At 56.5% G+C, this 115,343-nt stretch carries 102 protein-coding genes, 3 tRNA genes and 1 other RNA gene (2 of these 106 cut by a window edge); 29 read left to right on the top strand and 77 right to left on the bottom strand.

Translation table 11 applies throughout. From position 1 onward, the window contains the following. The 8 genes from ispF to cysG form a co-directional block, all read right to left on the bottom strand. On the bottom strand, positions 1-319 hold the 5' portion of the coding sequence (ispF, locus tag AC6I8B_RS15385; RefSeq protein WP_010248541.1) for a 2-C-methyl-D-erythritol 2,4-cyclodiphosphate synthase. 164 nt of this gene lie to the left of the window's left edge; the window shows 319 of its 483 coding nt (coding positions 1-319); it begins with the start codon at positions 317-319; the stop codon falls past the left edge of the window. After that, positions 319-1,035 carry a 2-C-methyl-D-erythritol 4-phosphate cytidylyltransferase gene (gene ispD / locus AC6I8B_RS15390; protein WP_122889665.1) on the bottom strand — a complete coding sequence of 239 codons (717 nt, stop codon included), beginning with the start codon at positions 1,033-1,035 and terminating at the stop codon, positions 319-321. Before ispD ends, ispF begins: the two co-directional genes overlap by 1 nt. Positions 1,036-1,038: 3 nt before the next feature. Further along, entirely contained in the window at positions 1,039-1,356 is a 318-nt protein-coding gene (ftsB, locus tag AC6I8B_RS15395) for a cell division protein FtsB (protein WP_010248545.1), read from the bottom strand. 177 nt (positions 1,357-1,533) lie between these two features. Continuing rightward, positions 1,534-1,854 carry a DUF3561 family protein gene (locus AC6I8B_RS15400; RefSeq protein WP_010248547.1) on the bottom strand — a complete coding sequence of 107 codons (321 nt, stop codon included), beginning with the start codon at positions 1,852-1,854 and terminating at the stop codon, positions 1,534-1,536. 54 nt (positions 1,855-1,908) lie between these two features. Beyond that, positions 1,909-2,514, bottom strand: coding sequence for an adenylyl-sulfate kinase (cysC, locus tag AC6I8B_RS15405; RefSeq protein ID WP_013358869.1), 606 nt, complete (start codon positions 2,512-2,514; stop codon positions 1,909-1,911). Further along, positions 2,514-3,941, bottom strand: coding sequence for a sulfate adenylyltransferase subunit CysN (gene cysN, locus AC6I8B_RS15410; RefSeq protein ID WP_010248552.1), 1,428 nt, complete (start codon positions 3,939-3,941; stop codon positions 2,514-2,516). The genes cysC and cysN overlap by 1 nt, the downstream gene beginning before the upstream one ends. Before the next feature lie 11 nt (positions 3,942-3,952). Further along, a complete protein-coding gene (gene cysD, locus AC6I8B_RS15415) occupies positions 3,953-4,861 on the bottom strand; it encodes a sulfate adenylyltransferase subunit CysD (RefSeq protein ID WP_157353613.1) in 909 nt (302 codons plus the stop codon). Between the two features lie 9 nt (positions 4,862-4,870). After that, complete coding sequence (gene cysG / locus AC6I8B_RS15420) at positions 4,871-6,286, bottom strand: siroheme synthase CysG (RefSeq protein ID WP_010248556.1); 1,416 nt, start codon at positions 6,284-6,286, stop codon at positions 4,871-4,873. Between the two features lie 363 nt (positions 6,287-6,649). Here cysG and AC6I8B_RS15425 point away from each other — a divergent pair, with 363 nt between their 5' ends. Beyond that, positions 6,650-7,663: an aminopeptidase gene (locus tag AC6I8B_RS15425; protein ID WP_010672132.1), complete on the top strand. Its 1,014-nt coding sequence runs from the start codon at positions 6,650-6,652 to the stop codon at positions 7,661-7,663. Positions 7,664-7,672: 9 nt separating this feature from the next. Continuing rightward, positions 7,673-7,957 carry a YciI family protein gene (locus AC6I8B_RS15430; RefSeq protein ID WP_010248560.1) on the top strand — a complete coding sequence of 95 codons (285 nt, stop codon included), beginning with the start codon at positions 7,673-7,675 and terminating at the stop codon, positions 7,955-7,957. A gap of 60 nt (positions 7,958-8,017) precedes the next feature. Here AC6I8B_RS15430 and AC6I8B_RS15435 read toward each other — a convergent pair whose 3' ends face one another. From AC6I8B_RS15435 to cysJ, 3 genes are read right to left on the bottom strand one after another with little or no spacing between them, the layout of a single operon-like run. After that, a complete protein-coding gene (locus AC6I8B_RS15435) occupies positions 8,018-8,752 on the bottom strand; it encodes a phosphoadenylyl-sulfate reductase (protein ID WP_010248562.1) in 735 nt (244 codons plus the stop codon). Then, positions 8,749-10,470, bottom strand: a complete 1,722-nt coding sequence (gene cysI, locus AC6I8B_RS15440; protein WP_010672134.1) for an assimilatory sulfite reductase (NADPH) hemoprotein subunit — start codon at positions 10,468-10,470, stop codon at positions 8,749-8,751. The genes AC6I8B_RS15435 and cysI overlap by 4 nt, the downstream gene beginning before the upstream one ends. Continuing rightward, positions 10,470-12,287: an NADPH-dependent assimilatory sulfite reductase flavoprotein subunit gene (gene cysJ, locus AC6I8B_RS15445; protein ID WP_157353615.1), complete on the bottom strand. Its 1,818-nt coding sequence runs from the start codon at positions 12,285-12,287 to the stop codon at positions 10,470-10,472. Before cysJ ends, cysI begins: the two co-directional genes overlap by 1 nt. A 299-nt stretch (positions 12,288-12,586) precedes the next feature. Here cysJ and queD point away from each other — a divergent pair, with 299 nt between their 5' ends. Next, positions 12,587-12,946, top strand: a complete 360-nt coding sequence (gene queD, locus AC6I8B_RS15450) for a 6-carboxytetrahydropterin synthase QueD (RefSeq protein ID WP_010248568.1) — start codon at positions 12,587-12,589, stop codon at positions 12,944-12,946. A gap of 109 nt (positions 12,947-13,055) precedes the next feature. On the opposite strand, the gene queE is transcribed toward queD, so the two are convergent. The 6 genes from queE to rlmD all read right to left on the bottom strand — a co-directional run bounded on the left by queE (position 13,056) and on the right by rlmD (position 21,891). Then, positions 13,056-13,727: a 7-carboxy-7-deazaguanine synthase QueE gene (gene queE, locus AC6I8B_RS15455; RefSeq protein WP_010248569.1), complete on the bottom strand. Its 672-nt coding sequence runs from the start codon at positions 13,725-13,727 to the stop codon at positions 13,056-13,058. 400 nt (positions 13,728-14,127) lie between these two features. Continuing rightward, a complete protein-coding gene (gene eno, locus AC6I8B_RS15460) occupies positions 14,128-15,423 on the bottom strand; it encodes a phosphopyruvate hydratase (RefSeq protein ID WP_010248571.1) in 1,296 nt (431 codons plus the stop codon). Positions 15,424-15,499: 76 nt separating this feature from the next. Further along, positions 15,500-17,137: a glutamine hydrolyzing CTP synthase gene (gene pyrG / locus AC6I8B_RS15465; RefSeq protein WP_497817514.1), complete on the bottom strand. Its 1,638-nt coding sequence runs from the start codon at positions 17,135-17,137 to the stop codon at positions 15,500-15,502. Positions 17,138-17,366: 229 nt separating this feature from the next. Beyond that, positions 17,367-18,155 carry a nucleoside triphosphate pyrophosphohydrolase gene (mazG, locus tag AC6I8B_RS15470; protein ID WP_157353619.1) on the bottom strand — a complete coding sequence of 263 codons (789 nt, stop codon included), beginning with the start codon at positions 18,153-18,155 and terminating at the stop codon, positions 17,367-17,369. Between the two features lie 158 nt (positions 18,156-18,313). Next, on the bottom strand, positions 18,314-20,545 hold the full coding sequence (gene relA / locus AC6I8B_RS15475; protein WP_010248576.1) for a GTP diphosphokinase: 2,232 nt from the start codon (positions 20,543-20,545) through the stop codon (positions 18,314-18,316). Positions 20,546-20,574: 29 nt separating this feature from the next. After that, positions 20,575-21,891, bottom strand: coding sequence for a 23S rRNA (uracil(1939)-C(5))-methyltransferase RlmD (rlmD, locus tag AC6I8B_RS15480; RefSeq protein WP_158131414.1), 1,317 nt, complete (start codon positions 21,889-21,891; stop codon positions 20,575-20,577). A gap of 94 nt (positions 21,892-21,985) precedes the next feature. Here rlmD and barA point away from each other — a divergent pair, with 94 nt between their 5' ends. Next, positions 21,986-24,715, top strand: coding sequence for a two-component sensor histidine kinase BarA (barA, locus tag AC6I8B_RS15485; protein ID WP_157353622.1), 2,730 nt, complete (start codon positions 21,986-21,988; stop codon positions 24,713-24,715). A gap of 54 nt (positions 24,716-24,769) precedes the next feature. Here the strand turns inward: barA and AC6I8B_RS15490 are convergent, their stop codons facing one another. The 6 genes from AC6I8B_RS15490 to AC6I8B_RS15515 form a co-directional block, all read right to left on the bottom strand. Then, positions 24,770-25,909, bottom strand: coding sequence for a glycerate kinase (locus tag AC6I8B_RS15490; protein WP_157353625.1), 1,140 nt, complete (start codon positions 25,907-25,909; stop codon positions 24,770-24,772). Between the two features lie 75 nt (positions 25,910-25,984). After that, a complete protein-coding gene (gene garR / locus AC6I8B_RS15495) occupies positions 25,985-26,869 on the bottom strand; it encodes a 2-hydroxy-3-oxopropionate reductase (RefSeq protein ID WP_010248583.1) in 885 nt (294 codons plus the stop codon). A 19-nt stretch (positions 26,870-26,888) separates the two neighbouring features. Beyond that, entirely contained in the window at positions 26,889-27,659 is a 771-nt protein-coding gene (garL, locus tag AC6I8B_RS15500) for a 2-dehydro-3-deoxyglucarate aldolase (protein WP_010248585.1), read from the bottom strand. Between the two features lie 45 nt (positions 27,660-27,704). Continuing rightward, positions 27,705-29,036: a glucarate dehydratase gene (gene gudD, locus AC6I8B_RS15505; RefSeq protein ID WP_010248587.1), complete on the bottom strand. Its 1,332-nt coding sequence runs from the start codon at positions 29,034-29,036 to the stop codon at positions 27,705-27,707. A gap of 10 nt (positions 29,037-29,046) precedes the next feature. Next, positions 29,047-30,393, bottom strand: coding sequence for an enolase C-terminal domain-like protein (locus AC6I8B_RS15510; protein WP_122457779.1), 1,347 nt, complete (start codon positions 30,391-30,393; stop codon positions 29,047-29,049). After that, positions 30,390-31,751 (bottom strand): MFS transporter, encoded by a 1,362-nt coding sequence (locus AC6I8B_RS15515; RefSeq protein ID WP_010248591.1) that lies wholly within the window; start codon positions 31,749-31,751, stop codon positions 30,390-30,392. The genes AC6I8B_RS15510 and AC6I8B_RS15515 overlap by 4 nt, the downstream gene beginning before the upstream one ends. A 574-nt stretch (positions 31,752-32,325) precedes the next feature. Here AC6I8B_RS15515 and garD point away from each other — a divergent pair. Continuing rightward, positions 32,326-33,885, top strand: coding sequence for a galactarate dehydratase (garD, locus tag AC6I8B_RS15520; RefSeq protein ID WP_010672140.1), 1,560 nt, complete (start codon positions 32,326-32,328; stop codon positions 33,883-33,885). A gap of 78 nt (positions 33,886-33,963) precedes the next feature. On the opposite strand, the gene AC6I8B_RS15525 is transcribed toward garD, so the two are convergent. The 4 genes from AC6I8B_RS15525 to syd form a co-directional block, all read right to left on the bottom strand. Further along, positions 33,964-34,410 carry a flavodoxin gene (locus AC6I8B_RS15525; RefSeq protein ID WP_010248594.1) on the bottom strand — a complete coding sequence of 149 codons (447 nt, stop codon included), beginning with the start codon at positions 34,408-34,410 and terminating at the stop codon, positions 33,964-33,966. A 12-nt stretch (positions 34,411-34,422) separates the two neighbouring features. Next, entirely contained in the window at positions 34,423-35,202 is a 780-nt protein-coding gene (gene truC / locus AC6I8B_RS15530) for a tRNA pseudouridine(65) synthase TruC (protein WP_033769942.1), read from the bottom strand. Further along, entirely contained in the window at positions 35,202-35,531 is a 330-nt protein-coding gene (locus AC6I8B_RS15535) for a YqcC family protein (RefSeq protein WP_022623807.1), read from the bottom strand. The genes truC and AC6I8B_RS15535 overlap by 1 nt, the downstream gene beginning before the upstream one ends. 587 nt (positions 35,532-36,118) lie before the next feature. Continuing rightward, positions 36,119-36,667 (bottom strand): SecY-interacting protein, encoded by a 549-nt coding sequence (gene syd / locus AC6I8B_RS15540; protein WP_010672142.1) that lies wholly within the window; start codon positions 36,665-36,667, stop codon positions 36,119-36,121. Between the two features lie 62 nt (positions 36,668-36,729). On the opposite strand from syd, the gene queF reads away from it, so the two are divergent. The 3 genes from queF to xni all read left to right on the top strand — a co-directional run bounded on the left by queF (position 36,730) and on the right by xni (position 39,899). Further along, the gene (gene queF / locus AC6I8B_RS15545; protein ID WP_157353627.1) at positions 36,730-37,575 is read left to right on the top strand and encodes an NADPH-dependent 7-cyano-7-deazaguanine reductase QueF; all 846 of its coding nucleotides are present in this window, start codon (positions 36,730-36,732) and stop codon (positions 37,573-37,575) included. A 169-nt stretch (positions 37,576-37,744) separates the two neighbouring features. After that, positions 37,745-39,109 carry a nucleotide 5'-monophosphate nucleosidase PpnN gene (gene ppnN / locus AC6I8B_RS15550; RefSeq protein WP_010248605.1) on the top strand — a complete coding sequence of 455 codons (1,365 nt, stop codon included), beginning with the start codon at positions 37,745-37,747 and terminating at the stop codon, positions 39,107-39,109. A 34-nt stretch (positions 39,110-39,143) separates the two neighbouring features. After that, complete coding sequence (gene xni, locus AC6I8B_RS15555) at positions 39,144-39,899, top strand: flap endonuclease Xni (protein ID WP_010672145.1); 756 nt, start codon at positions 39,144-39,146, stop codon at positions 39,897-39,899. A gap of 24 nt (positions 39,900-39,923) precedes the next feature. On the opposite strand, the gene rlmM is transcribed toward xni, so the two are convergent. The 4 genes from rlmM to AC6I8B_RS15575 all read right to left on the bottom strand — a co-directional run bounded on the left by rlmM (position 39,924) and on the right by AC6I8B_RS15575 (position 42,939). Next, positions 39,924-41,024, bottom strand: coding sequence for a 23S rRNA (cytidine(2498)-2'-O)-methyltransferase RlmM (rlmM, locus tag AC6I8B_RS15560; RefSeq protein WP_010248609.1), 1,101 nt, complete (start codon positions 41,022-41,024; stop codon positions 39,924-39,926). Next, on the bottom strand, positions 41,017-41,412 hold the full coding sequence (locus AC6I8B_RS15565) for a DUF423 domain-containing protein (RefSeq protein ID WP_010248611.1): 396 nt from the start codon (positions 41,410-41,412) through the stop codon (positions 41,017-41,019). The genes rlmM and AC6I8B_RS15565 overlap by 8 nt, the downstream gene beginning before the upstream one ends. Positions 41,413-41,462: 50 nt before the next feature. Then, positions 41,463-42,380: a transcriptional regulator GcvA gene (locus tag AC6I8B_RS15570; protein WP_003854641.1), complete on the bottom strand. Its 918-nt coding sequence runs from the start codon at positions 42,378-42,380 to the stop codon at positions 41,463-41,465. Positions 42,381-42,714: 334 nt separating this feature from the next. Then, positions 42,715-42,939, bottom strand: a complete 225-nt coding sequence (locus tag AC6I8B_RS15575) for a YgdI/YgdR family lipoprotein (RefSeq protein ID WP_010248613.1) — start codon at positions 42,937-42,939, stop codon at positions 42,715-42,717. 209 nt (positions 42,940-43,148) lie between these two features. On the opposite strand from AC6I8B_RS15575, the gene csdA reads away from it, so the two are divergent. Together csdA and csdE are read left to right on the top strand one after the other, a co-directional pair. Beyond that, positions 43,149-44,357: a cysteine desulfurase CsdA gene (gene csdA, locus AC6I8B_RS15580; RefSeq protein WP_157353628.1), complete on the top strand. Its 1,209-nt coding sequence runs from the start codon at positions 43,149-43,151 to the stop codon at positions 44,355-44,357. 2 nt (positions 44,358-44,359) lie between these two features. After that, complete coding sequence (gene csdE, locus AC6I8B_RS15585; protein WP_497817515.1) at positions 44,360-44,815, top strand: cysteine desulfurase sulfur acceptor subunit CsdE; 456 nt, start codon at positions 44,360-44,362, stop codon at positions 44,813-44,815. Here csdE and tcdA read toward each other — a convergent pair. After that, positions 44,794-45,606 carry a tRNA cyclic N6-threonylcarbamoyladenosine(37) synthase TcdA gene (gene tcdA / locus AC6I8B_RS15590; RefSeq protein WP_010248618.1) on the bottom strand — a complete coding sequence of 271 codons (813 nt, stop codon included), beginning with the start codon at positions 45,604-45,606 and terminating at the stop codon, positions 44,794-44,796. The genes csdE and tcdA overlap by 22 nt on opposite strands. A gap of 48 nt (positions 45,607-45,654) precedes the next feature. Further along, positions 45,655-46,803 (bottom strand): murein transglycosylase A, encoded by a 1,149-nt coding sequence (gene mltA, locus AC6I8B_RS15595; RefSeq protein ID WP_010248620.1) that lies wholly within the window; start codon positions 46,801-46,803, stop codon positions 45,655-45,657. A gap of 203 nt (positions 46,804-47,006) precedes the next feature. Here mltA and AC6I8B_RS15600 point away from each other — a divergent pair. From AC6I8B_RS15600 to AC6I8B_RS15610, 3 genes are all read left to right on the top strand, one after another. Next, positions 47,007-47,083: transfer RNA gene (locus AC6I8B_RS15600), tRNA-Met, on the top strand. A gap of 65 nt (positions 47,084-47,148) precedes the next feature. Continuing rightward, positions 47,149-47,225: transfer RNA gene (locus tag AC6I8B_RS15605), tRNA-Met, on the top strand. Between the two features lie 54 nt (positions 47,226-47,279). Next, positions 47,280-47,356 (top strand) — tRNA-Met (locus AC6I8B_RS15610). A gap of 110 nt (positions 47,357-47,466) precedes the next feature. Here the strand turns inward: AC6I8B_RS15610 and amiC are convergent. After that, the gene (amiC, locus tag AC6I8B_RS15615) at positions 47,467-48,711 is read right to left on the bottom strand and encodes an N-acetylmuramoyl-L-alanine amidase AmiC (protein WP_497817516.1); all 1,245 of its coding nucleotides are present in this window, start codon (positions 48,709-48,711) and stop codon (positions 47,467-47,469) included. Between the two features lie 232 nt (positions 48,712-48,943). Here amiC and argA point away from each other — a divergent pair, with 232 nt between their 5' ends. Continuing rightward, positions 48,944-50,272, top strand: coding sequence for an amino-acid N-acetyltransferase (gene argA, locus AC6I8B_RS15620; RefSeq protein WP_010248624.1), 1,329 nt, complete (start codon positions 48,944-48,946; stop codon positions 50,270-50,272). Positions 50,273-50,321: 49 nt separating this feature from the next. Here the strand turns inward: argA and recD are convergent, their stop codons facing one another. The 12 genes from recD to rppH form a co-directional block, all read right to left on the bottom strand. Beyond that, complete coding sequence (recD, locus tag AC6I8B_RS15625) at positions 50,322-52,163, bottom strand: exodeoxyribonuclease V subunit alpha (RefSeq protein WP_061703066.1); 1,842 nt, start codon at positions 52,161-52,163, stop codon at positions 50,322-50,324. Next, a complete protein-coding gene (gene recB / locus AC6I8B_RS15630; RefSeq protein ID WP_497816378.1) occupies positions 52,160-55,699 on the bottom strand; it encodes an exodeoxyribonuclease V subunit beta in 3,540 nt (1,179 codons plus the stop codon). The genes recD and recB overlap by 4 nt, the downstream gene beginning before the upstream one ends. Continuing rightward, complete coding sequence (ptrA, locus tag AC6I8B_RS15635) at positions 55,696-58,593, bottom strand: pitrilysin (RefSeq protein WP_029519405.1); 2,898 nt, start codon at positions 58,591-58,593, stop codon at positions 55,696-55,698. The genes recB and ptrA overlap by 4 nt, the downstream gene beginning before the upstream one ends. A gap of 108 nt (positions 58,594-58,701) precedes the next feature. Next, positions 58,702-62,079, bottom strand: coding sequence for an exodeoxyribonuclease V subunit gamma (gene recC / locus AC6I8B_RS15640; RefSeq protein ID WP_497816379.1), 3,378 nt, complete (start codon positions 62,077-62,079; stop codon positions 58,702-58,704). A gap of 101 nt (positions 62,080-62,180) precedes the next feature. Continuing rightward, positions 62,181-62,507, bottom strand: a complete 327-nt coding sequence (locus AC6I8B_RS15645) for a prepilin-type N-terminal cleavage/methylation domain-containing protein (protein WP_244641243.1) — start codon at positions 62,505-62,507, stop codon at positions 62,181-62,183. Continuing rightward, on the bottom strand, positions 62,467-62,871 hold the full coding sequence (locus AC6I8B_RS15650; RefSeq protein WP_497816380.1) for a DUF2509 family protein: 405 nt from the start codon (positions 62,869-62,871) through the stop codon (positions 62,467-62,469). The genes AC6I8B_RS15645 and AC6I8B_RS15650 overlap by 41 nt, the downstream gene beginning before the upstream one ends. Next, entirely contained in the window at positions 62,868-63,395 is a 528-nt protein-coding gene (locus AC6I8B_RS15655; RefSeq protein ID WP_497816459.1) for a prepilin peptidase-dependent protein, read from the bottom strand. Before AC6I8B_RS15655 ends, AC6I8B_RS15650 begins: the two co-directional genes overlap by 4 nt. Then, the gene (locus AC6I8B_RS15660; protein WP_497816381.1) at positions 63,392-63,862 is read right to left on the bottom strand and encodes a prepilin-type N-terminal cleavage/methylation domain-containing protein; all 471 of its coding nucleotides are present in this window, start codon (positions 63,860-63,862) and stop codon (positions 63,392-63,394) included. Before AC6I8B_RS15660 ends, AC6I8B_RS15655 begins: the two co-directional genes overlap by 4 nt. 187 nt (positions 63,863-64,049) lie before the next feature. After that, positions 64,050-64,844 (bottom strand): thymidylate synthase, encoded by a 795-nt coding sequence (gene thyA / locus AC6I8B_RS15665; RefSeq protein ID WP_497816382.1) that lies wholly within the window; start codon positions 64,842-64,844, stop codon positions 64,050-64,052. Beyond that, positions 64,841-65,722 carry a prolipoprotein diacylglyceryl transferase gene (lgt, locus tag AC6I8B_RS15670; protein WP_010248645.1) on the bottom strand — a complete coding sequence of 294 codons (882 nt, stop codon included), beginning with the start codon at positions 65,720-65,722 and terminating at the stop codon, positions 64,841-64,843. Before lgt ends, thyA begins: the two co-directional genes overlap by 4 nt. A gap of 326 nt (positions 65,723-66,048) precedes the next feature. Next, on the bottom strand, positions 66,049-68,295 hold the full coding sequence (ptsP, locus tag AC6I8B_RS15675) for a phosphoenolpyruvate--protein phosphotransferase (protein ID WP_010248647.1): 2,247 nt from the start codon (positions 68,293-68,295) through the stop codon (positions 66,049-66,051). A gap of 12 nt (positions 68,296-68,307) precedes the next feature. Further along, the gene (gene rppH / locus AC6I8B_RS15680; protein WP_009087042.1) at positions 68,308-68,835 is read right to left on the bottom strand and encodes an RNA pyrophosphohydrolase; all 528 of its coding nucleotides are present in this window, start codon (positions 68,833-68,835) and stop codon (positions 68,308-68,310) included. 684 nt (positions 68,836-69,519) lie between these two features. Between rppH and mutH the strand changes: the two genes are divergently transcribed. The 4 genes from mutH (at position 69,520) to AC6I8B_RS15700 (ending at position 72,525) form a co-directional block, all read left to right on the top strand. Further along, complete coding sequence (gene mutH, locus AC6I8B_RS15685; protein ID WP_497816383.1) at positions 69,520-70,197, top strand: DNA mismatch repair endonuclease MutH; 678 nt, start codon at positions 69,520-69,522, stop codon at positions 70,195-70,197. A gap of 99 nt (positions 70,198-70,296) precedes the next feature. Continuing rightward, positions 70,297-71,007, top strand: a complete 711-nt coding sequence (locus AC6I8B_RS15690) for a TerC family protein (RefSeq protein ID WP_010248654.1) — start codon at positions 70,297-70,299, stop codon at positions 71,005-71,007. A 118-nt stretch (positions 71,008-71,125) separates the two neighbouring features. Continuing rightward, positions 71,126-71,344 carry a YgdI/YgdR family lipoprotein gene (locus AC6I8B_RS15695; protein WP_003853956.1) on the top strand — a complete coding sequence of 73 codons (219 nt, stop codon included), beginning with the start codon at positions 71,126-71,128 and terminating at the stop codon, positions 71,342-71,344. A gap of 140 nt (positions 71,345-71,484) precedes the next feature. Continuing rightward, a complete protein-coding gene (locus AC6I8B_RS15700; RefSeq protein WP_010248659.1) occupies positions 71,485-72,525 on the top strand; it encodes an NADP(H)-dependent aldo-keto reductase in 1,041 nt (346 codons plus the stop codon). 40 nt (positions 72,526-72,565) lie between these two features. Here the strand turns inward: AC6I8B_RS15700 and AC6I8B_RS15705 are convergent, their stop codons facing one another. From AC6I8B_RS15705 to AC6I8B_RS15725, 5 genes are all read right to left on the bottom strand, one after another. Next, positions 72,566-73,018 (bottom strand): GNAT family N-acetyltransferase, encoded by a 453-nt coding sequence (locus AC6I8B_RS15705; RefSeq protein WP_497817517.1) that lies wholly within the window; start codon positions 73,016-73,018, stop codon positions 72,566-72,568. Continuing rightward, positions 73,015-73,788 carry an FCD domain-containing protein gene (locus AC6I8B_RS15710; protein WP_010248663.1) on the bottom strand — a complete coding sequence of 258 codons (774 nt, stop codon included), beginning with the start codon at positions 73,786-73,788 and terminating at the stop codon, positions 73,015-73,017. The genes AC6I8B_RS15705 and AC6I8B_RS15710 overlap by 4 nt, the downstream gene beginning before the upstream one ends. A gap of 96 nt (positions 73,789-73,884) precedes the next feature. Further along, complete coding sequence (locus tag AC6I8B_RS15715; protein WP_010248665.1) at positions 73,885-74,202, bottom strand: PTS sugar transporter subunit IIB; 318 nt, start codon at positions 74,200-74,202, stop codon at positions 73,885-73,887. Positions 74,203-74,217: 15 nt separating this feature from the next. Continuing rightward, positions 74,218-75,645 (bottom strand): glycoside hydrolase family 1 protein, encoded by a 1,428-nt coding sequence (locus AC6I8B_RS15720; protein WP_497816384.1) that lies wholly within the window; start codon positions 75,643-75,645, stop codon positions 74,218-74,220. Beyond that, complete coding sequence (locus AC6I8B_RS15725; RefSeq protein ID WP_010248669.1) at positions 75,642-77,000, bottom strand: PTS sugar transporter subunit IIC; 1,359 nt, start codon at positions 76,998-77,000, stop codon at positions 75,642-75,644. Before AC6I8B_RS15725 ends, AC6I8B_RS15720 begins: the two co-directional genes overlap by 4 nt. 178 nt (positions 77,001-77,178) lie before the next feature. On the opposite strand from AC6I8B_RS15725, the gene AC6I8B_RS15730 reads away from it, so the two are divergent. Next, positions 77,179-77,487: a PTS lactose/cellobiose transporter subunit IIA gene (locus tag AC6I8B_RS15730; protein WP_010671044.1), complete on the top strand. Its 309-nt coding sequence runs from the start codon at positions 77,179-77,181 to the stop codon at positions 77,485-77,487. A 32-nt stretch (positions 77,488-77,519) separates the two neighbouring features. Here the strand turns inward: AC6I8B_RS15730 and lysA are convergent, their stop codons facing one another. Beyond that, positions 77,520-78,776: a diaminopimelate decarboxylase gene (gene lysA / locus AC6I8B_RS15735; RefSeq protein WP_061703074.1), complete on the bottom strand. Its 1,257-nt coding sequence runs from the start codon at positions 78,774-78,776 to the stop codon at positions 77,520-77,522. 102 nt (positions 78,777-78,878) lie between these two features. Between lysA and AC6I8B_RS15740 the strand changes: the two genes are divergently transcribed. Continuing rightward, positions 78,879-79,799 (top strand): LysR family transcriptional regulator, encoded by a 921-nt coding sequence (locus AC6I8B_RS15740; RefSeq protein WP_010248675.1) that lies wholly within the window; start codon positions 78,879-78,881, stop codon positions 79,797-79,799. Here the strand turns inward: AC6I8B_RS15740 and AC6I8B_RS15745 are convergent. Then, positions 79,796-80,959: an MFS transporter gene (locus AC6I8B_RS15745; RefSeq protein ID WP_010248677.1), complete on the bottom strand. Its 1,164-nt coding sequence runs from the start codon at positions 80,957-80,959 to the stop codon at positions 79,796-79,798. The genes AC6I8B_RS15740 and AC6I8B_RS15745 overlap by 4 nt on opposite strands. 361 nt (positions 80,960-81,320) lie before the next feature. On the opposite strand from AC6I8B_RS15745, the gene AC6I8B_RS15750 reads away from it, so the two are divergent. Next, a complete protein-coding gene (locus AC6I8B_RS15750; protein WP_031592530.1) occupies positions 81,321-81,947 on the top strand; it encodes a serine protease in 627 nt (208 codons plus the stop codon). A gap of 300 nt (positions 81,948-82,247) precedes the next feature. On the opposite strand, the gene lysS is transcribed toward AC6I8B_RS15750, so the two are convergent. From lysS to xerD, 5 genes are all read right to left on the bottom strand, one after another. Next, positions 82,248-83,768 carry a lysine--tRNA ligase gene (gene lysS, locus AC6I8B_RS15755; RefSeq protein ID WP_010248682.1) on the bottom strand — a complete coding sequence of 507 codons (1,521 nt, stop codon included), beginning with the start codon at positions 83,766-83,768 and terminating at the stop codon, positions 82,248-82,250. A gap of 9 nt (positions 83,769-83,777) precedes the next feature. Continuing rightward, positions 83,778-84,876 (bottom strand): peptide chain release factor 2 gene (prfB, locus tag AC6I8B_RS15760; RefSeq protein ID WP_099257461.1). Its coding sequence is split into 2 segments (ribosomal slippage): positions 83,778-84,800 and positions 84,802-84,876, totalling 1,098 coding nucleotides; the frame shifts between segments, so codons are not numbered across the junction. A gap of 231 nt (positions 84,877-85,107) precedes the next feature. Further along, entirely contained in the window at positions 85,108-86,841 is a 1,734-nt protein-coding gene (gene recJ / locus AC6I8B_RS15765) for a single-stranded-DNA-specific exonuclease RecJ (RefSeq protein WP_497816385.1), read from the bottom strand. A gap of 3 nt (positions 86,842-86,844) precedes the next feature. Further along, a complete protein-coding gene (dsbC, locus tag AC6I8B_RS15770) occupies positions 86,845-87,558 on the bottom strand; it encodes a bifunctional protein-disulfide isomerase/oxidoreductase DsbC (RefSeq protein WP_010671049.1) in 714 nt (237 codons plus the stop codon). A 21-nt stretch (positions 87,559-87,579) separates the two neighbouring features. Beyond that, positions 87,580-88,473 (bottom strand): site-specific tyrosine recombinase XerD, encoded by an 894-nt coding sequence (xerD, locus tag AC6I8B_RS15775; RefSeq protein WP_010248689.1) that lies wholly within the window; start codon positions 88,471-88,473, stop codon positions 87,580-87,582. Positions 88,474-88,575: 102 nt separating this feature from the next. On the opposite strand from xerD, the gene fldB reads away from it, so the two are divergent. Continuing rightward, on the top strand, positions 88,576-89,094 hold the full coding sequence (gene fldB / locus AC6I8B_RS15780) for a flavodoxin FldB (RefSeq protein ID WP_010248777.1): 519 nt from the start codon (positions 88,576-88,578) through the stop codon (positions 89,092-89,094). A gap of 128 nt (positions 89,095-89,222) precedes the next feature. Here fldB and AC6I8B_RS15785 read toward each other — a convergent pair whose 3' ends face one another. Next, entirely contained in the window at positions 89,223-89,633 is a 411-nt protein-coding gene (locus AC6I8B_RS15785) for a protein YgfX (protein WP_010671050.1), read from the bottom strand. Further along, the gene (gene sdhE, locus AC6I8B_RS15790) at positions 89,608-89,874 is read right to left on the bottom strand and encodes an FAD assembly factor SdhE (RefSeq protein ID WP_010248781.1); all 267 of its coding nucleotides are present in this window, start codon (positions 89,872-89,874) and stop codon (positions 89,608-89,610) included. The genes AC6I8B_RS15785 and sdhE overlap by 26 nt, the downstream gene beginning before the upstream one ends. Positions 89,875-90,100: 226 nt before the next feature. Between sdhE and ygfZ the strand changes: the two genes are divergently transcribed. After that, the gene (gene ygfZ, locus AC6I8B_RS15795) at positions 90,101-91,087 is read left to right on the top strand and encodes a tRNA-modifying protein YgfZ (protein WP_497816386.1); all 987 of its coding nucleotides are present in this window, start codon (positions 90,101-90,103) and stop codon (positions 91,085-91,087) included. Positions 91,088-91,145: 58 nt separating this feature from the next. Here ygfZ and trhA read toward each other — a convergent pair whose 3' ends face one another. After that, positions 91,146-91,811: a PAQR family membrane homeostasis protein TrhA gene (gene trhA, locus AC6I8B_RS15800; protein ID WP_115758850.1), complete on the bottom strand. Its 666-nt coding sequence runs from the start codon at positions 91,809-91,811 to the stop codon at positions 91,146-91,148. A 169-nt stretch (positions 91,812-91,980) separates the two neighbouring features. Here trhA and AC6I8B_RS15805 point away from each other — a divergent pair, with 169 nt between their 5' ends. Next, positions 91,981-92,700: a MurR/RpiR family transcriptional regulator gene (locus tag AC6I8B_RS15805; protein WP_010248792.1), complete on the top strand. Its 720-nt coding sequence runs from the start codon at positions 91,981-91,983 to the stop codon at positions 92,698-92,700. Between the two features lie 115 nt (positions 92,701-92,815). Further along, positions 92,816-94,255 carry a 6-phospho-beta-glucosidase gene (locus tag AC6I8B_RS15810; protein WP_157353648.1) on the top strand — a complete coding sequence of 480 codons (1,440 nt, stop codon included), beginning with the start codon at positions 92,816-92,818 and terminating at the stop codon, positions 94,253-94,255. A 30-nt stretch (positions 94,256-94,285) separates the two neighbouring features. Here the strand turns inward: AC6I8B_RS15810 and AC6I8B_RS15815 are convergent, their stop codons facing one another. The 8 genes from AC6I8B_RS15815 to AC6I8B_RS15850 all read right to left on the bottom strand — a co-directional run bounded on the left by AC6I8B_RS15815 (position 94,286) and on the right by AC6I8B_RS15850 (position 104,328). Beyond that, the gene (locus AC6I8B_RS15815; protein WP_497816387.1) at positions 94,286-95,029 is read right to left on the bottom strand and encodes an SDR family oxidoreductase; all 744 of its coding nucleotides are present in this window, start codon (positions 95,027-95,029) and stop codon (positions 94,286-94,288) included. A gap of 66 nt (positions 95,030-95,095) precedes the next feature. Continuing rightward, the gene (gene gcvP / locus AC6I8B_RS15820; protein WP_122457752.1) at positions 95,096-97,969 is read right to left on the bottom strand and encodes an aminomethyl-transferring glycine dehydrogenase; all 2,874 of its coding nucleotides are present in this window, start codon (positions 97,967-97,969) and stop codon (positions 95,096-95,098) included. A gap of 80 nt (positions 97,970-98,049) precedes the next feature. Further along, positions 98,050-98,436 (bottom strand): glycine cleavage system protein GcvH, encoded by a 387-nt coding sequence (gene gcvH, locus AC6I8B_RS15825; protein ID WP_061703079.1) that lies wholly within the window; start codon positions 98,434-98,436, stop codon positions 98,050-98,052. A gap of 23 nt (positions 98,437-98,459) precedes the next feature. After that, positions 98,460-99,557, bottom strand: a complete 1,098-nt coding sequence (gcvT, locus tag AC6I8B_RS15830) for a glycine cleavage system aminomethyltransferase GcvT (protein ID WP_497817518.1) — start codon at positions 99,555-99,557, stop codon at positions 98,460-98,462. Positions 99,558-99,989: 432 nt separating this feature from the next. Next, a complete protein-coding gene (gene ubiI / locus AC6I8B_RS15835) occupies positions 99,990-101,192 on the bottom strand; it encodes an FAD-dependent 2-octaprenylphenol hydroxylase (protein WP_010671056.1) in 1,203 nt (400 codons plus the stop codon). A 13-nt stretch (positions 101,193-101,205) separates the two neighbouring features. Continuing rightward, positions 101,206-102,384, bottom strand: a complete 1,179-nt coding sequence (gene ubiH / locus AC6I8B_RS15840) for a 2-octaprenyl-6-methoxyphenyl hydroxylase (RefSeq protein WP_157353654.1) — start codon at positions 102,382-102,384, stop codon at positions 101,206-101,208. Beyond that, the gene (gene pepP / locus AC6I8B_RS15845) at positions 102,381-103,703 is read right to left on the bottom strand and encodes a Xaa-Pro aminopeptidase (protein WP_157353656.1); all 1,323 of its coding nucleotides are present in this window, start codon (positions 103,701-103,703) and stop codon (positions 102,381-102,383) included. Before pepP ends, ubiH begins: the two co-directional genes overlap by 4 nt. Before the next feature lie 46 nt (positions 103,704-103,749). Then, positions 103,750-104,328 (bottom strand): YecA/YgfB family protein, encoded by a 579-nt coding sequence (locus AC6I8B_RS15850; RefSeq protein WP_022623836.1) that lies wholly within the window; start codon positions 104,326-104,328, stop codon positions 103,750-103,752. 170 nt (positions 104,329-104,498) lie between these two features. On the opposite strand from AC6I8B_RS15850, the gene zapA reads away from it, so the two are divergent. The 3 genes from zapA to AC6I8B_RS15865 all read left to right on the top strand — a co-directional run bounded on the left by zapA (position 104,499) and on the right by AC6I8B_RS15865 (position 105,736). Further along, the gene (gene zapA / locus AC6I8B_RS15855) at positions 104,499-104,828 is read left to right on the top strand and encodes a cell division protein ZapA (protein WP_008925677.1); all 330 of its coding nucleotides are present in this window, start codon (positions 104,499-104,501) and stop codon (positions 104,826-104,828) included. Between the two features lie 39 nt (positions 104,829-104,867). Continuing rightward, positions 104,868-105,050: non-coding RNA, 6S RNA (gene ssrS, locus AC6I8B_RS15860), on the top strand. A 92-nt stretch (positions 105,051-105,142) separates the two neighbouring features. Next, the gene (locus tag AC6I8B_RS15865; protein WP_010671060.1) at positions 105,143-105,736 is read left to right on the top strand and encodes a 5-formyltetrahydrofolate cyclo-ligase; all 594 of its coding nucleotides are present in this window, start codon (positions 105,143-105,145) and stop codon (positions 105,734-105,736) included. Positions 105,737-106,080: 344 nt separating this feature from the next. On the opposite strand, the gene serA is transcribed toward AC6I8B_RS15865, so the two are convergent. Both serA and rpiA read right to left on the bottom strand, forming a co-directional pair. Then, positions 106,081-107,319, bottom strand: coding sequence for a phosphoglycerate dehydrogenase (serA, locus tag AC6I8B_RS15870; RefSeq protein ID WP_010248817.1), 1,239 nt, complete (start codon positions 107,317-107,319; stop codon positions 106,081-106,083). A 279-nt stretch (positions 107,320-107,598) separates the two neighbouring features. After that, a complete protein-coding gene (gene rpiA, locus AC6I8B_RS15875) occupies positions 107,599-108,258 on the bottom strand; it encodes a ribose-5-phosphate isomerase RpiA (protein WP_157353658.1) in 660 nt (219 codons plus the stop codon). 182 nt (positions 108,259-108,440) lie between these two features. Here rpiA and AC6I8B_RS15880 point away from each other — a divergent pair, with 182 nt between their 5' ends. Next, on the top strand, positions 108,441-109,346 hold the full coding sequence (locus AC6I8B_RS15880) for a LysR family transcriptional regulator ArgP (RefSeq protein ID WP_010248822.1): 906 nt from the start codon (positions 108,441-108,443) through the stop codon (positions 109,344-109,346). 256 nt (positions 109,347-109,602) lie between these two features. Here the strand turns inward: AC6I8B_RS15880 and AC6I8B_RS15885 are convergent, their stop codons facing one another. The 6 genes from AC6I8B_RS15885 to epd all read right to left on the bottom strand — a co-directional run. Beyond that, on the bottom strand, positions 109,603-110,325 hold the full coding sequence (locus AC6I8B_RS15885; RefSeq protein ID WP_064690347.1) for an oxidative stress defense protein: 723 nt from the start codon (positions 110,323-110,325) through the stop codon (positions 109,603-109,605). Positions 110,326-110,468: 143 nt separating this feature from the next. Next, entirely contained in the window at positions 110,469-111,092 is a 624-nt protein-coding gene (argO, locus tag AC6I8B_RS15890) for an arginine exporter ArgO (protein ID WP_010671062.1), read from the bottom strand. A gap of 124 nt (positions 111,093-111,216) precedes the next feature. Then, positions 111,217-112,098, bottom strand: a complete 882-nt coding sequence (gene mscS, locus AC6I8B_RS15895) for a small-conductance mechanosensitive channel MscS (RefSeq protein WP_010248833.1) — start codon at positions 112,096-112,098, stop codon at positions 111,217-111,219. Positions 112,099-112,288: 190 nt separating this feature from the next. After that, the gene (fbaA, locus tag AC6I8B_RS15900) at positions 112,289-113,368 is read right to left on the bottom strand and encodes a class II fructose-bisphosphate aldolase (protein ID WP_010248835.1); all 1,080 of its coding nucleotides are present in this window, start codon (positions 113,366-113,368) and stop codon (positions 112,289-112,291) included. Between the two features lie 105 nt (positions 113,369-113,473). Continuing rightward, positions 113,474-114,637, bottom strand: coding sequence for a phosphoglycerate kinase (pgk, locus tag AC6I8B_RS15905; RefSeq protein WP_010248837.1), 1,164 nt, complete (start codon positions 114,635-114,637; stop codon positions 113,474-113,476). Between the two features lie 51 nt (positions 114,638-114,688). Continuing rightward, positions 114,689-115,343: the 3' portion of an erythrose-4-phosphate dehydrogenase gene (epd, locus tag AC6I8B_RS15910; protein ID WP_010671063.1), read on the bottom strand. The gene runs 365 nt beyond the window's last position; the window shows 655 of its 1,020 coding nt (coding positions 366-1,020); its start codon lies beyond the right edge, outside the window — the gene reads right to left on this strand; its stop codon occupies positions 114,689-114,691.

Here is a 115,343-nt window from a genome sequence, read left to right on the forward strand (position 1 = left end):
GCAGCATTTTCGGTGCCTGAGCAATAATCGTGACGTCGACATTACCGATGCGATAGCCTTTGGCTTCGATACGGCGCCAGGCCTCACGCAGCAAGCCGCGGCTGTCCGCCCCTTTAAAGGCCGGATCGGTGTCAGGAAACAGCTTGCCGATATCGCCCATCGCCACTGCGCCCAGCAGCGCGTCAGTCAGCGCGTGCAGCGCCACATCGCCATCCGAATGGGCGATAAAACCCTGCTCAAACGGGATCCGCACACCGCCAATCACTAACGGACCCTCTCCGCCAAAGGCGTGAACGTCAAAACCGTGACCGATACGCATCATGCGCTCTCCTTTAATTGAATCTGACTCAGATAAAAAGCCGCCAGCGCCAGATCTTCTGGCCGGGTGACTTTGATGTTATCACTGCGTCCGCTGACTAACAGCGGGTGGTAGCCGCAATACTCCAGCGCCGAGGCTTCATCGGTGATGGTCGCGCCTTCTGCCAGCGCCCGCGTCAGGCAGGCGGTGAGCAGCGCATGAGGGAAAAATTGCGGCGTTAAGGCGTGCCAGAGATCATCGCGCTCTACGGTATGGGCCACCGCGGCTTTGCCCGGCTCGCCCCGTTTCATGGTGTCACGCACTGGCGCGGCCAGAATCCCGCCAACGTGGCTCTGTTCACGCACGTTGAGCAGTTGCTGGAGATCGTCGGGATGCAGACAGGGACGCGCGGCGTCATGGACCAGCACCCAGGCGGAACCCTGTGCGGCCTGCAATCCGGCCAGCACCGATTCGGCGCGGGTCTCTCCGCCTGTCACCCTGAGCACGCGCGGATCGCGTGCCAGCGGCAGTGAAGCGAAGTGCTGGTCATCAGAACTGAGGGCGACAATCACCTGTTTGATAGCGGGATGGGAAAACAGACGCGCAATGCTGTGTTCCAGAAGGGTGTGCTGACCAATCGTCAGATACTGCTTCGGACAGGTTGCCTGCATGCGGCTGCCGATCCCGGCAGCGGGCACCACGGCAATCACATCCGCAAGGGAGGCCAGAGTGTTCATGTTTTATCGTTGTTGGTTAAGCGCTGCTTGTTGCGCGTTGCGTTTGTTCTGGTCAGGCACCAGACGATAGAAAGTCTCACCGGGCTTAATCATGCCCAGTTCATTGCGTGCACGCTCCTCGATCGCTTCCGAGCCGCCATTGAGATCGTCAATTTCGGCAAACAGCTGATCGTTTCGCGATTTCAGTTTGGCATTGTTTGCCTGTTGCACCGCGACATCATCATTGACGCGCGTATAGTCATGGATGCCATTTTTCCCCAGCCACAACGAATATTGCAGCCAGCCAAGCAGCACCAATAACAGTAACGTCAGTTTTCCCATCCCGCCCCCTAAAAACGGCCCAATCATCCCATAACTTTGCACAGGACTCCACACCAGCGGAGAAAATGGCGCGCTTTGCTGCGCGTCTGCGCAAAATATGAATCAGTACCGATTCAGACGGGAAAAGATTTGTAACCTGCCGATGCGTTTGCACATCAGCGCGGGCGCGCTGAGGGCTTACCAGCCGGAGAGAAAAGAGAACATTAACCAGAAGAGCGTGACCACCATGATCACCGTGGCGAGCGCGGCCCACAGCCACTGTCCACTCAGCAGCGTATTCAGCGCGATACCCGTGACCACCGCAACCGGCAGCAGCGCCAGAAAGAATGGCCAGGTATAAAGAAAGAAGAACAGCGTGTTAGAGCCGAACAGCAGGAAAGGGATCGCCAGCGCGCACCAGTAAGCGAGAAAGCCGATAACGCCGCCCGGCAGCAATGAGCGCGGCTCATCCGGGGAGGAGTCATCTTTTCGAGCGAGCATTGGGGTAATGTTCTGCATAGGCATCCTGTTGGCGCGAGGGCGGCAAATCAGAAACGATTTGCCGCTGTCTCTTCAGGATCTGATGATATCGCGGTCACGCAGCAGGTCTAACAATTGGGCGGCGAGTTTTGTAACCAATTGTTCGCCATCCAGCTGGATTTCCGGGCTATCGGGCGCCTCATAGACGCTGTCGATGCCGGTGAAATTACGCAGTTCACCGGCGCGCGCTTTGCGATACAACCCTTTCGGATCACGCGCTTCACACACGGCTAACGGCGTATCGACAAATACCTCGATAAACTGTCCCGGCTCCAGCAGATCGCGCACCATCTGACGCTCGGCGCGATGCGGCGAAATAAAGGCAGTGAGCACCACGAGTCCGGCATCCACCATCAGTTTCGCCACTTCACCGACGCGACGGATATTCTCTTTACGGTCATCATCGCTGAAACCGAGGTCACGACAGAGGCCGTGACGCACATTGTCACCATCCAGCAGATAGGTGCTGACGCCGATGCGGTGCAGCGCCTGCTCCAGCGCACCGGCAACGGTGGATTTCCCCGAGCCCGAAAGCCCGGTAAACCACAGCACCACGCCCTGATGGCCATGCTGCTGTTCGCGTGAGGCGCGTGTCACCGGATGATCATGCCACACCACGTTATCGTCGTGCTGAGCCATTACTGACCGCCCAGCAGGTCGCGCGCATTCCAGTGTGGGAAGTGGCGGCGCACCAGCGCATTCAGTTCCAGCTCAAACGCGCTGAACTCGCCGGTATTAACCGGGGCATCATGGTTTGGCTGATGGATCATGCCGGCACCCACGGTGACGTTGCTCAGGCGATCGATAAAGATCATGCCGCCGGTTACCGGGTTTTGCTGATAGCTGTCGAGTACCATCGGTTCATCAAAAGTGATCTCAATGCGACCGATACCGTTCAGCGGCAGCGTATCGACCTGACGCGTCTCCAGCGAGTTGATCTCGACCTGATGCAGCACCTTCTCTACCCGGCCACGGGTTTTCTTACCGGCGATTTTCAGGTCATAGCTCTGACCGGCCTGCAGCGGCTGCTCTGCCATCCAGACCACGTCAACGCTGGCAGACTGAACCGCTGCCAGCTCTTCACTGGCATCCACCAGCAGATCGCCACGGCTGATATCAATCTCATCCTGCAGCACCAGGGTAATCGCTTCGCCTGCACCCGCTTCCTGCAGATCGCCATCGAAGGTCACAATTCGGGCAATGGTCGACTCCACGCCAGAAGGCAGCACTTTAACGCGCTGGCCTACCTGCACGCTGCCCGACGCCAGGGTGCCGGCATAGCCACGAAAATCGAGGTTCGGACGGTTGACATACTGCACCGGGAAGCGCATCGGCTGATGATCGACGACGCGCTTCAGCTCCACGGTCTCCAGCACATCCAGCAGCGTCGGGCCGCTATACCACGGCATGGTCTGACTGGCAGAGGCGACGTTATCCCCTTCCAGCGCCGACATCGGCACAAAGCGGATATCGAGGTCTTCCGGCAGCTGCGCAGCAAAGTCGAGGTAATCCTGTTTGATCTGCTCGAAGCGTTCCTGGTTGTACTCCACCAGATCCATCTTATTGATCGCCACCACCAGGTGTTTGATCCCCAGCAGCGTCGAGATAAAGCTGTGGCGGCGGGTCTGATCCAGTACGCCTTTACGCGCATCGATCAGCAGGATCGCCAGATCGCAGGTTGACGCGCCGGTCGCCATGTTACGGGTGTACTGCTCATGTCCCGGCGTGTCGGCGATAATAAATTTACGCTTTTCGGTCGAGAAGTAGCGGTAGGCCACATCAATGGTAATGCCCTGCTCACGCTCAGCCTGCAGACCATCCACCAGCAGCGCCAGATCGAGCTTCTCGCCCTGGGTGCCGTGACGTTTGCTGTCGTTGTGCAGCGATGAGAGCTGATCTTCATAGATCTGACGGGTGTCGTGTAGCAGACGCCCAATCAGGGTACTTTTTCCGTCGTCAACGCTGCCGCAGGTCAGAAAACGCAGCAGGCTCTTGTGCTGTTGCGTGGTCAGCCAGGCTTCAACGCCGCCCTGGTCGGCAATCTGTTGTGCAATTACGGTATTCATCTGGCGTCTCCTTAGAAATAACCCTGACGTTTTTTCAGTTCCATCGAACCGGACTGATCGCGATCGATCATGCGGCCCTGACGCTCACTGGTGGTGGAAACCAGCATCTCTTGGATGATCTCCGGCAGCGTCTGCGCCTCAGACTCTACCGCGCCGGTCAGCGGCCAGCAGCCGAGCGTACGGAAACGGACCATCCGTTCGGTGATCTCTTCACCCGGCTGCAGGTTGATGCGATCGTCATCGATCATCATCAGCATGCCATCACGCTCCAGCACCGGACGCGGTGCGGCGAGATAGAGCGGCACGATCTCGATGTTTTCCAGGAAGATGTACTGCCAGATATCCAGTTCGGTCCAGTTCGACAGCGGGAAGACGCGGATGCTTTCACCCTTGTTGATCTGACCGTTGTAGTTGTGCCACAGCTCAGGGCGCTGGTTTTTCGGATCCCAGCGATGGAAGCGGTCACGGAATGAGTAGATACGCTCTTTGGCGCGTGACTTCTCTTCATCACGACGTGCGCCGCCAAAGGCTGCATCAAAACCATATTTGTTCAGCGCCTGCTTCAGCCCTTCGGTTTTCATGATGTCAGTGTGTTTGGCACTGCCGTGAACAAAGGGGTTGATGCCCATCGCCACGCCTTCCGGGTTGCGGTGAACCAGCAACTCTGCGCCCATCGCTTTCACGGTGCGGTCGCGAAATTCGTACATTTCACGGAATTTCCAGCCGGTATCCACATGCAGCAACGGGAACGGCAACGTGCCTGGGTAGAAGGCTTTACGCGCCAGATGGAGCATGACCGAGGAGTCTTTGCCGATGGAGTACATCATCACCGGATTGCTAAACTCCGCCGCCACTTCGCGAATGATGTGGATACTCTCCGCCTCCAGCTGACGCAGATGAGTGAGTCGTTTTTGGTCCATGATTTTCCCTCAAGCCAGATTGACAACGGCGGACTCGCGAGCCCCCTGCTGTGCTGAATGTTTAAACCAGGCGAGTTGCCCGTGCAGATTAACCACCTCTCCGATCACCAGCAGCGCCGGAGTGGGTGCCGAGGCGGCCAGCGCCTCAAGTTGTTCTAAGGTGCCGGTCAGCACTTGTTGATCCTGACGGGTGCCGCGACTGATCACCGCCACCGGCGTTGATGGCGCGCGACCGTGCTGAATCAGCGCCTCGCTGATGGCAGCGGCTTTAACGGTTCCCATGTAGATCGCCAGCGTCTGACGCGCACGCGCCAGCGATGGCCAGTCAATGTCATCCCCATCGGGACGGCAGTGACCGGTAATAAACATCACGCTCTGCGCGTAGTCGCGGTGGGTCAGCGGAATACCGGCATAGGCTGTCGCACCGGCTGCCGCGGTGACGCCCGGCACCACCTGGAACGGCACACCCGCCTGCTGAGCCGCCTGCAGCTCTTCGCCGCCGCGGCCAAAGATAAAGGGATCGCCGCCCTTGAGGCGCACGACGCGCTTGCCTTTCAGCGCCAGTGAAACCAGCATCTGATTGATCTCTTCCTGCGGCAACGTGTGGGCGCTGGCCCGTTTGCCGACGCAGATGCGATCGGCATCGCGGCGCACCAGATCCAGCACCTCTTCGCTGACCAGATGGTCGTAGAGCACCACATCGGCTAACTGCATCACCTGCAGGCCACGCAGCGTCAGCAGACCGCTGTCGCCCGGCCCGGCGCCCACCAGAAAGATCTCGCCCTGACGGGTCGGCTCTTCCTGCAGTTCGCGGTCCAGCGTGCGTTTCGCCTCTTCGACGTTACCGGCAGACATCTCACTGGCGAACCGGCCGTCGAAAGCGCGTTCCCAGAAGCGCCGACGGTCAGACATGCGGCTGAAGCGCTGTTTGACTTTATCGCGCCAGAGTCCGGCCACTTCAGCCATCTGACCCAGACTGGCAGGCAGCAGCGTTTCGATTTTTTCGCGCAGCATGCGTGCCAGCACCGGTGCGGTGCCGCTGGAGGAGATCGCCACCACCAGCGGTGAGCGGTCAACAATCGAGGGGAAGATAAAGGTGCATTTTGGCTGGTCATCCACCACGTTAACCAGCTTATGCCGCGCGTTGGCGGCTTCAAACACCTGGCTGTTGAGATGGTTGTCGTCGGTGGCGGCAATCACCAGGAAAACGCCATCCAGCTGGGCCGGGTCAAATTCGGTCGCCAGCCACTCCAGCTCCTGCTTATCCAGCAGTGCCTGCAGTTCAGGGCAGAGTTCACGAGATGCGATCAGAACGCGCGCGCGTGCACGGCGCAGCAGTTCAATTTTTCGCGCCGCAATATCTCCCCCGCCGACAACCAGAACCGGGCGGCCAGAAAGATCGGCAAAAAGAGGCAAATAGTCCACGTTAACCCTGATGTTTTAACTTTGTATTAACGCGACTATACGTCGCTGGGTTTATCCAGATGAAATTACGAATTGGAATGAGTAGTTACCGAATGGAATAACGACGCCGCAAAGCACAGAACAATTTGGTCTTAACAGATGAAATTTAATGGCTTTTTCGTGAACAGGTTCACATATTGAAAGCCACACCTGCGGCAGCAAAAGCAGATAAGTGCCAGCGATAATGGTCCGTTACGCCTTTCGGTAGTGACAGCGCCCGATTCCACTAACAAAGTCACGGGACAAAAAGGATATAATGCGCGCGGCATGGCTGGCCCTGGCCCCCATGCGGAACGGCTCCCGAATAATGAAAAAGGATGCACTATGTTTTATTCCCTCCGCTTGAGGGTAGCGACAATTTTATTTGGCGCACTCATTTCCCCGCTGGCTCTGGCCACTCCGCCTGGTCAGTTTGCCGAACAGCAGGTCCGGCACATCGCCACCTTGTTTCCTGGCCGGATGAGCGGCAGCCCGGCTGAGCTGATGGCAGCCGACTACCTGCAACAGCAATTTACCGCGCTGGGGTATAAGACCAATACCCGCCAGTTCAGGACCGGCTATAAGTGGCAGGAAGAGGACGGCACGCAGCGCTGGCATAAGCTTACGGCAACCTCGGTGATTGCCGCGCGTGCAGGCAGCGTGCCGCAGGAGATTCTGATCGTGGCACATCTGGATACCTGGACGCCGCAAAATAGCAGCCAGGCCCAGCACAACCTGGGCGGCTTACGCCTGCAGGGCGTCGATGATAATGCATCGGGTCTTGGCGTGATGCTGGAGCTGGCGCAGCAGCTGAGCCGCAAACCGCTGCACTACGGCATACGCTTTGTGGCGCTGAGCGCCGGAGAGGCAGATCTGCACGGCATGGATGATTATGTTGAGCGGATGAGCACGCGTGAGAAGAAGAATACCCTGCTGGTCATCGATCTGAATAGCCTGATCACCGGCGATCATCTCTATTTTAACAGCGGCATGAATACGCCCCGGGCGGTGCGCAAGCAGACCAGCGAACGAGCCCTGTTACTGGCACGCCAGCAGGGCATTCCCGCCGCCAGTCATCAGCTGAACCGTAAAGATTTTGACGCGCTTAATGCCTTCGACAAGGCGGGCTTTCCGCTGCTGGATGTGACCGCCAGCAACTGGACGCTGGGTAATAAAGATGGTGCGCTGCAGCGTCATCGTAGTCCCCACTTTCCTGATGGCGTTACCCGCCATCAGACTGACCTGGATAATCTGAGCTATCTCGACCGCTGGCTGCCGGGGCAGATAACCTTGCGAACCCGCGACAGCGTTCGCGTGCTACTGCCGCTGCTCAGTGAACTGACCAACCCCAAAGTGTAAGGATCTGACATGTACGTGGTCTTTCTGAATTACGTTCGTCCGGTAGAAGAAGTTGAAGCGCTGCTGGCAGCCCATATCGAATGGCTGGATCGCTATTTTGACGCGGGCTTTTTTATTGCAGCGGGACGTAAAGATCCGCGCACGGGCGGCATGTTACTGGTCAGGGAGATGGAACGAGAAGAGCTGGATGCAATTTTAGCGGAAGATCCGTTTGTCACGGTGGCAGAGTATGAGGTGACGAAAGTGAATGTGACCCGTGCAGCAGAGGCGTTTGCCGGATTAAAAGGCGCTTAGCTTTCCGCCTGACTGCAGCCAAAAACTTCTCTCCCTGTGTGCGGGGAGAGAAGTCCTGCGTCAGCCTTCGTGCAGACCACACTCGCGCTTGAGGCCGAAGAAGCGCGTCTCTTCTTCTGCCATACCCGGCTCCCACTTGCGGGTGGTATGGGTATCGCCCACCGATAGATAGCCTTCATCCCACAGCGGATGGTACTTCAGCTTATGCTGCTCCAGATACTGATGAATCTGGCGGTTATCCCAGTCGATAATCGGCAGCAGCTTAAAGACGCCACGCTGGACGCCCAGCACCGGCAGATTCGCCCGACTGCCCGACTGGTCGCGCCGCAATCCGGCAAACCAGGTCTGCGCGCCCAGGGTTTCAATGGCGCGATTCATCGGCTCAACTTTGTTGATCTCGTTATATTTCTCAATCCCCTCGACGCCCTGCTCCCACAGTTTGCCGTAGCGCGCTTCCTGCCAGGCCGGTGAGGTTTCGGCGCGGAACACTTTAAGGTTGAGATTGAGCTGGTCCGCCAGCTCATCAATAAAACGATAGGTCTCCGGGAACAGATAGCCGGTGTCGGTCAGGATCACCGGAATATCGGGCTGCTGACGCGTCACCAGATGCAGCGACACCGCGGCCTGAATACCGAAACTGGAGGAGAGCACGTAGGCACCCGGCAGATTCTCTAGTGCCCAGCTGACCCGCTCTTCCGCTGATGACTTCTCCAGCTGCGCATTGGTCGCGGCCAGCGCCATAGCACGCTGGACTTTGGACATCTCATTCAGTGCTGCGAGGTCGGGGTGACTCATTTTGCTTCCTCCCAAAAATCGCGTGCCGGGTCCAGCACCGGCGCAACAATGCCCGCGCGGATGGTGAAATCACCAAAGCCTTCCGCGGCCTGGCGCTCAGTGGCCCAGCGTCCCACCAGCTCATCAATGGTGGCGAGAATTTCGCTTTCGTTAATGTTTTCACGGTACATGCGGGGAATACGCGTTCCGCTGCGGTTTCCACCCAGATGCAGGTTGTAGCGACCTGGCGCTTTACCCACCAGACCCAGCTCAGCCAGCATGGCACGGCCACAGCCGTTGGGACAACCGGTAACGCGTAACACTATGTGCTCATCGCCAACGCCATGCGCATGCATGATCCCTTCCACTTTGGTCACGAAGGCAGGCAGGAAGCGCTCGGCTTCTGCCATCGCCAGCGGACAGGTCGGGAACGCCACGCAGGCCATCGAGTTTTCGCGCTGTGCCGTAACGTGATCCATCAGACCATGTTCGCGCGCGATTGCTTCGATCTGCGCTTTTTCGCTTTCCGGCACGCCCGCCACAATCAGGTTCTGATTAGCGGTCAGGCGGAAATCGCCCTGATGGATTTTCGCAATTTCAGCGATGCCGCTTTTCAGCGGTCGGCCCGGATAGTCGAGCAGGCGACCATTTTCGATAAACAGCGTCAGGTGCCATTTGTTGTCGATGCCTTTAATCCAGCCAATGCGATCGCCACGGGTGGTGAACTCATAAGGACGGATCGGCTCAAACGTCAAGCCTGCCCGTTTTTCAACTTCGGCTTTAAAGGTCTCGACGCCAACGCGTTCCAGCGTGTACTTGGTTTTGGCGTTTTTACGGTCGGTGCGGTTGCCCCAGTCGCGCTGCGTCGTGACCACCGCCTCGGCGACGTCGAGGATCTTCTCCACCGGGAAATAGCCAAACTCGCTGGCGGTGCGCGCATAGGTCGCTTTGTTACCGTGCTCAATCGACAGCCCGCCACCCACCAGCAGGTTAAAGCCCACCAGCTTGCCGTGCTCGGCGACAGCGACAAAGTTCAGATCGTTGGCGTGCAGATCCACGTCGTTATGCGGCGGGATCACTACGGTGGTTTTGAATTTACGCGGCAGATACGTTTCACCGAGGATCGGCTCTTCGTCGGTGGTGGCGACTTTTTCTTTATCCCACCAGATCTCCGCATAGGCTCGGGTGCGTGGCAGCAGATGCTCAGAGAGTTTCTTCGCCCACTCATACGCTTCCTGATGCAGCTCCGACTCAACCGGGTTCGACGTACAGAGCACGTTACGGTTAACGTCGTTGGCGGTCGCCAGCGCATCCAGCCCCACCTCATGCAGCATCTGATGCGTCGGCTTGACGTTCTTCTTCAGAATGCCGTGAAACTGGAAGGTCTGACGGTTAGTCAGACGGATGCTGCCATAGATGGTTTTATCGGTGGCAAATTTGTCGATGGCCAGCCACTGAGTCGGCGTAATGATGCCGCCCGGTAACCGGCAACGCAGCATCATGGCGTGGCGCGGCTCCAGCTTCTGCTCCGCACGTTCGGCACGAATATCGCGATCGTCCTGCTGGTACATGCCGTGAAAACGAATCAGCAGGAAGTTGTCGCCGGTAAAACCGCCGGTCAGACCCTCTTCCAGATCTTCTTTAATGGTGCCGCGCAGATAGTTGCTCTGCTTCTTCAGACGCTCAGCGTCTGCTAATTTGCCTTCTACAACCAGCGGTCCAGGGTGTTTATCGCTCATTAGTAAACGTCTCGCTGATAACGGCGCTCAATGCGCAGCTCACTTAAAAATTCGTCGGCCGTTTCACGATCCATTCCGCCGTGTTCGACCACCACATCCAGCAATGCCTGCTCGACGTCTTTTGCCATACGATTCGCGTCGCCACAGACATAAAGATGCGCGCCCTCTTCGATCCAGCGCCACACTTCGGCCCCTTTCGCGCGGATCTTATCCTGTACGTAAATCTTCTCTGCCTGATCGCGTGACCAGGCGAGGTCGATATGAGTCAGCAGACCATCTTTCACATATTTCTGCCACTCCACCTGATAGAGGAAATCGTCGGTGAAGTGCGGATTACCAAAGAATAGCCAGTTTTTGCCGCCGGCACCGTCGTTGTCGCGCTGCTGCATAAAGGCGCGGAACGGCGCGATGCCGGTGCCCGGGCCAATCATGATCACTGGCGCATCCGGATTAGCCGGCAGGCGGAAGTTGTCGTTGTGTTCGATGAAGACCCGGACTTCGCCCTCTTCTTCGATGCGATCGGCCAGCCAGGTCGATGCACCGCCGCCGCGCTGGCGACCTTCAATATCAAAGCGAACGGCACCGACGGTGATATGCACTTCGGTATCGGTTTCAGCCTGCGAAGAGGCGATAGAGTAGAGTCGCGGCGTCAGCGGTCGCAGCAGTCCGGTCAGCTGTTCAGCGCTGAGTTCGGACGGTGCCAGGCGCACCATATCCACAATCGGATAGTGCTGCGCATAGTGCTGCAGCCTGGCTTTATCATCCACCAGTGAGAGCAACTCCGCGTTGCGTGACAGCTGGGCATACTGCGCCACGATCTGCGCGGTGTTAACCGTCAGCTCGAAATGCTTCTGCAGCGCCTCCGCCAGCGGCAGGGTTTTCCCCTGAACCTCTACCGGCTCATCGCCTTTCAGCCAGACCAGCTCCAGCAGTTCGCTGACCAGCGCCGCGTCGTTCTCATACCAGACGCCCAGCGCATCGCCAGGCTGGTAGCGCAGACCGGAATCGCCCAGATCGATTTCGATATGGCGCACATCTTTATCTGAGTCCCGTCCGGTAATTTTCTGATTCACCGCCAGACTCGCGCTGAGCGGCGACTCTTTAGTATAGGGGCTGGTGGTGACTTCGTTGACGCTGCCGGCTGCTGTCGCCGCAGCCTGCGCCGGGGATTCAGTGGGAACGCGTTTCTTGAGAATTTCCGTCAGTGCATTGCGCCAGGCGGCGGCCTGCTCCGCATACTCAACATCCGCATCAACGCGATCCAGCAGACGCTCGCCGCCCAGCTCCGCCAGTCGGCTGTCAAAATCTTTACCCGCCTGACTGAAGAATTCATAAGAGGTGTCGCCCAGGCCAAACACTGCGAAGGCGGCACCCTCCATTTTCGGTGCCTTTTTCGACATCAGGAATTTATGCAGCGCTACCGCCTCTTCTGGCGGTTCGCCTTCGCCCTGGGTGGAGGTTACAACCACCAGCATTTTTTCCTGGCCAATCTGTTTGAACTTGTAATCACCGGCATTCACCAGGTTTACGTTCAGCTTTGCGGCCAGCAGGTCATCACGCAACTGCTCAGCCAGACGACGTGCGTTGCCGGTCTGGGAAGCGGAAAGCAGCGTAATGGCGGGCGCTTCGGCCGGAGCCGGAGCAGATGCAGATGCAGTGCTGGCGACGGCGCTACCCGGGGTCTGTTCCACCCTGCCCCAGAAATAGCCTGACAGCCACGCCAGTTGAGTCGGGGAATAATCTGTCGTCGCCGCCTGTAAGCGAGCGAGTTGTTCCGGGGAGAGCGGAAGCATTGAACCAGGTGCCTGAGTCGTCATCGCGTTAAAAATTCCAGTATCAGAAGTCCGGACCGTAAAATGGCGGAAGAGTGCGTAGGTTACCGGTCCGTATATTAACGATTAAATACACCTTCGACATATCAAATAACCAAAATGACTAAATGGTTTTCCAGGTAGGAATAATCGTTAAAAGTGGTAAGCAAAGCGGTGATATATCAGTTAATTAGCTGGACGACACTGTATAAACGCGCAGGAAAAGTATCGGTTTGTGCGGTTCGGGTGCGAAAAAAGCGGTAATCAGGTAGAATTCAGCGGTTTTTTAATGTCTGAGAACCATTATGTCTACCACCTTGTTTAAAGAGTTCCAGTTCGAAGCCGCGCATCATCTACCGAATGTGCCGGCCGGACACAAATGTGGCCGTCTGCACGGTCATTCGTTCCTGGTTCGTCTGGAGATTACCGGCGAAGTGGATGCGCATACCGGCTGGGTTATGGATTTTGCTGAGCTGAAGGCGGCGTTTAAGCCGGTCTACAATCGGCTGGACCACTACTATCTGAATGATATTCCCGGCCTGGAAAATCCCACCAGCGAAGTGCTGGCGAAATGGATCTGGGATCAGATGAAGCCGCAACTGCCGCTGCTTAGCGCGGTGATGATCAAAGAAACCTGCACCGCAGGCTGCGTTTACCGCGGCTAACCCTGTCGGATCGAACCCTTCGATCCGACGCGGCTCTTCTCTCCGTCCTGCCTCTGACGCTCAACGCTTTCCTGTAGTTAACGGCTCATTGCGTGCCGCTTTATCAGGATCAGGCGATATTGAGATATTTATGGGTCTGCATCGACAGACGCCAGTTACGAGCAATGCAGGTCTCAATGCAGAGCCGGGTTGCATCATCTTTGCGGCTGATTGGCTGCAGGGCGATGATACGCGCTTTGGTGTCATCAATGCCTGCCAGCAGCCGATCCAGCGCTTCCACATCACGCTCGCGCGCTACCGGATGCTTGATTTCATCGGCCCGGCTCAGCGCCTGGGGCAGCACATCGTAGCCGCCGCGCATGTTGACCTTCGGCGAGACGGTCACCCAGGTCCGTTCAGAACAGTGAATCTCGTGGGTTCCGCTGGTCTCAATCTGGCACTGGAAACCGTGCTGCTCCAGCGCAGTGGTTAACGGACGCAGATCGTAAATCGCCGGTTCACCACCGGTGATGACCACATGACGCGCCGTCCAGCCCTGCTGCGCAATGGCACTCACCAGGGTCGCCGCGTCGGCATCACCCCAGGCGTCGCTTTCCACCGTCTTGATCAAAATATCGCCCAGCGACGTTTCCCGATCTGTCCGCTTTTCCCAGGTGTGTTTGGTATCGCACCAGCTACAGCCCACCGGGCATCCCTGCAAACGAATGAAAATGGCAGGCACGCCGGTGTAATAACCTTCGCCCTGCAGTGTCTGGAACATTTCGTTAATCGGGTATTGCATTACGGACTCGCTTGAAAAAAACAGGGCGCTGATTATGGCAGATTTGCCGCGCAGCTCAACCACGCGTTGTGCCTTTTCTCCGCGCCGGACAAAACACAAATGAGGGGCTTCAGACGGCTGACAGGCTCAGAACGTGGATGGCCAGGACCGAAGAGCAAAGCGTCCCGCGCTCAGGACAAAAACGCCGGAAGCGTTTTTGAACAACGCAAAACGTTGTCCCGGTAACGGGCGTACCTCAGGGATGAGGTGCGTAATCGCGCGGACCCGGCCGGCAGAGATGCCGCTTTGGCGATCGGGCCTTGCCATCTGCGTCTGTACACCGCCACCAACAAAAAGCCCCGCACAAGGCGGGGCTTCAGAGGCCGATGATGTCACTTAGCGCGACATCAACGCACAGTCATTACTGACCTTTAACTTCTTTCAGACCGTTGAATGGCGCTTTAGAACCCAGCGCTTCTTCGATACGGATCAGCTGGTTGTACTTAGCAACACGGTCAGAACGGCTCATTGAACCGGTTTTGATCTGGCCCGCTGCAGTACCTACCGCCAGGTCAGCGATGGTCGCATCTTCGGTTTCGCCTGAACGGTGAGAGATCACGGCAGTGTAGCCCGCGTCTTTCGCCATTTTGATCGCAGCCAGAGTTTCGGTCAGAGAACCGATCTGGTTGAATTTGATCAGAATAGAGTTAGCGATACCTTTATCGATACCTTCTTTCAGAATTTTGGTGTTGGTAACGAACAGGTCATCACCCACCAGCTGGATTTTGTCGCCCAGTACTTTGGTCTGGTAAGCGAAGCCGTCCCAGTCAGATTCGTCCAGGCCATCTTCGATAGAAACGATCGGATACTGTTTAGTCAGATCTTCCAGGAAGTGGGTGAACTCTTCAGAGGTAAACGATTTACCGCCTTCACCGGCCAGAACGTATTTGCCATCTTTGTAGAACTCAGATGCCGCACAGTCCATCGCCAGGGTGATGTCTTTGCCCAGCTCGTAGCCTGCTGCTTTTACCGCTTCAGCGATAACAGCCAGCGCTTCGGCGTTGGAACCCAGGTTAGGCGCGTAGCCGCCTTCGTCACCCACTGCAGTGCTCATGCCTTTGCTTTTCAGCACTTTTGCCAGGCTGTGGAACACTTCAGAACCCATACGGATGGCTTCTTTCAGGTTCGGAGCGCCAACCGGCTGGATCATGAATTCCTGGATGTCGACGTTGTTGTCGGCATGTTCGCCGCCATTGATGATGTTCATCATTGGCAGTGGCATAGAGTATTTGCCTGGGGTGCCGTTCAGTTCAGCGATGTGCTCATACAGCGGCTGACCTTTAGAGGCTGCAGCGGCTTTAGCAGCTGCCAGTGAAACAGCCAGAATGGCGTTAGCACCGAAGTTAGATTTGTTCTCAGTACCGTCCAGGTCGATCATGATCTTATCGATGTTCGCCTGATCTTTCGCGTCTTTGCCTTTTACCGCTTCAGCAATCGGACCGTTTACTGCAGCAACGGCTTTGGTTACGCCTTTGCCCAGATAACGTGATTTGTCACCGTCACGCAGTTCCAGCGCTTCGCGTGAACCGGTAGAGGCACCTGATGGTGCAGCTGCCAGGCCTACGAAACCGCCTTCCAGATGCACTTCAGCTTCAACAGTCGGGTTACCACGTGAGTCGATAATTTCGCGACCGATGACTTTTACGATTTTGGACATTACGATTTTCCTCAGTACAAGTTAGTCAATCCTAAGACAAGCAACGCGCGAAAAGTTCGCGCGCTGCCTGTGAAACTTACTTCGCTAAACGCTTCTGATGCTCATGTGCGGCTTTAACAAAGCCAGCAAACAACGGATGGCCGTCGCGTGGGGTCGAGGTAAACTCAGGATGGAACTGGCAGGCCACAAACCACGGATGGTTCGGGATCTCGATAATCTCAACCAGTTGATCATCACCAGAGCGACCTGCTACGCGCAGACCGGCTGCTTCAATCTGCTTTAACAGCATATTGTTCACTTCATAGCGGTGGCGATGGCGCTCAACGATAGTGTCAGAGCCGTAGAGCTGGCGAACCTGGCTGCCCGGCGTTAACTGACACTGCTGGCTGCCCAGACGCATGGTGCCGCCCAGATCGCTCTGCTCGCTGCGGACTTCGACGTTGCCATCTTCGTCACGCCATTCGGTGATTAATGCCACCACCGGATATTTACAGTCTGGCACAAATTCCGTGGAGTTGGCGCCTGGCATCCCGGCGACATTGCGGGCGAACTCCATCAGCGCAATCTGCATGCCCAGGCAGATGCCCAGGTACGGCACGTTGTTTTCACGTGCATACTGCGCGGTCATCAGCTTGCCTTCCACGCCCCGGTAACCGAAGCCACCCGGGATCAGAATCGCATCCAGATCTTTCAGTAATTCGACACCGCGTGATTCAACATCCTGCGAATCGATCAGTTTGATGTTCACGGTGACGCGATTTTTCAGGCCGCCATGTTTCAGCGCTTCGATGACCGACTTGTAGGCATCCGGCAATTCCACATACTTGCCCACCATACCGATGGTGACTTCACCACCCGGATTGGCTTCTTCGTAGATCACCTGCTCCCATTCGGCCAGGTTGGCTTCCGGTGCATTCAGGTTGAAGCGCTTGCAGATATAGTCATCCAGGCCCTGCGATTTCAGCATGCCAGGAATCTTGTAGATGGAATCAACGTCTTTCAGCGAGATAACCGCTTTTTCAGGGACGTTACAGAACAGGGCGATTTTAGCGCGTTCGTTGGCCGGTACGGCACGGTCAGAACGGCAAATCAGCACGTCTGGCTGAATACCAATCGACAGCAGCTCTTTCACCGAGTGCTGGGTCGGTTTGGTTTTCACTTCACCGGCCGCCGCCATATACGGCACCAGCGTCAGGTGCATATACATGGTGTGTTCGCGACCCACATCAACGGCCATCTGGCGAATCGCTTCCAGGAACGGCAGTGATTCGATATCCCCGACCGTGCCGCCGATTTCGACCAGTACCACATCATGACCTTCACCGCCTTCAATAATGCGTTCTTTGATGGCGTTGGTGATGTGCGGAATAACCTGAATGGTTGCGCCCAGATAGTCGCCACGGCGCTCTTTGCGCAGGACTTCTGAGTAGATACGGCCAGTGGTGAAGTTGTTACGACGCGACATTTTGGTACGGATGAAGCGCTCGTAGTGACCCAAATCCAGATCGGTTTCAGCGCCGTCATCAGTGACGAAAACTTCACCGTGCTGCGTCGGGCTCATGGTGCCTGGATCCACGTTGATATACGGGTCCAGCTTCATGATGGTCACGTTCAGACCACGGGCTTCGAGAATGGCTGCGAGGGAGGCTGCGGCAATGCCTTTACCCAGAGAGGAAACGACCCCGCCGGTCACAAAAATATAATTCGTTGTCATGCTGAACCTGAGAGTTTAGGTTTAAAGACGGTGGAATAACCAGGACGGGAAAACAGTATACTGGAAACCGCTATCAGCCACAATTGATGAATCACCGCCATCCTCCAACGCATTGCTGCGGCTAACATAGCCGATAGCCGCCAATGAAATGTTGACGTGCGTCACAAAGTTGCCGTCAGGCTGAATCGAGTAAGCGAAAGCGGTGACTTTATGCACAGCGCTGGAATAATCAGCGCTTCTCGCCCCGTTTCACCTGCTGCCAGGCGGCCTCCATCTGCTCCAGCGTGGCACCCGGCATACTTAACCCCTGTGCAGCGATGATCGCTTCGACTTCGCGGAAGCGGCGCTCAAACTTGTCATTGGCCTTTTGCAGCGCGGTCTCTGCTTTGCTGCCAAGATGGCGCGACAGGTTAACCGTGGCGAACAGCAGGTCGCCAATCTCCTCTTCCAGCTTTTCACCATCCACCACGCTCTGCTGCGCCTCGTGCATCACTTCATCCATCTCTTCATGCACTTTAGCCACCACCGGCCCCAGCGTGGTCCAGTCGAATCCGACATTGTGACAACGCTTCTGAATCTTGTGGGCGCGCATCAGTGCGGGCAGTGCCTTAGGGATATCATCCAGCGCCGAATGCAGGGCTTTGTCAGCCCGCTCAGCGGTTTTTATCGCTTCCCAGTTTTTCAGCACTTCGCTGCTGGTTTCTGCTGTGGCATCGCCAAAAATGTGTGGATGACGGCGCTCCAGCTTGTCGCTGATTGCGTGGCAGATATCCTCAAAATTAAAGCGATCCTGTTCGCTGGCCATCTGCGCATAGAACACCACCTGAAACAGCAGATCGCCCAGCTCACCGCGCAGATCGTCAAAATCTTCGCGCTGGATAGCGTCCAGCACTTCGTAGGTCTCTTCCAGCGTATAGGGCGCGATGGTGGCGAAGGTCTGTTCACGATCCCACGGACAGCCATGTTGTGGATCGCGCAGGGTTTTCATTATGCCAAGCAGGCGCTCAATAGCGTTCATTCAGGAGGATCCTTGATTAGTGAGATGACAGGCAACGGGCGAAGAGGCAAAGCGTACAACACGGCAGGACGCTATTCACCGCGTCCGGCCGTGTCTGGTGGTGCAGAAAACGCCTGCGCAACCTCCAGCTGCCGGTTGCCTCAGTGCCTGCCTGAATATCAGTGCAGGCGACGGGCGTCAATGATATCAGAGACCTGGTTCAGACGCGCCAGGACACGTCCCAGTACCTGATGGTTGTAGATCTCGATATCCATGTCGATGGTCGCCAGCTGTTTTTTGGTGTCGCTGCGGCTTGAGACGCCCAGGACATTCACTTTCTCGTTGGCGAGAATGGTGGTGATGTCACGCAGTAAGCCGCTGCGATCGTTGGCGGTCACGCGCACCACCAGCGAATAGCCGCTGGAGTAGCTTTCGCCCCACACCGCATCGACGATACGTTCCGGCGCATGCGAAATGAGTTCAGCCAGCTGGTCGCAGTCAGCGCGATGAATAGAGATGCCGCGCCCCTGGGTGATGAAGCCGACAATATCATCCCCCGGAATCGGCTGGCAGCAGCGGGCAATGTGGTGCATCAGGTTGCCCACGCCCTCCACGACGACACGTCCGCTCTCTTTGCGTGAAGAGGGAGTGTACGATTTCTGGGTCAGCTGACGCAGCGCTTCGCGATCTTCCTCTTCGGCGCTCGGCTTATTGAGCTTCGCCTGCAGGAAGTTAACCATCTGGTTAAGACGAATATCGCCGCCGCCAATCGCCGCCAGCAGCTCTTCAAGCGAGGTGACGTTATAGCGCGGCAGCAGCAGTTTTTCGGCTTCGCGCAGGCTGATATCCAGCTGATTCAGTTCGTTATCCAGAATCTGCCGTCCCGCGATAATATTCTTGTCGCGATCCTGCTTGCGGAACCAGTTGTGGATCTTCGAGCGTCCACGGTTGGTGGTGATGTAGCCCAGATTCGGATTGAGCCAGTCGCGGCTCGGGTTCGGCTGCTTCTGGGTGATCACTTCAACCTGATCGCCCATCTGCAGCTGGTAGGTGAACGGCACGATGCGGCCACCGATTTTCGCGCCGATGCAGCGGTGACCGATGTCGCTGTGAATATGATAGGCAAAGTCGAGCGGCGTCGATCCAGCGGGCAGATCCACCACGTCGCCTTTCGGGGTAAAGACGTAGACCCGGTCATCGAACACCTGGCTGCGGACCTCTTCCAGCAGTTCGCCGGAGTCCGCCATCTCTTCCTGCCAGCTGATGAGCTTACGCAGCCAGGCGATCCGCTCTTCATGACCGGCCGCGCCACGCGCGCTGCTGGAAGTTGGCCCCTCTTTATATTTCCAGTGCGCCGCCACGCCCAGCTCGGCATCTTCATGCATCTGGCGGGTACGGATCTGGATTTCCACCGTTTTGCCCTGCGGCCCTAACACCACCGTATGAATCGACTGGTAGCCGTTGGGTTTGGGGTTAGCGACGTAGTCATCAAACTCGCTGGGCAGATGGCGATAGAGCGTATGCACCGTACCCAGCGCACCGTAGCAATCCTGCAGGCGATCGGCGACGATGCGCACCGCCCGCACGTCAAACAGCTCATCAAAGGCCAGCGATTTTTTCTGCATCTTGCGCCAGATGCTGTAGATATGTTTCGGACGGCCATAGACTTCGGCGCGCACGCCCTCTTTGACCATCTCTTTGCGCAGATTGCTGACGAAGTTTTCGATGTACTGCTCACGGTCAATACGCCGCTCATGCAGTAATTTGGCGATGCGCTTATATTCGTCGGGATGCAGGTAGCGGAAGCAGTAATCTTCCAGCTCCCATTTGAGCTGACCAATACCGAGACGGTTGGCCAGTGGCGCATAGATATTGGTGCTCTCTTTGGCGGCCAGTACCCGCTCATCTTCCGGCGCATCTTTCATTTCGCGCAGGTTCATGATGCGTTCAGCCAGCTTCAGCACTACGCAGCGGAAATCTTCCACCATCGCCAGCAGCATGCGGCGAACGTTATCCACCTGTTCAGAGGCCATGGAGTCGTTGTGGATCGCTTTCAGCTGGCGGATGGCGTCCATATCGCGCACGCCGTGTACCAGCGAGACAATGCCTTTGCCGACGGCGGTTTCCAGCTCCTCTTCACTCACCACTTCATCGTTAGCCAGCGGGAAAATCAGCGCCGCACACAGGCTTTCGATATCCATGCTGAGCATTGAGAGGATTTCAACCATCTCAATACCGCGCCACAGCAGCAGCGACTGATCAGGATGGCCCTGCGTCTGCGCTTCACAGTAGCGCCACGTCTCGGCCACACGTTGACATGATTGCGGGTTGGCAATACCGAGACTGGCGATCCACTGGTCGAGGGCGAAATCCCCCTCAGTATTTAAATGCGCACTTCTGACCGCAACCATAACCTCTCCTGCACAACGACATACATCGCTTATGTTTTTCTGAACAGCACCATGGATTCGAGATGACGGGTATGTGGGAACATATCCAGCATCGCGACCCTTTCCAATTGGTAGCCTGCCGACAGCAATGTCTGGCTGTCGCGGGCGAGTGTGGTGGGATTACACGAAACATAGACCACGCGATCTGGTGCAAGTTTAACCACATGCGCCATTACGCCCGCAGCCCCGGCGCGTGCCGGATCGAGTAATACCTTGTTAAATCCCTGTGCCGCCCACGGCTGGCGCGACACGTCTTCTTCCAGATTATGCTGAAAGAAACTGACATTTTTAAGATTATTCAAATCAGCATTATACGCTGCCTGCCGCACTAATGCTGCAATCCCCTCCACACCAACCACATTATGTACGAAGATTCCTATAGGAAGTGTGAAGTTTCCCATGCCGCAAAACAGATCCAGCACCCGGTCTTCCGGCTGCAGATCGAGCCAGGCAATTGCCTTCGCGACCATCTGCTGATTAACACCATCGTTAACCTGAATAAAATCCTGTGGGCTGAAGGTTAGCTTAAGCTGGTGAGATTGATAAAACGGCGTCGACTCATTTAACGCACTCAACTCTTCCTCGCCCGCATCCAGGAACAGCATCAGCTGATGCTTATGCGAAAACTGTTCCAGTTTTTCACGGTCATCCGCATGCAGCGCATCAAGATGGCGCAGAATCATCAGCGGCCCGTTGTCTGCCAGCACCAGCTCCACATGCCCGAGACGCCTGACGGCGCGTAAATCACTGAGACACTGGTGCAATGGAACCAGTAAAGCCTCAAGTTCGGGCACTAAAATGGGGCATTGCTGAATATCAACCAGATCGTTGCTGGCTTCCTGACGGAAGCCCATCTGCAACCGCTGCGCCTTATTTTGCCATTGCAGCCCCAGACGGGCGCGGCGACGATAGCCCCAGGGCTGACCAGCGATTACCTCATCCACCGCCACGTCTTGTGCGGCGGCCTGGCGCAGCATCCGGCTCAGCGCCTGGGCTTTGCTCTGCTGTTGCAGCGCCACATCGGCATGCTGCTGCTGGCAGCCGCCGCAGCGTTCATAATGTGGGCAGCGCGGCGTGACGCGCGCCGGACTGCGGCTAATCAGTCGTGTCACTTTCGCCCGGGCAAATTGACGTTTATCCTCTGTCAGCATGACCTCCGCCTGTTCCCCAGGCAGGGCACCGGCGACAAAAAGGGTTTTGCCCTTGTGACGCGCCACCCCTTGTCCGAACGGATCGAGCGCCTCAATGGTGACGGTGATCCGTTGTTGCGTCGTCACGCGCTGTTTTGCAACGTAAAATTGCGCCATAGTGTTATTAATTCTCTTTATCGAAAACGACCTGCATTGTTTTTGTCGACAGCATGCACAGGGACGTTAATGCCGGAGTAGCCAGGCGACTATTATGACCAAATACAGCCTGCGGGCGCGAATGATGATTTTAATTCTGGCACCCACGCTGATGGTTGGCCTGCTGCTCAGCTCATTTTTTGTAGTGCACCGCTACAATGAACTGCAGCGCCAGGTTATCGATGCCGGAGCCAATATCATTGAACCGCTGGCGATCTCCAGCGAATACAGCATGACCTGGCACAATCGTGACGCCATGCGTGAACTGGTCAGCCTGCTGCACCGCCGCCATTCGGGCATCGTCCGGGCGATCTCGGTGTTTGATAATCACAACCAGCTCTACGTCACCTCCAATCACAAGCAGAACCTCAGCCTGCTGCAACAGGATGATATCCGCGCCCTGCCCGACGATGTCTCAATGGAGCGTCACGGCAACGTATTGATTCTGCGCACACCGATCACCACCGAGCGTTACGATGTGGATGAATTGCCTGACGAAGATGCCAAGCCGTCGGGCAATCCGCTGGGCTACGTGGCGATAGAGCTGGATCTGCAGTCGGTGCGCCTGCAGCAGTACAAAGAGGTGTTTGTCGCCACGCTGATGCTGCTCTTCTGCCTCTGCCTGGCCATGCTGTTTGCCTATCGTCTGATGCGCGATGTCACCGGCCCGATCCGCAATATGGTCACCACCGTTGACCGCATCCGTCGCGGCCAGCTCGACAGCCGCGTTGAGGGATACATGCTGGGTGAGCTCAGCATTCTGAAAAACGGGATTAATGCGATGGCGATGTCGCTGACCGCCTATCACGAAGAGATGCAGCACAATATCGATCAGGCGACCTACGATCTGCGAGAGACGCTGGAACAGCTGGAGATTCAGAACGTTGAGCTGGATCTGGCGAAGAAACGCGCCCAGGAAGCGGCGCGTATCAAATCTGAGTTTCTGGCCAATATGTCGCATGAGCTGCGGACGCCGCTTAATGGCGTGCTGGGCTTTACCCGGCAGATGCTGAAAACCCAGCTGCGCACCACCCAGCGCGACTATATGCAGACCATTGAACGTTCAGCCAATAACCTGCTCAGTATTATCAATGACGTGCTCGATTTCTCGAAGCTGGAAGCGGGCAAACTGATGCTGGAGGCGATCCCCTTCCCGCTGCGTGCCACACTGGATGAAACGCTGGTGCTGCTGGCCCCGTCGGCGCATGACAAAGGGCTGGAGCTGACGGTGGTGTGTGACAGCAGCGTGCCGGACAATGTGATTGGCGATGCACTGCGCCTGCAACAGATTCTGATTAACCTGATCGGTAACGCCATCAAGTTTACCGAGAAAGGGTATATCGGCCTGCGTGTCGGACAGCGGGTGATTACGCAGTCGCGCGTCGAGCTGGAGATTCAGGTTGAAGATAGCGGCATAGGCATCTCTGAGCAGCAACAGACACAGCTGTTCCAGGCGTTCCGTCAGGCTGACGCCAGCATTTCGCGCCGTCATGGCGGCACCGGGCTGGGGCTGGTGATCACCCAGAAACTGGTGCGGGAGATGGGCGGCGAAATCACCTTCAGCAGTCAGCCGGACAAGGGCTCCACCTTTGTGATTCGCGTGCAGCTGGATCTCAATCCCAATGCGCCCGGCATGCCACGCGTGCTCGATGCGCTTTCACATGCGCGCATTGCCTATGTGGAAGCGGATGCTAACGTTGCCAGCGCAGCACTGGAGATGTTAAGCGCCACACCATTGCAGATCGATTACAGCGAAACGCTGGAGGGTTTAAAAGCGTCTCACTATCCGCTGCTGCTGATGGCGATGCCGATCGACATCAGTCAGCCCGAGCTGCTCAATGAACGCATGATTAATGCGCTGCTGGATCGGGCCGACAACGTGCTGATGGCGCTCCCCAGCCCGATGATGTTGCTGGCGGATGAACTGAAGGTACGCGGCATTGACGGTTGCATCGCTAAACCGATCTCCCTGACGCGACTCCTGCCGATGTTACTGGATCTGCATACCCGTCAGATCAGTGAACTGCCGCTTTCACCCCGGCTGCCGCTGACGGTGATGGCGGTGGATGATAATCCCGCCAACCTCAAGCTGATTGGCGCGCTGCTGGAGGAGCAGGTGCAGAACATCCTGCTGTGCAGCAGCGCCGAACACGCCATCCGTGAGGCACGTCAGCAGTCGCTGGATGTGATTCTGATGGATATTCAGATGCCGGATATCGATGGCATTCGCGCCAGCGAAATTATCCGCAGCATGCCGCATCATGCCAGTACACCGATTGTGGCGGTCACCGCCCATGCGATTGATGGCGAGCGTGAACAATTGATCAAGGCGGGCATGAATGACTATCTTGCCAAACCGATTGATGAGAGCAAGTTAAGACAGTTGCTGGCGCGCTATACGCCACCACCAGTAGTCACCGTGCCGGAACTGCTGCCAATATTACCTACGCTGGACTGGCAACTGGCGCTGCGACAGGCGGCGAACAAAGCCGATCTGGCGCGCGATCTGCTGCGGATGCTGCTGGAATTTTTACCGGAAGTGCATGCGAAGATGGCGCAGTTTATGTCGACCAATGAGGTCAACGCCCTGCGTGAGATTATTCACAAGCTGCACGGCAGTGCCAGCTACAGCGGCGTGCCGCGCATGAAGCAACTCTGCCATCAGCTGGAAAGAGAGCTGCTGGAGGCCAGCGATATCGCTGCGCTGGAGCCGGAACTGCTGGAGCTGCAGGATGAGATGGAGAACGTCGCCCGAGAAGCCCGCCAGCTGTTAGGGATTGGATAAGGCTGGCGGTGAGTTAAACCCGGCCGATGTGGAGTGGCCGGGTAATGCTGGTGGTTAGTTAAACCCGGCCAGCTTTAACGTGGCTGCCACATTACGCGCCGTCATCTCAACATTCTTTCCGGCGCTGGCGAGTGCCTCATCCAGGGAACAGATGCTGTAGAGCACGCTGAATACCGCATCGATCCCGTGCTGATGCACCACGCCGACATCGGCCGTCAGGCTTCCGGCGATGCCAATCACCGGCTTATTAAAGCGCTTTGCCACGCTGGCGACCCCGATCGGCACCTTGCCATTAATACTCTGGCTGTCGATACGCCCTTCACCGGTAATCACCAGGTCAGCATCTTTTACCTCCTCCGCCAGCCCCAGCGCCTCAGTAACAATCTCAATGCCGCGCCGCAGCTCTGCCTGACAAAAGGCATGCAGCGCCGCCCCCATACCGCCCGCTGCCCCGCCGCCCGGGATATGCAGCACATCAATATCGAGATCGCGGTGAATAATCGCGGCGTAATGGGCCAGCGCCTGATCGAGCTGCTGCACCAGCGCCGGTGTCGCCCCTTTCTGTGGGCCGAAAATGGCCGATGCACCCTCTTTGCCCGTCAGCGGATTCGTGACGTCACAGGCCACTTCAATGCGGCACTGATGAATGCGGGCGTCCAGCGCGTCAATATCGATGCTGGCAAGATCGGCGAGTGCACCGCCACCGTGACCGATCTCGCAGCCCTGGTCGTCCAGCAGCCGGGCGCCCAGCGCCTGCATCATGCCGGCTCCGCCATCATTGGTGGCGCTGCCGCCGATACCAATGATGATGTGGCCGACCCCCTTATCCAGCGCATGTCTGATCAACTCGCCGGTGCCAAATGAGGTCGTTATCAGCGGGTCACGCTGCGATGCAGGCACCCGCTCCAGTCCACTGGCCGCTGCCATTTCGATATAGGCGGTGGACTCATCGCCGGACAGGCCATAGAAGGCGTCGACCTGTGTTCCCAGCGGCCCCGTCACCTTCAGCCTGACGATTTTTCCCTTCGTCGCCGCCACCATCGCTTCTACCGTTCCTTCACCGCCGTCGGCGACCGGTATTTTCACGTAATGCGCATCGGGAAAGATGTCACGGAAACCCGCTTCAATCGCCGATGCCACATCCAGGGCGGATAAACTCTCTTTATATGAATCCGGTGCGATTACGATTTTCATAGGCAATCCGAGCGCAGTTGAGTAATTGAAACGGCTCTGAACCAGTCCGGTTTCCGCAGAGACCGACACCGGGTTTTAGCGGGCGATTTCAACCTTCGCTAACTTCTCATAATAGCAGGCCAGCGCGCTGTGGTCGGCGCTACCCTGCCCGTCGTTACGCAGCGCCTGCATCATCTCCATCACCGCCGCCGTCAGCGGCAGATGCGCGCCGATGCTGTGCGAGGTATCCAGCGCGTTCGCCAGATCTTTGATATGCAGGTCAATGCGGAAGCCGGGTTTGAAGTTGCGATCCATCACCATGGGCGCTTTGGCATCCAGTACCGTGCTGCCGGCCAGGCCGCCACGAATCGCCTGATAGACCAGATCCGGATTTACACCCGCTTTGGTCGCCAGTGATAACGCCTCGGACATCGCCGCAATATTCAGTGCCACAATCACCTGGTTGGCCAGCTTAGTCACGTTACCCGCACCGATGTCGCCGGTATGCACCACCGATCCCGCCATCGATTTCATGATGTCGTAGCAGGTATCGAACACCGCTTTATCACCGCCGACCATCACAGAGAGCGTGCCTTCAATCGCTTTGGGTTCACCGCCACTGACCGGCGCATCCAGCATTTTGATCCCTTTTTCTGCCAGCGCATCGTGGACTTCACGGCTCGCCAGCGGCGCAATTGAGCTCATGTCGATGACCACCAGGCCTGGCTTCGCCCCTTCGATAATGCCATTTTTACCCAGGCAGACTTCGATGACCTGCGGCGAGTTGGGCACCATGGTAATCACCACATCGCACTGCTCAGCCACCTCTTTTGGCGATTTCGCCACGGTCGCGCCCAGTTCAGTCAGTTCCGCTTCGTTGTCAGCGTTATGATCGCGCACCACCAGCGAATAACCGGCTTTCACCAGATTTTTACTCATTGGTTTGCCCATAATACCCAGGCCGATAAATCCAATTTTCATTGCGTTTCCCCTTGATTGATTAGCGCTTAAATTTGTCGCATAACGCCTGAGAGGCGTTGCGGAACATACCGACATCGCTGCCGACGGCGACAAAAGTGGCACCCCACTCCAGATAACGACGCGCGTCCGCTTCCACCGGTGCCAGAATGCCGCTCGGCTTACCGGCGGCTTTGGCGCGTTCAAAAATGTGTTTAATCACTTTCAGCACTTCAGGATGCGCAGGCTGACCGAGATAGCCCAGCGCAGCAGAGAGATCGCCCGGCCCGACAAAAATACCGTCGACACCGTCCACCGCCGCGATGGCGTCAATGTTGTCGACCGCCTGCTGGGTTTCGATCTGCACCAGCACCGTGATGTTGTCATTGATGGTGCTGTTGTAATCCGGCAGGGTGCCGTACATGTTGCTGCGATGCGAAACCGAGACACCGCGAATGCCGGCTGGCGGATAGCGGGTTGATGCGACGGCACGCACTGCTTCCTCTTCGGTCTCGACAAATGGCACCAGGAAGTTGTTAAACCCGATATCCAGCAGACGCTTAATGATCACCGGCTCGTTGCAGGGCGGACGCACCACGGGCGCACTGTGGCTGCCTTTAAGCGCCATCAGCTGTGGCACAAACGTGGTGATATCGTTGGGCGCGTGTTCACCATCCAGGACCAGCCAGTCAAAACCGGCCAGCCCTAAAATCTCGGTTGAGATCGGGCTGGCAAGCGCACACCAGCTGCCGATCAGGGTTTCACCCGCTAACAAACGACGACGAAATCCATTTGGCCAGGCTGCATTACTCATGGTTAAACTCCTGTGACGATGGCTCCCCGTGGGGAGCCGAAAAGGTTAACGTACCAGGCAGGGACGTTTGTTGTCGTAGGTCCATCCCGGCACTAAAAATTGCATCGCTTCGGCATCGTCACGCGCGCCCAGCCCCTGCTTCTGATAGAGCGCGTTGGCCTGCATCACCTGATCCATATCCAGCTCGACGCCGAGACCGGGCTTCTGCGGTACCTGCACCATGCCGCCTTTGATCTGGAATGGCTCTTTGGTCAGGCGCTGATTGCCCTCCTGCCAGATCCAGTGGGTATCAATGGCGGTGATCGCGCCCGGCGCGGCAGCGGCGACGTGGGTGAACATCGCCAGCGAAATGTCGAAGTGGTTATTGGAGTGCGAGCCCCATGTCAGGCCGAAGTCGTGACACATCTGTGCTACCCGCACCGAACCCTGCATGGTCCAGAAGTGCGGATCCGCCAGCGGAATGTCCACCGACTGCAGCGACAGGGTATGGCCCATCTGACGCCAGTCGGTGGCGATCATATTGGTGGCGGTTGGCATGCCGGTGGCGCGACGGAACTCCGCCATCACTTCACGGCCGGAGTAGCCCTGCTCTGCGCCACAGGGATCTTCTGCGTAGGCGAGCACATCTTTGAGCTGTTTGCCGAGCATGATCGCCTCGTTGAGCGACCAGGCCCCGTTGGGATCAAGGGTGATACGGGCTTCAGGAAAACGCTTAGCCAGCGCAGTAACCGCTTCGGCCTCTTCGCCGCCGCGCAGTACGCCGCCTTTGAGTTTGAAATCGTTGAAGCCATATTTCTCATACGCCGCTTCCGCCAGCCGCACCACCGTCTCCGGGGTTAGCGCTTCTTCGTGGCGCAGGCGATACCAGTCGCAGGGATCGCTCTCCTGGCTCTGGTAAGAGAGGGACGTTTTGCGGCGGTCGCCGATGTAGAAGAGATAGCCGAGCATCTCAACGCGGTCGCGCTGCTGTCCGTCGCCCAGCAGCGAGGCCACATTAACCTCCAGATGCTGACCCAGCAGATCGAGCAGCGCCGCTTCAATGCCGGTCACCACATGAATAGTGGTGCGCAGATCGAAGGTCTGGGTGCCGCGCCCGCTGGCATCGCGGTCGGCGAAGGTGCTGCGCACCAGGCTGAGAATGTTTTTGTATTCGCCCACGGTTTTGCCAATCACCAGCGACGCTGCATCTTCCAGCGTCTGGCGGATTTTTTCGCCGCCCGGGATTTCGCCGACGCCGGTGTGTCCGGCGTTATCTTTGATAATCACAATGTTGCGGGTAAAGAATGGCGAGTGAGCGCCGCTGAGGTTCAGCAGCATGCTGTCGTAGCCTGCGACTGGAATAACCTGCATGGCGGTGACTTTCGGTGTTGAACTCATCTCCTGCTCCTTATGCTGTTGCACGGCCAAATGCCGGGCGTTTGCGATCAAATGTCCAGCCGGGGACCAGATATTGCATCGCCGTAGCGTCGTTACGCGCACCGGCGGGCAGTGACTGATAAAGCTGATTGGCTTTGTTTACCTGCTCCCAGTCGAGCTCAATGCCCAGACCCGGCGCATCCGGTACGGCAATTTTCCCGTTGCGGATTTGCAGCGGATTTTTCGTCAGGCGCTGATCGCCCTCCTGCCAGATCCAGTGGGTATCAATCGCGGTAGGATTACCTGGCGCCGCCGCACCCACATGGGTAAACATCGCCAGCGAAATATCGAAGTGGTTATTGGAGTGGCAGCCCCAGGTGAGGCCCCACTCATCGCAGAGCTGCGCGACCCGCACGGCACCGCTCAGCGTCCAGAAGTGAGGATCCGCCAGCGGAATATCGACCGCATTGAGCATCACCGCGTGATTCATCTCGCGCCAGTTGGTGGCGATCATATTGGTGGCCACCGGTAAGCCGGTTGCGCGCCGGAACTCGGCCATCACTTCACGTCCCGAATAGCCCTGCTCCGCGCCGCACGGATCTTCGGCGTAGCTCAGCACATCCTGCATCCCTTTACACAGCGCTATCGCCTCGTCCAGCAGCCAGGCGCCATTCGGGTCGACCGTAATGCGGGCGTCGGGAAAGCGCTGCTTCAGCGCCGCCGCGGTGGCAATCTCCTGCTCGCCCGGCAACACGCCGCCTTTGAGCTTAAAATCTTTGAAGCCATATTTATCCGCAGCCGCCTCAGCCAGCCGCACCACGGCATCGCTGGTCAGCGCTTCCTGATGACGCAGGTGATACCAGTCGTGGCTGGCCTGCTCACCACTCAGATAGGGCAGATCGGTCTTGCGGCGGTCACCGAGATAGAACAGATAGCCCAGCACCGTCACTTCATCACGCTGTTTACCTGGCCCCAGCAGTTCAGCCACCGGTACGCCCAGACACTGTCCCAGCAGATCAAGCAGCGCCGCTTCCAGCGCCGCTACCGCGTTGACCCGCAACTCAAAAGTCCAGGCACCGTTGCCGAAGGTGGTGAAGTCAGCCGACTGATTGCCTTTGTGCACCTGTTGTACCAGACGGTTCATTCGCGCAATCTGCTGGCCTTGCACCTGCGGAATCGCCTCTACCAGCGTCTGATAGATGGTGTCGCCGCCGGGGGCTTCACCGACGCCGGTGTGACCGGCGCTGTCGGTGAGAACCACAATATTGCGGGTAAAACAGGCGTTGTGCGCACCACCAATATTGAGCAGCATGCTGTCATAGCCGGCGACCGGGATGACCTGCATCTCAGTAATCACCGGCGAACTTTGCGTATTCATAATGCATCCTTACCGGGCCAGGTTTTCAGTTCGACACGTTTGATATCGCCCGCGATCACCAGGAAGCTGAATGCGGCGACAAAGGCGTGAATACCGACATAGATCAGCGCGCCTTCAAAGGAGCCGCTGGTGGCGATGATGTAACCGATGGCGATAGGCGTCACGATGCCAGAGAAGTTACCGAACATGTTGAACAGACCGCCGCTCAGGCCACTGATCTCTTTCGGCGCGGTATCTGCCATCACCGCCCAGCCCAGCGCACCGATGCCTTTACCAAAGAACGCCAGTGCCATGAAGAACACCACCACCCATTCGGTATCGGTGTAGTTACACATCACCATCGAAATAGAGAGCAGCATGCCGAGCACGATCGGTGTTTTACGCGCGATATTCAGCGAGCCGGTTTTACGCATCAGCCAGTCGGAGATCACCCCGCCCAGTACGCCGCCGAGGAAGCCGCACACCGCCGGAATCGAGGCAATAAAGCCCGCTTTGAGAATCGACATGCCGCGCGCCTGTACCAGATAGACCGGGAACCAGGTGATAAAAAAGTAGGTTAAGGCGTTAACGCAGTACTGACCGAGGTAGATACCCAGCATCATGCGTGACGTCAGCAGCTGTTTGATCTGGAACCACTTCTCGCTCCAGCTCACTTTGCGGCTATCCTTTTTGACATCCATGTTGATCAGCGCACCGCCCTGCTCCATGTACTCCAGTTCGGCTTTATTCACGCCAGGGTGATCGGTGGGGTCGTGGATCACTTTCAGCCAGATGAAACTGAGGATGATGCCCAGGCCGCCCATGAACCAGAACACGTGCGCCCAGCCCACGGAAGAGACCAGCCAGCCCATGATAGGCGCGAAGATAACGGTGGCGAAGTATTGGGCCGAGTTGAAGATCGCCACGGCCGTGCCGCGCTCCTGCGCCGGAAACCAGGCCGCGACGATGCGGCTGTTGCCAGGGAAAGAGGGCGCTTCGGCCAGTCCCACCAGGAAGCGCAGAATAAACAGCGACATGATGATGCCGAAGCCGCTGAACAGATCGACGAACCCTTGCAAAAAGGTAAAGAGCGACCAGGTAAAGATGCTCCAGAAATAGACGCGTTTTGAGCCGAAGCGGTCAAGCAGCCAGCCGCCCGGAATCTGACCAATAACATACGCCCATGAGAAGGCAGAGAAGATATAGCCGAGTCCGACCGAATCGAGGCCAATATCTTTTGACATCGCCGAACCGGCAATCGAAATCGTTGCGCGGTCACCGTAGTTGAATGAGGTGACGATAAATAACATCACCACAATCCAGTAACGGGCATTGGTGCGTTTCTGCACCGTTTCCGCGGTCTGGCTGAAACTATTCATGATGCACTCCTGAAATATAGCGTGAGCTACATTCGCTCTGACTGCATACACATCGCGTTGGGTATCAGAGAGAAGTTGGGTTAAACACGGCGATCTTTTTGTTTTGGCAAACTTTATTTATCCATCCGGCGTCTGGCAGCCGCGGCCGGTAATAACTCCAGGCAACCTCTTTCGGATGAATAATACGTCGTGACAGATAACCTGACTTTGGCTAACGGAACTCAGTATAAGAACAGCCTGTGGCGATCACATTGGCGCATCGCCCTGGAATAATCGCCTTATTGAAGTGATTGTCTTGCGGATGCACAAAAGCCTGCGGTATAGCTCACGAAAGTGGCAAATACCCGTGCAAAATCCGCCCCGGATAACGCTTTCCCCCGCTGTTTGTGAGGGTCTTCACTTGCTTTTGGATAATCGACCCAAAACAGCGAGACGAATTGCCTTAATGGTGGTCATTTGCACAATGCGCGACCCGCCCCGCCTCCCTATACTGAAGCTGGCAAACAAGGGCGTGACAGGTCAGATCATTACAGCGTGCCGCACAAGTACGGTACGACAGACGGGAAGGTGAGCGATGAACCCAAAAACAGATGAACAACCGCTCTATATCAAAGTCCATGAGCACGACAATGTGGCGATTGTGGTTAACAGCCTCGGTCTGCCAGCCGGTACGCAGTTTGCGGATGGCCTGACCCTCACAGAGCATGTGCCGCAGGGCCACAAAGTGGCGCTGAGCGCGATTAATCAGGGTGCAGAGATCGTGCGTTATGGCGAAGTCATTGGCTATGCATTGCGGGATATTGCCCAGGGCAGCTGGATTGACGAGTCACTGGTTGCGCTGCCGGAAGCCCCTCCGCTGGAGAGTCTGCCGTTAGCCACTCAGGTTCCGCCTGATTTGCCGCCGCTGGAGGGCTATACCTTTGAAGGTTACCGCAATGCGGATGGCAGCGTAGGCACGCGTAACCTGCTCGGCATCACCACCAGCGTCCACTGCGTGGCCGGTGTGGTGGATCATGTCGTACAGATCATTGAACGGGATTTACTGCCGCGCTATCCGAACGTGGATGGTGTGGTTGCCCTGAACCACCTTTATGGCTGTGGTGTGGCGATCAACGCACCGGCGGCGGTCGTGCCGATTCGCACCATTCATAACCTGGCGCTGAATGCGAATTTCGGCGGCGAAGTGATGATCGTCAGCCTCGGCTGTGAAAAGTTACAGCCAGAGCGTCTGTTGACTGGCACCCCCGACGTGCAGGCGATTTCGCTGGACGATCATGACATCGTGCGTCTGCAGGATGAAAAGCTGGTGGGCTTTGGCGCGATGGTCAATGAGATTCTGCAGGTGGCGGAGCGTCATCTCCAGCGGCTGAATCAGCGCCAGCGCGAAACCTGCTCCGCAGCAGAACTGATTGTCGGCATGCAGTGTGGTGGCAGCGATGCGTTTTCGGGCGTGACGGCAAATCCGGCAGTGGGCTTCGCCTCTGATCTGCTGGTGCGTTGCGGTGCCACCGTGATGTTCTCCGAAGTCACTGAAGTGCGTGATGCGATTCACCTACTGACGCCGCGGGTGATTAATCAGGAAGTCGGTAAGCGCTTACTGGAGGAGATGGCCTGGTATGATAATTACCTCGACCAGGGCCAGACCGATCGCAGCGCTAACCCGTCGCCGGGCAATAAAAAAGGCGGGCTGGCGAACGTAGTGGAAAAAGCGCTTGGCTCGATCGCAAAATCGGGACGCAGCGCCATTGTTGAAGTGCTCTCGCCCGGCCAGCGGCCCACGCGACGCGGATTGATCTACGCGGCCACGCCCGCCAGTGATTTTGTCTGCGGTACACAGCAGCTGGCATCCGGTATCACCCTGCAGGTGTTTACTACTGGTCGCGGTACGCCTTACGGTCTGGCCGCGATTCCGGTGATCAAGATGGCGACGCGTAATGCGCTGGCAGAGCGCTGGCACGATCTGATGGACATCAATGCCGGGACGATTGCTACCGGTGAAGAGAGTATTGAGCAGGTGGGCTGGCGACTGTTTGAGTTGATTCTGGATATCGCCAGTGGCAGGAAGCAGACCTGGTCCGATCGCTGGGGCATTCGTAATCAGCTGGCGGTGTTTAACCCGGCGCCTGTCACCTGACAGTGCACTCAACGGACATCGCCGTGTGCGCAACACAGGCTTATCTCTGTTAAGGCAGAGATAAGCCTGGCCTTGCAATCAGAGCTGCGCGCCCCAGGCTTCAACCCACGGCGAGGTAACCGCCTCCGGTTCCGGATTTTCAGTGGCATCAACCAGTAACACCTCACCAACCCGCTGAGCGCCCTGCTCCTGCAGCAGCGCGTCAAAGGTTTTACCCGCGCCACAGAAATGGTCATAGCTGCTGTCACCCAGCGCAATCACGCCATAGCGCAGCGCGGGCTGATGACCGAGCTGATCTTTAATCGCATGGAACAGACCTGAAATCGTGTCGGGAAAATCGCCATGCCCGGTAGTAGAAGTGACAATTAACGCCACGTCGCTGGCATAGTTTTGCCAGTCAGCCAGCGTCGGATCGTCAAACACCGTTACGCTGTGCCCCTGCTGCTGCAGAATGGGCTCTGCTTCTTCCGCGACCAGTAGCGCATTGCCATATACCGTACCTACAAAAATGCCAATCTTTGCCATCTGCTTTCTCCCTTATTCTGAAACGTTATCCTGTCCTGGCGCTGCGTCAAACTCAACCCGCGGGACCTCAGGAATGCGATCCTGCCAGCCAAACTGGTTCATCAGATTCTGCCAGACGCCATCCAGTCCGGCGCGAAGCAGCAACGGTTCACCGGTTACCGGATGAGTTAATGCCAGGCTGCTGGCGTGCAGCATCAGGCGGTTAGCGCCAAAATGTTCGGCAGCACCCCGGTTCTGACGCAGATCGCCGTGCGCCGAATCGCCAATAATCGGATGACGCAGGTGTGACATATGACGACGCAGCTGATGCTTGCGACCGGTTTTAGGAGCCAGTTCAACCAGGCTATAACGCGAAGTGGGATAACGGCCAATGCCGACCGGCATCTCGACCGTTGCCAGTGACTGATAATCGGTGACCGCAGGCTGTGCGGTGCGCGCTTCCGTGGCGTGTTTATCGGCAATCTTATCCAGCTCTTCCACCAGCGGATAATCGAGCGTCCCGCTGCTCTCCAGCCAGCCGCGAACCACAGCGTGGTAGGTTTTCTGCATCTGGTGCTGTTCAAACTGCTGGGAAAGCAGACGTCCGACTTCACTGGAGAGCCCCATCAGCAGTACCCCTGACGTGGGCTTGTCGAGACGATGCGCCGTAAACACATGCTGCCCAATCTGATCACGAACGGTCTGCATCACAAACACCGTTTCATGGCGATCCAGCCAGCTGCGATGAACCAGCCAGCCGCTGGGCTTGTTGACGGCAACCAGCCACTCATCCTGATAGAGTATCTCCAGCATCAGTGGGCAGCATCCGTGATTAACGCATCAAGTTGACGCAGGGTCAGCAACAGCGGCGCAATACCCGGCTGGTCAGGCACCAGAGCCACCTCATAATAGGGGGCCACGGCAAAATTTTGTGGTAGCGGATGTCGGGCCGCAATCAGGGCATGCATCCGCGGGACTAACACCCACTGGAGCCACTGCAGCGGCTCCAGCGTATCCAGGCAAAAGGGTTCGCGGCTCTCGAGCGCCCCCTCGGCCGGCGGGGTACTCTGCCAGAGATGATGCTCACGCATCACCGCTTCCAGTTGTTCCAGCCGTTGCGTAATCAATTGTTCAGGCGTCATGCGCCACCTCCGCGAGCAGTCAAAAATGGGCGGCAAGCATATCACTTGTTGGCACAGGCACAAAAAAAGGGAGCACTGTATAAACAGTGCTCCCGGTTCGTTTGCAGCCATCCCGCCACGTTAATGCTCCCTGCTCTTCCATGACAACTTGTCCAGTGCGAACTCCTGTCGCGCATCGTCCTGATGTATCCTTAGCATCCTGGCCCACCACCTCTTCTGAGGGGGTTCTCATTCTCCATCCTGGAGGTGTCCCTTGCTCAATCCTGAGCGATCCTGTTTCATCCTGAAACCTTCCTTGTGCCGTAAGCTCCGTTACGTTCCTGCCTCATGGCTTATCATCATCCTGACGATATCTTTTTCCTGAGCCTCCTGCAGTGCGAAACATTTTGACAGAACTCGTTACGCGCACAAGGTACTCACAGCAGAACTTTACGAAATGTGCGGCGTAAATTCAGATAAACGCCATTAAGTTGATGATTCACAATATTTTTACATCTCAGCCTTCCGGAAGGCTCACCTGTTATATAGCGATCTCTCACAGCACATGTAAGAGATGTCTCACAAGACCAGGGGCAAATCACTGCAACTCAGATGATAACCGGTTGTAATGACTTAAGAAATATCTCAAGCGTTTCCGCTAATTTCACACGCTGTTTACCGCCGGGCTGCTCCAGAATCACTTCGCCGCTGAGATTAGAAAGCGAGATGATCTCCTGTTCTGACTCGGTGGTGGCGATAAACAGCGTAGGCGACTGCTTAAGGCGGCGCTGCATCACCAGATGCCCGATCAGATTCTCCTGTAAACGCAGGAAATCATCCTCACTCCAGACCTGTAAGAGTGTCAGCTGATTCTCACCAAAACTGGCCTGCATATCGCCGGCAAACTGCGTGGTATAGAAAGCCGTGATCTGCGGCTGGAGCTGGATGTCGATCGCCCGCTCAACCGCATCCAGCGTCTGTGGCAGAGTAAAAGGCTGCGGCTGCCAGACGACCCGCTGATCGCGATCCTCCAGGGCACAGGGCGAAGGTACGCCAAAGAGATCGCTGCTGGCCGGCGCATGCCCGGCCTGCTGAAGCCAGTGCTGGCAGTATCGGGTGGTAAAGTCGCGCAACGCGGCGGCAGTTTGCTGCATCATTCATATTCTCACTTCTGATGGGTTACACTTAGCCACTTTGATTAATTTTGGTGGTAACCGCAATGACTACTCACGAACAGGATCAGGCACTCAGCAACCTGACGCTGGGCAAACCCACAGCCTATCACGATCATTATGACAACAGCTTACTGCAGGCGGTGCCGCGCAGCCTGAATCGTGAACCCCTTGGCCTGTTTCCCGACAGTCTGCCCTTTACCGGCAGTGATATCTGGACCCTGTATGAACTCTCGTGGCTCAACAGCAAAGGTCTGCCACAGGTTGCCGTTGGCGAAGTGGTGCTCGATGCGCAGAGCCGCAACCTTATCGAGTCAAAAAGCTTCAAGCTCTACCTTAACAGTTTCAACCAGACCCGCTTTGCCGACTGGGGCGAGGTTCGTCAGACGCTGGAGCGGGACCTGAGTGCCTGTGCTGAAGGTGAAGCGCGGGTCGCGCTGTTCCGTCTCAATGAAGTGGAAGGTCAGCCCATCGGCCATTTTGAGGGGGTTTGTATTGATGAGCAGGATATCGCAATAGAGGATTATCGCTTCAATGCTGACTATCTGGCCGATGCTGCGGGCAGCGAAATCGTTGAGGAGACGCTGGTCAGCCACCTGCTCAAGTCAAACTGTCTGATTACCAATCAGCCCGACTGGGGCTCCGTGATGATTCGTTATAAAGGCCCGCGTATCAACCGTGAAGCGCTGCTCCGCTATCTGGTCTCATTCCGCCAGCACAACGAATTTCACGAGCAGTGTGTCGAACGCATTTTTAATGATGTGATGCGTTTCTGCCATCCGGAAGCGCTGACGGTGTATGCACGCTACACCCGTCGTGGCGGACTGGATATCAATCCATGGCGCACTAATGTGCCCTTCTCGCCCGGTTTTTCGCGACTGGTTCGTCAGTAGTTTGCGAGACTTCTCGCAGGCTGCATGCACTAAGCGCAGTTCCGCTTGAGCTGTGCGGGCCGACAAGGCTACTCTGGTGATGGCGGCTACCTGCGGGTGGCCGACCAGGGATTTTCGTCACTGCCGTTGCAGTGCCAACACGCACCCAGGCGGGTGTAAAGGAGTTCATTTGATTACCCATATCAGCCCTCTTGGCTCAATGGATCTGCTTTCACAGCTGGAAGTCGATATGCTCAAGCGCACAGCCAGCAGCGACCTCTACCAGCTGTTTCGCAACTGCTCTCTTGCCGTGCTTAACTCCGGCAGCCAGACTGACAGCAGCCAGGAGCTGCTCTCCCGCTTTGAAAATTTCGACATCAATGTGTTGCGCCGTGAGCGCGGCGTCAAACTGGAACTGATCAATCCACCGGAAGAGGCGTTTGTGGATGGCCGCATCATCCGTTCACTGCAGGCTAACCTGTTTGCGGTGCTGCGTGACATCCTGTTTGTCAGCGGCCAGCTCAACATGCCGGGTCGGTTAACTGCGGCTGAAGAAAATGACTCCGCCACTATCACCAACACCGTGTTTTCCATTCTGCGTAACGCGCGGGCACTGCACATCGGCGAGTATCCCAACACCGTGGTCTGCTGGGGCGGTCACTCGATCAACGCCGTTGAGTACCAGTATTGCCGCAATGTCGGAACTCAGCTTGGACTGCGTGAACTGAACATCTGTACCGGCTGCGGGCCGGGCGTGATGGAAGCGCCAATGAAAGGGGCCGCCGTAGGCCATGCTCAGCAGCGCTATCGTGACAGCCGCTTTATCGGCCTGACCGAACCCTCCATCATTGCAGCTGAACCGCCGAATCCGCTGGTGAATGAGTTGATCATCATGCCGGACATCGAAAAACGTCTGGAAGCTTTTGTGCGCATCGCCCATGGCATCATCATTTTCCCGGGCGGCGTAGGGACCGCAGAAGAGTTGCTCTATCTGCTGGGCATCCTGATGAATCCGCAGAACAGCGATCAGGTATTACCGCTGATCCTGACCGGGCCGGAAGAGAGCGCCGACTACTTCCGCGTGCTGGATGATTTCATCGTTAACACCCTGGGCGAACAGGCGCGTAAGCATTATCAGATCATCATCAACGATGCAGCCGAAGTGGCGCGTCTGATGAAGAAAGCGATGCCGCAGGTAAAAGAGAATCGTCGCGAAACCGGCGATGCTTACAGCTTTAACTGGTCGATTCGCATTGAACCCGATCTGCAGGTGCCTTTCCTGCCAACCCATGAAAATATGGCGAATCTCAATCTCTACACCAATCAGCCACCCGAAAAGCTGGCTGCTGACCTGCGCCGCGCCTTCTCAGGCATCGTAGCCGGTAACGTCAAAGAGATGGGCATCCGCGAAATCCGTGAGAAGGGACGCTACAAACTCCATGGCGACCCCGACATCATGCACCGCATGGATGAGCTGCTTCAGGGATTCGTTGCACAGCAACGCATGAAACTGCCAGGCACCGCCTACATTCCCTGCTACGAAATTATCAAATAAACCAGGAGGCAGCCCCCGGGCTGCCCATACTCTCATGGCTCTTCATCTTGTTATTGTTGACGCGTTGAATCTGATTCGCCGTCTGCATGCGGTACAGGGCTCACCCTGTGTCGAAGGCTGCCTGGCCGCGCTGCGCCAGATACTGGGTCACGCCCATCCGACTCATGCGGTGGCGGTATTTGATGGCGAAGCGCGTCATCAGGGCTGGCGTCATCAGCTGCTACCCGATTACAAAAGCGGTCGCCCGCCGATGCCAGACGATTTACAGGCAGAGATGCCGGCGTTACAGGAGGCCTTTCGCGCCGCAGGCGTAAGCTGCTGGATAGCGGGCGAGGATGAGGCGGACGATTTAGCGGCGACGCTGGCGGTGAAAATGGCTCAGGCCGGACATCAGGCCACCATTGTTTCAACCGACAAAGGCTACTGTCAGCTGCTGGCACCCGAGATCCGCATCCGCGACTACTTCCAGAAACGCTGGCTTGATCTGCCTTTTATCGAGGCTGAATTTGGTGTGGCGCCCCAGCGGTTACCCGACTACTGGGGATTGTGCGGCATCAGCAGCAGTAAAATTCCGGGCATCACCGGCATCGGTCCGAAAAGCGCGAAACAGCTACTAACAGAGTTTCACACGCTTGAAGGGATCTATCAGCAACTGGATCAGGTGCCAGCCAGATGGCGGGAGAAGCTCGCTGAGGGTCGGCAGATGGCAGAGATCAGCCGTCAGGTCGCAACCCTGAAGCGGGATCTGGTATTGCAGGGCAATCTGAATACGCTGCGTTATACCGGCTGAGTGCCCTTGCACTCAGCCCTGCGATTAACGTTCGTCGCGACGACCACCGGCAGCCGCCCAGATTCGGCGCACATGTACGGTCACCTCTTCGCGGTCATGGTAAAGCTGACGAGCGCGAATCTGCACGTTAATACCATTATCATCGAATCGTTCCTGCATCATGGCCAGATTCTGCGTCACCTCTTCATAGCGCTTTTTCATGGGCAACTTAAGGTTGAAGATCGCTTCACGGCACCAGCCGTTGACCAGCCAGTCGGTCATCAGGTTAGCCACACGCACCGGCTTCTCCACCATGTCACACACCAGCCAGCTGATGTTGGTGCGTGGCGGACGGAATTTAAAGCCATCCGCTTTCTCGTGCATCACCTGGCCCGTATCCATCAGGCTCGGTGCCATCGGTCCGTTGTCCACCGCATATACCATCATGCTGCGCTGCACCAGCTGATAAGTCCAGCCGCCCGGACAGGCACCGAGATCCACGGCGTACATGCCGCTGGCTAAACGCTCATCCCACTCATCCGCAGGGATAAAGACGTGAAAAGCCTCCTCCAGCTTAAGGGTGGAACGGCTTGGCGCATCGGAGGGGAACTTAAGGCGTGGAATACCCATGTAAAACGGCGAGCTGTTTTCCCGGATGGAGTAGCCGACGTAACAGGTGCCCGGCGCGATGAAAAACACATGCACGACCGGGCGTTTCGGGCTCTCATAATTCAACAGGATTTTGCTTTCACGCAGTGCCGAGCGCAGCGGCACGGTGAACTTGCGGCAGAACTTAGTCAGCTCTTTGGCTTCGTTGGTGTCTGGCACTTCAACACGCAGTTCGCCGCCCTTTTCCACTACGCCGGTCAGCATGCCGACAATCGGGGTAATGCGATCTTCCTGCGGCAGGTCACGCAGCATTTCGCCGACGACCAGCATCTGACGGGCAAAAATCAGCTCGTCAAACGGCAACTCACGTGCCAGCCGCTCGGCATCTTCAAACTGATAGCACTCAAACAGCACGTAGCCAGAGTCATCTTTAACCCGTGGAAAGCCGTAGATTTCACGTTCAGCCGCTTTGGCGCTGATTTCCGCCGCACACTCTTTTTCAAAACCGGGGCGACAATAGAGTAAAACTTTATTCATGGCGTTCTGCCTTTCGTTTAAGACGCAGCGCGCCAATCAACATCAATACCCAACCGGCGAGGAAACAGACCCCGCCCACGGGTGTGATAAAAACCCAAAACTTCAGATGTGACAGCGCCAGACAATAGAGGCTGCCACTAAACAGCACGGTGCCGAGCGCCATCAGCGCACTGCTCCAGTAAAACCAGATATTGGCGCGGCGTAACATCGCAGCACCCAGCCCCATCACCGCTAAGGTGTGATAAGCCTGATATTCCAGCCCGGTATGAATCCAGGCCATTTCAGCCGCACCAAGCGACTGACTCAAAACGTGGGCACCAAATGCGCCAAAAGCCACCAGCAGAAATCCGCTGATAGCCGAAAAAACAAACATGGCACGACTGGACATTAACCGATCCTCAGAGTCCTTTTGCATCTGAATGCAAATAAATCAATATGTTATTGTTGATAGCGAAAGCGGAATTTTTCTTGTTCGGTTGCAGCTTTTTCCAGGATCCACTGTCGGAAGGCGGCTATTTTACCCAGTTCTGCCTGACTGTCATGACAAACCAGATAAAAAGCGTTTTTACTGACTAATACATCATTAAACGGGCAGATTAATCGCCCGGCTTCTATTTCGCTCTGCGCCATGACGTTATTCGCCAGCGCCACGCCCTGACCATGAATCGCCGCCTGCAATACCATGGCGCTGTGGCTGAAGATTGGCCCCTGCTGCACATTGATATGCTGCAGGCCCAGTTGCCGGATATAAGATTGCCAGTCCCGACGGGAGGCATCATGCAGCAGAGTAAAACGCGACAGATCCATCGGCGTTTTCAGCGGATTATCCCCGGTCATCAGCGACGGTGAACAGACCGGCAGCAGATATTCGGCATAAAGTTTTTCAACCCGCAGGCCGGGCCAGTTACCCCGGCCGTAAAAAATCGCCACGTCGACATCGTCGGCCAGTTTCTCTTCGTCGCGGTCAACCGCCTGGATACGCACGTCGATTCCCGGATAAGCCATATTAAAGCTGGAGAGGCGGGGAACCAGCCACTGAATGGCAAAGCTCGGCAGTAAACTAACGGTCAGCGCACCCTTGGCACTGCGCGCCTGCAGTTTGCGGGTCGCTTCGTTGATTGCCGAGAAAATCTCTTTGATATCGAGATAGTAGCTTTGTCCTTCTTCGGTCAGTAATAGCGAACGATTCCTCCGGCGAAATAGCTTTAACCCCAGAAAATCTTCCAGAGATTTAATCTGATGGCTTACAGCAGCCTGGGTGACAAACAGCTCTTCTGCGGCTTTGGTAAAGCTTAAATGGCGTGCAGCTGCATCAAAAACACGCAGTGCGTTGAGAGGAGGAAGGCGTTTCGACATGGTTTTCCGTATCCGGATCGGCAAAAAATACGCAGGCTTATACAAAGCGTTTACGTATTAGAATTTTTAATCCGAGGCATTATAATTTGTCCGTTGAGGAACCTCCAGCAAATACCTATAGTTGCCGCACTTCCTGAGCCGGAACGAAAAGTTTTTAGATTTGTGAGTGAGTTCGCAGATTTTCTGAAAGCTTTTGGCTTGTGGTCGTGATGTTGTGTTTGCAATTTTTGATCCGACGATTGCGGATCGAACTCTTAATTCCTGTAGATTTACCCTGTCTGTCCATAGTGATTTTTAAATAGCACCGCAAATTGCGGTGCTTTTTTTTTGCTGCTTAGTTGCCAGACTCTACCATCTCTTTGACATCAGAGCGGTTGATTTGCTGCTCGTTGCCATTCGCATCTTTATAGCTGATCATGCCGGTATCGTTATCGACTTTAGGCTTGCCGGCAGCCACAATGGTGCGACCATCATTGGTATGCATCACGTAATTGCTTGAACAGGCACTCAGGGTAAAAGCCAGGGTACACACGGCCAGTACTGCGGTTAATTTTTTCATCTGCTATCTCCTTGTAGATTGATTGCATCAAACCACCCGCGTTACGCTAACCAGAGGCAGCCGATAAGTGAGATCGACTAGTAAACGTCCGATCGTTATGCGGGTTTGGTTCAAACCTTGCAATATTCAGCATAACGCGCTTTTCCAGCTTTGCCAGACGCAGACCATTCTTTCAGTGTGGTCCTAATTTTTCTTATCATGGACCAGGCATGACCGCATTTAATCCCACCGCATTTCGCCAGCAGTTTCCCGCACTCGCCGACGCAGGCGTTTATCTCGACAGCGCAGCGACCACGCTGAAGCCGCAGGCCGTCATTGACAGCACGCAGCAGTTTTACAGCCTCAGCGCGGGTACAGTCCATCGCAGCCAGTTTGCCGCCGCCCAGGCCTTAACCCATCACTATGAGCAGGCGCGCAACCAGGTTGCCCGCTGGCTTAACGCCGCTGACGATCGTGAGATTGTCTGGACGCGCGGTACCACCGAAGCGATAAACCTGGTGGCGAACAGCTGGCTGCGCCCGCGCTTACAGCCTGGTGATGAGATTGTGGTCAGCGAGGCAGAACACCACGCCAACCTGGTGCCCTGGCTGATGGCTGCGCAGGCGTGCGGTGCCCGCGTCGTAAAATGGCCGTTAGGCGCGGATCGCCTGCCGGATATCAGCCAGCTGCCCGCCCTGCTTAACAGCCGTACCCGCCTGCTGGCGGTCGGACAGATGTCGAACGTCACCGGCGGATGTCCCGCACTCGCTCAGGCGATACCTCTGGCTCACGCCGTGGGCGCGAAAGTGATGGTCGATGGCGCACAGGGCGTGGTGCATTGTCCGCCTGACGTACAGGCGCTGGATATCGACTTTTACGCCTTTTCCGGACATAAGATTTACGGCCCGATGGGCATTGGCGCGTTATATGGCAAAGCGGAACTGCTGGAGGCGATGGAGCCCTGGCAGGGCGGCGGTAAGATGATAACGGATGTCGATTTCAGCGGATTCACGCCGCAGCCGGTGCCGTGGCGATTTGAGGCTGGCACCCCGAATGTGGCGGGCGTGGTGGGCCTGAGTGCAGCACTGAGCTGGCTGGCGCAGTACGATCTGCCCGAAGCGGAGCGCTGGAGTCAGCAGCTTGCGACGCTGGCGGAAGAGCAGCTGGCGGAATTACCCGGTTTCCGTAGCTTCCGCTGTTCAAATGCCAGCCTGCTGGCATTTGAATTCGCTGGCCTGCATCACAGCGATCTGGTGACGCTGCTGGCTGAGCAGGGAATCGCCCTGCGCGCTGGCCAGCACTGCGCGCAGCCGTTGCTGGCGGCGCTGGGCGTCAGCGGCACGCTGCGGGCCTCTTTTGCACCCTATAATAATCTGCAGGATGTTGATGCGCTGGTGCGCGCTATGAAGAGCGCCATCTCGCTGTTATCGGAGTTTTGATTATGCATTCATCGCCGTTAGCGCCACACCCGTTTGGCGAAGAGATTACCGTTGCCAGCCTGAAAGAGAGCTTTGGCCGCTTTCATCAGTGGGAAGATCGTTATCGTCAGCTGATCCAGCTGAGCCGCCAGTTGCCTGCCTTACCCGGGGAACTAAAAACAGCAGAAATTGAACTGAGCGGTTGTGAAAATCGGGTCTGGCTGGGCAGCCAGTTACGCGAAGATGGCACGCTGCATTTCTATGGTGACAGTGAAGGACGTATTGTGCGCGGCCTGCTGGCCGTGCTGCTGACCGCCGCTGAGGGCCAGACGCCGCAACAGCTGCTGACGATGGATCCCTTAAAACTGTTTGATGAACTGGGCCTGCACGCCCAGCTCAGTGCCTCCCGCAGCAGCGGCCTGCAGGCGCTGGCCGCCGCAGTGGAGCACGCCGCGCGTCAGGCGCTGACGGCGTCCTGACGGGCAGCACGCGCCAGAAACTTCTTCAGCGCATGCGAGACGGCAACAAAGCCGAAGGTGGCGGTTACCATGGTGGCCGCGCCAAAGCCGGAGGTGCAATCCATTCTCTTCGGCCCCTCCGCTGTGCTGCGTGAAGCACAGACGCTGCCATCAGCCTGCGGATAGACCAGCGCTTCGGTAGAAAAGACGCAGTCGATGCCAAGTTTGCCCTTGCTGTTTTTCACCACGCCCAGGCTTTTCAGTCGTTCGCGCAGCTTAGCCGCCAGCGGATCCTGGATGGTTTTCGCCAGATCGGCGACCTGGATCTGAGTCGGATCGATCTGCCCACCCGCGCCACCGGTGGTGATCAGCGGGATCTTATTCCGGCGGCACCAGGCGATCAGCGCCGCTTTCGGTCGCACGCTGTCGATAGCGTCGATCACATAGTCGAAACCCGCTGCCATCAGTTCGGCGGTGTTCTCTGGCGTAATAAAGTCATCAATGCAGATCACTTCGCAGTCAGGATTAATCGCACGCAGCCGTTCTGCCATCACTTCTGTTTTGGCTTTGCCGACGTTGCCCTGCAGCGCATGAAGCTGCCGGTTAGTGTTGGTAATACAGACATCATCCATATCAATCAGGGTGATTTTACCAATCCCGGTGCGCACCAGCGCTTCCGCCGCCCAGGATCCGACACCGCCAATACCGATGACGCAGAAGTGTGCGTCAGCAAAACGTTGCAGCGCATCCTGGCCATAGAGACGCGCCGTGCCGCCAAAGCGCTGATGCCAGGCGTCATTTAACACTTTCATAGTTGAACCTGTTACGTCGTGCGGGCCCGAAGGCCCGCAGAGAAGAAATTAGTTAGCGCCGAGAAGCAGTGAACCATTATTACCGTTTTGCGGGCTGGAGAACAGCGGCTGTCCGGCACCCGGCGCGGCTTTAATTACCCAGACGCGTCCGTAGTGATTATAGAAGCCCGCCAGATGCGCAGCGTCGGGGCCGATACCCTGATAGATATCAAAGTGCTGGCCTTTAATCGCGCCACCCACGTCGAGTGCCACCATCAGGCGCATCTCATATTTGCCGTTGAATTTGCCCTTCTCATTTAACTGCGGCACTTCAGCCAGCAGTACGGTGCCCGCCGGAATAATTGAGCGGTCAGACGCAACGGAGGCTTTCGCCACCAGTGGAACTGCGCTGGCACCGCGCACCGGCGTAAATGGCTCAGCCTTAAAGAAGACAAATGATGGGTTGGTTTCCAGCAGCGCACGGACCTCCTGCGGTGAGTGCTCCTGCGCCCACTGACGAATCGCCTGCATCGACATATCTTCGCGCTTCACTTCACCGCGATCGATCAGCTCTTTGCCAATGCTGTGATAACCCCAGCCATTTTTACCGGCGTAACCAAAGAAGGTCATCGGGCGGCCATCGCCAAAGTCGACATAACCACTGCCCTGCACATCCATCATGAAGTTATCAATCAGTGAATTGCTGTAGGCGATGATGTAGCGGTCATCGAGTCCGCCACTATAGATAGAGGCGCGGCTCGGTAATTTTTCTCCGCGTTTGCGCGGCGGCATACGGTAGATGGGATACTGGAATTCACCCTGACGGGTGTAGCGCGCTTCTACTACCGGTGTGTAATAACCGGTGAACTGCACGTTACCGTAGTTATCCGTTCCCTCCATCTGCCAGGCGTTAAGCCCATACTGACGAAGCTGTCGGGTATCGGCACCCGCCATCAGCCAGCTCTCAATCGCGCTATAGGTGCCGTTCTGACGGCTATACAGCGCAGATGAGGCGGACTGAATCTGGCGGACCTGCTCGCCAAAGTCTCTGCCATTAACCGGTGCGCCTTTGGCATTGGGCTGATTCACCAGCGCCAGCGGTTGTTCCAGTTTGCCATCTTTATATTGCTGACCGCGATCGGTCGGTTTGGAGCTACAGGCCGCCAGCAGCGTTATTAACGCGCCAGTGAGTGCATACTTCACCCAATGTGATTTCATTATCTTCTCTTTTTATAACTGTTCGCCCCGCGACGATAGCAAAGCCCCCGACAGAATGAAATGCATCCGCTCAGACGTCACGCATATCAGTTTAATAATTAACCAGATGGTTGAATCCTTCAGCAACTGGCTGTTAATTTGGCTTTTATCTGCAAAAAGGGGTTGCATGAATTAGCGCGGAGAGTATAGTGCGCTTCCACGGACGCGGGGTGGAGCAGCCTGGTAGCTCGTCGGGCTCATAACCCGAAGGTCGTCGGTTCAAATCCGGCCCCCGCAACCAATACTTCTGCAGCAGTTTTACAGAAGTCACAATGTGAGAAGTAAAAGTAATAGAAGCAATACGGACGCGGGGTGGAGCAGCCTGGTAGCTCGTCGGGCTCATAACCCGAAGGTCGTCGGTTCAAATCCGGCCCCCGCAACCAATACTTCTGCAGTTGTTTTACAGAAGTCACAATGTGAAAAAAGTATGATACGGACGCGGGGTGGAGCAGCCTGGTAGCTCGTCGGGCTCATAACCCGAAGGTCGTCGGTTCAAATCCGGCCCCCGCAACCAATCATTTAAACACCTGAAAGGGTGTTTTTTTGTTTCTGACGTTCCCAAAAGCCGCTTCAGCCTCTTTCTGCCCTGAAAAGCGCGCGGATAGCCCGGCTACCCGCACTCCTTTACCGATGGGCCAGCGCCGCCCCACTCTCTACATACGCTTTGATGCCGTTCAGAATCGCCTCTGCCACCTGATGCTGGTAACGGGTGGTTCGCAACTTGCGCTCCTCCTCCACATTACTGATAAACGCTGTCTCTACCAGAATTGACGGGATATCAGGGGCTTTCAGCACCGCAAATCCGGCCTGATCCACGGTGCGTTTGTGCAGATGGTTGATGCGCCCCATGCGATGCAGCACCTCTTTGCCGAATTTAAGGCTGTCATGAATCGTCTGACGCTGCACCATATCGAACATGGTGTGATCGAGATAGCGGTCACCGCTTTTGCTGACGCCGCCAATCAGGTCTGATTCATTCTGAGTCTGAGCCAGGAAACGAGCCGCCGCCGAAGTGGCACCGCTGGTTGATAAGGCAAACACTGAAGAGCCGCGTGCCGCGCGGCTGGTAAAGGCATCCGCATGGATCGACACAAAGAGGTCGGCACGCTGTTTACGGGCTTTGGCAACCCTGACGCGCAGCGGAATAAAGACATCTTCATTGCGTGTCATATAGGCTTTCATATTGGACTCTTTATCGATCAGCGCTTTGAGTCGCCGTCCAATCTTCAGCACAATATCTTTCTCGCGGGTCTTATATTTGCCGTGCGCGCCCGGATCTTCCCCGCCGTGACCGGGATCGATCATGATAATGATTGGACGATCGCGCCCCGCTTTGCCGGGTAAGGGCGCCTGCACCCCTTCATCTTTCTCCAGATCGCCCTGGTTATAATCTTTCAGCAGAGCCAGCAGTGGATCATCCTCAACCTGGTTCTGGCTCGGATAGAGATCGACCACCAGCCGGTGATTGATCCTGGCGACCGGCGAGAGATTAAAGATCTTCGGCGCGACGTTGCGCTTTAATTCCAGTACCACGCGCACTGTGTTGCTGTCGAACTGGCCGACACGGGCATTTTTAATAAAGGGATCGTCGACCCGAACCTGCTTATCTACCCCTTTCAGAACCGGATTGAGATGTAGGCCCTGAATATCAATCACCAGGCGTTCGGGATTGCTCAGCGCAAACTGCTTGTACTTCAGCGCAACATTGGACTCCAGCGTCATCCGCGAGTAGGTCGATGAGGGCCAGATACGCACCGCCACAATGTGGTTCTTCGCCGCCAACCCTGTCCGGCTGACGCTTAACAGCAGTAAGGCGCCCGTCCCCTGTAAAAATCGTCTGCGTGAAAAATGGGAATTAACGTCTGACATGCCGCTCCAGCTGCTGTGTAATGTCTAAAAAAGCGCCAGTTACTAAAATGGCGGCGAAAACTTTATCCAATCCGCAGCATGATGTCACCCCGGAAACCCTAAATAATGCAGGCTGTTAGCGGCTTTGACACCCAGAAAAACGTAAATTTTCGTCAGGATTAAGACTTGCAAAACCGGACGTAAAAGCATAAAAATACAAAAAATACGAATAAACATTCACTGAGGGTTGGCCGTGAAGGAACGTAGTACCGAACTGGTTCAGGGTTTTCGCCATACCGTTCCCTATATCAATGCCCACCGGGGTAAAACCTTTGTCATCATGCTGGGTGGCGAAGCGATTGAGCATGAGAACTTCTCTGGCATCGTTAATGATATCGGCCTGCTGCACAGCCTGGGCATTCGCCTCGTCGTGGTGTATGGCGCACGACCGCAGATTGATGCCAGCCTGGCTCAGCAGCAGCTGGAGCCGGTTTACCATAAGTTTACCCGGGTCACCGACGCGCAATCGCTGGAGTTAGTGAAGCAGGCCGCCGGCCGGCTGCAGTTAGATATCACGGCCCGCCTCTCAATGAGTCTCAACAACACGCCGCTGCAGGGCGCGCATATCAACGTGGTCAGCGGCAACTTCATTATTTCACAGCCGCTGGGCGTGGATGATGGCGTGGATTACTGTCACAGCGGCCGTATCCGTCGTATTGATGAAGAGGCCATTCATCGTCAGCTGGATAACGATGCGATTGTGCTGATGGGCCCGGTTGCGGTTTCAGTTACCGGCGAAAGCTTTAACCTGACCTCGGAAGAAGTGGCTACCCAGCTGGCGATTAAACTCAAAGCGGAGAAAATGATCGGCTTCTGCTCTGAGCAGGGCGTGCTGAACAGCGAGGGTGAAATCATATCCGAGCTCTTCCCGAATGATGCGCAGGCCCGTATCGATGAGATTGAAAAGGAAGGCGATTATCTTTCCGGGACCGTTCGCTTCCTGCGTGGGGCGGTGAAAGCCTGCCGCAGTGGTGTTCGCCGCAGCCATTTAATCAGTTATCAGGAAGATGGCGCGCTGTTGCAGGAGCTCTTCTCACGCGACGGTATCGGTACCCAGATCGTTATGGAGTCGGCAGAGCAGATCCGTCGCGCCAATATCAATGATATCGGCGGCATCCTCGAACTGATCCGTCCGCTGGAGCAGCAGGGTATTCTGGTGCGTCGCTCGCGCGAGCAACTGGAAATGGAAATTGATAAGTTCACCATCATTCAGCGCGATAATCTGACCATCGCCTGTGCAGCACTCTATCCGTTTATGGATGAAAAGATTGGCGAAATGGCCTGTGTGGCGGTTCATCCTGACTATCGCAGCTCTTCACGCGGTGAGATGTTGCTGCAGCGCGTGGCACTTCAGGCACGCCAGATGGGGCTGGAAAAACTGTTTGTGTTAACCACCCGCAGCATCCACTGGTTCCAGGAACGCGGCTTTACGCCGGTAGATATTGAGTCGCTGCCCGAGAGTAAAAAAGAGATGTATAACTATCAGCGCCGTTCAAAAGTGTTGATGGCCGATCTCACCTGATTCAATCCGTAAGGGACAAGCCCCCCCGCGTGGGCTGTCCCCTCTCTTCTCAGCCGGTTTCTCCCAGTCGCTCCACCAGACCGCTGCGTCGCTGCGTTTGCAGCTGCACGGCACGCTGAAATACGCCGGGTTCGCTGTAGATGGTCAGTTGCCGCCGTGCACGTGTAATCGCGGTATAGACCAGTTCACGGGTCAGCACCGGCAGAAACTGCGTGGGCATCACCAGCGCGGTATGATCAAACTCCGAGCCCTGTGATTTGTGCACCGTCATCGCCCAGGCCGTTTCATGTGAGGGTAACCGGCTCGGCTGAATCGCCTTGATCGATCCATCCGGCAGCGGGAAAAAGACCTTCAGGTTGCCCTCTTCATCCCGCATCGTCATGCCGATATCGCCATTAAACAGGCCGAGCGCGCTGTCATTTCGGGTGATCATCACCGGACGCCCTTCATACCAGCGGCTGCCCATGCCAGGACGACGGATGCGCTGCAGCTGCATCAGTCGCTGCTCAATACGCTGGTTCAGACCCTGCACGCCAAATGGCCCGTCACGTAATGCACACAGCAGCTGATAACGGCCAAAAGCGGCAATCACTTCTGCGGGCGGCGCCTGCTGTCTGATGAGCTGCAGGAAGGGTTGATAACCCTGGGCTACCTCATCCAGCATCGCCTGATAAGCGTCAGCGCTGTTCAGCGGCTGGTAACTGATATCCTCATAAGCCGCAGCAAATACCGCCCTGACCTGCTCTGCATCGCCACGGTTGATCGCTTTTGCCAGCTGGCCGATGCCTGATGAGTCATCAAAACGATAACTCTTCTGCAGCAGACAGATACTGTCGCGGACTGCGGGTGCCTGCACATCGTCACTGCCCTGCAGTGTGCAGCCGGTCAGCAGCGCGAGCTGTTCAGCCCGTGCCAGGCTGTAGCCGCTTTCGGTGCAGCGGCAGATGTCGCCCAGCACCGCACCGGCTTCGACCGAGGCCAGCTGATCGCGATCGCCCAGAAACACGACGCGGGCATGGGCAGGCAGCGCGGCGATCAGTTTTGCCATCATTGAGAGATCGACCATCGACGCTTCATCAACCACCAGCACATCAAGGTGCAGTGGGTTACCGGCATGGTAGCGCAGCCGCTGAGTGTCGGGCTGTGCGCCCAGCAGGCGATGCAGCGTGGTGGCTTCGGCAGGAAAACGCCGGCGTTCTTCGTCGCTGACCGCCAGTTCCTGCAGTGCACTGCCCAGTGACTCGGTCAGTCGCGCGGCGGCTTTGCCGGTCGGTGCCGCCAGCTGAATCCGCAGTGCACCGGGATTCAGGCGAATCAGGGCAGCGAGGAGTTTCGCCACTGTGGTGGTTTTACCGGTACCCGGCCCGCCGGAAATAACCGCAGTCTTGCGGGTCAGCGCCACGGCCGCCGCAATTTTCTGCCAGTTCTCCGGCTGGTCGTCAAACAGGCTGTTCAGCACGTCGCCTGCAGCATGCATATCAAACGCAGTTTTCACTTCCTGCGCAGCGAAGAAGTCGGCGACCCGGCCTTCGCTTTGCCACAGCCGATGCAGATATAAACGCTGATTGCTCAGCACCAGCGGCGTAACCAGGCTGCCATCACTCACAGCCGACCAGTCAGCAAAGCGTGCTGTCCAGTCTTCCGGCGCACCAGCAGCGTGCCAGATCGCCTGAGCCAGCGCAGGCTGGCGACCAGCGAACAGATTCGCTTCGCAAAGGTTGCTCAGCGGTAAACAGACGTGCCCCTCACCCGCGTCAGCGCTGACGCAGGCCGCAGCGAGCAGCAGCCCAGGCTGTGATTCCGGGGCCACCAGTTGGGCAAACTGTATATCCAGCGGTCGCAGGAGACGCTTCTCTACCGCCTGCAGCAGCAGACTCAGCATGTCACTCATAACATCTCCCCGGTTTCACCAAACAGTGCATCAATGTCTTCCACAAAGGCTTCAGCAGGTCGGGTGGCGAAAATGCCGTTGTCCGGCGAGCTGCCATCCATCCCGCGCAAAAACAGATAAAACACCCCACCAAAGTGACGCTGATAGTCGTAGTCCGGCAAACGATGCTGCAGATAGCGATGCAGCGCCAGCGTATAGAGCTGATATTGCAGATCGTAGCGGTGGGCGATCATCGCCTGCGCCATCGCCTCTGGCGTGTAAGCGGCGTGGCTATCCCCCAGCCAGTTCGATTTGTAGTCGAGCAGATAATATTTTCCCTGCCAGCGGAAGACCAGATCGATAAAGCCCTTCAGCATGCCCCGCACCTGACGAAAATCCAGGGGGGCGGCCTGCTGAGAGAGACTGTCGTGCCGGCGCAGCAGAGCGTCAAGATCCGCCGCAGTCAGCAGATTGTTGATCGGCAGATAGAACTCCATCTCAATCAGGCGTTCGCTGCTTTTTATCGCCGACAGCCTCAGCCCCTCAGCATTGAGCGGCGTATGTAAGACCCGGTCAATCCACTGTTCCAGAACCGGCAACCAGCTCAGCGGATAGCCATTATGCTGCAGCTGATCTTCCAGCCAGACGCTGTCCGGCGGTTCGGTAAAGTCGATCGACTCAAACAGACCATGCAAAAACGTACCGGGTGCCGCTCCGCGCGGAAAGTGGTGGGGTGTCAATGCAGCCTCTTCACCCTTCTCTTCTTCGCCCGCGGCATCAATATCAAAGTTGGGCAGCGCATCCAGCAGCGGCGAGCTGTGATGCTGTTGCAGGCCTGAATAACTGGTTACCCGCCAGACGTCAGCCAGCGCGCGCGTAATGTCGCGGCTGCTTAAAACCTCATCGCCCTGCTGCGCATCCTGCCACATTTCTCCCGGCAGCAGAGCCTCTTCAACCAGCGCAATCCCTTCACCGGTTAACGCATTCAGTCGCTGACTGAGCTGCTGCGCATCAGCCGCCTCGCCCTGCTGCACCAGGTAGCCCAGCGCGCTCTTGTGCAGATCGCTTTCGCCCTCTTTTTTGCGGGTGCCTTTGATCAGTGGCGCAATGCCGACGCTGCAGTGATAGACCGAACGGGTCAGCGCCACGTAGAGCAGACGCAGATCCTCCGCCAGGCGCTCCTCTTCGGCCAGCGCCAGACTTTGTGCATCACCCTGCACATCCAGCAGTGCCGTGAACGTGTCGCGATCGTGATAAAGCGCGCTGGCCGCCTCGCGGAACCCGGCAGCAAATGGCAGCCAGACCAGCGGATATTGCAGTCCTTTCGATTTATGGATGGTGATGATCTGCACCAGATGGCGGTCGCTTTCCAGACGCAACTGCTGGCTGGAGGCCTGGCTGTTTGGCCGGGCAATCTGCTGCGCCAGGAAGCGCACCAGGGCGTGCGGACTCTCCAGCTGCACCGAAGCCTCCTGCAGCAGTTCACCCAGATGCATCAGGTCAGTCAGGCGACGTTCACCGTTCTCCGAGGCCAGCATATTCTCTGCCAGCTGCCGCTTGATCATCACGTCACGCAGCATCGGTAACACGCCGCGCTGATGCCAGAGCTGCTGCCAGACGGCAAACTGCTCCACCAGCGCATCCCACTCGCGTTCATTCTGTGTCAGCGCGTCGAGCGTTGCTGCATCAATAGCAAAGATTGAGGTCGCCAGCGCGCTGCGCAGCAGACGTTCCTGCTCAGGTGCCTGTATCGCCTGCAGTAACCAGAGCAGTTCGCGCGCTTCCGGCGTGGTGTAGACACTGTCCCGGCTGGAGAGATAGACCGAAGGAATCGACAGCGCATTCAGCGCGTCGCGGATTAAACCGGCCTCATTACGACTGCGCACCAGCACGGTGATATCGGAAGCCCGCACCGGCTGCAGCGCCTCGCCTTTGCCCAGGCGGGCGCGCCCCTGCTGTCCGGCCACCAGCCAGCGGCTGATATCGGCCGCACACTGCTGTGCCATAAACTGCTGGTAATCGCTGTTACCCACGCCCTCGCCAGGCTGCAGCCAGAACCGTAAAGCCGGTTGCTGCTGCTCGTCAAAAATCAGTTTCAGCGACTGATTGGGCGCAGCAGGCTTAACCGGCTGAAAGGGGATCGCCGAGAACAGAAAAGGCGAATCGAGCTGAGAAAAGAGGCGGTTGACGCTCCCGACCATCTCAGGTGATGAACGCCAGTTGGTATCGAGCGTGTAGTGAGCGCTGACTTCGTTTCTGGCCCGCAGATAGGTAAAAATATCCGCACCGCGAAACGCATAGATCGCCTGCTTGGGATCGCCGATCAGAAACAGTGCCTGTTCAGGCTGATTAATATAGAGCGTGCGGAAGATACGGTATTGCTGCGGATCGGTATCCTGGAATTCATCAATCAGGGCCACCGGGTAACGCGCCCGGATGGTTTCTGCCAGCAAAACGCCACCTGGCTGCTGCAGCGCTTCATCCAGTTTACTGAGCAGATCGTCGAAGCCTAACAGTGCACGTAACCGTTTCTCGCGCTGCACCGTGGCGCGCACATCGGTCAGCGCCTGCGCAATGATGACATCCCGCAGCGACAGCGGTTCTGCCAGAAACTGATCGATCGCCTCAAACAGCGAATGACGCGGCGCTTCACCCTTTTTAGTTTTCTCCTCCAGCACCTGCTGTCCAAAGCGCTCCAGCTCTTTGGGCAGCTGATAATCCAGCGTGTCGCTGCTGGCCCACTGCGTGACGCGGGCGACCCAGTTGGGCAGATGTTTACTGCTGTAGCTGCGCTTATCAACGCCAGATGCAGTGATAATGCCCTCAACATCGGCGCTGAGCGCCTGCCACTGCTGCTTGATGGCCTCGATGCGCGCCAGATTGCGTGCGTGGCGTGATGCCAGCGTCTCATCGGCGGCAGGCGGACGTTTCAGCCCCGGCGACTCCCCCTGCAGCCAGGGGCGCAGCGTGGTCAGCAGGCTGTCCGGCCCGCTCCACTCTGCGGCGATGATCCGTGCCACATCCAGACTCAGTGGATAGCACTGACGACGCCAGAAATCGGCGGCCGACTGCTTCAGCAGCGCCTGCTCATCTTCAATCAACTCCTGCTCGAACAGCATGCCCGACTCAAAGGCATTGAGATTCAGCATCCGCTGACAGAAGCCGTGAATGGTAAAAATGGCGGCTTCATCCATCTGCCGCTCGGCAGCCAGCAGCTGCGCGGCGGCCTGAGCCAGATCAGGCATCTGCTCCAGCAGTAACTGGTGCATCGGATTGCTGCTTTTGCCGCGGATACAGGCCAGACGTAGCTGATGAATATTCTCGCGGATGCGCCCGCGCAATTCGGCGGTCGCGGCCTCGGTAAAGGTCACGACTAAAATTTCTTCGACAGAGAGCGGCCGGCTGTAGGCGTTTTCACCGCCCAGCCCCAGCAGCAGGCGCAGATAGAGCAGACCAATGGTAAAGGTTTTTCCGGTGCCCGCTGACGCCTCAATCAGCCGCTCGCCTCTGAGCGGCAGCGTTAAAGGATTCAGCGATACGGGAGGTAACTGCGTCATTGGGTCTCACTCTTTACCGGCAGCGACTGCTGCAGTTGTGCCACTTCACTCCAGGTTTTCCAGCCAGGCTGACGGGCAAACTCAACTTTGCCATTGCCGGTGCCTGCAATCTGCGAGGTCATCACCATGCCCTTATGTTCGATCACGGCCTGCCGGAAAAAGTCTGCCAGGCTCGCCGGGGTTAACCGCTGAACCTGCTCTGTCATTTTTTGCCGGGTATCAAATTGATCATTCTGCCGATCAAAGTCGCGGCTAAAGCGATCCGCTTCCTCAAAGAGCGTCTGAGGACGCTGCTGCAAATCATTGATCATCGCCTGCTGATACTGGGCAAAGTCTGCCTGGCTCATACTGCGCAGACGTTTTTCCGCCTGCGGGTAGAAGGCCTGATAGCGCTGCAACAGCCAGCCCGGTTGTTTGCTGTTACTTTGCAGCAGGAAGCCGATCCCCCACTGGCGACCCACAGGCATCTGGAAGGCAAAAACCGCGTAGCCGAGCTGCTCTTTGGTCCGCAGCTGATTGTAGAACCACGGCTGCACAATCTGGCTCAGCATGGAGCTGTGCGCCATGCTCTGATATTCACTGTATCCCAGTGGAACATAGAGCGCGGCAAGGGCGGAGTCGGTGCTGCTGCCTTTTTGTTGCAGGTTGGCTTTCAGCGGTTTTTTAATCGAGACATACTGACTATGCCAGTCGCGGGTCGCATGACTCTGCATCTGCTGTTTGAGCTCATGCCCCAGCTGCGTCACGCTGTCAGCACTGAGGTTGCCCACTACCAGCATCTCCGGCGTCGCGTCGCGGAACAGCGTATCGCGATAGTCAGTAACATCCTTAAGTGAGAGTGTGCTTACCAGCTTGCGGCGAGCCTCGCGCTGGGTATATGGCAGCTGCGACAGCAGTTGCATCGGCTGAATCGCCTGTTCAAACGCTTTGCCCTTTTCCGCCGCGTCCAGCCGCTCCAGATACCAGGATTTAGCCTGCTCCAGCTGCTGTTCTGTCGGCTGGAAAGTGGCATAACCTTCCACCAGTTTCTTCAGCAGGGTCGGCAGACGCTGAGTGAAGCCGTTGGCGCTGAATACCAGCCCTTCATCTTCACCCGTTGAGAAGCTGATGCCGCCCACTGAAGCCTGTGAATTAAGCTCGTCCAGCGCCAGGCTGGAAAGGTAGTCATTCAGGCCAAATAGCACCTGCTGACGGGCATCACTGATGGTGTGCTTATTGCGTAACGCCAGGGTGATCGCCGCTTTTGGCTCGCTGGCGTAATAACGACTGGGCATCCAGTAAATACGCATATCATCCTGGTTATCCAGTCTCACCGGATGCTGATACGTTTTGCCGTCTGACGGTAACAGGGTGAAGTCGTCCGGGATATAGGGGTTCAGCACGGGCATCGCCAGCGTAATCTGGCTGGCGCGCTGCTGCCAGTCTGCAAAGGTTTGTGGAGTGATCTTCTCAACCTGATAAGGCGCATCCACAAAATAGGCTTTTTTGTTGTGCGGCTCCTGCGGACTGATGTACCAGATACGCGCATGCTGCGGGGTCATCTCTTCCAGCCGGGCATTAATCGCGGCGGCATCGTACTGATCCGCCAGATAGGGTGCATCCAGCGTATGTTCAACCGGTACGCGCAGCATGGTGTCGGCCAGCCATTCAATGTAATCCATATCGCGGGTAATTGAGGGATAGCGGAAGTCGAGCGCCAGCACATGCGAAACTTCATCGAAATAGCGCTTATCATCCCCCTGCTGACGCAGAAGATTGATGTAGCTGAATATCGCCGCCACGACCTGGTCGCGCTGCGCCAGACCTTTATCAGTCAGTGACGCGGTAATCGCAAACACGCCGCTGTTACGCTCGGTCATTGGGTCAGCACCCGCATTCACCCCGTCGGCCAGCCCCTGTTTTTGCAACCAGTCAGTCAGCGTGTTTTTGCTGCGGTTACTGATTAAATAGCTGATCAGCGTGTCGGTTTTACTGCGGAACCGATCGCTGTTGTTGGCAATGCGGAATTCAATTTTGAGCTGCTTGCGCGGCTGAGCCGGAACGTAATGGATGATGATGCCCTGCTGCGCATCGGTCACCACCGGCACCGTAATCTCCGGCACGCTGGCGTCATGATTTTGTACCCGGCCAAAGGTTTTAGCCGCAATCGACGCCATCTCCGGCAGCGGTTTGTTGCTGTAGATCACCGCTTTCATCAGATTGGCGGAGTAATGCGTATGATAAAAGTCCTGCAGCGCCTGGTGCAGTTTGCTGCCTGGCTTATCTTTCAGGGTCTCAAGATTGCCGCCCGAAAAACGTGACGCCGGATGCGCCGGGTTCAGGGTTTCTGCGCCGACCTGGGCCATACGCAGGCCATCGCGCGAGCGCGCCATGGTCAGCTCGGCATTCACGGCGTGGCGCTCGCGGTCAGCGTTAACCGGATCCAGCAGCGGCTCAGCCACCGCATCCGCCAGGCGATCAACCGCCGGTTCCAGCGCGTCATTTTCCACTTCCAGATAAAAGGCGGTGCGGTAAGAGGCTGTGCTGGCGTTGTGGCTGCCGCCATGTTTTTTCAGGAATTCAGCCAGGTTGTCGGGCTGCGGGTAGTGCTTTGAACCCATCAGCACCATATGCTCAAGGTAGTGCGCCAGTCCCGCCTGCTGATCGGGATCGTCCAGCGATCCTATCGGCAGCGTCAGCGCCGCCAGCGATTTCGGTGCCACGGGATCGGAAACCAGTAATACCGTCATCCCATTATCAAGCCGGATAGCCTGATAGTGGCGGGGATCCTGTTCACTTTTGCGAATGGTGTCGTTAACCGGCTGCCAGCCTGATGATGCCTGCTCCTGCGCCTGCGCTGTGCAAGCCATCAGGCTTAACATTAGCGCCGCTATCCAGCGTGCGTGTACCCGCATGTAAACCCCTCTCGTTTCCCGATAAACCGCCAATGTCGGACGCGGCGGCTCAAAGCAGAGCAAAATTTCTGTGTAATGAGTCAGTCAGCAAAAACGCCTTCTGATCGGCTATTCATCATCCTGATGTGCAGCCAGTACCGGTAAATACCAGCGCTGTGCCGCCTCAGTTATCTGCTGTAGTTGTGGCTCATCCAGCACCCGGCAAAGACGTTGCAGATAGGGATCGCTGCCTTCACCCTCAAGCTGATAGTTGCCTGACCAGGCCGTCAGCAGGCGATTACGCGCCTTAAGCTGGGTTGCCTCATCAGTCAGTAACTGCTGACTTTTTTTGTCGTAGCTGGCGGTCAGCCATGCGCCGCCACTTTTGTTAAGCAGCATCAGCGGCTTACGCATACCCGCGAGATACCCCGTGACATACTCATTCAGCGCAGCAATCGCCTCTGCCTGCGGCACGGCAAGGAAGCACCAGCGGCTCTGCTGCCGGCCAAACATCCGGCTGCTGCCGGTGCCGCCCAGCGCGCAGTAGACCAGATGTTCCAGCCAGAGTAGCAGTCCGTCGTTCATGTTGAGTACGCCAGGCCGCCAGCGCAGCAATCCATCACTCTGAACCTGCGTCAGCCACCCGGTTAAGCTGACCTGCTCCAGTTGCAGATTCACTTCCCAGCTCTCGCCGTCGCTGCGCTGGGTGACCACTTCTGCCGCTACTTCCTGCATCTCATCGCGCTGCGCCTGCCAGAACAGCTCACCGAACGCGCCATAAGGCAGATTACCGGCCGCACGATGGTGCGCATAAAGCCGCTGAGTATCCTCGCCTTCGACCAGGGCATTCAGCAACTGCGCGTTAATCTGATAACGCTCAAGGTTGTCGAGCGCAAACGGCTCGCTGTCGGGCAGTTCGTTCTCCTCCAGCCAGAAACTCACGCCAAGCCGCTGGTGGAACCAGGCCCGGACCGGATGTCGCCAGAAGCGCAGGAACGCCTCCAGCGTCAGCGCGTCAATTAACGGCGCCTCCAGCGGCTGCACAAAATCGGGCTGCGGCTGCCCCGCGCCTCGCGCAGCAGGCAGCCACTCACGGGCGAAACTTTGCAGTCTGGCAGCAGGCTGGAAATTCTCGGCGGCAAACGGCATCCGGCTGTGCAGGTGCTGCAGGTGCATCCGCACCCGTTCGGCACTCTCATCCAGCTCAAGATGGCCATCACCGTCCAGATAAAAACTCTGTCCAATGTAATCCAGCAGTTCTGTGACCAGCACCGAGGGGTAGCGTTCCGTATTATCCTGAATCGCCCGGCCGATATAACTGATATAGAGCTGCTGCTGCGCCGAAATCATCGCCTCCAGGAAGAGATAGCGGTCATCATCGCGGCGACTGCGGTCGCCTTTGCGGGACTGCTGCTGCATCAGATCAAAACCTAACGGTGCTAAAGTACGGGGATAGACGCCGTCGTTCATGCCCAGCAAACAGACCAGCTGAAAAGGAATGGAGCGCATTGGCATCAGGGTACAGAAGTTAATCTGCCCCGCCAGGAAACGCTGACTGATGCGCTGTTGATCAAGCCGGCTACGCAGATCATCGCGCAACAGCGCCACCGGAATCGCCTCTTCAAACCGCGCATCCATGCCATATTCAATCAATTGCTGCCACTGCTCTTCCACCAACAGTAAGGCGGCCTCGGTTTCTGCATCGGGGCTGAAAAAGGCATTGAGCAGTTCCCGGCACATGGGCAGCCAGGCAGCCAGTGGCCGGGGTTCGGCAAGCAGCTGCCGCCAGTGATTAAGCCGGGAGAGCAGCTCAGCCAGATGTCCCGCCAGCTCCCCCACCAGACCACCCGACTCGTCATAAGGCAGAATTCCTTCCCAGTCACCGTTGTGGCTCTCCATCGCATAACCCAGCAGCATACGCTGCAGGCCAAAGCGCCAGGTGTGCTGGCCGGTAACCGGTAGTGACAGGGCTTCTACGCTGGCATCATCCAGCCCCCAGCGTACCCCCGATTCGCTGACCCAGCGCCGCAGTAAACGCAGGCCGCTTTCATCAATGGCGAAGTGGGAAGCGAGCGCCGGGACATCGAGCAGCGCCAGCACATCCTCCGAGACAAAACGGCTGTCCGGCAGTGCCAGCAGATGCAAAAACGCCACAATGGCCGGATGAGCCTGACTGGCACGGCGATCTGAAATCGCAAACGGCAGATAGCGATCGGCAGGTGCATTGGCGAACACCGCCTGAATAAAAGGGGCGTAGGCGTCGATATCCGCCACCATGACGATGATGTCACGCGCTTTCAGCGTCGGATCGGCCTCCATCATCGCCAGCAGATGATCCTGCAACACTTCAACTTCGCGCTGGGCACTGTGGCAGACCTGCACCGCGATTGATCGATCCTCCGGATCCAGGCAGCGCTTCTGATCGCTGTGTGCCAGTTCCGCCGCATTCAGTCCGATGATGGCGTTATCCTGCAGATTAAGAAGATCGTGCTGCATACAGTGCAGCAGGTTGTCCGGCTCCACATCGACAAAAGCATCGATGTCGTCGTTTGACTCCATCTGACTGAGCAGAAACAGGTTGTCACGCCCCAGCTTGCCCCAGGAGGCGAGCAAAGGGTTGGTCAGTTGCTGTTCACCAGCGTCGTTAAACAGCGCCGGTGCCTGCTCTGCATCCCGGAAGAGTCCGCGTGATTCATCAGCACCATGACGTCGGCGCTGACGACTTTGCAGTTTCGCCAGAAACGCATAATCCTGAATATCGCCCCAGTAATCGCGGCAGGGATTGGTGAACAGCAGATGGATGTCGATGTGACGTCCCAGCGCCTGCAACGCCTGCAGATAGACCGGCGGCAGCGCAGAGATGCCACAGATAAAGACCCGTTTGGGCAGATTTTCCGGCGTGCTTTTCGCCTGATCCAGCGTCTGGATAAATCGCGCATAGAGGTTGGCGCGGTGCCATTCAGGCTGGCGCAGGTCCTGGGTATAACTCACCAGATCGCGCCACAGTGCGGCCTGCCAGCGCTGCGCCTCGCCCAGCCCCTCAATGGTTTCGCCGCGCTCCCAGCTGTTGAGCCAGTCGGCACGATAGACCAGATACTGGTCGAACAGATCGGCCACGCGGGAGCTGAGCTGAAACAGTTTACGCTTGTCGCCGTCATCATGGAGATAGTGGCGCAGAGAGGTAAACTCTTCATGCTTCAGCATCTCCGGCAGCCGGTGCATCAGCTTCCAGCCCATGCTGGCCTTACTGAAAGCACTCTCTACCGGGATATCGGGCAGTACGCGAACGAACATCTCCCAGATAAAACTGGCGGGCAGCGGAAATTCGATATTAGCAGCAATACCAAAGGTTTGCGCCAGCTCCATCTGCAGCCACTGCGCCATACCCGGACTCTGCACCAGCACCATTTCTGAGGCGAAAGGATCATCAAGAGGGTCATGTTTAATCACCGCAGCCGCCAGAATCTTCAGCACATCAAGCTGATTTGAGTGATAAACGTGAAACATGAAAACTCCTGTGATAACTCAGAACGTGACTGCGGTATTGCGGCTCTGTCACTTTACCGCGTATCGCGGTTGAAACCCATCAAAAGGGCGACCGGGAAGAGTTAACATCGCAGCCGCGTCAGGGTGGCACTGCGCTGATAAGGCCCCGTCACGTCAGCCCGATCCAGTGTGCAACCTGAAGGGCCGCTCTGCTGTTGCAGTATTGAGGTCCAGCCGGGACTCTCATGTCCCATCAGTTGCTGCTCAGCCACCCGCCATGCCTCACGCTGATACCACTGCTGGCTGAATCCCAGTGCCAGTGCGCGATGATAGTGCAACAGCGTGCTGCTGCTTAATGCCATTAACAGCAGAGCAAACAACACTTCCGGCAGGCTGAATCCACCGCGCTTACTGGCAGGTGGACGGGGGCGTAAGCGGGCAGTAGTCAATCCAGCCGTGCGGCAACGCGGTAATCTGATTGCCCCGTAACCGCACCCACAGCCAGACTGCCATGCCACTGCCGCTGGCCTCCCCTTTAAGCAGACCTTCATCCTTTTCACCTCGTTGTAAACAGCTGCGCCAGCCCTGGCGATCATCCTGCTGACAGCTGGTCGCCTCACTGGCTGACCAGCTCAGGGAGAAGCCCCATTGCAGCGCAGACTGCGCCCGCCAGAAATCCTGAATAAACTGCTGCTCATCCGCCAGCAGTCGCATTCCCTGCTCAGACATCTTACGGCTGGCATGCAGCGTAAAGCTGCCAATGACCATAATCATCAACACCATGCCCAGAGCGCTGCTGCCTCGCTGCTTCACAGGTTCTCTGCCTCAATCCAGCTCTCCATCGTTTCAAGCCAGCGTCCGGCCCGTCCCTGCAGCACTAATCTGACCTGCGTGCCCTGCTGGCTGACGCTGAACTGCTCCAGCGTCATAAACGCGGGATCGGAGAGCCGCTCCCAGCCCGCTGACTGACACTGGTCAACACCTCGCTGCATCTCAAGCTGCTGTTGTCGCAGGCGATAACCGTAATAGTCACTCTCTGCATGGCTCACCCCTTCCCATTTACCGTTGCTGTTCTCATCCCAGCGCAGCAGCAGGCAGTTCTCTCTGATTTGCAGCGCCCCACTGCCACACTCACCGTGACAATAACCGGCACGCCGCACCGCTTTTTCCAGCGTCGCCATCATCTGCTGTAACTCCTGACGCAGCTGCGCCTGTTGCATCACGCCGGCGTTCTCTGCCAGCAGCAGCGGCAGAAAACGGCCAGCACTTAACATCACGACGGCGCTGATTGCCAGGGCGATCAGCATCTCCAGCAGGCTGAATCCGGCCATTTTCAACGACACGTCTCCTCATCCGTCATGCAGAGGCGAATACGGGCTCTGGCCGAGATAATCAGCCGCATTCGTCCGGCGCTGTTACCCAGCTCAATGCTGCCCGCCCGGGCCACATTACGTCGGCCATAGAAGCCCGGTTCACCCCGAATGCCATAGAGCGCAACGCCAGCGTGCGGCGCCACGAATTGCAGCCGTTTTCGGCTATCACACCCTGCAACGGGGAGGCTTCCGGCACCGATGCACCAGGGATCGCCAGGCCGTGACCATAAAACCAGATCGCTATTTTGCCGGTTGGCCTGGGCACGCAGCCGAAGCAGGAATCCCTGCAGTTGCTGGGCGCTGTCGCGCAGTTGCAGCCGCTGTTGCCAGCGCTGCCAGCCATGCAGCGCGGCAAGACTCAGCATGCCGGCAATCACCATCACCAGCAGCAGTTCCGGCAGGGTAAAACCGCGTAAGTATGCTGTTTTCATGGTGTCAGAGTGCGGGTGATGAACAGATGAAACAAGGCGCGATTTGGCAGGCTGGAAAGCACGTCGCAGAGAATCTTCCGCAACAGCATGAATTGGCAGAAGCGTGCGAGCGTTGCCGCAGATTTACCGGTTTGCGGGCAAAAAAAAGCCCCGGCGATGAAGCCAGGGCGTTATCTTTTATCGCGAATCAGATGGCGACAGGGGCTTTGATCGCAGGATGCGGATCGTAGCCTTCAATCTCAAAATCTTCGAACTGATAGTCAAACAGCGACGCCGGTTTGCGTTTGATAACAAGTGATGGCAGCGGACGCGGTTCGCGGGTCAGCTGCAGGCGCGCCTGCTCCAGATGGTTACTGTAGAGGTGGGTATCACCGCCGGTCCAGACAAAGTCGCCCACCTGCAGATCGCACTGCTGCGCCACCATATGTACCAGCAACGCATAGCTGGCGATGTTAAACGGCAGGCCCAGGAAGATGTCGCACGAGCGCTGATAGAGCTGGCAGGAGAGTTTGCCGTCCGCCACGTAGAACTGGAAGAACGCGTGGCAAGGGGCCAGCGCCATCTCGCTCAGCTCGCCGACGTTCCAGGCAGAAACGATAATCCGGCGTGAGTCGGGATCGAGCTTCAGCTGCTCCATCACCTGGCTTAGCTGGTCAATCTCCTGGCCGCTGGCCGTTCCCCAGCTGCGCCACTGTTTGCCATACACCGGGCCGAGATCGCCATTCTCATCCGCCCACTCATCCCAGATGGAGACGTTGTTTTCTTTGAGATAACCGATGTTGGTATCACCTTTCAGAAACCACAGCAGCTCATGAATAATTGAGCGGATATGACATTTCTTGGTGGTGACCAGCGGAAAACCATCCTGCAGGTTGAAACGCATCTGGTGACCAAAAATTGAAAGCGTACCGGTGCCGGTACGGTCAGCTTTTGGCGTGCCTTCGTGCAGCACATGTTGCATTAAATCCAGATACTGTTTCATTTTTCCTCGCGAAATTGTGGCTGCGGGCGACGACGATACGCCCAGATCATCATAATAATACCGGCAATAATCATCGGCACAGAGAGGATCTGTCCCATACTGATTCCGCCTTCAAACAGGCCAAGCTGGGCATCCGGCTGGCGGAAGAACTCAACGATAATACGGAAGGCGCCATAGCCAATCAGGAACAGGCCAGAGACGCTGCCCATCGGGCGTGGCTTACGAATAAACAGATTCAGGATGATGAACAGCACTATCCCTTCCAGCACCAGTTCGTAGAGCTGCGAAGCATGACGCGGCAGCACGCCGTAGGTATTGAGCAGCGCCTGGTATTGCGGATTGGTGGCGGCCAGCGCGACATCTTCGCTGCGGGAGCCAGGGAACAGCATGGCATAGCGGAAGCCCGGATCGACACGGCCCCAGAGCTCACCGTTAATGAAGTTGCCGAGACGACCGGCACCCAGACCGAACGGGATCAGCGGCGCGATGAAATCAGCCACCTGGAAGAAATTACGTCGGGTGCGGCGGGCAAAGACCAGCATGACGACAATCACCCCGATGAGGCCACCGTGGAACGACATACCGCCATCCCAGACTTTGAACAGATAGAGTGGATTTTCCAGGAACAGCGGTAAGTTGTAGAACAGCACATAGCCGATGCGTCCACCCAGGAAGACCCCCAGGAAACCGGCATAAAGCAGGTTCTCCACTTCCTCTTTTTTCCAGCCGCTGCCCGGCTGATTGGCGCGGCGGACAGCCAGCCACATGGCGAAAACAAAGCCCACCAGATACATCAGACCGTACCAGTGAAGCGAAACCGGTCCAATCGAGAAGATCACCGGATCGAACTGCGGAAATGCAATATAGCCGTTATTCATCATTCACCGTCTATTTTTCAACCCTGAAAAGGGGGTGTTGTCAGGCACATAAATTAAGGCTGCGCATCATAGCACAGCCGGTTTTGTGAATTGTCCCGCAAATGTAAACGCGGATAACGCCCAGAGTCTGACTCGTCAGGCGTACATTGTTGCAGCCAGACTGGTCACGGACAGCGCGCAACAACCGGAGCGTACACGTAGTACGTGAGGATTACTCGCTGTGCTCGCCCCTTCAGGGCCGCCCTGACGGGCGTTCAGGTTGCTAAAGCAGCCTGTGTGAGCACTGCCCGGGGCCAGAATGGCAAATAAATAGCCTGAAGTGGCGCTTAGCGACCGCCGCGGATTAAACCGCCCAGCCCGCGACGCTCCATAAAGGTCGAGACCAGATGACGAACCTCGGTGGCGGTATGAGCATTCATCCCCTGCTCGCTGAGTTGCTGCGCTTCTTCGTGATCCAGATGGCGCAGCAGGTATTTCACCCGTGGTACGTTTTTGCCGTTCATGCTGAGATGGTGATACCCCAGCCCGACCAGCAGCGCCACGCACATTGGATCGCCGGCCATTTCACCACACAGGCACAATTCCAGATTGGCCAGACGGGCTTCCTGCGCAATCGTATTCAGTGCACGCAGCATCGCCGGATGCAGCGAGTCGTAGAGATTGGCCACGCGGGTGTTGTTGCGATCCACCGCCAGCAGATACTGGGTCAGATCGTTGGTGCCAACCGAGACAAAATCGACCCGCGACGCCAGATGCGGGATCATAAACAGCATCGACGGCACTTCAATCATGATGCCGATGCGCGGCGCGGGGATCGTATAGCCCAGCATCTCTTCGACTTCGCGTCCTGCGCGATCGATCAGCTTTTTCGCTTCGTCGATCTCATCGATATGGCTGATCATCGGCAACAGAATACTGAGGTTGCCGGATGCGGCGTTAGCACGCAGCATCGCACGCACCTGCACCAGGAAAATTTCCGGCTGGTCAAGCGTCAGGCGGATGCCGCGCCAGCCCAGACAGGGATTCTCTTCACTGATAGGCATGTAGGGTAGCTGTTTATCTGCTCCCACATCCAGGGTACGCAGCGTCACAGGCTTGTTGTGAAACAGCTGTAACATGCCCTGATACTGTGCCACCTGCTCCTCTTCCGACGGGAAGCCGTTCTGCAGCATAAACGGGATTTCGGTGCGGTAGAGACCGATGCCATCCACCCAGTTGCCCAGCGTCTGCTCATGCTCCGGGCTTAAGCCGGCATTCAGCATCACCTGCACGCGCTCGCCGCTTTTCAGCTCACCGGGCTGATCGACCACGCCTTCGGCCATTTTGCTCAGCGCATTCTCTTCGCTGATCAAACGCTGGTACTCCTGCACCAGCACCGGCTCGGGATCGATCAACAGCTCACCGCGATACCCATCGACGATCAGCAAACGTTTGTTGAGCTGATGAGGCTGGATGTCAGCGCCCATGACCGTCGGGATCCCCATCGCGCGCGTCAGAATCGCCGCATGGGAGTTGGCTGCGCCGTCACGCACCACCACGCCCGCCAGCCGCTCATGCGGCAGCTCAGCTAAAGTGGTGGCGGTCAGCTCATCGGCCACCAGCACAAAGCGTTCCGGCCAGGCATTGGTCCCGACCAGCGTATCGTCAAGGTGAAACAGCAGGCGCTGACCCAGCACCCGCAGATCGCCTGCGCGTTCACGCAGGTAGGTGTCCGTCAGGCTGGCAAACTGTTCAGCAAACTTCTCGATCACCTGTTTCACTGCCCATTCGGCGACCGATCCGCGTTCGATCTCATCGAACAGATCTTTTTTCAGTCGGGCATCGGTTAACAGGTGAGAGTAAAGGTCGAAAATGGCCGCACTCTCTTTCTGAGCGCTGGCGCTGAAGCGTTTACTGAAGCGACGAAATTCACTGGTGGCTTCACTCATGGCGAGCGACAGACGCTCACGTTCGCGATGAACATCCAGCGTTGAGGCAGCCGAAACCTGATCGAGCAGTGGCTGCGTCTCATCCACCCAGCCCGGTGCCACCGCCACGCCAGGCGCAGCTGCAATTGCGCGCACCCGCGTCTGCCGGAACTGACCAAACAGCTGGGCCATCTGCGACTGCGACAGCAATGCCGCCATCTGGGTGGCAAGGGTGACCAGAAACGACTCTTCGCTTTCATCAAACTGACGGTGCTCGCGCTGCTGTACCACCAGCACGCCCAGTAACTGGCGACGGCTGATAATCGGCACGCCGAGGAAGGAGCGGTAGCGCTCCTCTTTCACTGCGGGGATATATTTAAAGCTGGGATGACTCTGGGCGTCAGCAAGGTTAATCGGTTCGGCCAGACGGCCCACTAAACCGACGATCCCCTCGTCAAACGCCAGGGTCACGGTGCGGCCACGCGGTTTTTTAAGTCCGCGCGTCGCCATCAGGTAGTAGCAGTGACGATCGTGGTCGGCGAGGTAAACGGAACAGACTTCCGTATCCATCGCCAGACAGATCTCATTAACCAGGATGTCGAGTGCTTCATTGAGACGCGGCGCACTCGCCACTTTTTCTACAATTTCGCGCAACTGAGTGAGCATAAAGGGCGTGGCCTATCCTCTCTTACGTCGATGGGCAGGATTATTTCGCTGCCCCGCACTCTCCTGCATAGACATCACCACGCCAGCGAATTCCTTCATCACCCGACGATAAACGTCGCGCTTAAAGGAGACAACCTGACGCACCGGATACCAGAAACTGACCCAGCGCCAGCCATCGAACTCGGGCGTGCTGCTGTGCTGCACATTGATATCCGCGTCATTACACATTAACTGCAGAAGAAACCACTTTTGTTTCTGGCCGATACATACCGGCTTTGTGTCCCAACGCACCAAACGTTTTGGCAACTTGTAACGTAACCAGTTACGGGTAGAAGCAAGTATTCGAACATCTTTCCGGTGTAATCCGACTTCTTCGAACAGTTCGCGATACATCGCCTGTTCTGCGGTTTCACCGGGATTGATGCCTCCCTGAGGAAATTGCCAGGAGTGCTGTCCAAAGCGCCTGGCCCATAACACTTGTCCCTGCCGGTTACAGATTACGATACCAACATTCGGGCGGTAGCCATCATCATCGATCACCGGACTACCTCAAAGCAAAATTTGAATGAGCTGATTGTTTCATACTCCTTACAGGCGGTAAACCACTGGATTCATGGGGGGTTAAGCCATCATCGCCGGGATAACTCACAGAAAATGGCAAAGTTATAAACAATGACCGAGAAAAAGATCGATCTTATTCACCTTTTCTGTGGATAGCTTTGTGCAGAACGCGGGAGTTATCTGAATAACCTTTTCCGTGCACGCTGAAGAGCCAAAAAGAACCAACAACACATCAGTATGATTTTTAATGAAATTAAATCGAAAACCTTACCGGTAAATCTTTTATAAACAGTGAATATTTTCATGGTAACTGACAATAGCTTAAAATATAAGCACACTGCTTTTTATCCACAGATAATCGCTCAGGGTTAGGCCAGAGCGGCGAAATTATAGCCATATCGTGAAAAGTCAAGGCTGTAAATGGAACCAGTACCGCACTCAGACGGTGGTTATCCCATTTTTCTGTGGATAACCGGGCTGGAGATCCTGTTCATTGTTGCGGGTAAGCTGGGATAACCCAGAAGCACCTGGGGCGGCGAGCGTGCAATCCGCTAAAAAAAGCACGATCTATCATGTTATTATCGATCCCTGACGCGGATTATTTATGTGAGAAACGTGACTCACCCGCTGTTGTACAAATTTTAATCATTGCGAGTGTTCACCATGAGTTACCAGCCAGGACCACCTGAAGATGAAGCCAGCCTGCTGGCACGCGCGCAGGATTTAGCCGGTTTGACCCTGGAAACCCTGGCCGCGCGCGCCGGTCTGCCCATGCCTGCGGATCTCAAACGCGACAAGGGCTGGGTCGGCATGCTGCTGGAGTGGCATCTTGGTGCCAGCGCAGGCAGCAAAGCGGAGCAGGACTTTGCCCATTTGGGTATCGAACTGAAAACCATCCCGATTGATGCGCAGGGTAAACCGCTGGAAACCACCTTTGTCTGCGTGGCACCTCTGACCGGCAACAGCGGCGTGACCTGGCTCACCAGCCATGTGCGCCACAAGCTGGCGCGGGTATTGTGGATCCCGGTTGAAGGCGGGCGTGAGATTCCGCTGCGGGAACGCCGTGTCGGCGCGCCGCTGTTATGGAGCCCCGATGCGGAAGAAGATGAGATGCTGCGGCAGGACTGGGAAGAGCTGATGGATATGATTGTGCTGGGTCGCGTAGAGCAGATTACCGCGCGACATGGTGCCTGGCTGCAAATCCGGCCCAAAGCCGCCAATAGCAAAGCGCTGACAGAAGGAATCGGCGATCAGGGCCAGCCAATCATGACGCTGCCGCGCGGTTTCTACCTGAAGAAAAGCTTCACCAGGCCCCTGCTGGCGCGTCATTTTCTCCTCTGAACGTCGCCACCCGCGTTGATGTGTCGCAATTTTGTGGGAGATCGGCGAATTGAATGCGTATAATCGCCGTTTACTTTTCGTTTAGGATTAAATGTCGGTATGTTTGAGTGGATTTCCGATCCCAACGCCTGGCTGGCGCTGGGCACCCTGACCATCCTTGAGGTGGTGCTGGGTATTGATAACATCATTTTCCTGTCGCTGGTGGTCGCTAAACTGCCAAAACACCAGCAAGCCAGCGCACGTCGCATTGGTCTGATGGGCGCGATGCTGATGCGTCTTGGCCTGCTGGCTTCTATCGCGTGGGTAGCCCGTCTGACTAACCCGCTCTTTACGCTGATGGATCATGCGTTCTCGGCGCGCGATCTGATTCTGCTGTTCGGCGGACTGTTCCTGCTGTGGAAATCGAGCATGGAGATCCATGAAACGATCGAAGGCAGCGAAGGCGAACACAACACCCGCGTCCATTCCTTCCTGGGTGCGATTGTACAGATCATGATGCTCGACATTATTTTCAGCCTCGACTCGGTGATCACGGCCATCGGCCTCTCCGATCATCTGTTCATTATGATGGCGGCGGTGGTTATTGCCGTGCTGATGATGATGTTCGCTGCGCGCGCTATCGGTGAGTTTGTTGACCGCCATCCGTCAGTGAAAATGCTGGCTCTCTCTTTCCTGATTCTGGTCGGTTTCACCCTGATCCTGGAGAGTTTTGCGGTCCACGTACCAAAAGGTTACATTTATTTCGCTATGTTCTTCTCAATGGCGGTTGAGTGTCTTAACCTGATGCGCAGTAAGAAAAAGCACGCCTGATAAAGTCAAGGGCGAGCCTGCTCGCCCGTTTATTTTCAGATTCATACGATTAACCCTGCCGGCAAAACCATTTATTACTACACTGTTTGCACTTGACCATTTGTGAGGATTAGGCGTGATGAAAGGGTTGGCAGGAGTAGCACTGGTGATGGTAACCGCCGCATTCTTAAGTGGATGCAGTTCTGATTATGTCATGGCGACCAAAGATGGCCGGATGATCATGACCGAAGGCAAGCCGAGCATTGATAAAGAGACCGGCCTGGTGGAGTACACTGACCAGACGGGTCATATGGTGCAGATTAACAGCGATGAGGTTTCTACGATCATTGAACGTTAAGTGCCCGATTTAATCACCTGCCACCGATTCCCGGCTGGCAGGTGATTTCCCCGACTTTTCCCCCTTCCTTCCCCGCCATTGCTCGCGCTATAGTCCCTGAGGACACAACATTCCATTCCATAAAGAAAAGGAAGCTGGCAATGCACTATCATCGTATTCCCCACAGCACGCTGGAAGTGAGTCAGCTGGGGTTGGGCACCATGACGTTTGGCGAACAGAACAGCGAAGCCGACGCCCATGCTCAACTGGATTTAGCTATCCGTTCCGGCATCAACTTTATTGATACTGCCGAGATGTATCCGGTGCCCCCGCGTCCGGAAACCCAGGGTCTGACCGAACAATATATTGGTAGCTGGCTTAAACAGCGCGGCAGCCGCGACAAAATCATTCTGGCCAGTAAAGTGGCCGGGCCTTCACGTGGCAATGATGCGTCGATTCGCCCGGATATGGCGCTGGACCGTAAAAATATCCGCGCAGCACTCGATGCCAGCCTGAAACGCCTGAATACTGACTACCTTGACCTCTACCAGCTGCACTGGCCACAGCGTCAGACCAACTATTTTGGCAAGCTCGGCTATCAGTACAGCGAAACCACCGCTCAGGTGACGCTGCTGGAGACGCTGGAAGCGCTGACCGAACAGGTGCGCGCCGGTAAGATCCGCTATATCGGGGTGTCGAACGAAACCGCGTGGGGCGTGATGCGCTATCTGCAGCTGGCGGAGAAGCATGAACTGCCGCGCATTATCAGCATTCAGAATCCTTACAGCCTGCTGAACCGCAGCTTTGAAGTAGGTCTGGCCGAAATCAGCCAGCATGAAGGCGTAGAGCTGCTGGCGTATTCCAGCCTGGCGTTTGGTACGCTGAGCGGTAAATACCTGAATGGCGCACAGCCTGCGGGTGCACGCAACACGTTGTTCAGCCGCTTTACCCGCTACAGCGGCGAGCAGTCACAAAAGGCGATTGCCGAATATGTAGCACTGGCTCAGCAGCATCAGATCGACCCGTCGCAGATGGCCCTGGCCTATGTGCGTCAGCAGCCGTTTGTGGCCAGCACGCTGCTGGGCGCCACTACGCCTGAACAGTTGCAGATCAATATCGACAGCTTCAATCTGACCTTAAATGCAGAGATCCTGGAAGGCATTGAGGCGATCCACCGTCGTTATACCTATCCGGCTCCCTAAGCGTTCTGTTGCCAGCTGCCGCGATGGCGGCTGGCATCTCTTACAGGTCGCGATAATAGAGTTTTACCGGCTTAGCGGGATACTCCAGCGCTTCGCCCTGTGGCAGCCAGCCATAACGTTCGTAGTAACCCTCAAACGTTGACCATAACCACAACTGTGGATAGCCCTGCGCCTGTGCATAGGCGATGACATGCTGCTGCAGCGCCTCACTGACACCTTTGCCGCGCACCGACTCATCAACATAGAGCGCCGCAAGCCAGGGGAAAAGATCCTGACGGCTGATCAGGTCGCAGCGCCAGAATCCCACCGTGCCGACTGCCCTGCCCGCCTCCACGGCAACGAAAGTCACCGGAAAATCAGCACCGATAAGGCTGCTGTTCACCACACAGGCAAAGAACGCACGGCTGGTGGCTTCACCAAATGCGCGCCACTGCCAGTCGATGATCTGATCGGCAAATTTGGGGGCATCGCTGAGCGATACAATCTCAATCACATCAGTTTCCCCTGAAAGATCGGGACTGAATCAAACAGGTAGCCATCAAAGTCAGGCGCATCGGCGTCGGAAAGCTCCAGCAGCGTATTCTTGACGTTCTCAAGGTGCTGCCAGGTAGATTGCCAGGCCCCCATCACATCACGCCGACGCAGAGCGGCCAGGATTGTCTGGTGATCGCCGAGCCACTTCAGGCGATAGGCGCGGGTTTCAAACTGCGGGCGCAGCTGCTGCCAGAGCGGGCTGCTGTCATGATGTCGCCAGATACTGGTGACGGTATCGAGCAGCATCTGGTTCTGACTGGCACCCGCCAGCAGCAGATGAAACAACTTGTCGTTGTCCTGACTGCTGTCGTTGGCGGCGATAGCACGCTGCTCCTGTTCCAGCGTTCGGCGCAGATTTTCGATGTCCGCTTTGGTCGCCATTTTTGCGGCAAAGGCTGCAATATTGCTCTCCAGCAACTGACGTGCCTGTAGCATTTCAAACGGGCCAACGTCGCTGCGGAAGAAGGCCTCTTCTTCATCATCACTGGCTGAAGGAATACGCATCACATAGACGCCGGAGCTCTGGCGGATATCCACCGTACCTTCCAGCTCCAGCATCAATAATGCCTCGCGCACGATGGTCCGGCTGACGCCCCAGGTTTCAGCCAGCTGACGTTCAGGCGGCAGGCGCGATCCCACCGGATAGTGCCCGTCACAGATCTGCTGACGCAGGTGCTGACCAATTTCCTGATACTGCTTTTTTTCTTGCGGCGCTTCGGCTTTGTCCACACTGTCACCCTTTGCAATCAATGCGCTAACGGCATTGCCGCGGTTCCCTGCGCGACAATGCCCGCGAACCGGAGAGGCTGGCTCGCAAACTGGGGCTCAGTGTATCAAAGCCAGCGCCTGATCGAGTACCTTTGCACCATTCAGCGTGCCGTAAGCAACCGTATCGATCACCGCGATGGGCAACTGATAGCTGTCGGTGAGTTTTCTGTTCTCCTCCAGTTTGAAGCGCACCTGTGGCCCGAGCAGCACGACCACCACCTCGTTGCCGTAGTTTTGCAGCTCTTCACGCAGGTTTTGCTCCGGAATGGCGTAGATCTGAAATGCCAGTCCGCGCGCGGCGGCCTCCTTTTCCATCCGCGTCACCACCATTGAGGTCGACATGCCCGCAGCACAGGCCAGAACAATTCGTTTCATGCTCGTTTCCTCGCGTTATTTCGGCTCATCATCAAGCCACAGAGTAAATTGCTGCGTGTCGCGCAGCGTACGGAACCAGTGGGCAGATTTCTTCATACGGCGCTGACGCTGCTTATTTAAGTCGATTTCGATAAGACCATAGCGATTTTTAAAGGCATTCATTGGCGAGACATTGTCGGTAAACGCCCACAGCATGTAGCCCTGACAGTTAATACCCGCCTGACTGGCGCGTATCGCCTGATGCAGGTGCTCGCTGATAAATGCGATGCGGTAATCGTCCTGAATCTCCCCGTCGGCATTTTTGAACTGCGCTTCGTTCTCAATTCCCATACCGCTTTCAGCCACAAACCACGGGATATTGCCGTACTCATCGCGCATCCGCTGCGCCATATCCCAGATAATTTCAGGCTGAATTTCCCAGCCGCGCGAAGGGTTCATCCGTCGCCCCGGCAGTTCAAAGTGTTCGTAATACCAGGCGGGATGAAAGGGTGTCTCGGGATGCCAGGCGCGGGACGGTGCCTTCACGCGATGCGGATAGTAGAGATTAAGCCCGACTTCATCGACGGTATTGGCGGCAATAATCGCCAGCTCTTCCGGGGTGGTTTCCCACTCAATCTGATGCTTATCAAGCAGCGCCAGCAGCTCCGCCGGATACTCGCCTTTAATGGCGGGATCGAGAAACACCCGGTTGTAGAACAGGTCATAAATATGCGCCGCCTTCTGGTCGTGCGGGGCTGATGATCGCGGATAGGTGACTTCCGGATTGAGTATGGTACCAATGCGACCAGCATAGCCTGCCGCGCGGAACAGCTGCACTACCCGGGCGGTCGCGAGATTCTTGTGGTGGTTCCACTGCATCCATTTATGGGTGTTCTGCTCATAAGGCCAGCGCAGCGCGTCGAGATAGACGCGGGTCTGCACCACAATCGGCTCGTTAAACACAAACCAGCGCGTGACCCGACCGGCATAGCGTTTAAACACCTGTTCGACATAGCGGATAAAGAGTTCAACCACATGCTTTGACTGCCAGCCGCCATACTGCGCCAGCAGCGTGGCGGGCAGCTCGTAATGCTCCAGACAGAGCATCAGTTCAATGCCCTGGCGCTGCATTTCATCAATCAGCCGGTCATAGTAAGCCGCGTATTCCTCATCGACCGTAGCGGTTTCGTAATCGATCAGGAAACGCGACCAGTTGATTGAAGTGCGGTAGTGGGTCAGCCCGCTGGCCTTCATTAGCGCCACATCCTCACTAAAGCGGTTGATAAAGTCGGTGGCAACCGCCGGGCCGTAGCCGTTGTGCCAGACGTGACGATCCTGCTGATACCAGGCGTCAGGCCAGGAGTCCTGCCCCGCTTTTTTTCCGCTCCAGCCTTCCGTCTGCCAGGCGGAGGCAGCAGCTCCCAGAATGAAATTCTCAGGTATGTGGACAGTCTGACGACTCATAACACCTCCGTTCGGTTAGGGTTCAGCTCAGGTTGCAGGCTCTTTGCTTCCGCTGCTTCTGCTGCATCCGCGCGGCGGGCTGCGACTTTCACAAATGGCAGATAGATAAGTACTGACACCAGAATGCAGACGATCTGCGTCACCACCGCACCCATCGATCCGGCCGTTGACAGCCAGGCATTGATAATCGGAGGCGTGGTCCATGGCACCATCACCACGGCTTTCCCGGCAAATCCCATCACCGTAGCGAAGTAGCCGATAGAACCTGTCACTAGCGGTGTGATGATGAAAGGGATAGCCAGTATCGGGTTAAGCATAATCGGCATACCAAATATAACCGGCTCGTTGATATTGAAAATGCCTGGCCCGAACGACAGTTTGGCGATTTCACGCATCTCTTTGCGTCGCGTTGCCAGCATCACGGCGGTGAGCAGCCCGATGGTCAGGCCGGAACCGCCGATGCTCATATAAACATCCCAGAACGGCATGGTGATGATGTTCGGTGCCTCTTTTCCCTGCTCAAAAGCGGTCATGTTGACCATAATCGCGCCCAGCAACAGCGGCTCACGGATCGGCTTCACCATCTGGTTGCCGTGAATACCAATCACCCAGAACAGCTGGGCGACGAACATCAGAATCAGAATGCCCCACAGGCTCTGCACCACCGACTCCAGCGGCTGCTGCACCACCTGGTATACCGCGTCGTAAAGGTACATGCCGGTGACGCGATGGAAGATAAAGCCAAAAGTCGCTATCAGCGTCACGGTGATGATTGAGGGGATGAGCGCGGAGAAAGAGGCGGCCACGTTGGGCGGCACGGTGTCGGGCATTTTGATTTTCAGCCGTTCAACCTGTTCGAGGCGGCAGTAGATCTCTACCGACAGAATGGCGATAAACATGCCGAGAAACAGGCTTTTGGTATCGGAGAATTGTTTGGCCAGCACGTCGGTGACCAGGTGCATCTGCCCATCGACCATCATCTGTAAGGTGGTCGGCGTTACGGATACAAAGCAGATGATCGCCAGCAGGCCGGGAAACAGCGTTTTTATACCGTTGATGCGCCCAAGCTCAATACCAATCAGGAACACTGCACCAATGTTGAGAAAGCTGAGCGTGGCGTAATTGATACTGCTGGTGATGGGCTTGAGGTCAGCTAAAAAAGCCAGGGCGGCAAAGCTGGCAAGGCCATTTTTGCTGTCAAGCACCATGTTAGAGATCAATACCGAGAAGGCGCCAACAATGATCACCGGCATCAGGGTAATGAATGAGGCTTTAATCGCCATGATGTAGCGATAACTGTTAAAGCGGGTAGCAAAGCTGCCCAGGGAATCGATAAGGCGGTCCTGTAGAGACATGATCAACCCTCAGAGATGTAAGATCGGTATTCCTGTAATCGTCATGGTCTTCCCTGTTAGTGGCATACCAAAATGACGAATCCCCTCGGTTTTTTCTGTGACGAGCCTCCCGGAAACGCTTATTGGCATTCCAGTATGATTAAAACGGCCAATTTGGCATACCAATAGCGGAGGCGTTATGGATTACGAACAGACCATGATGGAATTGCTGATCAATGCAGGTGAAGCCCGTTCGTCGGCGATGATGGCGATTCAGTGTGCGCGCAAACGCGACTGGACCGGGGCTGACGCGGCGCTGGCAGCTTCAGATACCGCGGCAAAAGCGGCACATAAAATTCAGACCGCGTTGATTGGTGCAGACGAGGGAAGCGGAAAATTGCCGGTCACGCTGATTCTGGTGCATGCGCAGGATCATCTGATGAATGCAATGCTGTGCCGCGAGCTGGCAGAGGAGCTGGTCATGCTGCGCAAAGAGATCTATGGCTGACAGGCGGCGCGCTGGCCGCCCGAGTGAGGTGATTAGCTGTTTTCCAGTGCCAGTAGCGACTCAATAGTCTGCGCGCGGCGGATCTCGCGCGGCTGGCCCTGCTCAAACAGCACTTCCGGGATCAGCGGACGGCTGTTGTAGTTAGAAGACATGGATGCACCGTAAGCTCCGGTGTCGTGAAACACCAGGTAATCGCCAACCTTTGCCGCCGGAATCGCGCGTGGTTCGACCATGCCGCCCTCCAGCTGGGTAAAGACATCACCCGATTCGCACAGCGGGCCAGCGACCACGGTGTCGATAGTCTGCTGCTCATCAATTGCCCGCTCATCGCCCGCCATCAGCGAGATATGGTGATAGCTGCCATACATGGAGGGACGCATGAGGTCACTGAAACCGGCATCGACCAGCACGAAGTGACGGCTGCCCATCGACTTAACCGCCCGTACCTGAGAGACCAGCACACCGGCCTCGGCCACCAGGAAACGGCCCGGTTCGATCTCCAGCTTTATCGCGTGACCCAGATGCTGAGCGATACGCTGCCGCGCTGCATCCCACAGGCCGAAATAGTGATCGGTATCGATCGCCTCTTCGCCATAGCGATAAGGCACAGAGAGGCCGCCGCCCGCAGAGATCGCGGTCAGATCCTGACCTGACGCCATCACCAGTTCAACCATCGCATCACAGACCTGCTGCAGATGCGCATAATCGACGCCAGAGCCGATATGCATATGAATGCCCACCAGCTGCAAGCCGTGCTGTTTAATCGCCGCCAGCGCCCCGGCTAAATCGGCATGCCAGATCCCGTGCTTGCTGTTTTCGCCACCGGTATTGGTTTTCTGACTGTGGCCGTGACCAAAACCAGGATTGACCCGCAGCCACACCGCATGTCCCGGTGAGACCGCGCCGAGCTGATGCAGCATATCGATCGATCCGGCATTAACCGGCACCTTTAACGCGGTCACCCGCTCCAGCGTCGGCTGATCGAACAGATCCGCGGTAAAGACGATCTCATCACCGCCGGGCTGGTAACCCGCGGCCAGCGCACGTTCGATCTCACCCAGCGATACCGAGTCCACTTTCACGCCTGCTGCGCGCATCAGGCGCAGGATATGCGTATTCGAGCAGGCCTTCTGCGCAAAGCGCACCACATCAAATGCCTGCAGCTGGGCAATACGCGCCTGAATAATCTGCGCATCATAAGCCCAGAATGGCCCGGTGTAGCGGCGTGCCAGCGGCAGCAGGTTAGCGGCGCTGAGTGCGGTTTCGGTACTCTGTAAGGAACGTGGCATGGCAATTCTCCTGTGGCAATAGCTGCATTAAGCCAGAATCGTGTCATAGCGAAAAATATCTGTTTTAATAGCATCTATGCAGAATGGATATAGGAAGGGTGCGTGGCGAACATTAACTGGCGGCATATCGAGATTTTTCATGCGGTGATGACTAGCGGCAATCTGACTCAGGCCGCGACACTGCTGCACACCTCACAGCCGACGGTGAGCCGGGAGCTGGCACGCCTGGAGCAGCAGCTGGGATTAGAGTTGTTCGGACGGGTTCGTGGTCGCCTGCAACCGACGGTGCAGGGATTGCGTCTTTTCGAAGAGGTGCAGCGATCCTGGTACGGACTGGATCGCATCATGGAAGCGGCTGAAGGGCTGCGCCAGTTCCGTCAGGGTGAGCTGTCGATCGCCTGCCTGCCCGTTTTTTCGCAGTCGCTGCTGCCACCACTGTGTCAGCCCTTTTTACAGCGCTACCCGGATGTGAGCCTGAATGTGATTCCGCAGGAGTCGCCGCTGCTGGAGGAGTGGCTGTCAGCACAGCGCTACGATATCGGCTTAACCGAAACCCAGCACGCTCCGGCCGGCACTGACCGTCTCGCCCTGCTCACCTGCGATGAAGTGTGTGTATTGCCTCAGCATCACCCTCTGAGTCAGCGTTCAGAGCTGACGCCGCACGATTTTGCGGGCGAACAGTATGTGAGCCTGTCGCGCAGTGACAGCTATCGTCAGTTGCTGGATGCGCTTTTTCATGAGCAGGGCGTCGAGCGGCGGCTGGTGATGGAGACGCACAGTGCCGCTTCGGTGTGCGCCATGGTCAGAGCGGGCGTGGGCATTTCAATTGTGAATCCGCTGACGGCGCTGGATTACGCCGACAGCGGTGTGGTGATGCGTAAGTTCAGCGTGGCGGTTCCGTTTACCGTCAGCCTGGTGAGGCCGCAGCACCGCCCTGCATCGGCGCTGGTCGATGCCTTTGTCAGCCATCTGCAACGGCAGGTGGCTGACTTTCCGGCACGCATCGCCGCCCGCCTGGCTTAAGCGCGAACCCTGGCGGCTGCGCGGCCCGATTTGCGGAAGGTGATCAGACAGATCAGCAGGCCGATTGCCGCCAGCGCAGCGGCAGCAACCGGCACCGCCGTCAGGCCATATCCACGGCCAATCACCGCACCGCCGACCCAGGCACCCAGCGCATTGCCCACGTTAAACGCCGAAATGTTCAGGGTTGAGACCAGGTTAGGCGCCTCTTTGCCGTGCCGTACCACGTTGATCTGCAGACCCGGCACCGTCGCAAAGGTCGCCATCGCCCACAGGAACAGGGTGATCTCCGCCAGCCACAGCGCATGGCTGGTCCAGCTGAACAGCAGCGAGAAGATGGCGATCAGGGAGAAGCTGAGGATCAGGCTAAAGGAGACTTTCCAGTCGGCCAGTTTGCCGCCAAGAATGTTACCGACCGTCAGGCCTGCGCCAATCAGGAACAGCGTCCAGCTGACGCCGCGATCGCTGATGCCCGTCACCTCTAGCAGCAGCGGCGCAATGTAGCTGAACAGCGCAAACATCGCCGCGGCAAAGAACACCGTCATCAGCAGCGACAGCCACAGTTTCCCGTTGGCCAGTGCCCCAATTTCACTCGCCAGGTGAACCGGCTTTTCCTGTTTATTGTTGGGCAGACTCACGATCAGGGCGATAAACGCCAGCACGCCAATCACAGCCACGCCCCAGAAGGTGGCTCGCCAGCCAAACATCTGTCCGAAACTGGTCCCCAGCGGAACGCCCAGCACGTTGGCTAAGGTCAGTCCGGTGAACATCAGTGCGACAGCGGAAGCCTGGCGACCGGCTGGTACCAGACTGGCGGCGACCACCGCGCCAATACCGAAGAAGGCACCGTGACAAAGCGCGGTGACGATGCGTGCCAGCATCAGCAGGTTATAGTTGTAAGCCAGCGCACACAGCAGGTTGCCGACAATAAATATCACCATCAGCAGAATCAGCGTTTTTTTACGCGGCAGCCTGGCGGTGAGCAGCGCCATAATCGGCGCACCAATCGCCACGCCCAGCGCGTAGCCGCTGATCAGCCAGCCCGCCGACGGAATTGACACCTGAAGGTCACGCGCCACCTCCGGCAGCAATCCCATAATGACAAACTCAGTGGTTCCGATGGCGAACGCACTCAACGCCAGTGCCATTAATGCTACAGGCATAACACTCTCCCAATATCATTTGCAGGTGAACTGCACAGACGCGCAGCCCCTCGACGCTTATTAAAATTTGATCTGCGTCACGGTGAGCATTACAGCACAGTGCTGATGCGCGACATAGCCTGCGCGCAGCAAAGGATTATTGCCGGGGCCGCAATAATCCTGCCGCTTTGCCGGAACAAATGGCTTTGTCAGCCTGCTGGCTAAGCCCGTTAAAGCGCACATGACCCAGGGTCAGGTTGTCATTTCCCGCGAACCCGTTACGCTTTTTAGTGCGTATTTAATTAATAAATCCTTAACGTTGCCGATATATCCCTAATCAATTGCCAGGTGATGTGATCAACTTCTGACGCAGGGAGAGAGAATGCAACGACTCATAGCCTTAATGGTGTTTGGCTTAACCGGCTGCTCGGTAGGTCATTATGAGTACAGTAAAGAAGCTGAAAAACGGGTGGATATGACCGTGACCGGCATTCCCACCGTGCTGGGTTTAGGCACGCTCGGTACCACCATCCCACTGACGCCGGAGTACAGCCTGACCGCCGCCCATGTGGCAAAGTTTTCGCTTTACCGGGTCAAAGCCTGGCATCCGCAATGCGATCTGGCCGTGGTCTACCACAAAAACAGCGAAATGAACCTGCCACCCAACTTTCGTAACAGCCACATCGGCGATCAGGTCAATCTCTACGGCTACAGTTTTATTTCGGCCATGCCGGTCAGTTCCAGCGGGCAGAACCTGATCAATACCACGCTGGCGAACAGCTGGAACAAATCAGACTGCGTCGTGGTGGCGGCGAATGCGGGGGTGGTTAAAGGGATGTCGGGCGGCGCAGTCTATAACGCCTCTGATGATACGCTGGCGGGCGTGATTATTGGCTACAGCAATAACATCAACGACAATGTCAGCGGTAAGACACTCTATAAGAACGTTGCGCTCTATGTGCCCTATGCACGGTTTCAGACCTGGCTGGATCAGGCGATTAAATCCTGATATCTGCTGAACGAACAGATGTAAAAAAGGCCGGAATTTCCGGCCTTAAGCTTGGTGACAAAGTCGGGCCTGGTTCGCTGTAAGACCGAGCCTGCACAGGTAACACGGTCAGATCGGAAAGACGCAAAAACTGTCATCCATGACCGCTCGGCCCACGCCATCCATGGCGCGGGACGCTTTCCTCTTCTGACCGTGTTCCCTGTGCCGTGAGTTTATCAGTTGCTGCCAAATTCACTCTGATTCGGCTTTGTCATCACGCTGTCAGGCCTGAAGATCAGGCCTGACAGCGACTCATAACGATTACTTGCTGCCTGGGCGCAGTGCCGGGAACAGAATCACATCGCGGATAGTGTGGCTGTTGGTAAACAGCATCACCATACGGTCAATACCGATACCCAGACCGGCGGTTGGCGGCAGACCGTGCTCCAGTGCGGTGACATAGTCTTCGTCGTAGAACATCGCTTCGTCGTCGCCAGCATCTTTGGCATTCACCTGCTGCAGGAAACGCTCAGCCTGATCTTCCGCATCGTTCAGCTCGGAGAAGCCATTACCGATTTCACGACCGCCAATGAAGAACTCAAAGCGATCGGTGATTTCCGGGTTCTCGTCGTTACGACGGGCCAGCGGAGAGACTTCAGCCGGATATTCAGTGATGAAGGTCGGCTGAATCAGATGCGCTTCAGCGGTCTCTTCAAAGATTTCGGTTACGACACGGCCCAGACCCCAGCTTTTCTCAACCTTGATGTGCAGTGATTGAGCAATCGCCACCGCTTTATCAAAGTCTTCCAGATCGGCCAGATCCGTTTCCGGACGGTATTTCTTGATCGCTTCACGCATGGTCAGTTTTTCAAACGGCTTACCGAAATCAAACTCCTGCTCGCCGTAAGGCACCACGGTGCTGCCCAGCACATCCTGCGCCAGCGTACGGAACAGGCTTTCGGTCAGCTCGATCAGATCTTTGTAATCCGCATAAGCCATATAGAGTTCCATCATGGTGAACTCTGGGTTATGACGTGGCGAAATACCTTCGTTGCGGAAGTTACGGTTGATCTCGAACACGCGATCGAATCCGCCCACCACCAGACGCTTCAGATAAAGCTCTGGGGCGATACGCAGATACATGTCGATATCCAGCGCATTGTGATGGGTGATGAACGGACGCGCAGACGCGCCGCCAGGGATCACCTGCATCATCGGGGTTTCCACTTCCATAAAGTCGCGGCCCACCATGAACTGGCGAATACCGGCCATGATCTGCGAACGAATTCTGAAGGTGTTGCGCGATTCCTCGTTGGCGATGAGATCAAGGTAACGCTGACGGTAGCGCGTTTCCTGATCGGCCAGGCCGTGGAACTTGTCCGGCAGCGGACGCAGTGCTTTGGTCAGCAGGCGCAGTTCAGAACAGTGAATCGACAGTTCGCCGGTTTTGGTTTTGAACAGTTTGCCGCGCGCGCCCAGGATATCGCCGAGATCCCACTTTTTGAACTGCTCGTTGTAGATGCCTTCAGCCAGATCGTCACGCGAGACGTAAAGCTGAATCCGGCCACCCACATCCTGCAGGGTCACGAAAGAGGCTTTACCCATGATACGACGGGTCATCATACGTCCGGCAACGCTGACTTCGATGCCGAGATCTTCAAGCTCTTCGTTGCTCTTCTCGCCATAGCTCTCATGCAGCTGGTTTGAGAGGCTATCACGACGAAAATCGTTAGGAAACGCCACGCCATTTGCACGCAGCACGCTCAGCTTTTCGCGACGCGCTTTCAGTTCGTTATTTAACTCAACGGCGGCATCAGCGCTCTGCGGTTGTTGTTCAGACATGTCGGTTCCTTATAACCCTGCTTTTAAACTAGCTTCAATGAATCGATCCAGGTCGCCGTCCAGCACCGCCTGGGTGTTACGCGTCTCTACGCCGGTGCGCAGATCTTTGATGCGTGCATCATCGAGAACGTAAGAACGGATCTGACTTCCCCAGCCGATGTCGGACTTGTTGTCCTCCAGCGCCTGTTTCTCAGCGTTTTTCTTCTGCATCTCAAGCTCGTACAGCTTCGCTTTCATCTGCTTCATCGCCTGATCTTTGTTCTTGTGCTGAGAACGGTCATTCTGACACTGGGTGACGGTACCGGTTGGAATATGGGTAATACGTACCGCAGATTCCGTCCGGTTAACGTGCTGGCCGCCCGCCCCTGACGCGCGATAGACGTCAATGCGCAGATCGGCTGGGTTGATGTCGATATCAATATCGTCATCCACTTCCGGGTAGATAAAGGCGGAGCTGAAGGAGGTGTGACGACGGCCGCCGGAGTCAAACGGGCTCTTACGTACCAGGCGATGCACGCCCGTTTCGGTGCGCAACCAGCCAAAGGCATAGTCGCCTGACACGCGAATGGTCACAGATTTAATGCCTGCAACTTCACCTTCAGACTCTTCGATAATTTCGGTTTTGAAGCCTTTGGCTTCAGCCCAACGCAGATACATACGCATCAGCATGCTGGCCCAGTCCTGCGCTTCGGTGCCGCCGGAACCCGCCTGCAGATCGATGTAGCAGTCGGCGCTGTCATACTCGCCAGAGAACATGCGGCGGAATTCCAGCTCGCCCAGCTTGCCCTCAAGGACATCCAGCTCGGCAACCGCTTCGTCGAAAGTCTCTTCGTCTTCCGCTTCTACCGCCAGTTCAAGCAGACCCTGCACATCTTCCAGGCCCTGCGACATCTGATCCAGCGTCTGCACGATCGCTTCCAGCGAGGAGCGCTCTTTGCCCAGCGCCTGAGCACGCTCAGGTTCGTTCCAGACATCGGGCTGTTCCAGCTCGGCGTTTACTTCTTCGAGGCGTTCTTTCTTGGCATCGTAGTCAAAGATACCCCCGAAGAACGTCGCTGCGCTCACTGAGGTCCTGAATACGGTTTTTGACCGGGTTGATTTCAAACATGGCTTTAGCGTCTTTCTTATGTTCGATGGGACAGGAAATTTAACGCACAAGTTTACCCGAAACTGGCGGCAGATTGTAGCGCTGAGACAGCGGGCTGATGCCGGGGCGGCGTGACGCGTTGCATTTGCTTATCGGGCTGCGACGACAACCGCTCGCACAGCAGGTTAACGCAGGGAAAAAACAGGCTGACGCGCCTCTGCCGTGACCGGAGACGCGCGCGCCTTATGAAAATCAAAGCGGCCAGATATGGTCAATGATCAGCTGTACCGAGCGGTTACCGCGATACTCATTGATATCCAGCTTATAGGCCAGTTCGACCTGGCGAATGCTGCTGTCGGGCCACAGGGTGGTATCGACATTAAAGGCGATCCCGTCGATCAGCGGACCGCCGTCCAGCGGTTCGACCATCACTTTCAGATGTCGCTCGCCCACCAGCCGCTGTTGCAGCAGCTTAAATTTGCCGTCAAAAGCGGGTTCCGGGAACGCCTGGCCCCAGGGGCCCGCTTCGCGCAGCATCTCAGCGGTCTGCAGCGAAAACTCCTGCGGCTGCAACGCACCATCTGACCAGATGATGCCCTGCAGAGATTCGCCATCCAGCCACTCACCGACCAGATCGGCAAAGCGCTGACGAAACTCCTCGTAGCGTGCGGTTTCCAGTGATAAGCCTGCCGCCATGGCATGACCGCCGAACTTCAGCATCAGGCCGGGATTCAGCGTATCCAGACGCTCCAGCGCGTCGCGCAGATGCAGACCGGCAATTGAGCGGCCAGAGCCTTTCAGCGTGCCGTCGCCCGCCGGAGCAAAGGCAATCACCGGACGATGGAAACGCTCTTTCAGACGGGAGGCGAGGATCCCCACCACCCCCTGATGCCATTCGGGATGATAAAAGGCCAGCCCCAGCGGCAGATCGCGCTGCTCACGCTCCAGCGCCTGACACAGCGCCAGCGCTTCGCTCTGCATGCCCTGCTCTATCTCTTTGCGCGTCTGGTTCAGCGCGTCCAGCTCACTGGCTAACATCCGTGCCTGACTGAGATCCTCAGTCATTAACAGCGCCACGCCCACCGACATATCGTCGAGCCGGCCTGCGGCATTGAGCCGTGGCCCCAGCGCAAAGCCGAGATCGCTGGCCGCCATCTGACGCGCATCGCGATTAGCAATCTCCAGCAGCGCCCGGATGCCTGGCCGGCATTTTCCGGCCCGGATGCGGCTGAGTCCCTGCCACACCAGAATGCGGTTGTTGACGTCGAGCGGCACCACGTCGGCAACCGTGCCGAGCGCCACCAGATCCAGCATCTCTGCAAGATTGGGTTCAGTGCGGGTGGCACCAAACCAGCCCTGGGTGCGCAGATGGGCGCGCAGCGCCAGCATCAGATAGAACGCAACGCCCACGCCCGCCAGTACACGTGAGGGAAAGTTGCAGTCCGGCAGATTGGGATTAACGATCGCCTCAGCGGCCGGTAAGGTCTCGCCCGGCAGGTGGTGGTCGGTAATCAGTACCGGAATCCCGTGCTGATGGGCACATTCAACGCCGGCGTGGGAGGAGATGCCGTTGTCGACGGTCAGGATCATCGCCGCGCCGCGCGCCCGCGCCTGCTCAACCACTTCAGGGCTGAGGCCATAACCATCTTCAAAGCGGTTAGGCACCAGATACTGCACGTTGCCGCCGCCCATGCTGCGCAGCGCCATGACCGTCAGCGCGGTACTGGTCGCGCCATCGGCATCAAAGTCGCCCACCACCATAATGCGACGCCCATCCAGCAGCGCCTGATGCAGCAGTTCCACTGCGCTCTCAATCCCGCTTAAGGACTGGTACGGCAGCAGGTTTTTCGCCCCGCGCTCCAGCTCTGCCGCGTCGCGCACGCCGCGTTGCAGATAGAGTCGTTTCAGCAGCGGCGGCAGCGTCGCCGGAAGCGCATCATCAACCGTCACCTCACGGCGACGGAGTTCCACATCCTGTTTTACCACCGATTAACCACCACGCTTCTGATTGTCCAGCACCTGCTTCAGCTCCTGCGGCGACTGATAACCTGGGATCATCATGCCGCTGTCAGTCAGCATCGCGGGCGTGCCCTGAATGCCGAACAGCACGCCAAGTTTATAGTGCTGGGCGATATCGATTTTGCAGCTGTCTGGTGCGGCCATCTTCGGCGCATTGCCTTTCATCGCCTCATCAAACGCTTTATTGCGGTCAGCGCTGCACCAGATCGCTTTCATCGCTGGTTCAATCTGACCATTCAGCCCTTCACGCGGAAACGCCAGGTAGCGCACGGTGATGCCCAGCGCATTGTAGTCCGCCATCTGCTCGTGCAGCTTGTGACAGTAGCCACAGGTGATGTCGGTAAAGACCGTGATCACGTGCTGCTCTTTAGGCGCTTTGTAGACGATCATCTCCGGCACCAGCGCTTCGACTTTTTTGTCCAGCAGCTGGTTGGTGACGTTGACCGGCTGTTTGCCGCTGACGTCATAGAGCGGACCCTGGATCATGTGTTTGCCGTCGTCGGTCACGTAGAGCACGCCGCTTTCTGACAGCACGGTTTTAAAACCCGGCAGCGGTGACGGGCTGATCTCCGTCTGGTTCAGACCGAGCTTTTTAAGTGATTGCTGAATGGCGCTGTCATCGGCCTGTGCGAGACCGGAAAAGGCGCTGGCTAAAAGAGCCAGCATGGCAAAATGCTTGTTCATTTTTGTCCTTATCGCCGCGGTTCAGGCCCGCGGATGGTGTTGTTGATGCAACTGACGCAGGCGCTCAGTGGCGACGTGCGTATAAATTTGGGTGGTGGAGAGATCGCTGTGTCCCAGCAGCATCTGTACGACACGCAGATCGGCACCGTGGTTCAGCAGATGGGTCGCAAAGGCATGGCGCATCACATGCGGTGATAACTTTTCGCTGTCAATCCCCGCCAGCGTGGCGTAATGCTTGATGCGATGCCAGAAGGTCTGGCGCGTCATCTGCTGCGCCCGATTACTGGGAAACATCACGTCCAGCGTCTGACCGTTGAGCAGCCACGGACGACCATGTTCCATATATTGCTCCAGCCAGTAAACCGCTTCTTCACCTAAAGGCACCAGCCGCTCTTTATCCCCTTTACCGATAACCCGGACAACGCCCTGGCGCAGGCTGATGTCGCTGAGCGTCAGGCCAATCAGTTCGGAGACGCGCAGGCCCGTGGCGTAGAGCAGCTCCAGCATCGCTTTGTCGCGCAGCTCCAGCGGGATATCGATATTCGGCGCCTGCAACAGTCGCTCGACCTGCGCCTCACTGAGATCTTTCGGTAAACGCTGCGGCAGTTTTGGTGCTGACAGCAGCGCGCTGGGATCGTCCGGGCGCAGCTTTTCGCGGTAAAGATACTGGAACAGGCGACGCATGGCGCTGAGCAGCCGCGCTGAGCTGGTCGCCTTGTAGCCTCCCTCCAGCCGTTCAGCCAGAAACTGCTGCAGATCCAGCGGCGCCACGCTAAGCAGCGTCAGCTGATGATGTGCCAGCCATCCGGTCAGCGTCTGGAGGTCCTGGCGATAAGAGGAGAGAGTGTTCTGCGCCAGATTGCGTTCAATCCAGAGCGCATCAAGAAACTGTTCTGTCAGATCGCTGTCCTGCACGTTATCTCCGCCGTCTGGTGTAAAATCATGCTCATTATGCCTGATTCAGCAGCGCTTCTGGTACAATTGCGCCAAAGTCAGTATTTACAGAGTGTTATCTGCATGAAAATCGGTCTTTTTTACGGTTCCAGTACCTGTTACACCGAAATCGTAGCGGAGAAAATTCGCGATTTTATTGGCGAAGAGTTAGTGACGCTGCATAACGTGAAAGATGACGACCCACGCCTGATGGAGCAGTACGACTTGCTGATCATGGGCATCCCGACCTGGGATTTCGGTGAGTTGCAGGAGGACTGGGAGGCGATCTGGCCGCAGTTGCCCGCGCTGAATCTGCAAAACAAGATTGTCGCACTGTATGGCATGGGCGATCAGATTGGCTATGGCGAGTGGTTTTTAGATGCGCTCGGCATGCTGCACGATTTGCTGCAGCCGATGGGAGTACGTTTTGTTGGCTACTGGCCGCTTGAAGGCTATGAGTTCACCAGCCCGAAACCGCTGAGTGCAGATGGCTCGCAGTTTGTGGGTCTGGCGCTTGATGATGTGAATCAGTTCGAGGTCACCGATGAGCGCGTTGAGCAGTGGTGCGAGCAGGTGTTAACCGAAACCGCAGGACTGCTCTGACGGCCCTTCTGCCAGTGTCGAACCCTAGCCTGAACAGGTAAGCGGCTTTAATCGCTCTTGCCTGTCATCATTGAACCGCAGTGCAGGCAGATGAACAGCTTCAGACGCTCTTGCCTGCCCTGCTGCCATTAATGCCGCGCCGGGCTGAAGCAGCAGGCGCGTAACGCCCGCCATTCGCCAGGCTGCATATTGTCCTGCATCAGCCACCAGCGCAGCGTGGCACCTTGTTCGCTCTTCGCCACCAGCAGCACGCCAACGGGTAACCAGCGTAATGGCTGAGTTGGCCGCCAGCGTTTTCCCTGCCAGATCCAGCAATGGACGCTTTCCCGCTGTAACGTACCGTGCCGTTGAATCAATCGCCAAACGCTGCGCCAGCCCTCAGCCAGCAACAGCAGAATAATCGGCGCTTTAACCAGCCAGCCGCCTGCAGGCAGCGTCATCAGCACCACGCCAGTCACGGCTGCTATCAGCCAGGCGCAGACTAACCCGCACGCCAGACGAGAGGGCCGCAGCTTACATTGCCACCGGGCCGCGAGCATGGTTACGCTGCTGGATCAGGTTCACCATCCGCTTAAGCTCCGGATCCTTTGGCTCACCGTGATTCATCAGCCAGTTAAACAGATCGGGATCGTCACTCTTTAGCAAATCCACAAAGACCTGCTTATCGGTGTCGCTCAGCGTCTCATACTCAAATTTGAAGAACGGCATAATAGCCACATCCAGTTCCAGCATGCCGCGACGGCAGGCCCACTGAATGCGTGATTTATCATTAATATCCATGCATCAATTTCCACAATTCACAACGTGGCGCCTAGTGTAACCTGGTTTAATGCGGCTCGCAGGCGCAGCGTCGCATGCTGTGCAACCTGCCACATTTCAGGCTGGATCTTTTCAGGGTTATCACGCCTTTTGTGCGCCGTTTTCCGTAAACAGGTTGCATTGCCAGTCGGCTCTTTTAACATTAAAGATATTATTCCGGATGAACCTTCTTATACAGGATATCTCCATGCCCACATTTACTTTACCGCCGCGCCAGCCTGCCGCGTCGTCTCGTCTGCCGTTAACCCTGATGTCACTGGATAGCTGGGCGCTGGTTTCTATTACCGGCGCCGACAGCACCTCTTACCTGCAGGGGCAGTTAACGCTGGATGTCGCCGCGCTGGATGCCGACCACCATTCGCTCGCCGCACACTGCGATGCTAAAGGCAAAATGTGGAGCAATATGCGCCTGTTCCATCGCGGTGAAGGCTATGCTTATCTGATCCGTCGTGAGCTGCGCGACACCCAGCTGCCCGAGTTAAAGAAATACGCCGTGTTTTCGAAAGTGTCGATGGTGGCTGATGATGAGTCAGTATTGCTGGGCGTGGCCGGTTTTCAGGCGCGCGCCGCGCTGGCAAATCTGTTTGATAGCCTGCCCGACAGCGAAAAACCGGTGGTGCAGCAGGGAGAAACCACGCTGCTGTGGTTTGCCCATCCGGCCGAACGTTTTCTGATTGTCACTTCGCTGGCCCAGGCAGAAGCGCTGAAGCAGAAGCTCAATGACGATGCACAGTTTAATGACAGTCAGCAGTGGCTGGCGCTGGATATTGAAGCGGGCATTCCGGTGATTGATCCCGTCACCAGCGTGCAGTTTATTCCGCAGGCCACCAACCTGCAGGCGCTGGATGCTATCAGTTTTAAAAAAGGGTGTTATGCCGGTCAGGAGATGGTGGCACGGGCGAAATATCGCGGCGCCAATAAACGCGCGCTCTACTGGCTGGCGGGTCAGGCAAGTCATCTGCCCGAAGCCAATGCCCCGCTGGAGTTGCAGATGGGTGAACGCTGGCGTCGAACCGGCAGCGTGCTGGCTGCGGTGCAGTTAGATGACGGGATTAGCTGGATTCAGGTCGTGATGAATAACGATCTGGAGCCGGACAGCGTGCTGCGGGTGGAAGGCGATGAAGGCGGACATCTGACCATTCAGCCACTGCCCTACTCGCTGGATGAAAGCTGATTGAGCGTATGGCCCTTCCGCTAAGTGAAGGGCCAGTGCCACAATTCAGAGGCTCACTTCAGCGCACATAAAAGTAGATAGCGCAGAAGTGACAGAGACTGCCGCCCAGCACGAACAGATGCCAGATGGCGTGATTAAACGGAATGCGGCGCGCCACATAGAAAATCACCCCCAGCGAATAGATAATCCCGCCTGCGGCAAGCAGCCAGATGCAGCCCGGCGGCAGGATCATCGCCAGCTGATAAACCACAATCAGCGACAGCCACCCCATACAGAGATAGGTCACCAGCGACAGCGCTTTAAAGCGATGCGCAATTGTGAGCTTGAACAGGATACCGGCCAGCGCCAGCCCCCAGATCACCGCCATTAATCCATACGCCAGTGGCGTCCTCAGCGCGACCAGCAGAAACGGCGTATAGGTTCCGGCAATCAGCAGATAGATGGCGCAGTGATCGAACTTTTTCAGCCAGGGTCTGGCCGGGCCAGCCGGAATAGCGTGATAGAGCGTCGAGGCCAGAAACAGCAGGATCATGCTGCCACCATAGAGGCTGTAACTGATAAAAGTGATGGTGTCGGCCTGCCTCTCCGTTGCCTGATTGAGCATCAGTATCAGTCCGACGATGCCGAACAGGCAGCCAAGACCGTGACTGATACTGTTGGCAATTTCCTCGGCGAACGAATAGCCCGCAGCGTGTTGATGTTTGTGAGAGAGTGTGGGGGTCATAACAGGTTCCTGATCAGCTCTATAGCAGTGATATCGTTATCCAGCGTAGCCAACAATTTTTTCAGTGTACACTTGTACGCTAAAATTATCCTGGTGAAATTCACTATCCCTTAAACCGGGTGATGAATCTGGTAAACTGGCCGCCAGTCAACTGTTCAATGAGTCATTCATGTTTTCGCATAGCGATCTCGCCCGCCTTAACGATCTGGAAATGCAGGTCTATCAGTTCATCATTAAGCACCGCGAAGGCGTCAGCTATATGACGATCCGCGAGCTGGCTGAGCAGGCAGGCGTCTCCACCACCACCGTGCTGCGTTTCTGTCGCAAGATGGGCTGTGAAGGCTGGTCGGAATTCCGCATCCGCCTGCGCTTAAACGAACAGCAGAGTGCGCCAATGCTCAACACGGCGGGCGTCAGTGAAATGCTGAGCTTTTTTAAGAGCATCAATAATCCGGAGTTTGAACAGCTCATCGCTGAGGCCGCGCAGAAGATTAATCAGGCTGAGCGGGTCTTCTTTATTGGCGTCGGCACCTCCGGCAGTCTGGCAAAATATGGCGCACGCTTTTTCTCTAACCTCGGTAAATTCAGCCACGCGATTGACGATCCCTATTATCCGGTCAGTCCCGATCTCTATGAAAACGCCATTGCCATTATTTTATCGGTCTCCGGCGAAACGGAAGAGATCCTGCGCATTGCCAGCCAGTTCAGCCTGAATAAGTGCAAAATCATTGCGATAACCAACACGGAGAGCTGCTCGCTGGCGAAGATCGGTGATTTCAACCTCTGCTACCATGTGCCCATCATCCGTATGGCGGACAATTCCGACATTACGACTCAGGTGCCAGTGACCTATATTATTGAAGCAATCGGCCGCCAGCTGGGGAAATAAAACAGCCTGTTTTTTGGATGTAACAAACGTAATTATTGCCGCGCTGTTATATCGTGACTTTCATTATTGCCTTGCTACACTCAGCTCAATTTCAATATCCGTAATGGGGTGAAGCATGAGTGCAGAATTGCAGTTACCAAAAGGCTTTCTTTGGGGCGGAGCGGTGGCAGCGCATCAGGTTGAAGGCGGCTGGGATCAGGGCGGCAAAGGCGTCAGCATTGCTGACGTGATGACCGGCGGTTCACACGGCGTTGACCGGGTGATCACCAACGGCGTGCAGCCGGGTCATTTCTACCCGAACCACAAGGGTGTGGAGTTTTACTCCCACTACAAACAGGATGTCGCGCTGTTTGCCGAGATGGGCTTCAAATGTTTCCGCACCTCGATTGCCTGGACCCGTATCTTCCCTAACGGTGACGAGCAACAGCCCAACGAAGCGGGCCTGCAATTCTATGACGACCTGTTTGATGAACTGCTGAAGTATGGCATTGAACCGGTCATCACCCTTTCGCACTTCGAAATGCCTTATCACCTGGTCAAAGAGTATGGTGGCTGGCACAACCGCAAAGTGGTCGACTTCTTTGTGCGCTTCAGCGAAGTGGTGCTGAACCGCTATAAAAGCAAAGTGAAATACTGGATGACTTTCAATGAGATCAACAACCAGCGTAACTGGCAGTATCCGCTGTTTGGTTACTGCTGTTCAGGCGTGATCTTTACCGAACATGAGAAACCTGAACAGGCGATGTATCAGGTGATGCACCACCAGTTTGTTGCCAGTGCAAAAGTGGTGAAACTCGGCCACGACATCAATCCTGACTTTCAGATTGGCTGCATGATCGCCATGGTGCCGGTCTATCCCTTCTCCTGCCACCCGGACGATGTGGTGCTGGCGCAGGAATCGATGCATCAGCGCTATGTGTTCAGTGACGTGCAGATGCGCGGCTACTATCCGGCCTACACCCTGAAAGAGTGGGCGCGCAAGGGTTACGACATTCAGATGGAAGCGGATGATGCCGAGACGCTGCGCCAGGGCTGTGCAGACTATGTCGGTTTCAGCTACTACATGAGCAACGCGGTGAAAACCGATGCCAGCGGCGTTGACGATCCGATCACCGGCTTTGAAGGTGTGGTGAAAAACCCGCATGTGAAAGCGTCCGACTGGGGCTGGCAGATCGATCCGGTTGGCCTGCGCTATGCGATGAACGAGCTGTATGAGCGTTACCAGAAGCCGCTGTTTATTGTTGAAAACGGCTTTGGTGCTATCGATAAGCCAAACGCCAATGGCGTGATTGAAGATGATTACCGCATCGACTATCTGCGTGCGCATATCGAAGAGATGAAGAAAGCCGTGGCGTACGATGGTGTTGAATTAATGGGCTATACGCCGTGGGGCTGCCTCGATTGCGTCTCGTTTACCACCGGCCAGTACGACAAACGTTACGGCTTTATTCATGTGAATAAAAATGATGATGGCAGCGGCGATTTTTCTCGTGGGAAGAAAAAGAGTTTCAGCTGGTATCAGCAGGTTATCGCCAGTAACGGCGAAAACCTGTAAGTCATCACGCCGCATCAGCGGCGAAGTGAGTTAACGCCCACCGGCAGCGTCAATGATGCTGCCGGTGACGTAAGAGGCCGCGTCGCTGGCCAGCCAGACGATCGCTTCCGCCACCTCTTCTGCTTCACCGCCGCGTCCCATCGGGATCACGCTGGCAAGCCTGTCCACTCTGCCTGGCTCTCCGCCATCGGCATGCATCTCTGTATAGATAAATCCCGGACGTACGCCGTTGACCCGAATCCCCTGCTGCGCCACTTCCAGCGACAATCCTCTGGTCAGCGTGTCCATCGCCCCTTTTGAAGCGGCGTAATCGACATATTCGCCAGGCGCACCGGTACGCGACGCGGCCGATGAGACGTTGACGATGGAGCCGCCCTGGCCGCCGTGATGCGTGCCTATCCGCTTAACCGCCTCACGACAGCAGAGAAAAGACCCAATCACGTTGGTGGCAAAGACCTTATGCAGGCGTGCCGCATCCAGCTGCTCGGTGCGACACTGCTGAAACAAAATCCCGGCGTTGTTCACCAGCAACGCCAGCGGTTCGGACTGCTGGTCGAGCTGCGCAAACATCGCCATCACCTGGGCTTCATCACTGATATCTGCCTGAACAGCAAAGGCTTCACCGCCCTGCTGCCGGATCTGCGCCACCACCTGTTGAGCTTCCGCTTCGCGCTGACGGTAGTTCACCGCAACCCGATAACCCCGGACGGCCAGTAACAGCGCCGTGGCCCGCCCGATACCGCGGCTGCCCCCCGTAACCAGTGCCAGTTTCATGCTGATTCTCCAGTACAAAGGGCCGACGAATCGACCCTTTGTGGTTAACGTTTGCCTGCGGGGAAATTACTGATAGTCGCTCATCGGCACGCAGGAGCAGAAGAGATTACGGTCGCCAAACACATCATCCAGACGTTTTACCGTCGGCCAGTATTTGTTGTGGCTGCCCGCCGGGAAGACTGCCAGTTCACGGCTGTAAGGATGTGACCACTCACTGACGATTTCCAGCTGAGTATGCGGCGCATTAACCAGTGGGTTGTCATCCAGCGGCCATTCACCTGACGTCACCCGATCAATCTCCATGCGGATCGCCAGCATCGCGTCGATAAAGCGATCCAGTTCGATTTTGCTCTCCGATTCAGTCGGCTCCACCATCAGGGTGCCCGCCACCGGGAAGGACATCGTTGGTGCGTGGAATCCATAATCGATCAGGCGCTTAGCAATATCCAGCTCACTGATGCCGGTCTGCTCTTTCAGCGGACGGATGTCGAGAATACATTCGTGCGCCACCCGACCGTCACGGCCAGTGTAGAGCACCGGATAGGCCGACTGCAGGCGGCGGGCAATGTAGTTGGCATTCAGAATCGCAACCGAGCTGGCCTGTTTCAGCCCTTCCGCGCCCATCATGCGAATGTACATCCAGCTGATTGGCAGAATGGATGCACTGCCAAACGGCGCTGCGGATACGGCGCCCTGCTGCGTCAGTACACCGTCGATCTGCACCACGCTGTGTCCCGGCACAAACGGAGCCAGGTGCGCTTTGACGCCAATCGGTCCCATACCCGGACCACCGCCGCCGTGCGGAATGCAGAAGGTTTTATGCAGATTCAGGTGCGAGACATCCGCGCCGATATAGCCAGGCGTGGTGATGCCGACCTGCGCATTCATGTTCGCGCCATCCAGATAAACCTGACCGCCATACTGATGCACGATCTGGCACACTTCGCGAATGGTCTCTTCATAAACGCCGTGGGTTGACGGGTAAGTCACCATGATGCAGGAGAGTTTGTCGCCCGCCTGAGCCGCTTTTTCACGCAGGTCGCCAAGGTCGATGTTGCCCTGTTTATCGCAGGCCACCACCACCACGTCCATGCCCGCCATCTGGGCTGAGGCCGGGTTAGTCCCGTGCGCCGAGCTTGGGATCAGGCAGAGATGACGATCGCCCTCGCCACGGCTTTCGTGATAACGACGGATCGCCAGCAGTCCGGCATATTCCCCCTGCGCGCCGGAGTTTGGCTGCATACAGAGCGCATCATAGCCGGTGAGCTGCACCAGCCACTGCGAAAGCTGGCCGATCATCTGCAGATAGCCGGAAGCCTGTTCAGCCGGGCAGAATGGATGCAGCTCCGCAAATTCCGGCCAGGTGATCGGGATCATTTCTGCCGCGGCATTGAGCTTCATGGTGCAGGAGCCCAGCGGGATCATCGCCTGATTCAGCGCCAGATCCTTTTTCTCCAGGCTGTGCATGTAGCGCATCATCTCGGTTTCGCTGTGATGACGGTTGAACACCGGATGGGTCAGGATCTCGCTGTGGCGTTGCAGGCCAGCAGGAATTGCATGGCTTTCGCTGGCCACTTCGCTGTCGAGCTTTTCCAGGTCCTGGCCGTGTTCATCACCCAGCAGAATGGCGAACAACGCCAGAATATCTTCGCGGCAGGTGGTTTCATCCAGCGTGATACCCACGGCATTATGGATGTCGCTACGCAGGTTAACGCCAAAGCTCAGGGCGCGGTTCAGCACGGCGGCTTTATCCGCCACTTCCACCGTCAGCGTATCGAACCAGTGCTGATGGCGCAGCTTCAGGCCGCTCTGTTGCAGTCCCGCCGCCAGAATGTTGGTGAAGCGATGAATGCGTGAGGCAATGCGTTTCAGGCCCGCCGGGCCGTGGAACACCGCATAGAGACCGGCGATGTTTGCCAGCAGCACCTGCGACGTACAGATGTTGGAGTTGGCCTTTTCACGGCGGATATGTTGTTCGCGGGTCTGCATCGCCATACGCAGCGCCGTGTTGCCCGCCGCATCACGTGAAACACCAATGATACGGCCTGGCATAGAGCGCTTATGCTCGTCGCGGCTGGCGAAGAATGCCGCGTGAGGGCCGCCGTAGCCCATTGGCACGCCGAAGCGCTGAGCTGAACCAAAGACAATGTCTGCACCCTGTTTGCCTGGCGCTTCCAGTAACACCAGCGACATAAAGTCCGCCGCCACGCTGACCACCACTTTGCGGGCTTTCAGTCCGGCAATCAGCGCGCTGTAATCGTGCGCTTCGCCGGTGGTGCCCACCTGTTGCAGCAGCACACCAAACAGGTCGTCATGATCGGGTGCTTTGTCCGCGCTATCAATAATCAGTTCGAAACCGAACGTCTCCGCACGGGTGCGGACCACATCCAGCGTCTGCGGATGGATATCATCGGCAATGAAGAATTTATTGGCATTTTTGAGCTTACTGACGCGTTTTGCCATCGCCATCGCTTCAGCGGCAGCGGTTGCTTCGTCCAGTAGTGAGGCGGACGCGATATCCATGCCGGTAAGATCCAGCGTCAGCTGCTGGAAGTTTAGCAGCGCTTCCAGACGGCCCTGGGAGACCTCAGGCTGATACGGGGTATAGGCGGTGTACCAGCCCGGATTCTCCAGCATATTACGCAGGATGACCGGCGGGGTGATCACCGCGCTGTATCCCATACCGATCCAGGATTTGTAACGCAGATTCTGGCTGGCAATCGCTTTCAGTTCGGCCAGAGCCTGCTGTTCAGTGGCGGCTTCGCCAACCGCTGGCGGGCCTGGCAGCTGAATGTCTGCCGGCACAATCGTGCTGATTAACGCTTCCAGCGAACGGGCACCAATAGCGTCAAGCATCTGCGCCTGCTGCTCAGGTGAAGGACCGATATGGCGCTCAATGAATGCACCGTTGTGTTCAAGCTGGCTGAGAGTCTGAGTCATTAGCAGTAAATCCTGAATCGGGCTGGGGGAACCGGAGAGCAAACATAAATCTGCGGCCTCTTTGTGAGGCCGCCTGACGACTACTCGTCGATGGAGGCTTTGTAAGCATCCGCATCCAGCAGCGTGTCGATTTCAGACGCGTTGCTGGCTTTGATTTTGAATAACCAGCCGCCTTCATAAGGCTCGCTGTTGACCTGCTCCGGTGAGTCAGTCAGTGCTTCGTTGACCGCCACAATCTCACCGCTGATCGGCGCATAGATATCTGAAGCCGCTTTAACGGATTCCGCGACCGCGCACTCTTCACCGGCGGCAAACGTCGCGCCCACTTCCGGCAGATCGACAAACACCATGTCGCCCAGTAACTCCTGCGCGTGTTCAGTGATACCCACGGTGTAGCTGCCATCTTCTTCTTTGCGCACCCACTCGTGGCTGTCGCGGTACTTCAACGTATTCGGCACATTGCTCATTGGCCATTTCTCCTGAATAAAATTTACTGAGCGACCGGTTTACCGGCGCGGACAAAAACGGGACGGGTAACCTGGACCGGCATCTGGCGGTTACGGATCTCAACGATGGCGGTGCTGCCGACTGAGGCCGGTACGCGCGCCAGGGCGATGCTGCAACCCAGCGTCGGAGAGAAAGAGCCACTGGTGATGATCCCCTCCTGCGGCTGCCCCTGGTCATCGGTGAAACGCACCGGCAAGCCGTTACGCAGCACCCCTTTTTCTGTGAGGATCAGCCCCACCAGCTTTTCGGTACCGCGTTCACGCTGCAGTTCCAGCGCTTCCCGGCCGATGAAATCGCGGTCAGCAGGTTCCCAGCAGACCGTCCAGCCCATGTTGGCAGCCAGCGGTGAAACGCCTTCATCCATCTCCTGACCATACAGATTCATACCCGCTTCCAGACGCAGCGTGTCACGTGCGCCCAGTCCGGCAGGTTTTACGCCAGCGGCCAGCAGACGCTGCCAGAAATCGGCCACCTCCTCTGCGGGCATAGCAATCTCATATCCCGCTTCGCCGGTATAGCCGGTGGTGGCGATAAACAGGTCACCTGACTGCACGCCGAAAAATGGCTTCATGCCGGCAACAGCCTGACGCTGCTCCTCGCTGAACAGCGTCTGTGCCTTCTGCTGCGCCTGCGGACCCTGCACGGCAATCAGCGCCAGGTCGTCGCGTTCCGTCAGCGTAATGCCATAGCCCTGCGCGTGTTGCGTGATCCAGGCGAGATCGTTTTCACGGGTGGCAGAGTTCACCACCAGGCGGAAGAACTCTTCGCTCATAAAGTAAACAATCAAATCGTCAATGACGCCACCCGAGGCATTCAGCATCCCGGTGTAGAGCGCTTTGCCTGGCTGGGTCAGTTTTGCCACATCATTTGCCAGCAGGTAGCGCAGGAATTCACGGGTACGCGGGCCTGTCAGGTCGACGATGGTCATGTGAGAGACATCAAACATACCGGCGTCGGTGCGCACCACATGATGTTCATCCATCTGGGAGCCATAGTGCAGCGGCATCATCCAGCCATGAAAATCCACCATGCGGGCACCGCAGGCCTGATGCTGTTCAAACAGAGGTGTTTGCTGAGTCATAACCATCCTGTGCAGAAGCGAGTAAGTGCAAAAGTGCGCCGGAATTCAGTGCCGACGCAAACGTTCTCTTAGGGCTGACGTTACCACCGAATCTGACGATTAACCATAAGCAAACCGGGGTCGAAAGCAGAGGCACAGCCTAACCAGGAACGGCTGCTAACAGGATATAAAACTGCAATTTTGTGATTAATCGCGCAATAAATGCAGGGAATTTAAATATACGCAGCAAATTTATGCGGGATGGCATTCAGGATGTTAAAAAAATCCCGCGCCAAGCGGACAGAAGAATGAGAAAAAGTAATGCGAATTCGCCCGCAAAATTAGAATAAATCAAACGAAGACCTCTGCTGGTGCAGCGTTGCCTTTTTGTGGTGCAGAGCGGTGTCAGGCATAAAAAAAGCCAGCAGAAGCTGGCTTAACAGAAGGGCAGATTTAGCGTAGCCAGGCGGGCAGATCATTCAGGCCCATCGCCTGCTTCAGCATCATGGGTTTAACACCCGGCAGGCGGTCAGCCAGTTTCAGACCCACGTCGCGCAGCAATTTTTTCGCCGGATTATTGCCTGCGAACATTTCACGGAAGCCCTGCATTCCCGCCAGCATCATTGCGGCGCTGTGCTTACGGCTGCGCTCATAGCGTCGCAGATAGAGGTGCTGACCAATATCTTTGCCCTGCTGATGCAGGCGGCGAATCTCACCGATCAGCTCGGCGGCATCCATAAACCCAAGGTTAACGCCCTGACCCGCCAGCGGATGAATGGTGTGAGCCGCATCGCCCACCAGCGCCAGACGGTGTGCCGCGAAGTTGCGGGCATAGCGCGCCACCAGCGGAAACGATTTGCGCTCGCTTTCCAGCTGGCACAGGCCGAGCCGCATATCAAACGCCACCGAGAGCTGCTGATTGAACAGCGCTTCCGGCATGGTTTCCAGACGGCTCGCTTCCTGCGGCGAGAGCGACCAGACGATGGAACTGAGATGCGGATCCTGCATCGGCAGGAAAGCCAGAATGCCGTCGCCGTGGAACACCTGGCGCGCTACTGCGTCGTGCGGCTTCTCAGTGCGGACGTTTGCCACTAACGCATGGTGATCGTAATCCCAGAAGGTCAGCGGGATATCGGCTTTGTTGCGTAGCCAGGAGTTAGCGCCGTCAGCGGCAATCATTAATCGCGCACTTAACATGCTGCCATCCTGCAGAGTAACAAAGGCTTCGTTGTCACCAAACGCGACCTGCTGTAACTGCGAAGGTGCCATTATCGTCACGTCGCTGCAGGCGCTGGCACGTTGCCAGAGCGCATTGTGGATCACCGGGTTTTCGATGATATGTCCCAGATGCGACAGGCCCTGCTGCTCATCATCAAAGGCGATGGAGCCGAAGCTGTCCTTATCCCACACTTCCATACCGTGATAAGCGCTGGCGCGCAGCGAGAGAATGGTCGACCAGACATCCAGCTTCTGCAGCAGCCGTTCGCTGGCGGCATTGATTGCCGACACGCGAACTGACGGTGACGCACTCAGCGCCAGCGGTGGCTCCGGTGATTTTTCCAGTACGGCGATGCGCAGTCCGCTGCCCTGCAAGCCGCAGGCCACCGCCAGTCCCACCATACCGCCACCGGCAATCACCACATCAAAAGTTTGCATCTGAGCCTCTTTATTAACGCTTAACCCAGCCAAGCGTGCGCTCAGCCAGTTGATTTCTTAACCACGGCAGATGATCCATCGCCAGCAGGCCCAGGTTACGTCCTGCCACCAGCGGGCCATAGCGATTCGCAAAGACGCGAACCAGTCCGTCGGTGATACCGATGGTGGCGGCGCGGTCGGGCTGACGACGCTGCTGGTAATGATGCAGCACCGCATAGCTGCCGGGGTCCTGCTGCTGCCGATGGGCGGCTGCCAGCGTTTCAGCCAGCGACATCACATCTCGCAGGCCCAGGTTGAAGCCCTGCCCGGCAATCGGATGTAGCGTCTGCGCCGCATTGCCCACCACCGCCACGCGATGCGTCACTGGCGACATCGCCCGGTGCAGCGCCAGCGGGTAATACTCACGCTGGCCGGTGTGGGTAAATTTACCCAGCCGCCAGCCAAAGGCACGCTGCAGCTGGCGGAGGAATTCGGCCTCGCTCCACTGCTCAATGCGTTCACGCTGCGAAACCGGATGACACCAGACCAGCGACAGGCGATTGCCGGACATCGGCAACAGCGCCAGCGGGCCATGTTCGGTAAAACGTTCAAATGCCCGGCCCTGATGGGGCAGCGCGGTGGAGACATTGGCAATCACGGCAAGCTGTTCATAGTCGTCTCTTTGCCACTGAATGCCGCACGAAGCCGCCAGCGCAGAGCGCGTGCCATCTGCCGCCACCAGCAGTTTGCCGCTGAGTGGTTCGCCACTGTCCAGCGTCACCTCAACCTGCTGCTCATGGCGGTTAGCCTGGATGACACGAGCCGGACAGCGCAGCGTTACGCCGGGTGCTTTTTTCAGTTCCGCAAACAGACGCTGACCGACGTCAAACAGCTCGACAACCTGTCCCAGCGCCGGAATAGCGTAGTCAGACGCCGCCAGCGACACAAAACCGGCGTGACCGCGATCGGAGACATGGATGTCGGTAATCGGCGTGGCACAACGGGCGATGTGCTGCCACAGATTGATGTCCGCAAGCTGCTGGCAGGTACCGGCAGAGAGCGCAATAGCGCGGCCATCGAAACCGGGATGCGCCCGACTGCCAGGCTCGCTGCTTTCAATCAGCGTTACCGGCAGAGTGCCCTGGGTCAGATGGGAGATCGCCAGCGCCAGCGTCGCCCCGGTCATGCCGCCACCGGCAATCAGAATCGTCATGCCTGTTTTGCCGCCGCCATCAGTGCTTCAATCTCATCCGCCTCTTTTACGACGCTGTCGGTGAGATTTTCAATGCCATCTTCAGTGATCACAATGTCATCTTCGATTCGGATACCAATGCCGCGATACTGCGCGGGCACGTCGGCATCCGGTGCGATATAAAGACCCGGCTCGACGGTTAACACCATGCCCGGCTCCAGTACGCGGTCGCGGCTCGGGGTGCCGTAGTGGCCGACATCATGCACATCCAGCCCCAGCCAGTGGCCCAGGCCATGCATATAGAACTGACGATGGACTTCCTCGGCGATCAATGTATCGACGTCGCCCTCCAGGATGCCCAGCTCCACCAGCCCGGTGACCATGATGCGCACCACTTCATCATTCACTTCACGAATGCTGATGCCTGGCCGGAACAGTTCAAGCGAGCGGCTGAGGCAAGCCAGCACGATGTCATAAATCGCGCGCTGCGCCGGGCTGAATTTGCCGTTAACCGGGAAGGTGCGGGTGATATCGCCTGCATAGCCGTGGAACTCACAGCCTGCATCGATCAGCACCAGATCGCCGTCGCGCATTTCGCTTTCGTTTTCGGTGTAGTGCAGAATGCAGCCGTTAACTCCGGCACCCACAATGGTGTTATAGGAGGGAAAACGCGCGCCGTGACGGTTAAATTCGTGCTGAATTTCCCCTTCGAGCTGATACTCGAACAGGCCTGGCCGACAGGCTTGCATGGCGCGGGTATGCGCCAGAGCACTGATTTTCCCGGCGCGACGTAACAGTTCAATCTCATCCGTATCTTTAAACAGGCGCATCTCATGCACCCAGGGACGCCAGTCAGTGAGGGTATCGGGCGCACTGAGATGCTGGCGGAAACCGCGACGCAGCTTATCCAGCGCGCTGAACACCAGTGTGTCCGCGTGGGCATATTCGCCCTGCGCATGGTAAACCACATCCAGGCCATTCAGCAGCAGGTGCAGCTGATCACCAATATCATTCCAGGGTAAAGCGCGATCGACGCCCAGTATGTCGGGTGCGGCCTCCTGACCCAGGCGACGGCCAGACCAGGTTTCCGCCGCAGGATCGCGCACGCGGTTAAACAACACGCTGTGGTTATGATTCTCATCGCTTTTGATCAGCACCAGCAACGCCTGCGGCTCGTTAAAACCGGTGAAATACCAGAAGTCGCTGCTCTGGCGGAACGGATATTCGGTGTCATTACTGCGCATCACTTCTGGCGCAGCAAAGATTAACGCTGCGCTGCCAGGCACCATCTTCGCCAGCAGCGCCTGACGACGCTGCAGGAATCGTTCCAGTGAAATCATCTCTGCACTCCCTGTAAACTGACCGGTTAAACTCGTTGACCTGAAATTAGTGTAGCGTCGGTTTTTGCACTTCTGGCGCGGTTGGCTGCGGGCGGGTGAACGTATCGTGGCACAGCAGCGCGGCGACACGAACATACTCAATCACCTCCTCGAGCGACTGCTCCAGCTCCTCCTGGTCTTCATCTTCTTCGTAACCGAGCTGTGCGATAGTGCGCAGATCATCGATTGCTTCGCCGGTTTCGCCGGTGACTTTATCCAGTTTAGGCTGTGTTACGCCCAGGCCGAGCAGAAAATGGTTAACCCAGCCCGCCAGCGCGTCGGCACGGTCAAAGACGGTGATGTCGTCGTCAGCAGGTAGCAGCAGCTGAAACAGGAAGCCTTCATCTTCCAGCGTAGTCGCCGTATGCTCGTGTAGCTCCGCCAGCGGCACGGCAAGAGTGTGTGAAAACGCCATGCCTTCGTTAGCCAGATCGTGTACCAGCGTCTTCCAGCTGGTGTCCTGGTTACCACCGCAGAGGATCCCGCTCAGCAGGCCATGCATTTCCGCGGGCGTCATTCCAACGCCCTGCTGTGAGAGCACCGCCGCGAGCGCGTTGTAATCGGGGGTTGCGTTCTGTAAGGACATAAGTTTTCATCGTCGTTGGCAGAATAAGTTCGTGTTATGCTACCACTAGCTGCCTCAAGGTTTCCAGAAAAGGGGTTGTATCTTATTTCGTGGGTCTATATAGTTGCCCGCCTCCCAAGCCATTGACTGCTAAGGGAGTTGCGAGCGAAGTAATCAGTCAGGAAGGTGGCATGTCTGCACAACCGGTAGATTTACAAATTTTTGGTCGTTCGTTGAGAGTAAATTGTCCGCCAGAGCAGCAAGATGCGCTCAATAGCGCGGCTGAAGATCTCAATCAACGGTTGCAAGATCTAAAAGTTCGCACTAGAGTCACCAATACAGAACAACTGGTGTTCATCGCCGCGTTAAACGTCTGCCACGAGCTGGCGCAAGAGAAAGTGAAAACGCGCGATTATGCTGCTAATATGGAACAGCGTATCCGTATGTTGCAGCAGACGATTGAACAGGCATTAGTTGAGCAAGGTCGCATCTCTGAGCGTGAGGGTGCGAAGTTCGAATAAAACTTCATGGTTGCTATACTTAAGTAACGGTGAGGTAAATTTTCTCTGAGATGTTTGCATGTGGGCCAGTCCCCTGAGCCGATATTTCGAAAAAACAGAATGTGACGCTCGTAACCTGTGTGCATGCTCGGTTCGTCCGAGAAGCCTGATGGTTATGACGGCATGTTCACCTTGAACCAAGGGTTCAAGGGTTACAGCCTACGGCGGCATCTCGGAGATCTCTCTTCCTGTAGTCCTGCTTTTTTCCCCTGACTGACATGTTATAGTCGCTCAACAGCGACTTATCCGGCGGGGAAATCATGTCTGAACCTTCCATGTCTGAACCTTCAATGACCCAGCGTCAGGCGATTCGCCAGCATGTGCGACATCTGCGACGGGCACTTACCGATGAGCAGCAAACGCAGGCCGCTGAGCAGCTCGCTGAACATGCGCTCAACTACGCCCCGGTGACTGAAGCGCGCAATATCGCCCTGTTTCTGTCGGTGGATGGCGAACTGAATACCCGTCCGCTGATTGCCCGCCTCTGGCATCTGAAGAAAACGGTCTGTCTGCCGGTTTTACACCCCTTCTCTCCCGGTAATTTGTTGTTTCTGCGCTACTCGCCCGATACTCCATTGCTCAAAAATAAGCTGCGCATTCCTGAACCGCCGCTGGATATCCGGCAGGTGATCACCCTTGATCAACTGGATCTGATGATGGTGCCGCTGGTGGCGTTTGATCAGCATGGGCAGCGTCTGGGGATGGGCGGCGGCTTCTACGATCGCACCCTGCAGAACTGGCGGCAGCACGGTTTTTTGCCGGTGGGCCTGGCGCACGATTGTCAGCAGGTCGATAGCCTGCCGGTGGCAGAATGGGATGTGCCTTTGCCGGCGGTAATGACGCCGTCAAAACTCTGGCAGTGGGAGTAGAAGAGTCGCTTTTGCAGACAAGTGAAAACCCATACCTGGGCGCATCTGGCTGCAATGAAATAGCTTAACGCGCAGGGAACATGGTCAGAAGAGGAAAGCGTCCCGCCGCCCGGATAAAAACGCCGGGAGCGTTTTTGAACAACGCAACGCCTTGGCCCGGTTACGGGCGCACCTCAGGGATGAAGTGCGTAATCGCGCGGGACGGGCATGCCATGGATGGCGGCTTTTGCATCTTTCCGATCTGACCGTGTTCTCTTCGCAGTCTCGGTCTTACAGCAAATCGGGACAGCCTGTATTAACTACCTGAAGAGACGCGACTAAGCGCCTGTTCAGGTTGGTAGCGCTTAGTAAAGCAGACGGGCGCGGATGGTACCCGGAATCGCCTTCATCAGTTGCAGCGCGTTCTCGGCCACTTCCGGCTCTGCATCAATGTCGATCACCACATAGCCCATAAACGGCGAGGTTTGCAGATACTGGGCGGCGATGTTGATGCCCTGCTCGGCAAAAATCTGGTTGATGGCCGTCAGCACGCCAGGGCGGTTCTCATGGATATGCAGCAGACGACTGGCGCTGATACCGTGAATCGGCAGTGACACTTCGGGGAAGTTAACAGCCGAGAGAGTCGAGCCGTTATCGGAGTATTTCGCCAGCTTGCCCGCCACTTCAATGCCGATGTTCTCCTGCGCTTCTTCCGTCGAGCCGCCAATGTGCGGCGTCAGAATCACGTTGTCGAACTCACTCAGTGGAGAGATAAACGGCTCGCTGTTGGTAGCTGGCTCGCTCGGGAAGACGTCGATGGCTGCGCCACCCACATGCTTGCTGGCCAGCGCATCGCACAGCGCCGGGATATCCACCACCGTGCCGCGTGAGGCGTTAATCAGCAGCGCGCCAGGCTTCATCTGCGCCAGCTGCTCTGCACCAATCATATCCTGTGTAGAGACGGTTTCCGGCACGTGCAGGCTGACCACATCGCTCATGTTGAGGAGATCGGCCAGATGGCGTACCTGCGTGGCATTACCCAGCGGCAGCTTGTTTTCAATGTCGTAGAAGAAAACATGCATACCCAGGCTTTCTGCCAGCACGCCCAGCTGCATTCCGATGTGGCCGTAACCGATAATACCCAGTTTTTTGCCACGCGCTTCAAATGAGCCTTTGGCAATCTTATTCCAGATGCCACGGTGTGCTTTCGCATTCGCTTCCGGGATGCCACGCAGCATCAGCAGCATCTCACCAATCACCAGCTCCGCAACCGAGCGGGTATTTGAGAACGGCGCATTGAACACGGGAATACCCCGGCTGGCAGCCGCCTGCAGATCAACCTGGTTGGTGCCGATACAGAAACAGCCAACGGCGACCAGCTTTTCAGCCGCCGCAAAAATCTCTTCAGTGAGCTGGGAGCGGGAACGGATACCAATAAAGTGTGCATCACGGATCGATGCTTTTAACGCGTCGGAGTCCAGTGCGCCCTTATGGAATTCGATGTTGGTATAGCCTGCAGCCCGCAGGTTCTCCAGCGCGCTCTGATGGACACCTTCCACCAGCAGGAACTTAATCTTATCTTTTTCCAGTGATACCTTTGCCATTTCCCGATCCTATTCAGCATTCAATGAGGACTACCATAAGCCAGCCTTCTGTCAAAATATCAAAAAAATCGCGTCGGGCAATACAAACGATTGCCCGGCCGCCAGCACGGCAGCGGCTGACGGCAGCACATTGCCGGACAAAATAAGGAGGTCGGACTGGAAGAAAGAACGAACCCGCTGCCGATGACGGTTATGTGACATAAGTCACCAAATTTCACCGCAGCGAGAAAAGATGATTTGCAGGCAGAAATAACCGACGCCGCATCGACGCCGGACAGATCATTTTTTGATGGTTTTCACGCCATCAGGCCCGCCAATCAGTGCAATATCGGCACCACGCGCGGCAAAAAGGCCCACGGTAACGACGCCAGGCAAGGCGTTGATGGTTTTTTCCAGCTCAATGGGATCGAGAATGCGCAGATTATGCACATCGAGAATAATGTTGCCGTTATCGGTGACCACGTTCTGACGATACTCAGGCAAACCGCCCATTTTCACCAGCTGACGCGCCACATAACTGCGCGCCATCGGGATCACCTCGACCGGCAGCGGGAAACGGCCCAGCACATCGACCTCTTTTGAAGAGTCAGCGATACAGATAAAGGTTTCAGCCACGGCGGCCACGATCTTTTCGCGCGTCAGCGCCGCGCCGCCGCCTTTGATCATCTGCATCTGTGGGTTGATCTCATCCGCGCCATCTACGTACACCGACAGCAGGTCAATCTCGTTCAGGTCGAACACCTGAATACCCAGGCTCTTCAGCTTCTGGGTTGAGGCATCCGAGCTGGAGACGGCACCTTCAATCTGATGCCTGACCGTGGCAAGCGCATCGATAAAGTGGGCAGCGGTGGATCCGGTGCCCACACCAACAACGGTGCCCGGCTGCACGTACTCAAGTGCAGCCCAGCCAACGGCTTTTTTCAGTTCATCCTGGGTCATGGTATGTTTAAAACCTGTGCGACAACGAAGTGCGCGTAGTATAAAACAAGGCTTGCTGAAAATGCTCGGCTGACCGACGTGGATTTATCGCTTTGGAAGCCAGCCCACAAAAAACAAGAGAGCCATCACAGGTGATACTTTTGTGGCATAGTGACATCCATCCTGAAGGAGAGAGAAGAATAATGAAACGCCCGGATTATCGAACGCTTCAGGCGCTGGATTCAGTGATCCGCGAACGCGGATTTGAGCGTGCCGCTCAAAAATTATGTATCACCCAGTCAGCGGTTTCACAGCGTATCAAGCAGCTGGAGAATCTGTTTGGTCAGCCGCTGCTGGTGCGCACGGTGCCACCACGTCCGACCGAACAGGGTCAGAAACTGCTGGCATTGCTGCACCAGGTGGAACTGCTGGAAGAGGAGTGGCTGGGCGATGAGAACAGTGGCACCACGCCACTGCTGCTGTCGCTGGCGGTCAATGCCGACAGTCTGGCGACCTGGCTGCTGCCTGCACTGAAGGATGTGCTGGCAGATTCACCCGTACGCCTGAATCTGCAGGTCGAAGATGAAACCCGCACCCAGGAGCGTCTGCGTCGTGGTGAAGTGGTGGGTGCGGTGAGTATTCAGCCGCAGCCGCTGCCCAGTTGTCTGGTGGATCAGCTCGGTGCGCTCGACTACCTGTTTGTGGCGTCGCGTGACTTTGCCGATCGCTTCTTCCCCAACGGCGTCACCCGCTCTGCCCTGCTGAAAGCGCCTGCGGTGGCGTTTGACCATCTTGATGATATGCATCAGGCCTTCCTGCAACAGAACTTTGATCTCTCACCGGGCAGTGTGCCCTGCCACATCGTGAACTCCTCTGAAGCCTTTGTGCAGATGGCGCGACAGGGTTCGACCTGCTGTATGATCCCGCATCTGCAGATTGAGCGTGAGCTGGCGAGCGGTGAGTTAATAGATCTGACGCCAGGCTTGTGTCAGCGCCGGATGCTCTACTGGCATCGTTTTGCACCGGAAAGCCGGTTAATGCGTCGGGTGACCGATGCGCTGATTGCGCATGGACATCGGGTGCTGCGTCAGGATGACGTCGCAGCCTGAAAACAAAAACGGGGCGAAAGCCCCGTTTTTACTGCTGACAAATTATGCCCCGAACGGCTGTAAGGATGGATTGGCTCAGGGAACAAGGTCAGATCGGAAAGGCGCTTAAGCCAATCCCTGGCCGCTCGGCCCGCGCCGTCCATGGCGCGGGACGCTTTCCTCCTCTGACCATGTTCCCTTCGCTTTGAATTTATTCATTGCGGTCAGATCCTGAGATTCATCGGCAGTCTTAACGGGGCATCAGCCCCGTTTTGCACTATGGCGTATTGGGCTTGATCTCAAACACCACATCAACCTGATCGTCAAAGTTGATGCTCTGCTGATCGTAGGTCTCCTGCGCCGAGGTATCTGCCGCTGCAGCCGCTTTATACATACGGTTCATCGGCATCGGCTGATAGTTAGCGACCTGATAACGAATGCTGTAGATCGATCCCAGCTTCGCGTTAAAGCCTTCAGCCAGCTGTGATGCCTGCTGAGTCGCATTTTTAATCGCTGCTTTACGCGCCTGCTCTTTGTAACTCTCCGGATTTGCCACGCCTAACTCGACGCTACGCACCTCATTCAGACCGGACTTCAGCGCCCCGTCCAGCAGATCATTCAGCTTGTCCAGCTGACGCAGGGTTACCTGCACCTGACGCACCGCACGGTAGCCTTTCAGGACGGATTTACCCTCTTTGGTGTAATCGTACTCAGGCTGGGTGCTCAGGTTTGCCGCATCAATATCTTTCTTCTCAATGCCGTTTTTCTGCAGAAAATCGAAATATTGTGCAACCCGGCTATCCGCCTGCTTTTTCGCATCTGCGGCATCTTTTGACGACACGTTCACCACGATAGAGAGCGTGGCGATATCGGGACGGGCATCGACCGTTGCCTTGCCTGAGGTCACCACGTGTGGCCCGTTCGGTAACTCATCAGCGTATACGCCAGGCAATGCCCCGGCGCTCATGATTGCGGCCAGAGCCAATGCTTTCAGTTTCATGAAAGTCCTCCTTGAAAAGGTACTATGACGGCTTCCAACCGGCGAAGCCCAACAGCGCATCGGTATGCGCCATGCTTTGAGTGGTCATTATGGCAAAAGTTCGGCCTCCGCGCGGCAATAACCGCACCGGATCGACGTTGGGATCAAAATCCGGCAATGCCCTGGCGCGCCAGTTGCAGGGCGATAAACCACATCACCGCGCCTACCAGCAGGTTAATGATGCGCTGGGCTTTGGCGGTGCGCAGGCGTGGTGACAGCCAGGCGGCCAGCAGCGCCAGACCAAAGAACCACAGGATCGACGCACTGATGGTGCCCAGCGCAAACCACTGACGCGCAGTGGTGGTCGGCAACTGACCGCCAAGACTGCCCAGTACCACAAAGGTATCGAGATAGACGTGCGGATTGAGCCAGGTCACTGCCAGCAGCGTCGCTATAATGCGTCCCCTGCTCTGCTTTAATGGCTCACCGTCCGCCAGATCGGCGTCGCCGCGAAAAGCGCTACGCAGTGCGCCCCAGCCATACCACAACAGAAAGGCTACGCCCGCCCAGGTGATCACCATCAGCAGCAGTGGAGACTGGCTCAGCAAGGCGCTGCCGCCAAAGATCCCACCGCAAATCAGCAGAATATCGCTCAGCGAGCAGAGGGCCGCCGTCATCAGATGATATTGACGCTTCACGCCCTGATTCATCACAAAAGCGTTCTGCGGGCCCAGCGGCAGAATCAGCGCGGCACCCAGGGCAAGCCCCTGAAAATAGAGAGATAACACAGGATTATTTCCTCACATCGTTAGAGGAGGAGAAGTATAAAGAGAGAGGATGATTAGCGGAAATTGAAAGAATTAATCTGCGATTAGCAAAATGAATGGGCGACAGACGCCGCCCACTGAAAAATTACTGTGGCTGAACCTGGGTTGCTTCTGCTTCAGGCGCCGGCTTCTGATGCAGATGCACATCCATCTGCGGATAAGGAATACCAATCCCTTTTCCATCCAGCGCACGCTTAAAGTTCTTCAGCAGATCCCAGTAAACGTCCTGCAGGTCGCCGCTGTTGCTCCAGCAACGCACCACAAAGTTCATAGAGGAGGCTGCCAGTTCGTTAAGACCGATCTGGATACCTTTATCTTTCAGCACGCGGCTATCCGCTTCTACAACCTGTTGCAGTAAGGCGATCACTTCATCCACATCCGCCTCGTAAGCCACGCCAATGATAAATTCATTACGGCGAACCGGTTCACGCGAGAAGTTGACGATGTTCCCGCTGATGATCTTGCCGTTTGGCACCACCACGATTTTGCCGTCTGCCGTTCTCAGCGTGGTGGAGAAAATCTGCACATGCAGCACGGTTCCCATAACGCCGCCCAGATCGACGAACTCGCCGGTGCGAAACGGACGGAAAGTGACCAGCAGAACGCCTGCAGCAAGGTTAGAGAGTGACCCCTGCAGCGCCAGACCCACGGCCAGACCCGCAGCACCCAGCACGGCAATCACCGAGGCGGTCTGCACACCGATGCGTCCCAGCGCTGCGATAACGGTGAAGGCGATAACCCCATAACGCACCAGTGCGGAGAGGAAGTCCGCCACGGTAGCGTCTATGTGACGGGCGCGCAGCAGGCGATTTACGGCATTAGAAATGATACGGGCGATAATCATCCCGATAATAATGATGGCAATAGCTGCAACGATATTTACGGCATAGCTGATGATCAGCGCCTGATTGCGAACCAGCCAGTTACCTGCGTTGTTTAAGCCGTCGACGACGTGTAACTCTTCCATTAATAAGCCCTGTTGTTAGATTCCCACCGGGAATGAAAAAACTGCCAGATGACATCCGACACCCTGCCATCAAGGGTAATCAATTATCCCCTTAAGCGCCAAACCGACCGGCGTTTAACCCTGTTTTTCCAGAAATTGTGCATAAAAAAAGGCCCTTTCGGGCCTTTTTTGTACGGTAACGACTCTTCAGTTACAGCACGTCGACAGCGTTAAGCTCTTTGAAAGCCTGCTCCAGACGCACTACCATAGAGGCCTGGGCTGAACGCAGCCAGACGCGTGGGTCGTAGTATTTTTTGTTTGGCTTGTCAGCGCCTTCCGGGTTACCCAGCTGCGACTGCAGATAGCCCTCGTTCTTTTTGTAGTACTGCAGGATGCCGTCCCAGGTTGCCCATTGGGTATCGGTATCGATGTTCATCTTGATCACGCCGTAGCTGATAGACTCTTCGATTTCTGCAGCAGAAGAACCTGAACCGCCGTGGAAAACGAAGTCCAGCGCGTTGTGCGGCAGGCCATGTTTTTCACACACATATTTCTGCGAATCGCGCAGAATGGTTGGGGTCAGTTTCACGTTGCCTGGCTTGTAAACGCCGTGTACGTTACCGAATGAAGCCGCAATGGTGAAGCGCGGGCTGATAGCATTCAGTTTTTCGTACGCGTAGTTCACATCTTCTGGCTGGGTGTAGAGTGCAGATGCGTCCATGTGGCTGTTATCAACGCCATCTTCTTCACCACCGGTGCAGCCCAGTTCGATTTCCAGCGTCATGTCGAGTTTCGCCATGCGCGCCAGATATTTGCTGCTGATCTCGATGTTCTCTTCAAGTGACTCTTCTGACAGGTCGATCATGTGAGAAGAGAAGAGTGGCTTACCGTTTTTCTGGAAGTACTCTTCACCTGCGTCCAGCAGACCGTCGATCCATGGCAGCAGTTTCTTGGCACAGTGGTCAGTGTGCAGGATAACCGGCACGCCATACTGCTCAGCCATCAGGTGAACATGGTGCGCACCCGCGATAGCGCCGAAAATTGCCGCGCCCTGTGGTTTGTCAGTCTTGAAGCCTTTACCCGCGATAAATGCAGCACCGCCGTTAGAGAACTGGATGATGATTGGCGCTTTAACTTTCGCCGCTGCTTCCAGTGCCGCATTGATGGAGTCGGTGCCGACGCAGTTTACGGCTGGCAGTGCGAATTTGTTCTCTTTCGCAACTTTGAAGATCTTCTGTACGTCATCACCAGTGACAACGCCGGGTTTTACGAAATCAAAAATTTTAGACATGATTGTGTCCTGTTTCGTGACCGTTGTTCCCCTTGAGGAACGTCGATTTAAACGCCCAGACGGGCAAGACTTCAGGCGATGCCGCCAGGCATCGCCCCCAAAGGATTACTGCTTCGCACGCTCTTCCAGCATGGCAACTGCAGGCAGTTTTTTGCCTTCCACGAACTCAAGGAACGCACCGCCGCCGGTAGAGATGTAGGAAATTTTGTCTTCGATGCCGAACAGGTCGATAGCCGCTAAGGTATCGCCGCCGCCTGCAACAGAGAAGGCATCGCTGTCTGCAATGGCGTTAGCCACGATCTCGGTGCCTTTACGGAAATTAGGGAACTCAAACACGCCCACCGGGCCGTTCCACAGGATGGTTTTAGCATCCTTCAGGATGGCAGCCATCGCCTGTGCGGTTTCATCACCAAAGTCCATAATCTCTTCGTTATCCGCAACTTCCGAAACCTTTTTCACGGTAGCGGTCGCAGTTTCAGAGAATTCTGTGCCGACGCGTGAATCAGTTGGAACCGGAATGCCGTGCTGATCGCGCAGGCCTTTAGCCGCTTCAACGAAGTCTGGCTCATACAGGGATTTGCCGACGTTGTTGTCGATAGCGACGAAGGTGTTGGCAATGCCGCCGCCCACAATCACGGTGTCCGCGATTTTGACCAGAGATTGCAGCACATCAAATTTGGTAGAGACTTTAGAGCCCCCTACCACAGCCACCAGCGGACGCTCCGGGTTGCTCATGACTTTACCCAGCGCTTCCAGTTCTGCAGAGAGCAGCGGGCCAGCACAGGCGATAGGGGCAAATTTGCCGACGCCGTGGGTAGAAGCCTGTGCGCGGTGCGCAGTACCAAAGGCGTCCATCACAAAGACGTCGCACAGAGCAGCATATTTTTTAGACAGCGCTTCGTCATCTTTCTTTTCGCCTTTGTTAAAGCGAACGTTTTCCAGCACAACCAGTTCGCCAGCGCCGACTTCAACGCCATCGAGGTAATCTTTTGCCAGGGTCACGGTGGTGCCGCTAAGCTTGTCTTTCAGGTAGTTAACTACCGGCAGCAGCGAGAACTCTTCATTGTATTCACCTTCGGTCGGACGACCCAGGTGAGAGGTAACCATTACTTTCGCGCCCTGTTTCAACGCCGCTTCAATGGTTGGCAGAGAAGCACGGATACGTGCATCAGACGTCACTTTACCTTCTTTAACCGGTACGTTCAGATCGGCACGGATCAGAACGCGTTTACCAGCCAGATCCAGATCGGTCATCTTAATTACAGACATGGTGAATCCTCTCGTTGATTCTCATAAGTTTTGCCAGACGCATACCGCGTCTTACCTGAAACCGCTTGCGGCCATCGCTAACGTCGTGTCGAGCATTCGGTTAGCAAAGCCCCATTCGTTGTCACACCAGACCAGGGTCTTGATAAGGTGTTGACCGCTGACCCGCGTTTGTGTTCCGTCCACAATGGCACTGTGCGGATCATGGTTAAAATCTACTGAGACTAACGGTAATTCCGTATAGTCAACTATACCACGAAATGTCCCTTCTGCCGCGCTTCGCAACAGGGTGTTAACTTCACACGCCGTCACCGCCTGATGCACAGAAACGCTGAGATCAATGGCCGTCACGTTAATCGTCGGGACGCGAACGGCTATCGCCTCGAAGCGATCGTTGAATTTCGGAAAAATACGGGTAATGCCAGCCGCCAGGCGAGTGTCCACCGGGATGATCGACTGACTGGCTGCACGCGTACGGCGCAGATCGCTGTGATAGGCGTCGATCACCTGCTGATCGTGCATCGCCGAGTGGATCGTGGTGACGGTGCCGGATTCGATACCAAACGCATCATCCAGCAGTTTGATCACCGGGATAATGCAGTTAGTGGTACAGGAAGCGTTGGAGACGATGCGGTCACTGGCGGTGAGTGACTGCTGGTTAACGCCATACACCACTGTGGCGTCGAGATCGTTTCCGCCGGGATGAGAG

This window comes from Pantoea sp. X-Soil-ISGK-285 (assembly GCF_059730815.1).

Coding starts and splice junctions, on each gene's coding strand:
- AC6I8B_RS15690 (WP_010248654.1), top strand. CDS start 70,297: ATGTTTGAGTGGATTTCCGATCCCAACGCCTGGCTGGCGCTGGGCACC.
- gcvH (WP_061703079.1), bottom strand. CDS start 98,436: ATGAGCAATGTGCCGAATACGTTGAAGTACCGCGACAGCCACGAGTGG.
- cysI (WP_010672134.1), bottom strand. CDS start 10,470: ATGAGCGATAAACACCCTGGACCGCTGGTTGTAGAAGGCAAATTAGCA.
- AC6I8B_RS15535 (WP_022623807.1), bottom strand. CDS start 35,531: ATGACGCCTGAACAATTGATTACGCAACGGCTGGAACAACTGGAAGCG.
- AC6I8B_RS15725 (WP_010248669.1), bottom strand. CDS start 77,000: ATGTCTCTACAGGACCGCCTTATCGATTCCCTGGGCAGCTTTGCTACC.
- fbaA (WP_010248835.1), bottom strand. CDS start 113,368: ATGTCTAAAATTTTTGATTTCGTAAAACCCGGCGTTGTCACTGGTGAT.
- AC6I8B_RS15750 (WP_031592530.1), top strand. CDS start 81,321: ATGCAACGACTCATAGCCTTAATGGTGTTTGGCTTAACCGGCTGCTCG.
- trhA (WP_115758850.1), bottom strand. CDS start 91,811: ATGACCCCCACACTCTCTCACAAACATCAACACGCTGCGGGCTATTCG.
- AC6I8B_RS15805 (WP_010248792.1), top strand. CDS start 91,981: ATGTTTTCGCATAGCGATCTCGCCCGCCTTAACGATCTGGAAATGCAG.
- ptrA (WP_029519405.1), bottom strand. CDS start 58,593: ATGCGGGTACACGCACGCTGGATAGCGGCGCTAATGTTAAGCCTGATG.
- recB (WP_497816378.1), bottom strand. CDS start 55,699: ATGACGCAGTTACCTCCCGTATCGCTGAATCCTTTAACGCTGCCGCTC.
- AC6I8B_RS15515 (WP_010248591.1), bottom strand. CDS start 31,751: ATGAATAGTTTCAGCCAGACCGCGGAAACGGTGCAGAAACGCACCAAT.
- zapA (WP_008925677.1), top strand. CDS start 104,499: ATGTCTGCACAACCGGTAGATTTACAAATTTTTGGTCGTTCGTTGAGA.
- AC6I8B_RS15430 (WP_010248560.1), top strand. CDS start 7,673: ATGTACGTGGTCTTTCTGAATTACGTTCGTCCGGTAGAAGAAGTTGAA.
- AC6I8B_RS15810 (WP_157353648.1), top strand. CDS start 92,816: ATGAGTGCAGAATTGCAGTTACCAAAAGGCTTTCTTTGGGGCGGAGCG.
- thyA (WP_497816382.1), bottom strand. CDS start 64,844: ATGAAACAGTATCTGGATTTAATGCAACATGTGCTGCACGAAGGCACG.
- amiC (WP_497817516.1), bottom strand. CDS start 48,711: ATGTCAGACGTTAATTCCCATTTTTCACGCAGACGATTTTTACAGGGG.
- AC6I8B_RS15510 (WP_122457779.1), bottom strand. CDS start 30,393: ATGAATACGCAAAGTTCGCCGGTGATTACTGAGATGCAGGTCATCCCG.
- ubiI (WP_010671056.1), bottom strand. CDS start 101,192: ATGCAAACTTTTGATGTGGTGATTGCCGGTGGCGGTATGGTGGGACTG.
- cysJ (WP_157353615.1), bottom strand. CDS start 12,287: ATGACGACTCAGGCACCTGGTTCAATGCTTCCGCTCTCCCCGGAACAA.
- csdE (WP_497817515.1), top strand. CDS start 44,360: ATGCATTCATCGCCGTTAGCGCCACACCCGTTTGGCGAAGAGATTACC.
- rpiA (WP_157353658.1), bottom strand. CDS start 108,258: ATGACCCAGGATGAACTGAAAAAAGCCGTTGGCTGGGCTGCACTTGAG.
- AC6I8B_RS15660 (WP_497816381.1), bottom strand. CDS start 63,862: ATGAAAACAGCATACTTACGCGGTTTTACCCTGCCGGAACTGCTGCTG.
- queD (WP_010248568.1), top strand. CDS start 12,587: ATGTCTACCACCTTGTTTAAAGAGTTCCAGTTCGAAGCCGCGCATCAT.
- AC6I8B_RS15435 (WP_010248562.1), bottom strand. CDS start 8,752: ATGAGTCACCCCGACCTCGCAGCACTGAATGAGATGTCCAAAGTCCAG.
- AC6I8B_RS15695 (WP_003853956.1), top strand. CDS start 71,126: ATGAAAGGGTTGGCAGGAGTAGCACTGGTGATGGTAACCGCCGCATTC.
- tcdA (WP_010248618.1), bottom strand. CDS start 45,606: ATGAAAGTGTTAAATGACGCCTGGCATCAGCGCTTTGGCGGCACGGCG.
- queE (WP_010248569.1), bottom strand. CDS start 13,727: ATGCAATACCCGATTAACGAAATGTTCCAGACACTGCAGGGCGAAGGT.
- pepP (WP_157353656.1), bottom strand. CDS start 103,703: ATGATTTCACTGGAACGATTCCTGCAGCGTCGTCAGGCGCTGCTGGCG.
- ubiH (WP_157353654.1), bottom strand. CDS start 102,384: ATGACGATTCTGATTGCCGGTGGCGGCATGACCGGGGCGACGCTGGCG.
- serA (WP_010248817.1), bottom strand. CDS start 107,319: ATGGCAAAGGTATCACTGGAAAAAGATAAGATTAAGTTCCTGCTGGTG.
- csdA (WP_157353628.1), top strand. CDS start 43,149: ATGACCGCATTTAATCCCACCGCATTTCGCCAGCAGTTTCCCGCACTC.
- AC6I8B_RS15715 (WP_010248665.1), bottom strand. CDS start 74,202: ATGAAACGAATTGTTCTGGCCTGTGCTGCGGGCATGTCGACCTCAATG.
- AC6I8B_RS15850 (WP_022623836.1), bottom strand. CDS start 104,328: ATGTCCTTACAGAACGCAACCCCCGATTACAACGCGCTCGCGGCGGTG.
- lgt (WP_010248645.1), bottom strand. CDS start 65,722: ATGAATAACGGCTATATTGCATTTCCGCAGTTCGATCCGGTGATCTTC.
- recD (WP_061703066.1), bottom strand. CDS start 52,163: ATGAGTGACATGCTGAGTCTGCTGCTGCAGGCGGTAGAGAAGCGTCTC.
- rlmM (WP_010248609.1), bottom strand. CDS start 41,024: ATGAATAAAGTTTTACTCTATTGTCGCCCCGGTTTTGAAAAAGAGTGT.
- barA (WP_157353622.1), top strand. CDS start 21,986: ATGACCAAATACAGCCTGCGGGCGCGAATGATGATTTTAATTCTGGCA.
- AC6I8B_RS15865 (WP_010671060.1), top strand. CDS start 105,143: ATGTCTGAACCTTCAATGACCCAGCGTCAGGCGATTCGCCAGCATGTG.
- cysN (WP_010248552.1), bottom strand. CDS start 3,941: ATGAATACCGTAATTGCACAACAGATTGCCGACCAGGGCGGCGTTGAA.
- sdhE (WP_010248781.1), bottom strand. CDS start 89,874: ATGGATATTAATGATAAATCACGCATTCAGTGGGCCTGCCGTCGCGGC.
- recC (WP_497816379.1), bottom strand. CDS start 62,079: ATGTTTCACGTTTATCACTCAAATCAGCTTGATGTGCTGAAGATTCTG.
- pgk (WP_010248837.1), bottom strand. CDS start 114,637: ATGTCTGTAATTAAGATGACCGATCTGGATCTGGCTGGTAAACGCGTT.
- xni (WP_010672145.1), top strand. CDS start 39,144: ATGGCTCTTCATCTTGTTATTGTTGACGCGTTGAATCTGATTCGCCGT.
- AC6I8B_RS15525 (WP_010248594.1), bottom strand. CDS start 34,410: ATGGCAAAGATTGGCATTTTTGTAGGTACGGTATATGGCAATGCGCTA.
- mscS (WP_010248833.1), bottom strand. CDS start 112,098: ATGGAAGAGTTACACGTCGTCGACGGCTTAAACAACGCAGGTAACTGG.
- ispD (WP_122889665.1), bottom strand. CDS start 1,035: ATGAACACTCTGGCCTCCCTTGCGGATGTGATTGCCGTGGTGCCCGCT.
- mltA (WP_010248620.1), bottom strand. CDS start 46,803: ATGAAATCACATTGGGTGAAGTATGCACTCACTGGCGCGTTAATAACG.
- AC6I8B_RS15815 (WP_497816387.1), bottom strand. CDS start 95,029: ATGAAACTGGCACTGGTTACGGGGGGCAGCCGCGGTATCGGGCGGGCC.
- gudD (WP_010248587.1), bottom strand. CDS start 29,036: ATGAGTTCAACACCGAAAGTCACCGCCATGCAGGTTATTCCAGTCGCA.
- mutH (WP_497816383.1), top strand. CDS start 69,520: ATGAGTTACCAGCCAGGACCACCTGAAGATGAAGCCAGCCTGCTGGCA.
- AC6I8B_RS15700 (WP_010248659.1), top strand. CDS start 71,485: ATGCACTATCATCGTATTCCCCACAGCACGCTGGAAGTGAGTCAGCTG.
- eno (WP_010248571.1), bottom strand. CDS start 15,423: ATGTCCAAAATCGTAAAAGTCATCGGTCGCGAAATTATCGACTCACGT.
- AC6I8B_RS15730 (WP_010671044.1), top strand. CDS start 77,179: ATGGATTACGAACAGACCATGATGGAATTGCTGATCAATGCAGGTGAA.
- lysA (WP_061703074.1), bottom strand. CDS start 78,776: ATGCCACGTTCCTTACAGAGTACCGAAACCGCACTCAGCGCCGCTAAC.
- gcvT (WP_497817518.1), bottom strand. CDS start 99,557: ATGACTCAGCAAACACCTCTGTTTGAACAGCATCAGGCCTGCGGTGCC.
- AC6I8B_RS15565 (WP_010248611.1), bottom strand. CDS start 41,412: ATGTCCAGTCGTGCCATGTTTGTTTTTTCGGCTATCAGCGGATTTCTG.
- garL (WP_010248585.1), bottom strand. CDS start 27,659: ATGAGTAATGCAGCCTGGCCAAATGGATTTCGTCGTCGTTTGTTAGCG.
- dsbC (WP_010671049.1), bottom strand. CDS start 87,558: ATGAACAAGCATTTTGCCATGCTGGCTCTTTTAGCCAGCGCCTTTTCC.
- ygfZ (WP_497816386.1), top strand. CDS start 90,101: ATGCCCACATTTACTTTACCGCCGCGCCAGCCTGCCGCGTCGTCTCGT.
- AC6I8B_RS15745 (WP_010248677.1), bottom strand. CDS start 80,959: ATGCCTGTAGCATTAATGGCACTGGCGTTGAGTGCGTTCGCCATCGGA.
- AC6I8B_RS15425 (WP_010672132.1), top strand. CDS start 6,650: ATGTTTTATTCCCTCCGCTTGAGGGTAGCGACAATTTTATTTGGCGCA.
- rlmD (WP_158131414.1), bottom strand. CDS start 21,891: ATGGCGCAATTTTACGTTGCAAAACAGCGCGTGACGACGCAACAACGG.
- AC6I8B_RS15720 (WP_497816384.1), bottom strand. CDS start 75,645: ATGAGTCGTCAGACTGTCCACATACCTGAGAATTTCATTCTGGGAGCT.
- syd (WP_010672142.1), bottom strand. CDS start 36,667: ATGATGCAGCAAACTGCCGCCGCGTTGCGCGACTTTACCACCCGATAC.
- AC6I8B_RS15400 (WP_010248547.1), bottom strand. CDS start 1,854: ATGCAGAACATTACCCCAATGCTCGCTCGAAAAGATGACTCCTCCCCG.
- AC6I8B_RS15785 (WP_010671050.1), bottom strand. CDS start 89,633: ATGCTCGCGGCCCGGTGGCAATGTAAGCTGCGGCCCTCTCGTCTGGCG.
- cysC (WP_013358869.1), bottom strand. CDS start 2,514: ATGGCTCAGCACGACGATAACGTGGTGTGGCATGATCATCCGGTGACA.
- relA (WP_010248576.1), bottom strand. CDS start 20,545: ATGGTTGCGGTCAGAAGTGCGCATTTAAATACTGAGGGGGATTTCGCC.
- ptsP (WP_010248647.1), bottom strand. CDS start 68,295: ATGCTCACTCAGTTGCGCGAAATTGTAGAAAAAGTGGCGAGTGCGCCG.
- AC6I8B_RS15885 (WP_064690347.1), bottom strand. CDS start 110,325: ATGAAACTGAAAGCATTGGCTCTGGCCGCAATCATGAGCGCCGGGGCA.
- mazG (WP_157353619.1), bottom strand. CDS start 18,155: ATGAACGCTATTGAGCGCCTGCTTGGCATAATGAAAACCCTGCGCGAT.
- fldB (WP_010248777.1), top strand. CDS start 88,576: ATGAAAATCGGTCTTTTTTACGGTTCCAGTACCTGTTACACCGAAATC.
- AC6I8B_RS15570 (WP_003854641.1), bottom strand. CDS start 42,380: ATGTCGAAACGCCTTCCTCCTCTCAACGCACTGCGTGTTTTTGATGCA.
- AC6I8B_RS15490 (WP_157353625.1), bottom strand. CDS start 25,909: ATGAAAATCGTAATCGCACCGGATTCATATAAAGAGAGTTTATCCGCC.
- lysS (WP_010248682.1), bottom strand. CDS start 83,768: ATGTCTGAACAACAACCGCAGAGCGCTGATGCCGCCGTTGAGTTAAAT.
- gcvP (WP_122457752.1), bottom strand. CDS start 97,969: ATGACTCAGACTCTCAGCCAGCTTGAACACAACGGTGCATTCATTGAG.
- AC6I8B_RS15880 (WP_010248822.1), top strand. CDS start 108,441: ATGAAACGCCCGGATTATCGAACGCTTCAGGCGCTGGATTCAGTGATC.
- queF (WP_157353627.1), top strand. CDS start 36,730: ATGACTACTCACGAACAGGATCAGGCACTCAGCAACCTGACGCTGGGC.
- garR (WP_010248583.1), bottom strand. CDS start 26,869: ATGAAAATTGGATTTATCGGCCTGGGTATTATGGGCAAACCAATGAGT.
- truC (WP_033769942.1), bottom strand. CDS start 35,202: ATGCTGGAGATACTCTATCAGGATGAGTGGCTGGTTGCCGTCAACAAG.
- AC6I8B_RS15575 (WP_010248613.1), bottom strand. CDS start 42,939: ATGAAAAAATTAACCGCAGTACTGGCCGTGTGTACCCTGGCTTTTACC.
- ftsB (WP_010248545.1), bottom strand. CDS start 1,356: ATGGGAAAACTGACGTTACTGTTATTGGTGCTGCTTGGCTGGCTGCAA.
- garD (WP_010672140.1), top strand. CDS start 32,326: ATGAACCCAAAAACAGATGAACAACCGCTCTATATCAAAGTCCATGAG.
- cysD (WP_157353613.1), bottom strand. CDS start 4,861: ATGGACCAAAAACGACTCACTCATCTGCGTCAGCTGGAGGCGGAGAGT.
- pyrG (WP_497817514.1), bottom strand. CDS start 17,137: ATGACAACGAATTATATTTTTGTGACCGGCGGGGTCGTTTCCTCTCTG.